The organism is Aeoliella straminimaris, assembly GCF_024054565.1.
Classification (GTDB): Bacteria; Planctomycetota; Planctomycetia; order Pirellulales; family Lacipirellulaceae; genus Aeoliella; species Aeoliella straminimaris.
In genome coordinates, this window is the sequence record NZ_JAMXLR010000062.1 from 1 (window position 1) to 115,343 (window position 115,343).

Consider the following 115,343-nt stretch of genomic DNA (forward strand, 5'->3'; position numbering starts at 1 on the left):
GGCTGGGAACTATTCCAGCAAATCGACGCCGATGTTCACTGCCACGCTCTGATCGATGTGGTGCTCAACACCTGCGAGGTCGATCACCCGACCGCCGTCGGCGTGTGCCTTGGCCACGATGCCGGCCACGCCCAGCGTGATGCCCGACTCGCTCAAGGTGCGCAAGATTTCGGGCGATTGGTCCAGCACTCGGATCACCCGAAATCTTTGCCCCTCGCTCAGTTCAACCAGCGGCACGGTGTCTGCCTGCGGAATGGCTCCGTCGGCCGTCGGAATGGGATCGCCATGCGGATCGACCTTGGGATGTCCCAGGTGCTGGTCGATGCGATCGACCAACCAGTCGCTCACGGCGTGTTCCATGTTCTCCGCTTCGTCGTGCACCTCGTCCCAGGACAGCTTCAGCGTGTCGACCAGAAACAGCTCGATCAGCCGGTGACGACGGATGACCCGCAGCGCGATGGCTCGGCCAGCAGGTGTCAATTCTACTCCCTCGTATGGCTTGTAGGTGGCCAAGCTGCCGTCGGCCAGGGTCTTCAGCATGCTGGTCACGGTGCCGGGCGAGACCCCCAGGGCGTCGGCAATCTGCCCCGTGCTGACGATGGTCCCCTGTTGGCCATCGGAAAGTTGAAAGATGGCTTTCAGATAGTTTTCGACGGTTAACGTCAAGCTCGACACTTTGCGACTCCCCCTTCCCCCTGCCGAGACTGGGCCGCCTTGTGATACGTGCCCCGGGAAAGGATAGTGTACCAAGACGGCTCAACGCCACACGAACTCCGAAAACATTGACGAATGCAGCCTAAACCGCAGCCCTGGCGTGAGCTTTACCCGTTCGACTCGCACTGGTTCAGCGTGCCGCTGGGCCGCGTTCACTATGTGGACGAAGGTCCCCACGAAGGCCGGCCGCTGCTGTTCGTGCACGGCAATCCAACCTGGTCGTTTCACTGGCGGGGTCTCATCGGCCCGTTACATCATCGGTACCGCACCGTGGCGATCGACCACCTGGGATGCGGACTTAGCGACAAACCGCAGCAACGTATCCGATTGGAGGACCACATCTCGCATCTAGTCGGCCTGGTCGAGCACCTCGACCTGCGGGATGTCACACTGGTGGCCCAGGACTGGGGCGGCGCAATTGGCTTGGGCGCCATGCTCCGCGTGCCCGAGCGATTGTCGCGAATCGTTCTGTTCAACACCGGCGCGTTCCCCCCCTGGTACATCCCGAAGCGAATCGCCGTGTGCCGGGCGCCCGTGTTTGGCCGTTTGGCCGTGCAAGGGCTCAACGCGTTTACACGGGCCGCCCTCAGCATGACCCTGGCGCGCCGGGCGGCGCTGGCTCCCGAAGTGGCCAACGGATATCTGGATACCACGCGCGGCTGGTCGAATCGCCGGCAGACCTACGAGTTCGTAGTCGATATCCCGATGAAGAAGAGCCATCCCACGTGGCAGACTTTGGACCGCATCGACCGCCGGCTCGCCAGCCTGGCCGATCGCCCGGCAATGCTGGTGTGGGGAATGAAGGATTGGTGCTTCCGTCCCGACTGCCTGAAGCGATTCAAAGAGGCCTGGCCCAACGCCGAGGTGCATCGCCTGGATGATGTTGGCCATTGGGTGGTGGAAGACGCGCCCGAAGAAGCACTGAAACTCGCAACAGAATTTCTCGCCCGCACCGATTCGGAGAATCCCAGGTGACTAGTTCAACCCTGCAACGCCCTACCTCGCTGGGTGGTTGTGCGACGCTTGCCTGCCTGTGGGAAGCCACGGCCGCCAAACCAGGCAACGTGCACCGTGGTGCCGACTTCGAAGACATGACGTTCGTCGACTTTCTCGCCAGTGCCGCGGTCATTGGCCCGGTGATGGACCGCTGCGAACAGCTTGGCTTGGGTGGCACGGTGCTTCAGGCTGTCGAAGCCACGCGACGCACCGTGGGCCGTAACACCAATCTCGGCACGCTGCTGTTGATCGCGCCGCTCGCCATGGCGAGGGGCGATGTCGAGAAGGCTTCGGCCATTGTTCGCGATGCCAGCCAGGAGGATGCGGGGCAGATCTATCAGGCCATTCGCACCGCGCAGCCGGGTGGCCTGGGCGAGGTCGAGCGGGGCGACGTGGCCGGCGAACCGGACCTCTCCCTGTTCGAGGCGATGCAACTGGCAGCTGATCGCGATCTTGTGGCGCGGCAGTATGCTGGGGGCTTCGCCGAAGTTGCCGATGCGGTAGAGCACCTCGATAACCACCTGGTATACAACGCCGCTCTGAACGATGCGATTGTGTTGACGCAACTGTTGCTTCTTTCAAGGCATGGCGATAGCCTCGTCGCCCGTAAGCTGGGGCCCGCCGCCTCACAGGACATCGCCAGCCGCGCGGCCAGTGTGCTGGCCGCTTACCAACAGAATCGAGATGAGTACTATCGCGCCGTGGCCGACTTCGACTTCTGGCTCCGCGCCGACGGGCATCGACGTAACCCAGGCACCACGGCCGACCTGTTGGCCGCCGTGCTGTTTGTGATGTTGGTGCAGGATCGTCTAAGTTGGCCAGTAACGTTTTACGGAAGTCCCCCAACATAATAGTAGCGCCCGATGAACAACCATTATCACGTTCGGCTGGATAAGAACGAATTCACGTTCTGCGCGGCGCATTTTATTACGTATGCCGGCAATATCTGCGAACCTTTGCATGGCCACAACTATCGAGTGAGCGCCGAGATCGCCGGGCCGCTGGATGAAAATCAGTACGTGGTCGACTTCATCGCGGCGCGCGACGCCCTACTGGCTATCACCCGCAAGCTCGATCACCGCGTGCTGCTGCCAACCAGCCATCCTACGATCCAGGTCACCCAGGTCGGCGACGAAGTGACCGCGCGGTTCGAAGAGAGGCGGTGGGTATTTCCAGCAAGCGACTGTGTGTTGCTGCCGGTCTCGAACACCACGGCCGAGCTACTGGCTCACCACATTGGCGAGCAACTGCTAGCGGCACTCGCCGAGCACGGGTTCACTCCCACGTCGCTGGAGATTGCCGTGGACGAATGCCAGGGTCAGCAGGGCGTCTGCCGATGGGGCAACTGACGGGCCCCGTTCGACCGGGCTGCCCCGGTCGGCAAGATTTACCTAACCGGCAAATCCTCTCAAGCGTTCCCCTGCTAACCGCCGATGTCCAAGATGTCGTGTGCCGATATGCGCGCGGTGTGCTAGCGTCTTCCCCCTTCGAGACCGCATGAATTCTGCGATGTCCGACATCCACAAAGCTGCCGTCGTGCTGATGAGCCTCCCCGAGGAGGACGCCGCCGTGATTCTCAGCAAGCTCAGCCCCAAAGAAGTGGAACAGGTTTCCATCGAAATCGCCCGCACCAAGCGGATACTCCCCACTGAGCAGGACGCGACGATCCGCGAGTTTGCAAATACGAGCCCGAGTTCCACCACCGAAGGGGGTAGTCTGGACCTGGCCAAGACGCTGGTAAAGAAAGCCCTGGGGTCGGAGGCAGGCCAAGCGCTCGACAACATCCGCCAGCACATCGAGGCTTTGCCGTTCGGATTCCTCCGCACGGTCGATAGCCAGAACGTGCTGACGTACGTCATCGACGAGCACCCGCAGACCATTGCCCTGATCGTCTCCTATTTGCCGGCGAGCTTTGGCGCCGAAATCCTGGCCGGTCTGCCGCCCGAGCGGCAGTTGCAGGTGGTTCGACGCATGGCCACGATGGGCCAGACCAGTCCCGACATCATTCGCGAGGTGGAAAAAGGGCTCGAGGGGCGGATGTCCAACGTCGTGAGCCAAAGTTTCCAGAACGCCGGCGGAGTGGAGTCGGTAGCCGAAATGCTGAACGTTTCCGAACGCTCGACAGAGCGTGCCATCCTGGAACAGATGGCCGAGGACGACCCCGATCTGGTCGAAGAAATTCGCCGCTTGATGTTCGTGTTCGAAGACATCGCCAAGTTTGCGAACAAAGACATCCAAACAATGCTCAAGCACATCGAAACCTCGCAGTGGGCGCTGGCCCTTAAGGGCGCGAGCGAAGAGCTCAAGGACAAGGTACTAAGCAACCTGTCTCAACGCGCCGGCGATATGCTCCGCGAAGAGATGGAATACCTGGGTGCCGTGAAGCTCTCGGCAGTCGAAGCCGAACAGCAGCGCATTGTCGACATCGTTCGCAGCCTGGAGGACGCGGGCGAAATCGAGATTGCCGCGGGCGACGAAGAAGAGCAACTGGTGCAGTAGGTAAGTGGTCAGCAGTTGCCGTTGGGGCGACCATCACTCCTCCGGCAACTCTTCCAGCAGCACCTCATCGTCCTTGGCACCCCACTGTTTTTTCAGTGCGGCCAACTTTTCCGTTTCGCCCAAATGCTCATAACAGGCAGCCAGCCCACGGGCGGAGGGTCGGTAGTTGGCACAGTCGGTCAGAGAGTACTGGAACATTCTGGCCGCGCCCTCCCAATCTTCGCGGTGCAGGAACGCCATGGCGATGTTGTACTTCACGCCGGCAGCCACGGGCTGCTTGTCCAGGATCTTGCGATAGTCGTCGATCGCCTGCTGAAACTTGCCATTGCGGGCTTTGATGTTCGCCGAATCGAGCCCTGGATACTTACCGCCCACGTCGGTACCGCCGTAGGCACGGAACAACTGCGCGATGGCCACCGGTACGCCAAGCACGAAGATTGCATTGCCCAACAGCATCTTCCAGGCCTCGCTTCGCATGCACCCGGGACAACGCCAAGTTTGGCGATGCGAGAAACCATAGACGACCAGCAAAAAGTAGAAGTAGAAGATCGTGAACCGCCGCGGCTTGCTGAACATGCCGCACTCGTCGCACAGACGATACTTCTTTTCGCCTTTGGCCGGGGCGTCGAACGACTCACTCTGGTCGTCCGATACGGTATGGCAGAACTCGCAACTCACCTGGGGCGTTTTAGCAAAGCCCGACAGATCGATCACGGCATGACAATGAGGACAAGTGACGTCGCGGTACTCACTCGAGCGCCCTTCGGAGGCCAATTCCTCCTTGTGCCGTCGGGCCCACGCGCGACTGCGAGCCCGGCCGAGCATCAGCTTCAAGCGGTCCGCGCTACCCGAGGTGACGTTGAACAACAGATGAACTGGCTCGCTGTTCTCGCCCACCACCGAGAGAATAACCGTTCGCTCTCGATAGTCGACATCCAGGATGGCCGCGCTAGGCAAGTCCACCGTATCCAGCACGAGCGTCTCGCCGTCGAAGTGCCCTTTCTTCGAGTAAAACCCCTGCGGCTGGCCTTGGTCATTGAGCCATTTGAATTTGAATTGGTAGTTTTCCATGGGAATTCTGCAGAGCGGGTCGTGAGCTAGCAGTGATCTGACGACTACCTGCGGAGTATAAACGCAGTGCGTGGAATTCGCCAAGCAACGATTTCCCAGCGGCGCGACCAACGGCAGCTACCCCGCTGGAACTTTTCGAGGCGCAACGGCGAGCGAGCAATCTGGCGTCGAATGTGAGTCTCTTCAGTCCTGCACTCTTGGCAACCCTTGCGCGCCGTCTTCCAGCGACTCGGGTTGGTCTACCATTTCGTGTCGCCGATCGCTGACAGAAAAGAGCCAGTTGGCAATCAGCATGATCACCAGAGGCAAAGCAAACGGCGTCATCGCTCCCACGAACATCAGCACTGCGTAAACGAACTGCCATCGCAATTGCCCACCCACGGCCGTCCAGAACGCCACGGTCGTGGTCAGGGCGACAAGACCGAGCATGGAGAAGCGTGGCCACCAGCGTGGAGTTGTTTTCTCGGCGGTTTGCTGTGCCGCTCCCCCAAGCAGCATGTAGACGAGTTTGTAGGTGGCCGACAGCACGACGCCGACAATCAGCACCAGCGACACCACGAAGGCGCAACCCAAGAGCAGCAACACCAATGTGTAGAAGCACCATCCCAACCAGTGAGCAGGTTCATTGAGTGCCATGGCTCTCGCCGGTTAACACGAGACGGGATCCGTTGAGCAAACCAGGTACCTGTCGCGGCGTCAAATCCGCCGCCACGCCACCGACCGGCCTGCCAACATCAGTCTACCGGATTGGCGAGCGTCTGGTCGACAATTTGTCTCACGCGTTGCTTCACATCGATAGGGGCGACCGTTTCCGGAATCCCCGCCTCTTCGGCCACCGCATCCATGGCGGCGAGCAAGTCGCGAAGCTCCTCGTCGGGGAACGTTTCGCGGAAGTGACGATTGCCCTCCCCATCCAACCTGGTGACTCGTCGGTCTATCTCCAGGGTTGTCTCTTCGTCCACCTTTTCCTCACAAACAGCCCTGGCGTAGCGACGAAGCACGTTTCCACCGGCTACCTTCTCCTCGTCCGAGATTGACGAGGTCGTGAAATAGCTCTGCGCTAGACCACGCGAAATCGCCACTTCCATCATGACGATCCGCACTTGGCGAATTGCCGCTTCGCACTGCTGGTAGTCGATCGACTTCTCCTGGGCCGCCGCAGCCAATCGACGCAAGTCAGCCTTCACGGCCACACTCTCGGCAGCATACAGGTGCCGAGAGTTGGCTTGATGGTCGGCCGCCTCGAACGCGTTGCGAAGGTTCCTTGGCAGCGTCGGCGGTACGAATTGCGATGTCGCCAGGGCCGCCAACACCAGCGTCACCAGCGGAATCACCGTTGCCCACACCCGGGGATGGCTGCGGAGCCACCAAACTAGGCCACGAGGTTGCTCGGACTGCATGCGCGGAACGTCCCACCTTTGTTCAAATCAAGCGATTCCAGTTGAGTCATGTCCACAAGGGTGAAAGAACGAATGAAGCAATGCCTGTCGACACTCGTCCTCTCACGTTCACACCAATCCGCTAAACGTCTCCAGCCCAATCGGTTCGCGGCAATGGAATGGTTCGCCATACTCGACTCCGATGGTCTTCCCCCAGTAGCTGGCTTCGTCGCGCAGTTTTTCCATGAACGAGCCATCGCGTCCGGTGATGAACTGGCTCTCGTAGGCGCGGATGCTGGCCAGCTTCGATTCCCACTGGTCCGAAATGTCGAGGATGAACGCCGGCTGTGCAGCGGCCTTTAGATGGACACAGTAGTAGTTGTAGATTCGCTGCGGATGGTGGGGCTCGCTAGGCAGATCGGACTTGGTGAGCTTGGCCCAGAACCGCGCGTCGTCCACCAGCTTGGTCGCGGCGGTGTGATCGGGGTGGGCGTCCACCCAGTACGGCGCGAACAGCCACCGGGGTCGTGTCTGGCGAATCACGCCCGCCAGTTTGGCGCGGTTCTCCAGCGTAGCCTCCAAGCTGCGATTCGGCAGTCCCAGGTTCTCCCGCCACTCGAGCCCCAGAATCTTGGTGGCCTCGGCAGTCTCGCGGGCGCGAATCTCGGGCGATCCGTGCGGTGTGGGTTCGCCGCTGGTCAGATCGAGTACTCCCACCCGCTTACCTGCGGCCAGCAACTTGAGAATGGCGCCGCCCATGCCTAGTTCGGCATCGTCGGGGTGAGGAGCAATTACGAGAATATCGAGCAGCATAGCGAGATCTGGCCAGTAACGGTGTGGCGAGTAACAAAGCACCAAGGCAAGCTAGCAGCCAAATTCAATGGCCACCGTTGACCTGCGCCGGTTGCATCTTCGCCCGCCAGGGGGGTAAAAGCAACTGCTCTGGACAGCTGCCGACAGTTCTGGCAAACTCCCGCACCGCACGAATTTTAGCCCCCCGACTGTCATGTTCCATCAACGTATAGTTCGACTGTCTCTTACCGTGTGCCTGCTGGCCGCTTGTGGCTGTTCGTCTTGGCGGACGCCGAACCTGAACGGCTTGCGCGATCCTCGCGCCGTCGACATCGACAGCCGGCTGGCTGGTCCCGCCAACGACAACCTGAAGGCCGAATAGCGAGCATCACGCCGCATCGGGTGCGAGTGGCCGTGTTGACCAACTGCGCCCTGCAGCATGGTGAGCAAACACAGCCTGGTGGGACCCGCGGCAATTCGCCGACATCTTCGGTATTCCCCATCATTTGCTCCGAGTCCATTCGTGCGGTTGCCCTTTAGGTGGCGGACCTGGAAGAACTCTGGGCATGCAGGGCAGCTTGCACTTGCTCCGCGAGCGACTTACAACCACCTTGTACGCGTCACGCCATGGGCGCGGCGTGTGGCTGCGCACTCCAGCACAGCATTCTTCCCAGGTTCTCCCACCACGGCCCTGACAGGCCTCGCTCGCACTATGGATTCCGCAGAAACCTATCAGCAACTTTGCAACTACGTCCGCGAGTCGGCCCTGCTGCATTCGGCGGCCTCGGTTCTGGAGTGGGAAGAACAGACCTACATGCCGCCGGCAGCGGGCGAGTACCGATCCGACCAACTATCGCTCTTGGCCACCATGAGCCACGAGCGGGCGACCGCGCCGCAGGTGGGCGAATGGCTTGATACCCTGGCCGACAGCGACCTGGCTACCGATCCCGCGAATCCCGCTTCGGCCGTTGTTCGTGAGTTGCGTCGCAGCTACGACCGCCAGACCAAGCTGCCACTAAAGCTGGTCGCGGCCCTGGCCCGGGCCACGAGCCGCGGTCAGCAGGTGTGGACCGAAGCCCGCAAAGAGAACGACTTCGCCAAGTTCGCTCCCTACCTGGCCGAGATCATCAAGCTCAAACGCGAAGAGGCCGATGCGGTAGGCTACACAGGCTGCCGGTACGACGCGTTGCTAGACGATTACGAGCCTCACGCCACAGCGGCGGAAGTGGGGCCGGTGCTCAAGTCGTTGGGCGAGTCGCTGGTACCCATCGTTGCGGCCATCAGCGAAAGTTCCCAAAAGCCGAACTCCGAGATATTCAATCGCGACTATCCGATCGACATGCAGACGTCGTTCGGCCAGGCGGTGGCAACCCAGATGGGGTTCGACTTCCGCTCCGGTCGCCTCGACGTCACGGCGCATCCGTTCTGCACGACACTCGGCCCGCACGATGTGCGACTAACCACGCGATTCGACACGACCGACCTCCGCCCCGGATTCTTCAGCATCCTGCACGAGGCTGGCCACGGACTGTACGAGCAAGGTTTGCCCTCCGAAGACTATGGCCTGCCCACGGGCGAGTCGGTATCGCTGGGCATCCACGAGTCGCAGTCGCGGATGTGGGAAATCCTGGTGGGGCTCAGCCGGCCATTCTGGAATCATTTCTATCCCAAGCTGCAGGATGCGTTCCCGCAATCGCTGGCGGATACGCCTTTGGAAGAGTTCTACTTCGCGATCAACGAATCGACGCCGTCGCTCATTCGCGTCGAAGCCGACGAAGCAACCTACAACTTGCACATCCTCATTCGCTTCGAGCTGGAGGTCGCCCTGCTCGAAGGCGACTTGGACGTCGACGCGCTGCCCGCGGCCTGGAACGAAAAGTATCGGAAGTACCTGGGCATCGATCCCCCTAACGACGCCATGGGGGTGATGCAGGACGTGCACTGGAGTGCGGGCATGTTGGGATATTTTCCCACGTATTCCCTCGGCAATCTTTACGCTGCTCAGTTCTTCGCCCAGGCTCACGAGGACCTGGGCGACCTGGACGGTCAAATTGCTCGCGGCGAGTTCGCACCACTGTTGGATTGGTTGCATACAAACATCCATCAGCACGGCCAGCGATACCCGGCCAGCGAGCTGGTCCAGCGGATTACCGGTCGGCCGCTATCATCGGAGGCCCTGCTGAAGCATCTGAAGGACAAGTTCGGTGAACTTTACCGATTATAACGGCATCGAATTTGCCGAACCGTCGTTTTGCCTAGCCGCACAGAATGGTACACTCCCATGATGGGAGTTTCCGAGCGCCATTGATTGCGCCTTTGTGATCGGAACCCATCAGTATGGAGATAGCCTCAGCCATGGCTCAGTTGGCTCGATGCCCCGCTTGCTATACCGAACTGGAACTGCCCGCCGAAGCGGCCGAAGGCGATCGCGCGAACACCTGGGTGAAGTGCCCGGCGTGCGAGGAATCGTTCGCCGTGGCAGATGCCAAGCCGCGCGTGGTGAAGCAAGCGCAAGTGTCGGTGGCACCCAGCCGGGCGGCAGACCAAGCGGTCGCGCCACCTTCAAGCGAATCCCAGCCGAGTGAATCCAAGTCGGTTGAACCTACTCCATCGGAATCGACCGCCAGCGGCCTGAGCGATTCGTTGCTTGACTCGTTTCTGAGCAACGATCCTCCTGCCATCCAAGACCCAGCCGCCGCGTCGACTCCCACCATCGAGCCTCGTGACGAAGTGGTGGAAGACGCCTCAACGGACGAAGTGTCCAGCAGCGATTCGAGCATGCCGAGTCTCGGCCAGTTGAAGAGCCTCGAAGACTTGTTCCGCGGCGGCAAAGAACCGGTCGAGGCGACTCCTCCGCCCAGCGAGGCGGATGACGCCAGCGACTTCGGCACCAAGGAAACGATCGACCTCGAGGAACCCGTGCCCGCTGCCGATCGACGTCGACCGACGTTAGGAGAGTTGTTCGCCGAGTCGAAGCCAGCAGACAGCCCCCAGGATTCCGGCAGCTACGACCCCGTCGAAGAAACGGCGGAGATCGACAAAGCTGATTCGGATGCACCGGAATCGGAAACTCTAGAAACAGAGACGTCGGACGAGGAGCTGAGCCACCGCGAAAACAAGCGGACCTCCAGCGAGTTCGACGAAATGACGCTGCACGACTTCGCAACTCCATCGTTCGACTCCGAATCGAACGAAGCGGACTCACCTGTGGCGGCCACGACCGAGGATGCTCCCTCGTTCGACCAATTGGTGAGCGACCAGGGCGATGGTCCGTCGGCCGACGAGTTAGACGACTCGAAGAGCTTGCGTGCCTCGATGGGGTTCCCTGCTACCGACGAGCCCCTGGAGGTTCAGGACGAAGAGCTCGAGCCGGTGGGTGTCACCATGGGTGAGGAGGACGACGAACTGAACTTCGCCAAGGTCGATGCACCACGTGGTGTAGTAGCGTCGCGGAAGCGGAAGTCGTCGTTTTCCGTCGTGCGTACAATGCTCGGCATCGTGCTGGGCGGCATGTTTGGACTGTATGCCGGTTACCTGGTGATTTTGTGGGTCAAAGTGGCCGATCCCCTCAACGCGGCCAACCTTTATCCCGACGCCATCAAGCCGCAGGCGATGCGATCCGAGCCTGCTGTCGGCCCTCAGTCGTCGCTGGCCCAGGCGCCAGAGTCGTCGGAGAGTGACACGGAAGCCACAGATGAACAGCCTGGCGGTGTCGACACGGCCTCGTTCACGACCGACGTAACGGACAACGAGCCGCCGGCCTGGGACTTCGATGCCGAGCCAGCCAACCCGGCGGCAACCGAACAGCCGAGCGTGGAGATCAACATTCTCGACGCGCCCCAGTACACGGCGGCCGAGTTGCAGCGACTCACGGCCGCATCCGAAGAAGCCGCTCCATATTTGGTAGCCCCAGGTAAGATCGGGCGCACCAAGGGCAGCAGCTACGCCACGATCGCTAAACTGGCCGACGCACTTACCTTCGGCGAAGGAGACGCGGATGCCAGTTGGAACAACGCCGCCCGCGAGGTGTTCCCGCCCTTGTTCGACACCGGTCAGGCCCGCGGACAGATTTCGCAGATCGCCGGCTTCTGGCTCACCTCGCCCAAACGCAAGCATGGTGGCATCTTCTTCTGTGGCGCACCGGACGCTGGTCGGCAGGCCGGCTCGGTAGCCGAGTACGAGTTCACCCTGCCCGGTGGGCAGGCGCTTACGGTGCTCACTCCGCAGGTACTGGCCGAGAACGTCACGAGTGCACCCACCGTGGTCGTGGTGGGAAGCGTCATCGACCAACCCGCCGACCACATCGAAGGCTACACAGGTGCTGCCGAGATGGCCATCTGGTCAGAGAATCTGCTGCCCGCTGGCAACTAAACGGGGTGCCGCGAAGCTAGCCCAATTGCTCCCACTGAGATAAGATTCGCCATTGGCAATCGGAATCAGTATCCCCACACAGGAGCAAGAGATGAGCATTCGACGACGCGGCGCGGCAGCATGGTCGGGCGGTTTGAAGGACGGGCGCGGCGAGCTATTCACCCAGAGCAAAGCTCTGGATGGCTACCCCTATGGCTTTGCCGCTCGCTTCGAAGGTCAGCGCGGCAGTAACCCCGAAGAGCTCCTCGGTGCGGCCCACGCGGGCTGCTTTACAATGGCGCTCTCGCTCATACTGGGCGAAGCCGGCCTGACGGCCGAGAAAATGGAAACTTCTGCCGAGGTCACGCTGGACGAAGTCAGCGATGGCTTCGCCATCACGGCCGTGCACCTGGAACTCAAAGCGAAAATCCCGGGCGCTGATCAAGCCAAGTTCGAAGAACTTGTGACGAAGGCCAAAGAAGGATGCCCCGTTTCCAAAGTGCTCAACGCCGATATCACGCTGGACGCGGAGTTGGTGGAATAAGTGAGGGCCGGCCGCTAATCACTCGGCCAACTCCGGTTTGGGCGGTGTCCAGTTGCCCTCGATGATTTCCCAACCAGGCAGGTAGCAGCGGACCACGTAGTTCCAGCCGTCGGTGATGGGCAGATAGTTGTCCGATTTCGGATCGCCGCCGAAGTGGATGGTCACGCTGCCATCGCCATTCGGCTTGGACGTGATGCTATTGAACGAATAGGCATCGAGGTCGTTGGGCGTGAAGAAGCCGTCCTTGTTGTACACGGTGACCGACCAGAACGCCTCGACCGGCACGCCCTTGGGCATGGTGAGCGTGTAGGCCGTTTTGCCGTCGTTCTTCTCCGGCACTACGGCGAAGTACATCGCACCACGGCTGGGATTGCCGCCCCAGCCAGCCGCGCAGCCCATCAGATGCTGGATCGGATCGACCTCGCCCCGCCGACCAAAGGCGTTGGAAAAGTCGCCCATCTTGAGGGCCAGCTGATTGAGTTGTTGCCGAGTCTCGACCAGCGACTTCTGATCCCACTCGGGTATTTCCAGTGTGCCCGCCGATGCCTGCTTCACTTCAATCGCATCCTGCGCGGCGTACGCCTTTTTCAAGTCCTCTGGGCTGTTCGGATCGGCAAACGTACGGACCAGCACCATTGCATAGCGAGTGCCAACCGAATCGACACTCAGGGTGACCTCGCCCGACCCATTTTTCAACACGGGATTGTACTCGTCCTCGTCAATAACGAGCAGCGACTGAAACCGCCCTTTGGTGTCGGGCATGACGATCGTCACGGGACTTACCAGGTCGTACACGCCAAACGAGTACAGCGTATCACGATTACCGCGAATCGTGGTCTGGTCCTTTACCGAATAAGGCTCGCGCTGGTGCGCCAGCTTGCCGAGTCCGCCAGCTTTCTCGGCGTAGTCCTTGAACTGGCGATCGGTCTCGGCCCGCATGTAGTTGAGAATGTTGACTGGTTCGGTCCCTCGCACTGCAGTCGACAGGAGGCAAAGGGCAACGATAGCGACAATTCGCGCACAGGTGTTCATCGAAAAGCTCCCAGATAAGAAGGCGGCCACTGCACGAAAGGAGTGTAGCATATTTCCCAGCGGGTACAGGGAATTAACCACTCCGAGGGGCAAGTTGCTTGACGATATTGAGAGTGGTTTTGGCGGCCTTTGCCGGCGCGAGCGCCGTGTCGGCGATTCCGGAGACCACTTTCGTGACATTATGATCGACCACGCCCGGTTGAGCCCACGTGCTGACGGTCGGCGCGGTAATGTACACCGAGAATGCGTGGTGCCCGGAACCGGGCCGCTCGCCAATAATGTGCAGAATGGCGCGGTGCGTATCCTCTTGCATCAGCTGTCCATACAGCAGCTCGCCAATCCGGTACCCCACCCGCACGCGACCTCCCCGCACTACCAGGGGCTCCGGCGCCACGCGATAGCCAGCCTCGGCTAGCGCGACGCGTACGCTCTGCAGATACGGATCGAGATGCCCATCGTCCAGCAGCGACAAGGCATTGAGCCCATCGGATATTACCAGCTGCACATCGTAGGTCGCGTCATGCGAGTCGCGCAGTTGCAGCACCTTGGCCACCGAGGCGTCGTCCAGCACCTCGCCGCTGGGAGGATGCAGGATGTAGTCGCGGCGATCTACGGTTTGGGAATCAATCGACACGGCCTGAGGAATACCGGCCGCAAAGCTCGCTGGCAGCTCCGCCCAGATGCACTCTTTGGAGTCCTCGTACAGATGGCGAACACGGCGATCCAGGCTCGGCTGCAGGTCCCACGGCTCGGCGCCGTAGCCTTCGGCGAGAAAGACCCCGCGGGCGCGGACCTCGTCCATCTGCTGCCGAGCTTCGGCCAGGATCGCGGCGTCCGAGCGCGTGTCGCCCTTCTTCCGCTGGTACTTCAGGTACACCCAAGCGGGCTGGCCGAAGTGCTCGGTTGGCTTTCCTTGCTGGTCAACAACGCCCAATTGCTGGAAGTACTGCCACATACGGTCGTTCACCTTGTAGCCAAACTTCTCGCGGACGCGGACGTGATCCTGGAACGCCGTGGTCAGGTAGCTGAGCATCGGGTCGTTCTTGGTGGGCAGCGCCATCAAATAGGCGGGGCAGGCCGGCATGATTTGTTCGATGCACCAATCCAGATCGTCCAGGTCGACCTCCATGTGTAGCGTCGAGCAGACGTCCAGCCCAATGGTCAGGCCATGCAGCTTGCCCATGACGATGTCTTCCAGGCAGCACCGCACCAGTTGGTCTCGCGTGCGGAAGATCTCCGGGCCAATGAATCCCGCCACGTCGTTCACATGCACCCAGGGAGCTGGTTCTCTGCCCGCGCTTTGCTGGGCTTGCGCCACTTCCTGCTGCAAAGCCCGGGCGAAACCGTATTTGCGGGATTCGTGCAGTAGCATGTCGAATCCCTTGCCGTGGCCATTCGTGGCGTCGGCCCCCTGGCCGGTCTCGAAGTACAGGCCGTACTTGCCCGTGCGAGACCGAGCATGCCGCACCATTTTGTCGACGCTGATATCGAACACCCGATTGGCATCCTCCACGCCGGCGAGGCTTTGGAACCACTCGCCCGTCGTGCCCGGGAACTGCTCTTCAGCCGCCGCTTGCACATCGACGTGGGCCAGCACGCAATGCGGCATCACCTCTTCGAGTTCGAACGTCTGCAAAATGTCGGCCAACGTTTGCTCTACCGCGGCCACCGATTCGACTTCGCTCGAGACGGGATTGGTGCCCAGCACCACGTCGCCCACCGCGTAAGAGAACGCGCTGAAGACCTGCCAGCGAATGTCGTCCACGTTGTCGGTGGGCGAATTGGGCTGAATCCGCGCGCCCATGTAGCCGCGAGCACCGATCTGCGATCCCGGCAGCGGGTTGAACACTTTCGCGCCCACCGCGATCAACTGCTCGTTGGTCATCAGTTTCACTACGCAGGCAATCGTGTCGCTCGACAAGCCGGGTGCAACTTGCTTGATTTGTTCTTCGGTGGAATTCAACAAGTAATCGCGCAGTTGCCCCAGTGTCCAACCGGCAACTTTCTGTGCCGCCTGCTGATCGACCGCGCTTTCGATGTACACCCACAATGGATCCCGATAGACCGGCTGCGCACTCAGATCCGCAATGCGCGTATTCGCCAACAGCGTACGGGCAGCAGTGCGGGAGGCCGGGTCCGCGGCCGAGATACCCTGCGACTCGTCGCCCTCCTTGAATTCGTTGCAGGCGCCAAGCAATTGCCGATACAGCGTGGGATCGAACGTTCCCTTGGTGCGTTGGATGTAACCGAACAGGTCTTCAGCGGCGGAGCTTGGTTCAACCGTGACACCGCTCTCGATGGTGGTCGCTAACACTGGCGTACCTCCTTTGCCAAACATGAGTGCCAAGGCCCCGCCCAGCGAACCGACAAGACAGCTGCGCCGCGAAATGGCGGAAGAAAACGAGCTGATTTCCTGCGAACGGCTCGGCTGCGAAAGCATGGAACAAGACCTCTGGAAGTTTGTAGGAGCGCCTGCCCAGATACCCCCAGATTGTACACCCGATGTCGGTCTCGTAACAACTATAACGGCGTGGGAGAAATCGGTTACCGACGGGTGATAGCAGAGCCACCGGATGCACCATGGCCAGAATCGCCCCCGCAAGGGTGTCGACGTCACACCGTGCGGGCGAGTAACGCGGACCCAACATTAGCCTGGGTTCACTGGCAGAGCTAATTCTTCCGGCGTCCTTCTATGTAGTTCGTACCGCAATCCATCTTGCTGCAACACTAGCTGCGTCTCACCCACTTCGAGGATCTGGTAATCCATGTAATCGAACAGACAATTCCAATAGTCCTTCTGGAGCACCAGGCGGAGTGTCGTGCCCCGGCGTTCCCAGGTTCCAGAAGTCTGATGCGTGGATCTGTTCGTCGAGTCTCCCACACGCACAATCTCAGTCAGCGCGAAGTTGCCGTTCGGTTTGAGCTCCAGCACGACGGTACCATCCCGGCGAACGTCTGCTGACGGGTGGTCCAGGGGGGCGTTCCAGGTTCCCACCAGTTCGTGATGGACCCTGTTCCGCCGCACCCACAAGTCGCCCAGCCACAACGTCGCCATGGCAACCAGCAAGAGGACCAGAGGTGCCGATCGAATGAATAGAATTCGCACCCGATTGATCCTTTACCTGCACGGTCATCCGTTGACAATCGTCTCGTCCGCCCGGTGGCCGCCGGTGGAACCGCCATCCCATCGGTGTGCCACTACCCCCGTTAATGTAAGCTAACAGAGATCGGTGTGCACGCCGCTTTGCAGTACGGGAGAATCCAGGTTGGCTACGCGATCTCTTACCGGCAAGAAGACCGCCTGGCTTCCGCCACAGTCCGAAAGGCTTGGGCTATCGCAAACGCAAGTTGCTGAAGCAGAGGCGGCTCGCTGCGATTGGGTAGGAACCGCGGATGAATCAAAGAGACCGAGCTCAACTCAATATGGTGATGTACGCCGACTACAGATACGGGGTCGCCTGAAGGTGCCTCAGTCGATGTGGCCGAGGCAGATTGAGCAGTCAGCGTTGGCTGCACAGGAGTTTCACGCAGACACGTCGTAGAAACCGGACGTATCTCGCTGACGTGATGTACACCGCGGGGAGTTGCGGAACGACCGGGTGGCCCCTTAGCTTGGACCGAAAGGAACCTAACTGCGGTCGGTGTCATTGCTGCGGGGACACCTCTGCAAGTGCGCGGAGTGCGCAACGTGCTGGTGGTAGACCATCTCCAGGCATTTGGATGGTCGCACAACTGAGGGCGGATGTGCACGCCTCGATCGGCTTGCCATATCGCTAGCCGAAGAACACACCCGTTCTCGCCATGCAGAAGCGGCTCGCCGCCGATAACAGGCGGAAGCCACCGCCGGCACCCAAGGCTAGACTCAGGGCACCGCCTAGGGCGGCACCTCCGGCTTGGGTTTCTCGAATAGTTCTTCGTCAACTCCCCCTAGCTTCCAGTTGGTAAGATAGACTTTTGAGCGTAATAGTTGAAATGGTGTAGGAGGTACTTGGATTGTTTTAGGCAGCTGCATACCTGCCACTACTACTTCTTCTTCGACGCGCATGACGAATGCATCAGGGGGCGGCCCGAACTCCATTAGCTTTTTTTGACCAGAGCCACCGCTCAAAAACGAGAGCCCAACTAGGCGACCACTTTGCCGATCAATGGCCATTGTGAGAGGTGTAAACCACGTGCTAACGAGACTATCCTCGCGAAGAGTTACTGGCTTTACCGTGAGATATGCAATTTCCTTCGCGTTGTCGTCAACGAGTCCATAAAAGCAAAGCCCCCACTCACCTACCGCGGGCTCTCCCACTTTGATAAGGCTCGGTTGAAATAGCACCGCTTCTAAACACTCAAGCAACTGCAAGATAGGCTCGGTTCCTACCCAGTTGTCATCGACCCTCAATTTGGCGTTTGCTTCCCTCTGAATCGAAAACCAGCCCTTGCCTTTCTGAAGAGCATATTCGAATTCGCCCCGCAACTTCCGTGTCCCTTTCATGTACAATCGGTCAGGCATTGCCCAAGCCATCTGGGCGTCGTACATGGTTCGCTCTTCAGCTGTTTCTTCTGGTGGATGCGACACTATATTCCTAATATGCAGTTGCCCCGCCCGCAGTTTGTGACGTTGTCCGTGAGGGTCATGATAAGCTCGAGCCTTCTCTAGCAGCGTGACTGCTTCGGTGTACTGTATGTCGTACTCTTTCACATAGCTGAATAGCTCTTGTGCTGAGATGTTGGGCTTCTTACCCCTCTTAGAATCCACTCCAAATGCCTCAATAAACGCCTCGGTCTTCCAAGGCGAAAGCGGCGGCTCTGGCTCACTCCAGAAGCCACGTTTGGCTTTCTGGGCCTCATCGAAGGCTGCCTGCAACTCAGGCGCGGCAAACTCCAGCGGTTGGTTCCAGGCGTGGCCCGAAGCGACTACCTCGCGATTTAACAAATCTTCCTCCAACCATGCCAGCACAACTCGGCGCTTGATGCCGCGCTCGACCACCACGCCTTGACGGATCGTCAGTTCTTTATTGGCAATCAGTTTCCCTAACGCCTTCTTCGACTCATCGAAGTGACGCTTGTCGAATTCCTTACGTGGCGCAACAACGCCCAGTAAGCGTACGGGAACACTACCGCTGTTGGTGCGAATATAGAATGAATCACCCGACATGACCCGCGCAACGGTTACCTGTTCCGGAGGCTTGAGATCGTCCTCCGTCAACGGTTTCGCGAGAGTTGCGTCCGCAAGCGTCAGCAGGATGAGTAACGTCCCCACCGTGCGATAGATGGTATCCATCGGTCGCCTCCCGTATTGGCCCACGATACTTGCTGCCTAGAACGCACCTTTTTTCGTTTTGTCGAGAAGTTGCTGGCCAACGCAGGCATTGCCCTGCACGATCTGCGACAGAATTTGCGTGCCGTCAGCCATGCAACCCAGTATAGCAGAAGGTCGATAAGGGGCTCCGAGCATCTGAAACCAGAGGTTTTTGCTGCTGAGGTCGCGCCACAAAAGGGCATTAGCAAAAGTCCGAAGTTGCTGAAGGTGCATCTTTCGCTCAGATCGAAAGTGAGATTCAGCGCGTCAGTTGTGGCGAACTCTGTGGTATTCCATCCCGCCCAACCCACCGATGTGGGGGCATAGCAAACCCCATTCGAGTCTCTGCCAACTCCCCTCGGTGCAGCTCACCTCACCAGAATCGAGGCGCCCGCAATCTGCGTCGGCCACATCGACTTTCGCACCAGACGCTCCCGACTCGAGTGGTCACTTTGCCGTAGCTGCAATCCGCTTATTACGGCCTGCGACTCATTCCCAGGGACTTGGCATCGGCCGCTCGCGATCGACCAGCTGTAAAAAATTCGCGGTTGAATGCGGGTGACGGTGTGCTCCAATAATGGTGCGACAGTCTCCGCCTGCTGTGGCTCTGGGGCCACCAAAAACTGGCGGTGAGCTCCAGACAGCAAGCGGCAGGCGTGCGCTACCGGTGCGCAGTCGATGGCCGCCGGTTCGGCGAGCGAGCTATTGGGAGCTACGCCGAATCGCGGTGCGAACGGCCACAATCATCGCAGCGGCGGCAAGAGTATTGGGACACGCCGTGACATGCGGAGAACAACGCAGCGAGTTTTGGGCCACCCCGGGAAGGATTTCACCGAAAAAAATAGCGGTTTCACCACTCGGGTGGGGACAAAACCCCGGGAGTTTTGGGCCCATGGATCGCTTGCCTTGGGATGGGGACAAAACTCGCAGAGACAAAACTCGGTAGCACCGCGAGCAGGCTCGCCGGTTACTTGGTGCCAGCCCACCGTCGACTTATTCGACGGTGACGCTCTTGGCCAGGTTGCGCGGTTTGTCGACGTCGCAGCCGCGGAGCACCGCGATGTGGTAGGCCAGCAGTTGCAGCGGCACCGCGGTGATGATGGGTTGGGCGAAATCGGCCACGGCGGGCACGTGGATCACGTCGTCGGCGATTTCAGCCGCCTCGTTATCGCCGGAGTTGACGATGGCGATCACCGGTCCGCCGCGGGCCTTGATCTCCTCCATGTTGGCGAGCACTTTTTCGTACACCCCGCCGCGCGGCACGATGAACACGCTCGGCGTGTTTTCGTCCACCAGCGCAATGGGACCGTGCTTCATCTCGGCCGCGGGATACCCTTCGGCGTGAATGTAACTGATCTCCTTCAGCTTCAGGGCACCTTCCAGGGCGGCCGGGAAGTTGTACTGGCGGCCGAGGTACAGGAAGTTGTCGCAGCCGGAATATTTGGCGGCGATCTTACGGACCTGGCCATTGGTAGTGAGGGCTTCCTCGACCAGTTCAGGCAGGGCCTGCAGTTCGTCGATCACTCGCAAACCGGCTTCGTAACTGAGATGACGCAAGCGACCGAAGTACAGCGCCAGCAGTGCGAACACCACACACTGCGAAGTGAACGCCTTGGTGCTGGCGACACCGATCTCGGGGCCGGCGTGCAAGTAAATGCCGCCGTCGGATTCGCGAGCGATGGTGCTGCCAACCACGTTGCAGATAGAGAGCACCGGGTGACCTTTGCGCTTCACCTCGCGCATAGCAGCCAGCGTGTCGATGGTCTCGCCGCTTTGGGTGATGGCAAACAGCAGCGTGTTGCTGGAGAGCGGTGGATTACGGTAGCGAAGCTCGCTGGCGTACTCCACTTCGACCGGTACCCGGGCAAACGCTTCGAGCATGTACTCGCCAACCAGTCCGGCGTGCCAACTGGTACCGCAGGCGGTGAGCACCATGCGGTCGACGGCACGAAGCTGCTGCGCGTTGAGGTTCAAACCGCCGAACACCGCCGTGGCCTGGTCGTGATCCAGGCGACCACGCATGGCATTGCGGACGGTCTCGGGTTGCTCAAAGATCTCCTTGAGCATGAAGTGAGGATAGCCATCGAGCTCGACCTGCGCTTCGTCCACCTCCAGCAGCTTGACATCGTGCGGCACGTCACCTGCATCGCGGTTCACGACGCGGATCGATTCGGCCGTGACCACCGCAAGTTCGTGATCGGCCAGGAAGACGATCTTGTCGGCGCGGCCCACCAAGGGCGACTGGTCGCTGGCGATGAAGTGCTCGCCGTCGCCGATGCCGATGACCAGCGGACTGCCAAGTCGGGCCGCCAAGATCACGTTGGGCCAGTCGCGGAACACCACGGCCAATCCATAGGTGCCACGCAACTGACTGAGCGTGGCCTGCATGGCTTGCACCAGCACGTGATAGGGGTCGGTGACGCGAAGTTCGTCGTCTTCGACTTCCTGGCAGCGATGGAGTTCGTAGTCCAGCAGTTGGGCAATCACTTCGGTATCGGTCGAGGTACCGAAGGTGTACCCCTTCTCGGTGAGCTTCTGCTTGAGGACGCGAAAGTTCTCGATGACGCCGTTGTGCACCAGCGCCAGCACCCGCTGACCGCCAATGTGGGGATGGGCGTTTTCGTCGTTCGCCGGACCGTGCGTCGCCCAGCGAGTGTGCCCCAGGCCGATGTGGCCGGGAGCGGGGTGCTGCTTGAGCGCACTAGCCAGTTGGTCGATGCGGCCAGCGGTTTTGGTCACGGCCAGGTCGCCGTTGTGCAGGGTTGCCACGCCGGAGCTGTCGTAACCGCGATACTCGAGTCGGCGAAGGCCTTCGAGCAAGAAGTCAGTCGCCTCATCGGGACCTACATAGCCAACAATTCCACACATCGGACGACGTCTCCGGGACACAGATTACAGAGGAGCTAGCACTACGAGAATCGAGTTGGGTCGGCTTCACGAGCTACCGATATTCTACGGCCCCGCTCCAAATGCTCCAACGTTAGTTACCACCTCGAATTGAGCTATCCCAAGTTTGGGAAACTGAGTAAATACCGTGTCATGAATACATCATCCTCCAGCTCGCTCCGCAGTTACGTCGTCATCCCCGCCCGGCTGGGCTCCACTCGGCTGGGCCGGAAGATGCTGCTAGCCGAGACCGGCCGCACGCTGATTGAGCACACCCACGCCGCGGCCCGCCAGGCCCGCAAACCCCGGGGCGTGATCGTGGCGACCGACAGTACGGACATCGCCGAGATCATCCAGGACGCGGGCGGCAATGCCATGCTGACCAGCCCTGATTGCGCGAGCGGAACCGACCGCGTAGCAGAGGTGGCGGCCTCGCTGCCCGAGGCGGACATTTTGGTAAACCTGCAGGGCGACGAGCCGGAAATGGCAGCCTCGGCCGTGGACCAGGTGATCGAGCTGTTGGAGCAGAACCCACAGATGCCGATGGCCACCTTGGCCACGCCGCTCCGCAGCGCCGAACAACTCGCCAACCCCGCCTGTGTGAAGGTAGTGTTCGACGAAGCGGGCCGGGCCCTGTACTTCAGCCGGAGCCAGATTCCGTTCGTCCGTGAAGCGGAAGACATGGACCTGGCCGCCGACCCGCCACTGTTTTACCAGCACCTCGGAATCTACGCGTACCGCCGCGACTTCCTGCTGGAACTGGCCAGCTGGGCCCCGTCGCGGATGGAACTGGCCGAACGGCTCGAACAACTTCGGGTCCTGGAACGCGGACACTCGATTGCCGTGGGGGTCACCGCACACAACAGCAGCGGTATCGATACCCCAGAGGACTACGCCCAGTTCGTGAATCGCTGGCGTCAGGCGGCGTAGCACCGGCGGGGTGACCCCGACGAAAACCACGGTCGATTCGGTTAGAATCTAGCGAGTCCGTTCTAACCACCGCCCGTCGCCTGCTATGTTCTCGCTTCCACCCAATCGATTGCCCCTGCTGGTCACCGGTGTGGCGGGGGTGACCGGGTATAACGCGCTGGATCACTTCCACCGCCGCTACCCTGGACAAGTGATTGGTATCCGACAACAGGACAACTGGCGTCTGGCGGGGCCGCACATCGTGGCTTGCGACGCCGAGGACCACGTCGAGCTGGGGCGGCTGTTCGACAAGTACCAGTTTCGCTCGGTGCTGAACTGCGCCGGCAACTGCGCGCTAAAAGCCTGTGAACTCGACTCCCGACTCGCCTGGCGGACCAACGTGGAAGGACTGGTGAACCTGCTGTCGCACGTAGTGGAGCGGGACGCGCGGCTGGTGCATACGTCGATCGACCTGGTCTTCTCCGGCGACGATGCAGAACGCAACGGACACCTCGAAACCGACCGACCCGATCCTGTAACGGTCTACGGCAAGACCATGGTCAGCGGTGAGCAGCTGATTGCCGACTGGTATCCAGAGGCCTGCGTGCCAAGGATCTCGCTGCCGATGGGCATCAGCTTCAACGGACACGCCGGCGCGATCGATTGGATTCAATCGCGGTTCGCCAAGAACCGCCCTGCAACGCTGTATTTTGACGAGATTCGCACACCGACCTACACCGATTGTTTAAACCTGCTGTTTGAGGAGTTGCTGGGCAGCAACGCGACCGGGTTGTATCACTCCGGCGGGCCCCGGCGTTTGAGCCTGTACGAGATCGCCCAGGTGGTAAACCGGGTGGGGGGTTACGATCCCGATCTCCTGCAGGGCTGTCCGCGACTTGAGGCCGGCCCGATTCCTCCCAGGGCGGGCAACGTCGCGATGCGATCGGGAAAGCTTGCCGAGCACCTGGGACGCGAGCCGTTCGATCCCTGGCCACTGCAGGAGCAGTGGGTACCCACTAACCGGCAATGGCATTACAACCGGAACGGAGAGCCAGGGTCGCCCGAATTGCTCTCAGAGGTGCTTTACCGCAATCCGCGGCGGAGGTGAATTTGACAGCGGCCCATCCAGCGAACTTAATGGAAAAGGAACCACTTCGAATTTCGCCTTCTGGTCGCTTGTCGCTATGCCCATCAAGTTTCACTGCTCCCACTGCCAGGCGCCGATCAAGGCACCCGATACCCACGCCGGACAAACGCTCCCCTGCCCCAAGTGCGGCCAGCCGGTATTGGTAGCTCCAGAAGCTCCCGCACCGTCTGCGCCACCTCCCCCAACGCTGTCGGCTCCGCCAGCTCCGCCAGAGCCACCACTGCCCAGTCAGGCGGAAGCAATCGAGGAGGAAGTTCCGGAGATTGTCATTCACGACAAGCGGTCTGCGGGTTCCGCCCCGCCAATCTCGACGCCCCCTCCGGCGATGGCCCTTGAGCCTCCCGAAGCTCCTGCGCCCGCAACGGCCCGCGACACGAACCTGGCCAACGTACGGGTCGTGGACCTGAAGCTACCTTTTAGCAGCGTGTTGAAATTCGCCCTGCAGTTCTTTCTTTGCAACTTGTTGTTTGTCTTTGTGTTGTGGATTGTGCTGATGCTGGTGGTCGCCTTACTGGCCGGGCTTGGCCTGAGTCTATGGATGCCTGGTTAACCCCGTTCACCGGCTGCGAATTTGCAGCACGCCAGTTGCCAGAAGCATCGTCGCTGGATTACGATACACAAGATGCGGGAGTAACTCAGTGGTAGAGTGCTAGCTTCCCAAGCTGGACGTCGCGGGTTCGAATCCCGTCTCCCGCTCTTCGCGAACCCCGGGAAACCGTTGGTTTTTCCGGGGTGTTTTTTGCGCTGAGGGCATCGCCACGATTCGGCGGATTGTCAGCAGTTGCCTCGAATATGCTCTGCTGGCCAGTTTTTGGTGCAACCATTGGTGCAACCGTTCGCTGGGCGTTGTGCTGGCGACCATCCGTTCCAGTAGCCGCGGCACGTTCCCGCTCCGTGGGGTCGTGGTCGAGCGGTAGAGCAGGTAGTGCATCGAGCGCACCAGCAACATCGAGCACCCGTGGGTCAGTGTAAACAGACATCGTCAAGTCGATTGAACTGTGTCGCATCGCCGCTTGCGCCGTCCGTGGTGCTACACCACCTGCCGACAATAGCGATCCATAGGTGTGACGTAATGCATGTACGTCAACGCTGCAGCCGCGATCGTCCACTTTGGGAATATCGGCAGCCTTGAGATCGCGGTCGAGAACACCCACAAGTTGCTTCGGCACATCAAACAGCGGAATTGGTTTAGAGGATTGCCCCGGGCCGTCAAACTGCAAGATGTCGTTCGTTCCGCCAGCAGAGTTCCGCCTGCGGTCGGACACCCAGTCCTTCAAATCCGAAGCCAAGTCGGGTCGCAATGGGATTTCGCTACGTTGTCGGTTCTTGGCATCTTTTGCTTCCAGGATTAAGTGGGGGACTTTGGTATCCAGAACAACGGAACTTTGGCAAAGCGATGCCAACTCGCCGCGACGAAGCCCCGTCAACACCATCGTCTTGTAGATCAGAGCCCTCTGACGCCCCCGCGCTTCCAGCTCTGCGACAAACGCTGGGTTGTCCGATAACCGTTGTCTGGCTCGTTCCACGGCAGCCGGCAAATCGTCAAATGACAGTGCTGCCAACTTCCAGGTATCTCGTTTCCCCCTAACATCGTCTCGATCTTTGGCTTCGCTTTGTCGCCCGTAGTCTGCCAGCGGGCGCCAGCGGGCGGTATACAACAGCCGCTCAAGCTCAGCCACCGTCAGCGAGCGACGCTTTCGACGACGATCCGAAGCCTCGTCCATCTTTGAGATTCGCTCAAATGGGTTAGACGCTAAACGCCCCTCGTTGACGCACCACTTGGCAAACTGCCTGACGGCCTGCAGATATTGATTGCGAGTACGGGCACCCATTCCTTCTGCAGTGCACTTAGTCAGCCAAGCCACCAAGGGTTTAGCCGACAAGTCCCGCAGTGTTCGCCAGCGGTTTTCCTCAAAAACACGGGTGGCCAAATACCGCATATTGGCAATGTAATCAGCGGAGGACTTCTGCGCTTCAAGTGACAAGATATACTCATCAAATGAATTGGCAATTGCCGCGGACTGCCAGTCGCGGACCGCGTAGTCGGAAGCGGACACAATCCCAGATCGCACCCGCTCGGCACGCTCGACCAACTCGTTCAGGACCGCTTTCGCCGCATCTTTCGAGCGGCAACCAGTAGCGACTTCGCGTACAACGCCGTCGCCATCACGGTATTTGGCCGTATAAGTGCCCGCCTCGGTCGAGATGCGTGGTGCACCATCGCGCCCAGTCGTGACAGGTGCGGTGCGATTCTTGCCCTTGCTATCTCTCCACCGGGCGAGTTGCTGTCCTTTTCGGACAAACAACTCAGCGTTGACAGGAAGCTTGCGTGTAACGGTCTTGCGATAGACGGTAGCCATCAGTCATTTTCCTTCAATCTGGTTAGCTCCAACCCAGAGCAATTAGCCAGCTCGACTGCCGAGCGAGGCTTGCCCCGCTTCGGAGTCCAACGGGCGAACTCCTGCCCCTTGCGGGTGAACAGCTCGGCGCCGTTAGGGAGCGGCTTGGTGTAGGTTTGCTTGTAGATTCTGGCAATTTCAAAACTCCGTAATTTGCGGCCGCAGTATTTCAATAGATATGCATGAGTCGGTCCATGATCACTTCAACATCGGTCCCCAGTGTTCCCAGGGTGTTCCAGGCAGATTTTGGGTACAAGTCTCTCGCTGCAAACATGCAAAGAGTCGTGTTCTCAGTATCCGCGTAGTCGGTGGAGCTCAAGAGTTCATACACTTTGTTAATGAAATGTCGGACAGCGTCGCGATTTTCAGGCGGAGGCGGAAGTTGTAAGGAGGTGTGCAATTGCAGTTCTTTTTGCAATTCCAAGAAAAGAGAGGCCCATACGCCAGAGAATGCAGCATTTTGTTGCTCATAAGCGACTCGATGGCTCTCATCTAGTTTCCACAGCATCAAGGCTCCGCAGGTAGCCAACTCTGCTTGTACGTGTTCAGCTAAATCGATGGGCTCGGAAACGCTAGATCGACCGAACTTAACACTATCAAGTAGCATCGCCTCCATCATCAAGCGAAAATGTGTGCGAATCTGCAATACTGCTGGGTGCCACTTCCATTGATCGTCTGGGGCACGTTGACAAAAGGCGAAATAGTCCCGCAGTTTGCTCGGTTGGTCCACTGCCATCTCAGCGGTCCTTTCGTGGACAGAACTCCAACCCAAAATACACCGCCAGCTTGTCCGCCGAGTCCAGCCGCATCCCCGCTTCGCCGCGGGCGAACTTCATCAGTACCTGGCGGAGTACGCCGGTTTCGCGCTCCAGGGCGGCAAACGACAGCGGCGAACTGTTTATTGCGTCTCGCAGCGCGTCGGTGATCGGTGTCGGCGGTTCCTGTTTTCTTGGCATGTAATCTACGTTACATGTTGCGGGGAGTGAATGCAAGCTTGTAGATAGGGAGTCCATCAAATTCGTTGTTCCCATTGGTAAGGATCGCTCATTGTCAAAGTAGTACCTGGTGTCGTCGTTTTGATGGCTTCGGTGGTGCCGTGTACCCGTGAAACCGCCCGCAACGCTTACAGGTCACTCGATGCACACCTGGGCGGCGGTAGCGGTCCGGCCCATACTCCCAATGCTCGGGCTGGCGGTGATCGAGGGGGCATTGCAGCTTGGGAGGCAATGTCGGCAGTCGATCGGTCGACGGTGGCGACGACGTAGTTGGCGGCGTCGGCGCGACGACGGGCGTCGCTTCCCACAACGCGGCGAGTTCGGCGGTGATGTTCACGGGTGGCCCCTTCTGCTCTTCGTGAATCCACGGGCGCAGCCCGTAAGTGGATTCACTCTTATGGAATCCTTATGGGATGGACGAACCGTGCTTCGTAGGCTGGCGACGCCTTTTTTCGTAAGCACTTACGAACCCTCCTTCGTCAGTGGCCCTGGGGTTTCGTCGCTGCGGGATGGCAGCACTCGATAGCGACTGGGGCCGATGTTCAGGCCGCCACGGTGCACGCACTTCAGCAGGCCGCGCGTCACCAGCTTGGCGATGGCCGTCTGCACCGAACGGATCGACACGCCCGACCGCCGAGCGATGTCGCTCTGGGCGGTGCGAGCGGCGCCGCTACGGGTGTCGCGATACAACACCAGCCAGACCAGCAGTTCCGACTTGGTAAGCCCTGCCAGGCTGCAATCGACGAACTCGTTCAGCACGGCGAAGCGGCCCGCTGTGGTGCGGCGATCGGTCGGCTTGCGATTCTCGCCTCTTTGGCCCGACTTCGGCTTGGGCGAATGCATCGGCGGTGGCAGCGGGGCGAGTCGTCCCGGTTCACTCTGCGGCATCGTCGCCTCCCTGCCACAAGTGCGACACGTCGAAGTCCTCAGGCCTCCAGATGTTGGCGCTCTCGAACCGCTGTAGCGAACCATCGAACCTCAACGACACGTCGGCCGGCTCGCCGTGGCGGTTCTTCAGGCATGCCAGCGTGCGGCCGCCGTCCTTATCGGGCGCCAGCATGTAGGCCGAGTCGCAGCCGAACTCCAATTCGCTCGATTCGCGGAAACTGGCCAGGTTCAGGCCGGCCGGATCGTAGCTGCTTTGGCCCTGGCGGTTCTTTGTGCGACCTACCGCGGCCAATACCAGCATGCCGCAGCCCGCGTCGGCGAACTTGCGCAGGTAATCCATCAGGCGGTTCACTTCGTGCCGTTTGTTGTCGCTATCGGCTGCGAAACGCTGCGCGTAGTCGAGCAGGATCAGCTTCGAGTCGGTGGCATCCGCCGCGGCTGCTACGTTCTCCAGATTGAACGGCGCTTCGAGGAACGCTAGTCGATCTGAAACCGTGTCGAGGATGTCGAACGCGACGGCGAGTCGATCACCGTGTTGTTCGTCCAGCCGACGGTCGCGGATGTCAGCTAAGGGAATCCCACTGAGCCGCGCCAGTTGCCGGTCGAGCAACACCCGCGGCGAGCTTTCTACGTTGGCTACCAGCGCCCGCAGTTCGAGATCGATCCGCAAAGCATCGAGCGTCCATTGCATGGCGAGCGCCGTTTTGCCGGCACCGGGAGCACCGCCCAACAGCAGCACCAGTCCGGGGCCGAGTTCCACGTCGTCGAACCCGTCGCCCAGCGGCCAGCGTGGCGGTTTGGTGCCGGTCAGTACATCTTCGCGCCAGCTGGCTATCGCGTCGCTGGCGGTGGAGTATTTTGCACTCATACGGCACCCCCTGCGGCATCCAAGCCGCATTCGATCTGTCGCCGCACATCCGACGGAGTTAAGCCGCTGTCGAGCGCCGATTCGGTCAGCAGTGCAAGAGCCAGCGGCGCCGGGCAGCCAAACTCTGCCAGGTTGGCAGCGGCCGAAAACAGCAGTCGATGCCGATCCCCATGCGTGGCACCTGCGCGGATGAACTCCAACGTCACCCGATTCAGCGTGGCGTCTGCCCCGCCTGATGCTCGCAACGCCGCCCGACGCTCGGCCAAGGCGGCCGCTTCATATTCCACCGCTTCGGCGGCAGTTTGCCAGTCGGCTACCAGTCGGTCGTTTGCCGGCGGATTGTCCGGCAGATCGAACGGCTCGGGCGCCTTGGCCAATCGCAACACCGCGTCGAGCTTCATCCCCAACAACTCGTCGAGCGTCAGGTGTCGCTTGTGTAGGCCAGTTCTCGGGTGCCGACTGTTGGGCGCCCGGAACGCTCGCACTCGGTCGTACACGCCAACGTCGATCGCCACGTTCATCGACTCGGCCAAATGGATGGCCAGGTACTTGGCGACTTGGTGAAACGCCGTCGATGCTGAAGGCGTACTACAGAGCGACAGCGGCAATCCAACGTGGTAGCCCTTCGCGCCACTGAAGAACACCAGCAGTGTATCGCCATCGATGTCGTAGCGTTCGACCAGGCCCGCGCACAAGCGCCGTGCGTGGCTTGTGGCGCGCTCCAAGTCGCAGTCGGCGTCGATGTCCCACCACAGCCAGTCGCCGCCACACGGGCCGCTGTAGCCCTTGGTGGTGCGATGGGTGGTCAGATAGTCGCGGAACTCAATGGGGTAGGTGAACGCGCTCAGGTAGCCTTCGCGGTCCACTTCCGCACGCTCGTCGCACTCGGCGTAGCCGGCCAGGGCGGCTGGCCAATCGACCAACCGCCGCTCGCCCGCGCAACTGCCGAGAATGCGAAACCCATAGCTCGCATGCTCAGCCATCATGGTGCCCCTCCTCCTGCGGCCACGCCGAGTAGTCGCCGTTGGAGATCGCCGCCGCGTCCGTCGGTGCGAACGCGTCCGGCTCGGGATTGTCGATACCGACCACCTCGAACCGCACCACACGGTTCCGTTCGGTGCCGTCGTCGTCGCGACGTAATGCCACACGCACCCGGCAGCGAATGCCAAGCGGCAACGGTTGTTCCATCTTGGCCGGTTCGTCGATACCCAGTTTCAGCAGGTCGCGCTTCGCCATCGGCAGCGCGGCCGGCGTCAGGTACAGATCGTGCCACACCATGCGGCCGGTATGCGATTCATCGCCGGCCGGGCCGACGAGCACCGTGAACGCCAGCTTGTAGCGTGGCGTGCCGCGGCTGCTCGTATCCAACTCGCCGCTGGTGGCGTGGCAGAAGTACTCGCCGGGAGGCAGCGGATCAAACTCCCCTGCCGCTTCGGTACGCTTCCACGTAGAATCAAAATCGTCGCCACCGAACCCACCGGCGGCTAGAATATCCGTAAGCTTACCCATCACTCGATTCCTTCCATAAATCCGGGGAGAGTCGATTGAACAGAAACCGCATCGATTGCCGTCGGTGCGGTTTCACTTTTGCAGCCGGTAGTTCGGAGGTCGGCGTCGTGGCGCTTAGCGCCGCCACGATCCGCGCCATGCCGGCCGACTTGGTGGCCGTGCCCCTTTCACGCAGTTTGTCGCGGTTCATCGCTTGCCCCCTTTCACCTGGCGGATGGGAGGACAGCCGGCCGCTTCCCACTCTTCGAGCTCAGGAACGAACCACCGAACAAGCCGGCCGAACCGCGTCGGCTGTGGCGCTTTGCCTGCATCGACGAGCCGCCGCCAATGCTCAGTCGAGAAGTCGTAACGAGTCGAGCAGCCATCGGCATCCAGGTACCGCCGCTGCTGGCCAAGGGAGTCAGCCAGCTTGGCCGACAAATCAGAAACACGCATCGCAATAACTCCTAGGGTTGCTTGTGCAACACACAGGCGACAACCGTTGCCGCTTGCATATAGGAGTTATTGCGTGTGGAGAGTGTCGAAGCGAGTTGCAACTGGGGTGCAACTGGGGTGCAACTGGCTTGAGTTGCACCCTCGCTACGCCCCCGGCGAATTGGTGGGGAACCGACGGACTGGCAACTGGTGAAAAGTGGCGTAACGGTCAGCTGCTTTCTTAATGCCGGGACGCGATGTAATAATGACGAAGCGCTCTCGTTTGGCAACTTGTTTTAACTTGAGTTGCAGGTCCGTGAACGAGCAACTCTCGATATTCTCGTACAACCACTTGTCACGGGCGTAGGTTGGCGGGTTTGGATACTCGGGTTTGGGCTTCGTGCCAGTTGCTTCGGCGGCCGCACCAGTGCGCGCCGCTGGTGTCGTCCCAATGGCTTCACCGGTCTGGACCGTTGTTTCGTGTGCAGATTCAATCGATCGAAGTTCATCGCGGGTCGAATGCCCCAGCCAGCGGATGTAAGTTGTTGCTTTCGCCAACTTTAGATTCAAGCTGCGATACGCGGCTAAGAAATCCGCAGATGGGTCAACAGCTGCCTCCAAACCACCTGCGATCAAGCAGGCGGTATCAAGTTGCAGTTCGGCGATCAATTGGCTCAGTTTTTGGGCTTCTACGATGTTTAGGCAGCCAAGGTGCTCGGAACCATGAGCAAGTACCGCATTCAGCTTCCTATAGTCGACATCGAACTCGGAATCTGGGTCATACCCGTCGACACGACAGACGGACGCCCGCTCAAAATCGTGGATCCAGTCCGAGAGACTATGAAGTTGGTGTAGGTCGCCTGTAAAGATGGGAGCCTCGCTCTTGGGCGGAGGATCGGGTATGCCACCTGCAGCGGCCGGGGTGCGTTCAGATTCTTGATTCACTCCACCGGGCGATTCTTCCGAAGATGCCCTGGGGCCGTCCCGCCACATTGCTTCAATGGCCTGTTCGACCGCTAGGTAGCCGTCTTGGGCGATCTGAATCAGTTTGTCCCATTGCTCCGCAACGCTCGATTCGCCCAACTGCTGGAAGTCGCGGGCGTGTTGTGCTGCTTTGCGAAGTTGCTCGGCTATGGCCTCAAACACGTCGGGTGGGTTTTCAATCAAGTCGCGCGCGTTCAATGTCGCTGTGATGAACTCGTTGATCTTCTCTAGATTCTGATCGCGCAGTGACTTGCCCTCAACTATGATCCCCAGACGTCGCAAGTGATGCTCTTGCTGAAACTGTCGGCCTAACGAGTAAGCCAAGTCAAACACTTCGGCAGCCTGGTCCAACGCCTTGGACAGCGGCGATTTGTCCGCCATGAATTTGCCTTTCAAGTGTCCGGGTCGGCCGGAGCCTGCAGGGGTGAAAGGCAAAAACTCCCCGTGCTGGCCCTAGCCGCTTGCCGCAGCTAGGTGGCCACCCAGCCGCAACCTCCCGAACTGTCCGTGTGCTGTTCGATGCAACACCCCCAAAGCAGAAAGCCGCTTGCAGACGCCACCAGGCTACTGCAGGACTCTACTGACAATAGTTGCGGCTGCCGGCCTGCCCTCGGTTGTTGCATTATGTTGCGTCAATTCAATCCCGTAAGGCTACCAGGCTTGCTACCCAGACGCACCTTCCCACTGCCAACATGTTACCCTAGTGCTTCGCAGAGGCTACCCATTCAATCGCCGACCCAACCATGAATCGCCGCCAGCCGCAAGCGCTGCCAAGAGCTTAGTACACAGTATGTATAGGCTGATTTAGCTGGACTCCAAGCCAGCCAGTCCCTCCATGATCGACACAACTTGATCTAGCTCATCGACCAGCGGCCCATGCTGATCGCGTACAGGAAACGCTATGACCAACTCGCGATAGTACCACAGTGAACCCTCCTTACCGCCGTTGAATCGCTCCCACAGCTCGCCACCGAGTTGGTGCAGGTCTGCGACGGTCGACCTTGCGTTGTGCAGCTTGTCACTGCAGGACACCAGCAGCTCAGACGGATAGTAGAGTAAGTGATGTCAGTCGCTGAAGCTCCTGACCAACCGTATTGGTCCAGTTTACGAACTCCCGCAACTGTACATCGGAGCCCGGAAACAGATTATCCAGGTCTGCCGGATTCGGCATAGATCCTGACATTAGAAATCCCTCCGTTGATCGGGCCAGGCTGACGGAGGGGGACGCGACGGCTCAGACTGCTCGGCAGGCCGGTTTGCAACCCGAGTCTGCCTACCCGAAAGTTAGCTATTCAGTATTCCCGTTGTTTACCTGTTGATTTTCAGCGATGTTGACCTGCAGTGTAGGGAGCGCCATCTTGCGGACCTGGGCTAGTGTTTTGACGGCCGCCAAGAAGCGACGATGCGCCCGATCCTGCCGCTTTTGGAAGAAACTCGCCTGGGCTGCCGAACAGTCCTTCAGTTGGGCCATGCGGAAATCGGCCTCCTGCACCTGCAACCAGCAGGCCACGATGCGGTCCACAAGCAAACGTTCCAGGGGGCTGGGGTTAGGGCCTCCAAGTTCATCGCGAAGAGCTTGTAGTTTTCGCTGAATGGCTTCGTGAAACGCAAAGTCCTCGCCGCCGCCGAGTGAGCGGCTGACAACTGTGTCGACAATCTCTTGCAGTTCGCCGCCCATCATTCGGCGTATCTCGGGGACCCGATCCAGCATATCCCGAACCGCAGGGACGGCCGTTGAATCGCCCTGTTGAGCTCGCTTGATGATAGCCATCAACTTGTCGTTGGACTCGTAATACTCAGGAAGGACATTTTTGGTCACGACGTCGTCTCCATTCGCCACGATGGAAGTGAAACCCTGCAGCGGTCATCGCCGCGGCAGCGATCACCTCACCGTACTCACAGCATTTTGCCACTTGCTCATCGAACATGGCAAGCTCTTCTTGCTCGGCTTTCCAGAGCATTCGCTCCTGCTCACGTTGTTCTCGCCGCAGAGCATCCAACTCGGCAGCCATCGCGCCCATTTCACCTCCACCGACATACTCGCGCATCACGCGACCATTCACCTTGCGGCTGCGAGTGTAGTAGCGTCCACCGTGGTCCCAGGCCATTGTGTTACCTTTATCCAATTTCCCCGCCTTGTTCCCAATTCTACCGTGACAACCGGCAACTGTCTTGCCAATGTCTGCCGCTCAGGCTCTCTGTTCGCGAATCTTGCCCCACCAGCCGGTCACGGTTGTTGCACGGCACCGCAGGTACATCCTTTTGGGGAATCATCAATATGTCTGACGCAGCCGGTATCCACGAGCAATAGCGTCTTCCGTCGCTTGCGCCGTACTACGACTTCAATAGTGAGTGCCTGGTGCAGAACTCCCGCCGGCTCACCGCGTATGAAGACGAAGGGCAAGCTGCAGCGCTTTGCGTGGTTCGTGAGACGGTAGCCGCCCAGGCGGACGCACCCGTCGACGATCTTATCCCACTGATCGCCGTTTCACTTGCAGTCGACCTGGTCAGAAGCGGTTGTGCCCTCTTGGAGTTGGTCGTCCTGCCGATGAGTTCATCTGCAGGCAGTCGTTCCCACTGGCGCACCTATTGGCATCGCCCTGAGCGCTCTGCTGGGCATCGCGGCGAATCAAACCGAAGCCACGCCACGCTGGTAGGAATCGGCAATGCCGGCGCCCGGACCGCCAGATACTAGCAAAGTCCTGCGGACAGCCGCTGGCGAGTGTGTTAAACTTGGTGCCTCGGCATGAAACGCCGGAACTCGTCGAATCGAATGGAGACAAACTGTGGCGCAACTGGAACACATTGAAGCGATCGAGAAGCGGCTCTGGCGGGCGGCCGATACTTTGCGGTCGAACTCGAATTTTGCCAGCAACGAGTACTTTCTGCCGGTGATGGGGCTGATCTTCCTCCGGCATGCCTACAGCCGGTTCCTCCGCGTGAAGGATGAGGTCGAGGCCAACCTGCCCAGCCGGGGTGGCAAGCGTCGGGCGATGACCAAGGAGGACTTCTCCGAGAAGGGGGCGATCTTCCTGCAGGAGAAGGCCCAGTTCGACCACCTGGTGGCGCTGCCGGACAGTGTCGATCGCGCCAAGGCGATTAGCGAGGCGATGGACTCGATCGAGGAAGACTACGAGAGCCTCCGCGGTGTGTTGCCCAAGGGCGACTACAACGACCTCGACAACGAAGTGCTTGGCCAACTGCTGCGGATCCTCAATCCCGAAGAGCTGAAGCGGGTCTCCGGCGACGTGTTCGGCCGCATCTACGAATACTTCCTCACCCGGTTTGCCGACCTCAAAGCGCACGACGATGGCGAGTTCTTCACGCCCGTGTCCATCGTGTCGCTGCTGGCCCATGTGCTAGCCCCCACGTCGGGCACGGTACTCGACCCGGCGTGTGGCTCGGGTGGCATGTTCGTGCAGAGTGCCCGGTTCGTCGAGGAGCAGGGCAAGAACCCGACCAATCGGCTCACGTTTCGCGGCCTGGAGAAGAACGCCACCACGATTCGCCTGGCCAAGATGAACCTCGCCGTGCACGGGCTGGAGGGCGACATTCAGAAGGCGATCACCTACTACGAAGACCCGCACGAGCTGTTGGGCAAGGCCGACTACGTGATGGCCAATCCGCCGTTCAACGTCGACGAGATCGACGCTGCCAAGGTCAAAAGCGACCCGCGGCTGCCCTTCGGCCTGCCGAGCGAGAACAACCGCGGCAAAGTCACCAACGGCAACTACGTCTGGATCAGCTACTTCTACAGCTACCTGAGCGATGCAGGACGGGCGGGCTTTGTGATGTCGTCGCAGGCATCGAGCGCCGGTGGCGGTGAGAAAACCGTGCGGCAGAAGCTCATCGAGACCGGAGCGGTCGATCTGATGATTGCCATCCGCTCCAACTTCTTTTACACCCGCAGTGTGCCGTGCGAGCTGTGGTTCTTGAACCGCAACAAGCCGGCCGAGCACCAGGACAAGGTGCTGATGCTCGACGCTCGAAACATCTACCGCAAGGTCACCCGCAAGATCTTTGACTTTAGCCCCGAGCAGGAACGGAACCTGCTGGCGATCGTCGGCCTGTATCGCGGCGATAGCGACGGCTTCCTGACGCTGGTGTCCGACTACCTGGGCCGCGCGGTCGACGAAGGGCAGGCATGCTTCGAGGCCGAGACCGACACCGGCGAAACGGCCACGCTGCTGCCGGACTATGTCGCGTCGCTTGCGGCACTGCGAGAGCAACTGGAGCCATTCATCGACACATTGGCCGACGATGCCTCGCATGCCGAATCGTGGAACGAGTTCACCAAGGAACAGAAGCTGTTCGCCAGCGATGTGGCAGAATTTCAGAAGGCGCTCGCGGCGGCGGCTACCAAGTGGGAGAAAACACCCGACACGGCCAAGTCGCTGGTGGGTCTCACCGAGCACTTGGAGTCGCTGGCCAACTCGAGCCGCGACCTGGTGAAGCAGGCCGACCTGGTCTACAAGCTGGCCACCCGGTCGATCGACGCCTGTGAGAATGACTGCAACGCTAAGGATAGCGACTTGTGGGTGACTCGCGACATCATTCGTGGCCGCAAGGCGGCCGACGAAGCCCGCCTGGCGGCTGTCAGTCAGCTCAAGCAGGTCCGCTACTTTTGGCGGCAAGCGCACTGGCTCACGGCACGCTTCCCCGAAGCCAAGCTCCGCGATGTCGAGGGACTGGTGAAGCTGGTCGATCGCGCGACGCTGGAGGCCAACGACTGGTCGCTCACCCCCGGCCGATACGTGGGTGTAGCCCCCGAAGAGGTCGACGAGGATTTTGACTTTGAGGAGGCCCTGCGCGACATCCACGTCGAGCTCGAGGACCTGAACGCCGAGTCGATCACCCTCGCCAAGAAGATCAAGAAGAACTTTGAGGAGTTGGGGGTATGAGCCACACTGCAGTAGCTATATCCCGACTCGGTGCGATTGTGACGGGCAAGACGCCGAGCACCAACAACGCAGCTTTCTTCGACGGACAGTACTCCTTTGTGACGCCGTCAGATCTAGACTGGCGAACGTACTACTGTCGGTCCACAGAGCGAACAGTAACTGACAGTGCAAGACAATCGTATGGCAGTAAATTCGTTCCGGCGAAATCAGTCATGGTAACCTGCATCGGAAACACGATCGGCAAGTGTGCCATTTCAGCGAATGACTGCCTAACCAATCAGCAAATCAACACCATCGTCCCAGGGGATGGCATTGATCCACTGTTCGTCTATTACTTGCTCGTTCACAATACACCCTTGATACGTGGGGTCGGATTGGGTGGTGGTGCTGCAACGCCGAGCTTGAAGACGACTTTGGGAGAGAAGTGGTTCACCTGAGTCTCATGCCTCCAGCAGACTTCATTTTCTCGAAATAGCCGACAATGTCAGCGAGGTCAGACCCGGCGGTACTAGTAGGACCGCCTTGCCTCCAAGGTGGTAGCCGGCAGCGTACGGGCTCTGGTGATGTCGAGTTGTTGAGTCTCGAATTCAGACATTGTTTATGATTCTCAACGGAGTCGGCGGGGTATGATTCGATCTTTAGGCTGCCGACGTAGGCGAATAGTACGGCGACGGCAGATACGGGTACGACCGATAAACATGGCGATACACCTCTTCCGTGATCGTTTCAATCTCTTCCGGCTCGTAACTTTCTGGTAGCCCAGTCGAGTCGCTGTAGAGAAAGTCGTAGATCTCTTTATGCACCCCGTCGCGGGTGCTTTCTTTGTCCCGCCACTGGTCGACCTTTAGCTTCTCATCCTTCAGTGTAGCGAGCAGATTGATCGCTACCTCCTTGATCCGCTTGATGTCGCGTGGCGTCAGGCTGTCTTTTTTGAGCAGGTCGAACATGGCGAGCGACTCTTCGTCGAGCCCCTCACGCATCGCGCGGTGCTCCTCCTCGCTCAATTCTTGCGTCAACCTCAACAGCGCCTCGAACGTCCGCTCGATGGTCAGGCGATCCTTCTCGCGGTTGTACTCCGAAACGATCTGTTCGTAGTGCTGCTGGAAGTCCGTGCGAAGGGGATTGGCCGCCAATAGTTTCTGCAGTCGATTCTCCACCGCCTGCCGCAGGTCCTGCACCGTGCTGTTCTGCCGGTTGCTGCGCTGGAACTCCTGCCGAAGTCGATCAAAGTCGATTCGGCTGATGTCATAAGGCTCCGATTCGACACTCGCCTCGGGGCGGGTGCCAATTGCCTCGTCTACTTCTTCGTGCAGGCGCTGGATGATACTCGAGATGTCCGCCTGCTCGCGATCGGACTCGAGCGATTTGTAAACGATGTTGATCGCATCACGGTCTGGCCGGTAGGCTTTCACTCCATCGACGGTCAGGCACGCCTTAAATTTCTGAAACGCTTGGCGACACAGCACCTCGAATCGCTTGCGGCTTTCGTCGTTCTCGTTCGCAGCCTCCTTGCACTTGCGGATCGCTGCGTTGCGAGCGAAGCCGGTGGCGTTCTTCACTTCGTCCAGCGATGCCGAACGCTCGTCGAGGAACTGCCGTACTAGCGCGATTGCCTCCGCCAACTCAGCCAGCAAGTCCTCCTCGGGCTTGGCGGGATCGATCTCTTCGGGCGGTTCGCCTTCGTGATGTCCGGCAAAGGTGGCGAGCGCTTTCCGTAAGTGCCTCAGGATACCGCAGTAGTCGACGATCAAGCCGTTGTTCTTGCCCTCATACACACGGTTGGCCCTGGCAATCGCCTGCATCAGCGTGTGAGCTTTGAGCGGCTTGTCCAGGTACAGCGTCGATAGGCACGGAACGTCAAAGCCCGTCAGCCACATTGCGCAGACGATGGCAATTCGGAACGGATGGTCAGGATGCTTGAAGGCGTCTTCCAAGTCCATCCGTTGCAGGTTACGGAACTCGGGCTTGTTGCGCATGGCCTCGGGTAGCTCGATCCCTTCCTTGACCAGTCGGCGGTGCGGGGTGATGTCGATGTCCCACTGGCGGAACTTGGCTACCTCGCCTTGTTCCTCACTGACCACCACGGCAGCTCGGGTCTCCCGCATCCAGTTGATCTGTCGCTGAAGGTAAAGTGCTTCTTGCTCGTCGGTCGCTGCCCTCTCTTCTTGTTCGAGTTCGACGATCCGCTCGTCCCAGTACTTAGTGATCAACTCGTGCATCCGCACACAGGTAACCTTATCGATGCACACCAGCATCGCCTTGCCGGTCTCCCAAGAGGTCGAGTAGTGCTGCACCAAATCCCTGGCTACCTGCTCCAGCCGCCTGCTGGCCGTGATCACGTGGTAGTCTCGCTTTAGTTCTCGCTCCAGCTTCTGCTGCACCTCCAGTTCGTCTGCAAGCTCATCCTGAAGGTTGTCGATCACATTGGCGACCCGATCGTTGAGATCGCCAACGTCGATCCCCAACTTCTCCCCACGGGCGTCGTAGAACAGCGGCATAGTCGCCCCGTCGTCCACCGCCTGTTGAAAGTCGTAGGTGGAAACATAGTCGCCGAACACCCGCTTGGTAATCTCGTCGCTGGCGAACAGCGGCGTGCCGGTGAACCCTATGTAACTGGCGTTGGGCAGCGCATCGCGCATGTTCAGTGCGAGCGTGCCGTACTGGGTGCGGTGCGCCTCGTCGGTGATCACGATAAGATCGTCCCGCTCGGTGTAGGCGTCGCCATCGGCAATCTCCTGGTTGAACTTCTGAATCAGTGAGAACACGTACTTCTTGTGCTGGGCAAGCAACTGTGTCAGGTTCGGGCCACTTCCCGATCGGCAGGGGTCCTTGTCGTTGTCCACGACGCCACAGCCGGCGAACGTCTGGTAGATCTGGGAGTCGAGGTCCACTCGGTCGGTCAGGATGACGAACGTAAAGTTGCCGCCAAGCTTCCGGTGGACCTTGCGAGTGAAGAACACCATCGAGTAGCTCTTGCCCGACCCCTGGGTGTGCCAGAAGACGCCCAACTTGCCATCCAGCGCTTTGCGGTCGCGGACCGATTGCACCGCACGATTCACTCCCAGGAACTGATGGTTGCGGGCGATGATCTTGATCGTCCTGCCCGCCGACGTATCGAACATGATGAAGTTCTCGACATAGTCGATCAGGTTCTGTTTGGTGCATATGCCTTTGAGCAATGTCTCCATATCGACAACGCCGGGCTCTCCCTCCGCCAGCCGTTTCCATTCGAGGAAGTGCTCCCAGCGGCTGGTGAGCGAGCCGATTTTTCCCTGGTCGCCATTACCGAACATCACAATGGCGTTGTGATGGAACAAATGCGGAATCGTATCGAGGTAATCCGAAAAGTTCTGCTCGAAAGCGGTCTTTAGGTTCTTGTGAATGTTCTTACATTCGATGAACAACAATGGCAGGCCATTCACGAAGCCCACGATGTCGGCCCGCCGGCGGTAGAGATCGCCGCGGATCCAGAGCTCACGAACGCAGAGAAAATCGTTCTTCAGTGGATCGTCGTAATTGATCACGCGGAGCCGTTCGCGGACTCGCTCCCCCTCCTCGTTTCGGTAAGAGACTTCCACGCGATTGCGGATCAGAGCGTATTTTTCCTCGTTGGTCGCCACCAGCGACTGCGACGCCACCACGGCCGTGAGCTGCCGCACCGCGTCGTCGTACACCGTATCGGGGAGGCCCGGGTTAAACTCGACCAGCTTCTCCCGCAGCGTCCGCTTGAGCACCACTTCGCGGTCGCTATCGCGGCCCAACAGGCTGTTGGGGCCGAAGTCCTCGTTGTTGTAGGCGTAGACCGATTTCCAGCCGAGGTCCGACTCCAGGTACTCGGCGGTGGTTCGTTGGACGAGAGAGTCTTCGTTGTACGGTTCCGCTGCCATGGCGGCTTACCGATCGGCTAGGGGTTGAAACGTATCAACAGCTTATTGACATTTGGTGGCAAAGTGTCGAAATCGCAAGTCCTTGTCACGCATGGACTTATGTGAGTTTTTGGTGTATCGGTATCGACAAACCCGCGGCTATTCACCCCCAAAATCGTCGATACTACTGTTCGCCTGGCCAGTACCTCCTGCCTCGCTTCTCGCCCTCTTTGCGAGTCTGCCCACCCTCGCAGAGCCGATCAAGAGCCGACTTCACTTTGCGGCGGTCGACTTCGGGGCCAATCCGTTCATGAATCTCGCCAATCGACGATCCAGGATACCGCCTGACATCCTCCTGCACCAACGCATCAAGTCGGTGAGGCTCAATCCGCGCCAAGCTCGTCTGAGCCGGGAACTCCAGATCCCGGAGGATCTTGGGCGTCACGAAGTACCTTGTACCCTTAGTCTTTCCAGTCTGTCGCACAATGTCGAGTTTAAGCAGCCGACCAAGCCAAGGCGAAAGTTCGCTGACATCAGAAAGCTCCAATGCAGTGCACAGTTCGCGTGCGGACATCGCATCACGCTGCGCCAACAGCCCCAGGGTGATCTTCTCCCGCTGGCGTAGCTGATACACCTTATCGGCTTTCGCCAAGAAGTCGATGACCTCTGCTTTTACGATCTGTTTCTCGACAGTCACCTCTACTCGATCGGTCCCCTCCCGAATCTGGGGCACCGGCCGCCCTTGCGAGAGCAGTACTTCGTACAGCAGATCAAAGCCGCTGCCCTCGCGTTCCATGAGCTTCAGGTCGTGAAATACTCGAGCCAGTTCTGGATTTCGCCGAACCGATTGATGCAGAATATTTTGTGGCGTGACTCCAAGTGGCAACAACCCAGGATTCACGATCTCCAGGCGATCAGGATATAGATTGAGGTAAATGTCTCCGCGTTGAGTGTATGGACGATGGGCGATCGCGTTGACCAGCAACTCTCTCACAACCCGCTCGTCGAAAGCGGGTACCTGCTGCCGGAAGAGTCCGTCGGGGATCTCATACGTCTCTTGAAAAGCGCCCTCATTTCGCCACACCGAATCCACCAGTTGCATGGGCGAGCGAGTATGATCATCCCATGGTGTCTTGTTGATCTTTCGCCCCTCGGCGTCATACCGAATGCACTGAATCGCCGGTGCTGATCCTAGACGCGCTCGATCTTCACGGCGGCCAACGCAGAGGATGCCCAAGTTGGTCAACTCGCTATCGATAGCGAGTAAATAATGGTCCAGTAGTTCGTCTTCGGTCTTTTCTTTGACCGACTCCTTTACGCGATCCGAGCCGCGAATAGCTACAATGAATGCGGCCAGCAAATCAGGATCCACCCGGTTGCGCGGCACACCTAATGAAGTTAGCGTCTCCCAGGGTTGGGCGTTGCGTTCGTTGAGCAACCGCTGAATATCTTCACCGATTAGAGGCTTGCAGGCATCGCCGACGCGGTGGTAGAAGCGGCCATCCGTGGTCGATGCGGGCGACGCGGACCGAGCGATGGTCACCTCCAGATACTCGCCGCCTGTGATAGAAGATACATTTATTTCGACGGCAATCGTTACATTCACCGTCAACTCGCCAACACGTCGATGGATGGCCGTCAGTAGTTCCGGGTCGACCTTCTGACCAGCCGGCGGATCTTGCTGCCCATCTTCGATACCGATCAGAACCTGCCCGCCTTGTGCATTGGCGAAGCATACGCACGTTTTCGCCAGTTCAAGCCAGTCGGGGTTCTTCTTGGTCAGCATACCAAGTGAATTGAAGTCCCGATTCTGGCCCTCGCCGCTCATACCGCAATCTCCCCATTCATTAGCCTTGGAAGAAGTATGTCTCGGGCAGCCGAAAGCTTGCGATTAGAATCGAGAAGGTCCTTTATCTGCTCATAAATTGGCTCCGCGTGGTCCTCAAACATTTCGACCAATGAAGACGTCGGCGTGAGTACCGTCATCATCTTTAAATGAGACGGTCCATAGTTCAGTTGGGCCGCACCTGTAGCCATAGATCGTGCCTGGTCGATGAAGTCGCCGTGTTTCAGATACGCCTTCAAGAACCACTTCTTCATATTGGACTTCGGGCGCATGCGGATAAGACTTGTATTCAGCATTACTGGCAAATGACAAGCCCTGATTGTTACCAAACGTCCCAGCGTTCCGGAACTTGATACCACGTGATCGTCCGCCTCGAGCAAGAAGTGCTGGTAGCGCGCCTCGACTTCTGATTCATCAATGCACTTTGCCTTTGACAGGTCGATTTCGTCATCTGCAAATGTCCTTATATTCAGAAAAGGGATGCCAGCATCTCTGTACTGATGGTTTCTCAGCCCAGGTCCCTCTTTGAAGTCTACGAGCTCTGGAAAAGGCTTCCGCTCCCACCCCTCCGGCACGCCGTCCACGATCTTGACGTGCTCATGCCCGGGGAAGCGGAGGTGGACGAACCATTCCTTGTACAACAGCCGCGCCGACTGCTCCAAAAGCTCAATCCGCCGCCGGTTGTTTTCGATCAGATCGTCGTAGGCAGAGAGGACTCTCCCGATCTCCGGCCAACTCGCTTTCGGGGGAACCGAAAGTGTGATATTGGAAAAGGAACTTTTGTTAAGGATCAAGTACTATGTGTACCTATACATCGACCCCCGCAACGAGCAGGTGTTTTACATCGGTAAGGGCAAGGGGAACAGGGCTTTCGTGCACCTGAAGGGAACGCGCGACAACGATAAGGTGCGACGGATTACCGAGTTGCGCAAGCTCAATTTGGAACCGCGGATCGAGATACTCAAGTACGGTCTTACCGAAAAGGAAGCGCTGCTGGTTGAGGCCACGGCCATCGATCTGTTGGACATCTCCAACCTCACCAATGCAGCCCGTGGGCATGGATCGCGGTACGGCGCACGAGCCAGTGTGCAGGAGATTGCCGATCGGCTGGATGCCCGCCCCATCAAAATTACCGAGCCGGTACTGCTGGTGAACATCAGCAGGGCGTTTCACTACGGTATGTCGGCCGTGGAGCTATATGACGCAACGAGAAGTGCCTGGCGGCTAGGCAACAAGCGTGTGGAAGTGGAATATGCACTGCCGGTGTATCAGGGCAACGTGCGTGAAGTGTATCAGGTGACCAGTTGGCTGCCCGGTGGATCGTCCCTGCGAAACGACGACTACCACGGCAAACGCGGCAGTGGTCCCAGCCGCTGGGAATTCGTCGGCATCCTGGCACCCGAAGAGATTCGACGGAAGTACCTGAATCGCTCGGTGGAGAAGTACTTTAAGCAGGGCAGTCAGAATCCGGTGAAGTACGTGAATTGCTGACCCGTAGCGCAAGTTTCCATAAGTTTGACGTTAGTCCTCTCGGGGTGTTATGTTCCGGTCTGGCAAACAGATCTCTTCTCGGGACATCGATCGCGGGGGTAAGCATGGCTGGGCGGGATCGGATGTGGCAGCAGGGCGCGAAGCCGGGACGTCGTCGTGGCGAGCAGGCAACGCTATCACCATCTCGACGAATGAACTTCGAGGTGCTCGAAGATCGTCGCCTCCTGGCGGTCGATTTTGGAGATGCCCCAGACCAGGGCGTGGGCACGGGGCCGCTCGACTACCAGACCTTAGCGATTGACGGTGGTCCCCAGCATGCCATAATCGCGGGGCTTCATATCGGAGCCACCGTCGACGCCGAAGACGGTCTGCTGCAGGGGCTCTTGGCCGACGCGGATGACATCGATTCAGCGCTGCCGGACGACGAAGACGGCGTCGCCCGGCCGCTCAGAAGCCTGGTCCTGACGACGGGCACCGTACCCCGCGTTGGGCTTTGGGTTACCAACACAACCGGCGTTGCCGCCACGCTGTACGGGTGGATCGACTACAACGGCGACGGACTGTTTGACAGTGCCGCAGAACGGGCGTTCATCGTGATTCCTGACGGGACGGTGGCCCAGATGGCGACACTGGAGTTCCCTGCGGTTCCCCTCGATGCCGTCCAATCGACCTACGCTCGGTTTCGACTGAGTACCGACGCTGCGGCATCAGCTCCAACGGGCGCGGCCAGCGATGGGGAGGTCGAAGACTATCGAGTAAGCATCTTGCGTCCGACCGATGGCTCCGTTGATCCGAGTGCTACGATCGAAATCGGCGGTGGTAGCCAAGGGCTCTTGCTCGAAGAGGCCGATTACTTCGGAGGCTCGACGGCGAATATTGGTGATCTCGACGGCGATGGAGTGGTGGACGTAGCGGTTGGTGCTACGGGCGACGACACGGGAGGACAGCGAAGTGGAGCAGTGTACGTCTTGTTCATGAACCCTGACGGGACCGTCAAGAGCCATAGCAAGATCGCCCATAACACAGGGGGTGGCCCCTCTTTGTCAAGCTATGATCAATTTGGCCGCTCGATTGCCGCAGTGGGTGACTTAAATGGGGATGGGATTGTCGACCTGGCTATTGGCGCAAACAACGATCGCACGGGCGGAGCAAGTCGCGGCGCCGTCTACATTCTTCTTATGAACTCGGACGGCACCGTCGGTTCCACCACCAAAATAGCTAGTGGACTGAATGGTGCCCCTCCGCTGGCCAATAACGACAGGTTCGGGTGGGCGGTAACTCCCTTAGGAGATTTTGACGGCGATGGAATTGATGATCTTGCGGTAGGTTCACTTACCGACAGCACGGGTGGCAGCGATCGCGGCGCTGTCCACCTTCTGATGCTCAATAGCGATGGATCCGTGAAGAACTTCCAAAAGATTGCCAGCAACGTCGGAGGTGGTCCGGCGCTCGCAAACGGCGACTACTTTGGGCGCTCAATGGTGGCGGTGGGAGACCTCAACGGTGACCAGACGACGGAACTGGTAGTTGGCGCGGTGCTGGACGACACGGGGGGAACGAATCGAGGTGCCCTGTACGTGCTCTATCTCGAACAAGATGGCACCGTCGCTACCTACACGAAGATCGCCAGCAATCTGAACGGCGGTCCTGCGCTAAATGACGGCGATTCCTTTGGTTTCGCGGTAGATGCCATAGGCGACGCAGACGGTGATGGGATTGTAGACCTGGCCGTCGGGGCGGCCTATGACGATACGGCGGGAATCGATCGCGGTGCCGTCTACCTGCTTTCCCTCCATGAAGATGGCTCCGTCGGAGTCATCAACAAGGTGGCTAGTGGCATCTCTGGCGGCCCCGTGTTGCCGGATGGTCACAACTTTGGATCAGGGGTCTCATCGCTGGGGGATTTAAACGGCGATGGGGTGATGGATCTCATTGTCAGTGGAGAGTTGAGCGATTTGGGCGGCACGAATAGTGGAGCAGCGCATGTTCTCTTCTTGAATGATGCCAATGCACCTCCCGTCTTTAGCTCTGTGAACTCGGTCAGCGTCCCGGAAAACTCGACAGCAGTCCTCAGTGTAACTGCTACAGACAAAGACCTGCCCCAGCAGGTGGTGAGTTTCTCGCTTGCAGGCGGCGCGGATGCAGGCATGTTCGAGATCTCCCGCGGTGGCGATTTGGTCTTCCTGACGGCCCCCGATTTTGATGTACCAGCCGATGTCAACGGCAACAATGTCTACGAAGTGACAGTGGAAGCCAGCGATGGTGCTGGGGGAGTCGCCCAGCAGGCGATTGAGGTGACCGTCACGTCGACGATTGCTATTGATACGCTGGTAGATGAAGCTGACGGTAGTATCGTGGATGGCGATATTTCGCTCCGCGACGCGATTGCTCTGGCCCCCGCAGATACAACGATCAGCTTTGCTGTGAACGGAGTGATCGAGCTCAATTCTGTCCTCGGCGAGTTAGTGATTGACTCCGATCGCAATATTGTTGGTCCCGGTAGTGGTCTGCTGACCATCGATGCGGGTAACGGCCTGGACGGAGTGTCATCAACTGCGGACGGGTTTCGCGTTCTACGTATTGACGATGGCGATGCCGGCAACATGAGCCAGGTGCGGCTTGAAGGTTTAACGCTAACCGGTGGCGACTTGCCCGTTGCCCAGAATGGAGGCGGCCTGCTGTCGAGAGAGTCGCTTACGCTTGCAGATGTCGTCTTGTCGGACAACTATGCCAGCAACGATGGTGGGGCTATCTACAGCTCCGGCGGCAGCCTTCTGCTCCAGCGCAGCCGCATAACAGGCAATATCGCGAACCAGTCAGGAGGGGGATTGGCGATCGTGGCTGGCGATGCCGACCTGCAAACGACAACGATCGACGCAAATACGGCACACGGCAATGGCGGCGGAATCTATGCTCGATCGGTCAATACTGCTATCGAGGCCACTACGATCAGCGGAAACACCGCTGATAACAGCGGGGGCGGAGTATTCTTCTTTGACGATACCTTCTCGATGGTCTACCAGTTGCATGTGGATCAATCGACCGTTTCGGGAAACGTGGCGGGGGCAGGTGGTACCAACTATGCTGCCGGAGGGGTCCACGTCCTGTCAGGTCGGGGACACATTGAACACAGTACCATTACCGCCAATTCGTCTCCGGGCGGTATTGGGATCGTTGGAGGAGTGGCGAGCGGACTGGTTCAGGCCCGCACCGAAGTGTACTCGACGATTATCGCGGGCAATATCAACGGCGATGTTGGCAGCGCGACTGTCAACACGATTCAGTCTTTAGGCTACAACCTCATTGGAATTGGCAACGGTGTCGGACGGTTCAACCAGCCAGGCGATCAGACAGGGGTAATGGATCCAGTCTTAGCGCCCCTGGCGGATAACGGCGGGCCAACGCTGACACATCGCCTGGGCATCAACAGCCCGGCGATCGATGCTGGTGAATCGGACGTGTTACCGGGTTCGGACGGGCTTGCGTGGCATGATCAACGCGGCGCCGGTTTCCCTCGGCTGCGTGGAGCGTCGATCGACATTGGTGCGTATGAGCTAAGCATCGAGCCGCCGTCCTCGCTGGTGGTGAGCACGATTGATGACGAGTTCGACGCGGTCTACGATCCTGGAGATTTGTCACTCCGAGAAGCAGTTGGCTGGGCAAATCTCCTCCCTGGAACACAAACGATCAATTTCGATCCGGTGGTGTTTGCAGATCCTCGAACAATCGATCTGGATTTGGGGGAACTGCAAATCACCGACTCCGTGTCGATCGTCGGCCCCGGTCGAGATCGATTGGTAATCGATGCCCACGAAGCTTCTCGCATCTTCCGAATAGCCGATGGTGATGAGCAGCTAGTTCAAAGAGTTACCCTTTCGGATCTGTCGATAACTGGCGGCGCGGTAGTGGGTAGTGGCGGCGGATTGCTTACAACCGAAACCCTGTTACTCAACAATATCGCAATCACCGACAGTATGGCCAGCGATCAGGGGGGAGGGCTGTTCATCGACTTAGATGGCGGCGCAACTTTCTCACTAACCACTGGGCGAATATCGGGAAACGAAGCTGCCCAAGGCGGTGGGGTTTACATTGCGTCGATGGAGACGAGCGATGCCGCCACCAGTCGGGTGAAGATCGACAGCTCTACGATCGATCAAAATTCCGCGATGCAGGGCGGTGGCCTGGCGAATCGCGGTCGTCTCGTCTTCGAGAACAGCACCGTTTCCGGCAACAGCGCAACCAGTGGCAGTGGCATATTCAATGATGATGGGGACCTGACAGTACGTTACGCGACAATTGTCGACGCTCTCTCGAATTCCACCGGAACGGTCAGCATTGAAAATACGATCGTTACCGATGCAGTTGGTGCATTACAATCGAAGTACAGCCTCATTCAAGTGTTCGACGATGCCGTGCTAGTGGATGGTGGCGGCAATATCCTCGGAGTGGACCCCAATCTTGATCCATTGGCCGACAACGGCGGCGCAAATCCTACGCACGCATTGCGGTTTGGCAGTCCCGCGGTCGATGCAGGGAACCCGGATCCCACAAATCCTCCACAATTTGACCAGCGTGGGATCGGATACCAACGCCAATTCGACGAACTAACAGAGGTGGCACGGCCGAGTTAAGCCCGCTGCGAGATGTGTGGCCAAGCTCGACATCGAGCGGATAGTTCCTCCGATCGCGATCGCCAGCGCACCAACTCGCCGGCGGTTTCTTCACCCAAGTGCGGACTCAACGAGTTTGCCGCCTCTCCTCTTGGCACCACTCTGCATCGCGTCCCCCAAGCCACAAGTGCTTGTGCGGTAAGACATTACTACGAGTTCCTCCTCTTCCCACGGGAAATAACTGCTGTATTTCCCAACTTTCTGTGTTACCCTTCACGGGCGTTTAGGCAGACCAGTAGTAGAGGACATCAACTCCCCACGGCTGCTAATGACCGACACTCATCCCGATACGGACCAGCTCCTCCGCCGCGTCGCCGAAGGCGACCAAAACGCGGCTCAGGATTTACTGGCCCGGCACCGCCCACGCCTCCGGCGGATGGTAACGGTGCACCTTGATACCCGAATCTCGGCGCGGGTCGACCCCTCGGACGTCGTCCAAGAGGCCCTCGCCGAGGCGTTCCAGCGGCTCCCCAGCTACGCGAGCGAACCTGCTGTGTCGTTCTACCCCTGGCTGCGGCAAATCGCTTGGCAACGGTTAGTGAAGCTTCACCGTCACCACCTAAAAGCGGCGCGGCGATCGGTTCATCGTGAGCAGGACCGCGACTGGTCGCTGTCGGACGAATCGATCGGTCAACTTGCCGAACGGTTCGTGTCGGAGCGGACCGATCCGGGGCGCAAGGCGATCCGCCAAGAGATGCGGCAACGAGTGCGGACGGCCTTGGACCAACTGCTGCCGGCCGACCGGGAGTTGCTGGTGATGCGTTACCTCGAACACCTGACAATCCGCGAGATCGCCGAAACACTCGACCTGACCCAAGCCTCCATAAAGATGCGGCAAGCCCGCGCACTGGAACGACTTCAAAAGGCACTCGCCTCCGACCCGTAACAAATCATCCCATGGCCGTCCGACCACCATCACCGACGATCGCCGCTGAGAACGATGTCGGCTTCGCCGAGTTGGTCGAGCAGATCACCTCGCTGGTCGAGCACGGGCAACACGAAGCGGCGGACCGGGTCATCGAACAGGCTCCTGAACACGGCGAGCGACTCCGCCAGTTGCTGCCCGCGATTGAAGCGCTTGCGTCTCTGGAAGACCAACCCGATGCCGCGCCGCTGGGCAAAGACCTTGGCGATTTCCGCCTTCTTCGCGAGATTGGCCGCGGGGGCATGGGCGTCGTGTACGAGGCCGAGCAGCTTTCCCTCGACCGCCGCGTGGCGCTCAAGGTTCTACCACTTGCCGCGACACTTAGCTCTACGCAACTCGAACGCTTCAAGAACGAGGCCCGGGCGGCCGCCACGCTCCAGCACCCGAACTTAGTCGGCGTGTACGCCGTGGGAGTTGAGCGTGGCGTGCACTACTATGCGATGGAACTCGTCGACGGCGTTAGCCTGGCCGAGGCGATCCACCACCTCAAGGATACGCCGAGTGAGACCGACCACGAACCGCAGGCGGCAGCGGAAACCGTGGCGATCGCCAATCTATCGACGGCGCGTACCAAGAACCCACTTCAGTACTTTCGCGATGCGGCGTTGCTTATCGCCGATGCGGCCGAGGCCCTCCAGTACGCTCACGAGCGCGGCATCGTACACCGCGACATTAAACCGGGCAACCTGCTGCTCGATGCCGACGCGCGCGTGCACGTAACAGACTTTGGTCTTGCGCGGCTGGAGGCCGATGCTGGAGCAACGCTCACCGGCGACGTGCTCGGCACGCTCCGCTACATGAGCCCCGAACAGGCCGCCGGTCGTCCTGGGCTGGTCGACGCACGGACCGACATCTACGCCCTGGGGGCAACGCTGTTCGAGTTGCTCACGCTGCGGCCGGTGTTCGCCGAAAAAGACCGAGCGAAGCTGCTGGTGCAACTCACCGAACGCCAGCCACCGAGGCTCCGCCAAATCGACTCGCGAATCCCGGTCGATCTGGAGACGATCGTATCCAAAACGCTTGAGAAAGAACCCGCCGATCGCTACGCATCGGCTTTAGAGCTGGCCAACGACCTGCGAGCCTTTGCGAGCGATCGACCGATCGCTGCCTCTCCTCCATCGCTCGCGGCAAGAGCGAAGCGGTGGGCGGTGCAACACTCTACAGCGGTGGCCGTCGCTTTTGGCGCACTTTTGTTGGCCAGCATTGGCCTGGCCGTGGCTACAACCATGATCGGCCGCGAACGAGCCCTGGCGGTGGCGAATGCCGACAAGGCGGAGGGCAATCTCGACCTGGCACTAGCGGCCTTGGATGAGACCTTAGCCGAGTCGGTCGTTGGCGATCTGATCGTCGAGCCGATTGGCGATAAGCGGCGGGAGCTGCAACGCCGGGGGATCGAGTTCTACGAACAGTTTGCCTCGCAAAATGGTGTGGAGCCCACCAGTTGGCCCGCCTATCGCCTGCTGGTGTTCAACGAGCGGCTTGGCGACGCCCTCGATGCTACTGGCAATGATCCGCAGCAGGCAGACAAGGCGTATCAACAGGCAATTCAATTGGCAACCGAGTTGGACGACAGTCCTCAGAATCGTGCTCGGCTGATTCACTGTGTGGACGATTACGCTATCTTCCTCAAAGATCAGGGACGACTGCAGGACGCGATGAGAGAGTCGCGGCGCGCGGGACACTTCGTCGACGCGCTGCGAAAGGATCACCCTGAGTTCGCTCTGAACGACTACCTCGAGGGCAAGAACCTCTACAACCGCAGTGTGACTCAGGCAGCGGCGGACCAGATGCCGGAGGCGGAAGAGACTTGCCGCCAGGCGCTGCCGCTATTGGAGCAGGCCTGGGAGCAAGGACTAGAGGATGCCCCGCAGCGGACTATCGAAACCAAAACGCTGGCGATGTGCCGGTATAACCTCGGTCTCTACGCGGCCCAGGGGGGGCGGCCGCAGGAGGCCGAGGAATTATGGATAAAATCGCTAGGGGACTGGCGGGCGCTAACGCTCCTGGAGCCATTGGAGTCGGAGTATCACAGTCGCGCGGGTGCTACGGTCAGCAATCTTGCTGCACTCGCTAATCGTCGAGGCGACTTCATCGAAGGCCGCCGACTAGCGGAAGAGGCGCTGGAACACCCGCGGCGGGCACTGCGTTGTAAGCCAGTCTACGAGCACGCCGAGGACTTCTTGCGGGCCCACCACAAACACCTTGCCACGGCGCTCACCGAACTTGGCGATTACGAAGCGCTCGCTGCGGCCGCCGAACAGCGAGCCAGTGAACTACCCGATGTTCCCTTCGAAGTCACCCAGGCGGCGATCTCGCTGGCCAAGGGCGCGGAACTCGCACACAACGACCAGGACCTTTCCGCTACAGCTCAACGCGAAACCGCCCAGCAATTCGCGTCGCGGGCGTTCAGCCTGCTCGAAGAGGCTCGCAGCCGCTACGACGACGACTTGGCCATCTGGACGGTCGGCGAGGCACATCAGGAGGTCGGCGACAACCTGGCACAAGCGGGCTGCGAGCAAGAGGCCCGCCGGTCTTTTGAAAGTGCACTGGATATTCTCTTGATGCTGCAGGCCAAGCAGCCACCAGAAAACCGTCCTCAGTTCGATGAGGCGATCGAATCGATACAGAATCGTCTCAGCGACCCCTATTTATCCGACAGGGTGAGTGCTCCTTATGAGTTGGGCGATGATGTTGCTGCACAGGAAGGCGGCTAGTGTTGTGACATCGAATTAGCTTGGCCATGACGGCACAGTGTCGTGCGTATCCTTTGCATCCTGCACCCGTTGAAGGAGATACTATGCGATCACAGATTCCATGCCTTGTAGCATTTCTTTGCTTAACCCTTGTTGAGCCCATTCCAGCAGTTCAAATTGAGTTTCTTTTCGCCTTCGGAAGTGAAGGGGAAGGTGCCGGTCAATTTAAACGCCCAGTAGACCTTGCAATCGATCCAGCCGGCCGTATTTTCGTATCCGACCAAAGGGGAGACCGTGTTCAGATGTTTGACCTTGAGGGGAATTATTTGCACCAGATCGGTACCCCGGGAACTGGCAACGCTCAGTTTGATCGCCCTCAGGGACTCGCTGTAGGACCTGACGGCAATTTGTACGTAGTAGACACTTCAAATGGGCGAGTACAAATCCTTAGCCAAAGTGGTGCATTCCTTGGCCAGATTGGAAGCAGAGGGATCGGAGATGGAATGTTTGAGAATCCTGCAGGGATTGCAATTTCGAAGTCCGGACTCGTCTACGTGTCAGACCTTGATACTCGTATTAGCCCTGTGCAGGTTTTCGATGCGACTGGCGATTATCTTTTCAAGTTTGGAGGGCACGGTGCAAACGAAGGGCACTTCGAGGGTCCGGGCCTGTTAGCATTGGACGACGCCGGCAAAGTCTACGTGCCCGATTGGGGTTATAACCGTGTGCAAGTGTTCGACGGAAACGGAAATTTCCTCTATCAGTTTGGCGAGGCTGGTACAGGCGAAGGCCAGTTTTCAGGCCCCGAGGCAGTAGCCCTAGGTCCGTCCGGCAACCTGTGGGTGGCAGATAGTCAGAACGACCGAGTTCAGGTATTTGACCCAACCGGGACTTTCCAGTTCAGTTTCGGCTCTTCTGGCGTTAACCAAGCCGAGTTCCACGGCCCAGTAGGCATGGCATTCGACGCCAATAGCCGATTGTTCGTGGCCGACTACCACAACAACCGTGTGCAAGTATTTCAAATAGTTTCCAAATCTCGTCCCGGCGACTACAACGACGATGGTATTGTCAACATCGCCGACTACACGGTGTGGAGGAACAACCTGGGCGCTGCGTCCGGCACCCTACCGAATGACACCGATGGAGGTGTGATCGGGATGGACCAGTACACAACGTGGAAAGACAACTTCGGGGCTGCGTCGCCATCGCCTGTTACAAGCACCGCGGTGCCCGAGCCGAGTTCGCTAGTGCTAGTGGCCTTTGCACTGACAGGTGCGGCGCTGGTGCGCAGGCGAGCGTTACGGTGAGGACGGCTTGCTTAGTTCAAGTCGATCACTTCGCCACCGGCGCGAGTCGCCAGCGCGTCGAGCAGTTCTTGGTCGATGTCGTACGCCAGCAGATGAACGCTGCCGTCGGCGTACACAAAGTTGCCGCCAGCCGGGTGATGGCTCCAAAAGTGCAGCGCGCTGTCTTCGCCGTCGCGGGGTGGATGCAGCCCACGGGCGGTGCTCAGCAAATTGTCGCCCTCGCCGCTATTGAACACCGCCACCGTGCCGAACGAGCAACACCAACGTCCCAGCCACGGCCGGTCACTATCGTCGACGACTCCCCGTTCGCCTACCAGCAGCGTGTGAGAGGCTCCATCGGTGCACTCCGCCAGCCGCACTTTGCTCTCCACGTACAACATCCCATCGTAAGACAACATCGGCCTGCTACCCGTCACGCCCATGTAGCTGCCCTTAGCGTAGAATCCCCACTCCCCGTCGTCGTACAGCGAGCCGGCCAAGCCGTCGCTGGGGCAGTTCATGAATGCGAGCGGCTGCGAGGGCACACCATGTCCGCCCGCATCGACATTGGCCTGCCAGCAATCGAGCGCCTCCCAGTCGATCTGGTCGTAGCGAGCGTTCTGTTCCAGATACGGCAGCGTCCGGGCCTGAAACGTCCAGCCACGGAGAAGTTCAACACCCTTGGGAAACTTGTTGTAGATGCCGTGGTACTGATGGAGTGCCAGCCCGAGCTGACGCAAATTGTTGCTACACTGCGACCGCCGAGCCGACTCCCGCGCCGCCTGCACGGCCGGCAACAGCAACGCCACCAGCGCGCCAATAATGGCGATCACGACCAGGATCTCAACGAGCGTAAACGCCTGTCGAGCACGTGAGCACGCGTTGTTTCCAAGTTGAAACATGCGGATCAGTATACAAACCGAAAAGGTCGTTCACTAACCAATTCTTGACGCATTCATGCTTCTCTAAAGGAATAGCGGTGTGCTATGGCCTAGTGGTGCAGGTGCGCGCAGCATGAGTCTTATCGGCCGCCCGAGGAGAGCGGGGACTGGTTAGACATCCCGCGCCAAACCTGGCCAGATGGCGAGCCGATCAGTACTGGGCACTTTCGTGCACACACTATGTTTCTGATCCAGCATCGTCAGGAAGGTCTCTTGGAGGCGCCTCCAGTAGTACCTGCTGAAGATGCAGCTCGGCCGAGCCACGGAGGGTCCCGTGAGTGGAGACACAACTGCCGCAGGTCGGCGACCCAGCGGGCGGGAGTAGGACGACTCCGGAGCGGCCCTTCACGTTCTACGCCGCTTGCTGGGATTATGGCGACCAATTTTCGCCCGGTGACTAAAGGCCACGAGCGCCGCGATGCCAAGTACGGTCATAAGGTACGACGCGGGTTCTGGAACCCGTCCCAGACCGGCGCGATGGCGAAGAGTAAACGCCTTCGCTCCCTCCGGTAGATTGGCGAGTTGCTCGTCGGTGTAGTACTGCAGTACCGACTCTGGCAAATCTGGCACGTCGAATGATACGCGCATGGCAGAGAAAACAAAGCCAGGCAGTTCGCCGTCACTGAAGTTGATCAGATGGGGAAAGACATCGATCTGATTGTAAACCGAGGAGGTAACTGCGGGCGTCGATGGCAAGGGGGCGTCGAAGTCCAGCGCTGGAACTACACTTGTTGCGCGGATAAAACGGTCGCCGGTGCCAAAGCCGAGCTCAAAGTGGTAAGCGGCTTGCCCTCCGCCGCTACCCAAAAATGCGAGATCGTATTGATATTCGGTCACCCCGCCGGAGTCCAAAACAGGAAATATGGAGTCCACTTCGAGTGCCAGCAGGCCCCGCCCAAACTCATTTGGCGAGTCACTGTAGGTGCCAGCGTAATCATCGTTGTTTGGCGCACTTGTGCTCATGCCATCAATGGTACCTGCAGGGCACGGCGGTGTCATATTGAGTATCATCGCGACCCCGAGAAGTGTTGCTAGCAGTCCACGCATCGTCCAGCTCCTGTTACTTATGAAGATAGCGAAATGGTTGTCGATAGAAGCAACTTCGCGCTAAGAACTGCGCTCCCACCTCGGTGTCACCGGTAGCTCATCGGAGCCACGGAGGGTCCCGTAAGTGGAGACGCAATTCCCCCCAGCTGTCGCTACTCGGAAACCCAGCGGATCGGGTATCCAATGGCGTCGCTCAAGTGGACGTGATCGGTTCCGTCGGACCTCATCAATTGACGCTGGCTCGGGTAGGAGTTTCCTTTTGCCTTGACTTGAGCTGAAAAGACGATGTACTCCCCACCGGGGCTGTACTCTGGAGCGTACAGATTGATCAATTCTCGATCGATCCGCTCCTTCAGTATGGCAGTAGCACCACTAGCGACATCGAAGGTGGAGATCGTATCCCTGTCAGAGTAGACGATCTTGCTGCCGTCGGGACTCCAACATGGATCGCGGCCATTTGGAATAAAGGCGATGACGCCACCAGTCGCCACATCAAAGACCACCAAATCGTAGTAGATGAATTGATAGGCAGTGTAGACTCCCGTCACGCCATCGGGCGATAACTGGAACTCTTTCGCCACGCCTTGGTAGCTGGAGTCCTGCGGAGGCAACACCTGGTGATTCAACTCCAACACATCCAGACGCGTTACCGTTGGAATTTGCATACCGATGTCGTAAGCTTGATCGACCTCCATTGAGGAGATCGGTACAAGCGTCAAAGTGGACGGTGGGTCCACGAGATTGGTGACGTCGACACTCAGAATCCCGTCTTGTACGAACATGTACTGCGAGTAGTCGTTCACCGAGCAGCAGATGTAGCTATCCTGACCGTCGCGAGCCCACTTTGCTGAATCATTCAGCCAAAGTCCATCGCCAGCGAAGTCGGTGAGTTGAATTCTATCGCCAGTCAGCGAGTTTACCGCGAACAGCTCCGTCCATCCGATGAAGCTGTCGAACTCACCGTTCTCGTAAACGGCGACCGTACCGACCTCTTCCACACTGAGATACCACCGCTCACCTCCTGCAAACGAAAGATTCGACGGGTCAGTGGCAGGCGCCAAAGTGGGGTGCACGGCCGATGCGTCCACCTTGCCCTCGTAGGTAACTCCATCGACGGAGAAAACCACCTCGCCTGAAATGTCCGGTATGGTGGTGCCACCGTCGTCCCCGCCTCCGTTTCCATTGCCACCCTTCTTGGCTTGAACTGGTGGAGTGATGAGTGCGAGCAACAGAATAACAACCAATCCCAAGCGACTTCGGCTTGCCATTTTGGTCCCCCTTCAAAGGCGTGTAGATGCGTGTTTTTAGACCGCAACACGCGGGCTTAAGGGTCTATTCGCCGTGGGGATTGAAAAGCGACGCGCGAAATTCGAAAGTTGCTCAAAAGTAGCGATTAATCGCGGCGTGGCTGGTACCACTTTAGGGAACGGCTCATCGGTGCGTAGCTCCCCGATCGAACTTACATCGCAAGGCCACTAGCCCCGAAACACAGATCAAGCATACGAAGATCGACGATGGCTCTGGAACCTGGCGAAAGACATAGGCCTGCCCGACGTTTGGTCCCAAGGTTGCGTCTGAACGCGCACCGACGACAATCGTGCCCTGTTGTATTGCCACCGCGCTCCCAAATCGACGGCCATCGCCCGTGGGGTCATCAAGTGTTTGTAGCAACATTCCAGACTGCGCGTCGAATAGATGAACCTGACCAACTGGCAAATCTGCCTGGTAGTCGCCGGGTGCACCGATTAGCACGTTGTCTCCCAGCAGGTCCAAAGACTGGCCAAATCGATCGAATCCAAACCGTGGAGTCGGATCATCGAATGTGTGGAGTAGTTCACGAGTTCCTAAGTCGAATAGGTGTGCCTGCCCCTGTTCAACACCAGTAGAGTCATCGGCGGGGTCTCCTATTAGGGCCCGGCCGGAATCAACGCGAACAGAATATCCGAAACAGCATGACGAAGAAGTTGTTCTGGTGCTTTCCGTTGGGTCGTTGAAGGTCTGAAGCAGTTCACCCGTATTGGTATCAAAAAGATAAGCTTGCCCTTTCCCCAGGCCATTGCTTGAATCGCTCGAGGCGCCGACAAGCACATAGTCACCATCGATGTCAACGGAGTCTCCAAAACGATCACCCACCGTGGACCCAATCCACGGAGTGGGCGTTGGGTCATCGAATGTCCGAAGTAGCCCACCAGTCACGGCGTCAAACAGGTGGACTTGGCCCACATGGAACCCGTTTGTATCGTCCGAAGGCGAACCGATCAGGATATGATTGGCATCGATTGCGACTGAATGACCAAAGTAGTCCGATGGGGCAGGCGCATCCGCAGGAAGGGGCGAAGGATCTGCAAACGAATGGAGGAGTTTCCCAGTGGTTACATCGAATAGATAAGCATCCCCGTAGCGGTTGCCCGGAAATCCGAAGCTTGGGGCGCCAATCAGTGCGTAGTTACTCTGGAGGTCCACTGAGTAGCCAAAGCTATCGTCGACCGTAGGTGTTGGATCGTCGAACGTGTGTAGGAGAGCGCCGGTAGCGCCGTCGAACAGGTACGCCTGTCCAACATCGGTCCCGGCGGAGTCATCATCTCGAGCACCAATCAGAATCATATCTCCGTCAGCAGCAACGGACACACCAAACTGATCACCAACTTCAGGTGTTGGATTGTTCAGCGTCGCAGCATAGGCAAATGGTCCTGCCAAACCCTCTTGGTGTTGAACGGCAATAAAGCAAAAGCTGATCAACAACACGCACGAGGGGGCCACAGATGTAGTAGTCATCGTAACATTCCATATCTCGGGGAAGCCAGCAACCACAGCTGAAGATCACTCCATATAGCGGCACGAGCCGACACCGAAGTCGAGTTTAGGAGGTTGAGTGGCAAAGGGATGACTGGATGCAGTAGATCAGCTTGTTTGGATAACCGTTGCATAGAAACAGTGTTACCTAGTCGCCGTAATGGCCCTGCGCTTACTTCTACCATTTGGTGGGCATCAAAGGACACGCCACACAGCCACTAAGCCGAGGGCAAGTACACCGATTAGCCAAAATGAAGCCGGTTCGGGTACAACGCGGAACACTTGAACACGCTCGTTGCCGCTATCGACCACCCAAATCCGACCGGTTGGGTCGATTGCTAGACCCAGGGGATCGTCAAATTGCCCTACCTCTGATCCCGATTCTCCGAAAGAGAATTGAAATGATCCGAACTGGTCAAAGACTTGCACTCGGTCATTCCGTGTATCCGTCACGAAGAGATGTTCGTTGGAGTCAATGGCGACGTCTGTCGGCTCATGGAACTGTCCATCCGAAGTTCCGAGCTTCCCAAACTCGAATTGGTATGCCCCTGCGTCATTGAACACTTGAACGCGATGATTCAATGTATCTGCGACATAGAGCGCATTGCTGTCATCGATGGTAATTAAACCAGGATTGCTGAATTGCCCCGCATTGTTTCCGGCGCTTCCAAATTGTGCAGTATAGTTGCCCGCCGCGTCGAACTTCTGCAGGCGATTCGACCATGCATCAACTACATAGACGTCGCCAGAACTATTCACCGCGACGCCGACGGGGACCCGGAATTGTCCGTTGCCGTCACCATGGCTTCCAAATTGACTTTTGTAGGACCCTGAATTATCAAACACCACCACCCTTCTGCTGTAGGATTCAGAATCTACTACGTAGATGGAGCCCGCATCGTCGATCGCAAGGCCAATCGGATGGGCAAGATTTCCTTCGTCGCTGCCCTCACCGCCGAACTGATATAGATAACTGCCCGCATTGTCGAACACTTGCACGCGGTCGTTGCCTCCACGATCCGTGACGTACGCCTTGCCAGCGGCATCGATCTCGATGTCGGTAGGCTTCTTGAATTGGCTGTTACCGGATCCCCAGGTACCAAAGGAGAAGAGAAACTCCACCTGGGCGGCCGAAGCAGGTGAGGACAGCAGGAGTAGAGCATAGACGATCGGGCTAAAAAGTTGCTTTCGCATCAATGGTGCCATGATTTTTGGGAGGCCGGTAAACATACTAGAGCGATGGAGAAACGTTCGTTTGAAGTTGTGGATAAGGGGAGTTCATGCCCAATGGAGAGTACTCCGAGGGGGCAAGCATCGTTGCGCCGCTAGCACCCTTGGTCGGCTCTGGACCGCAGCCGCAACAGTATGCCCTACACAGGCGGACACGCCACAAGAAGTGCTTCAGTAGACATCTTTCGCTTCGATCACTGGCGTTTAGATAGAGTGTGTCATCGCAGCCCAGGGCCCCCCTGCCTGACTTGAAGTAGTGCTAAGTTACCGCCCCCCCGGTGGTAAGTTGCAACTGCCGCCGAGTTGAGTGTTGCGCCTGCCTCTACCAGTGAATTCGCCTTCCTGGCGAGAATCCGACGCGCATCGGGCTCGAATTTTTGCTAAGCACCAAAGATTCGACCCCAGTCTGGTTAGTTTTTCCTCCAAATCATGCAATTGAGTTCGAAATGTAGGAGCGTTGCCCATCACTTAGAGAGGCGAATGGGAATATTGTTCTCGTCCGCCGACAAGCCGTTTTTTAGCAGCCTGCTCGGTGCCGCCTGTAGCGCTAACGAGCCACGGAGGGTCCCGTAAGTGGAGACGCAAGCCCCCCAGCTGTCGCTAATCTGAGACCCAGCGAGTAGCCTCCCGAAAACGGGTATCCACCTGCACGCGGTCTGAACCATCCGAGTTCATTACTTGTGCCTCGAAACTGATGTCCTTGCCTTGAGGATGTTGCGATGAGTACAGAATGTAGTTGCCGTCGGGACTGAACTCGGGATTCCAAAAGTTCGACTGCTCGCGTTTAATATCGGTTTGCAGCACGGTCGTCACTCCTGAAAGTGTGTCGAACACATTTACCGTATCGCGTGTTGCGAAGACGAGTTTAGAGCCATCGGGACTCCAGCTGGGATCACGGGCATCGGGAATCACCGCGAGGGTAGCTCCCGTGGGAACGTCGAAGATCACTGTTTCTCGATAGATAAAGTCCAGAGTCATGTAGGCTCCGGTTACTCCATCTGCCGAAACTGAGAACTCTCGAGCAAGATAACTACCCGAACCACCCGAGCCGACGGGAGCATGCGGCAGGATGGTAGCAGCTGTACTGGTGATCAAGGGCATCGGCAGGCCGGCGCGATACGCATTGTCTACGGCCGTTGACGAGTACGGAATGAGCACCAGTGGAGTTGGTGCATACTCGTAGTCGGTTACTTCAAACCCCAACTCCCCATCTACGACTACAAGGTACCTAGACTCATCAAACAGCGCGCAAGCAATGTAGCTATCCTGTCCATCTCGCGCCCATGTGAGCGACCGGTAGTCGACGTACCATCCGGCTGCTGCGAAATCAGTTAGCTGGATCTGTTGTCCAGTCAGAGAGTTGACGGCGAACACGTCGACCCATTCGACGACGTCCGTTTGAACGCCGTCCTCAAACATGGGCAGAGTCCTCGTGACCTTCGTCGTCAGGTACCATCGTTCGCCATTGGCAAAAGTCAGGTTAGACGGGTCGGCATCGGCGGGGGCTAGCGTGGGCTGGTAGGCGGTGCCGTCGAGCGACATTTCGCTGGTGAAGTCATTATCACTAACGGCTATCTCCCCCGGGGCATTCGGCACGGTGGTGCCACCGTCATCGCCGCCGCCGCCACCATTGCCATTGCCACCTTTCTTGGCCAGGACGGGTGTCGCGAAACCGATCCATGCTGCCAGGACGACGACAGCCGCAGTTTTGATGGTCCTCATTGCAGTCCCCTTTCTTATCTGAATAGTTGCTGACAGCCGTGTTCCGGTAGGAAGGACGGTCGCTTGAGGGGTAATTCGCATTGACGAGCGAAAAGCGACGCGCGAAAAAGTGAAAAAATTGGATTCTTGAATGAGGGGGGCGGAACGCAATCCCCTGGGCGGTGGCCAATCGTGCAATAGATACCTCCAGAACCGCTGCAGCGGTCTCGACGATCGAGACTACTACAGGCAACGAACATCAATCGAGCATGCGTCAATCAAGTGCTACGGATTCCTACTCGCGGTAACCTTAGCTGCGGCGACGATAGAGAACGGCACCTCCGATCACGATTCCCGCCATCAGTAGGGCTGCGGGCGGCTCTGGCACTGTTGCGGTGGAGTAGATGTAAGCACGCCCGGTTTTCAATCCATCGTCGTTGGAAATAAAGCGTCCACCGATCGCGATCGTGCCATTGTCCATGGCCACCGAACCGTACTGTGCTCCATTGGTCGGATCAGCTGGTGCGGGACCAGGGTAGGTCAACGTCTGCACCAACTCGCCCGTGCTGACTTCGAACAGATGAGCTTCACCGGTACGATGCTGCGATTCATGGTGGCCGGTCGCTCCGATGAGAGCGAGGCCTTCATCCAAGGCAACATGTATTCCGAACACATCTCCTACAGTGGGCGTCGGATCGTCGAACGTGCGCAGCAAGCTACCTGTGGTCGCATCGAACAAATGGGCTTGCCCCACATCTCGCCCATTTGTTTCGTCATAGTATGCACCAATCAACACGCTATCGGCATCCAAAGCAACAGAACAGCCGAAATGGTCATTGCTGGTGGGCGTAGGATCGTCGAAGGTGTGCAGCAAGTCGCCGCTGGTTGCATCGAAAAGGTACGCACGACCCACATTCATGCCGTTCGTGTCGTCGTTGATTGCACCTATCACGATGCGGTCACCTGCCAGTGCGATGCTCGCTCCAAACCCACTGTCTGCGTTCGACGGGTCAGAGAAGGTCTGCAGAACATCTCCGGTCGTCACGTCAAAAAGAACAGTAGTTTCGCCGCCACTTACTAGTGCTGAATTTCCCTCCAAATCCACCGCCACGCCAAACCACTTGTTGCTTGGTGTCGGGGCATCGAAGCTTCGGATGAGTTCACCGCTCGTTGTGTCAAACAGGTGAGCACGTCCGGCATTCTGGCCGTTCGTATCGTCGCCATATTCGCCGATCAGGGCACGACCGCCATCAATCGCTATCCCCAACCCGAAAGCATCTTTCTCCGTTGGATGTGGATCATTGAATGTGCGCAATAGCGCTCCGGTCGTCCCATTGAAGAGATGCGCCTGGCCGACATTGTCGCCGAAGGTTTCGTCCGCCCATGCTCCTATCAAGACGGTATTGCCGTCCACTGCCAAGGAAGCGCCAAACTCGTCACCCGGATGCGACGTTGGATCGTCGAGCGTGAACTGCAAATCGAATGGCTGGCCATTTGCGAGTTGACTGGTGAGGCAGCTCGCGATAGCAAACAGAAGGCACTTCAGCGAATAAAGCGTGGATTTCATGGCAGGGCATCTCCAAGGAAAGTCGATAGGGAACGGGCTGCCATCGAACAGCAGACCAGTGGAACGAAAAGCCGAAAGAAAGAATGCTCACCTCAGTGGGCGGGCTATTGGCGGCAGCTATTCGTTGGAGATCACTGGCGAATATAAACAAGGTGTCGTCGCGGCCCAGGAGGGACGAATGCCTGACTTGATGCAGTGCTACCTTACCGCCCCCCAGTGGTAAGGTGCAACTAGCGTGATCCTGTAAATCACGCCTGCCTCTACCTATGAATTCGCCATGCGGATGCGAAAGCGACGCGCCGAGCGCTCAATTTCTCCAAGAATCCAAGAATCTTTGCGCAGCTACGTGGTTTCCCGCCCAAAACTTGCAATTCGGCTCGATTCGTGGAAGATGGGCGTCGGATTTCTCGTGGCAAGGCGAATCTACTAGTAAGGGGCACCGTGAACCAGCTATCCACCGCCGATTCCTCCAGCAACGCGACGGACCCCTGGAGTGCCACGGTTGCCGCGGCCTGCGACGGCTCGCGTCAGGCCCAGAGCCGGTTGTTTGCCGATTTGCGGTCGTACCTCAGATCGCGAGCCGCGGCCGGTCTCGACCCACACCTCCAAGTGAAGGTGAGTCCCTCCGACCTGGTGCAAGAGACCTTGATGGAGGCGTATCAGTCATTCGAACGGTTCGAGGGCAAGACACGTGCTGAACTGCTGGTGTGGCTACAAGGCATTTTGAAACATCGATTGCTGACCGCCCAACGCAAGTTCCACAAAGCCGAGAAGAGAAGCCTGCGACGCGAAGTCCATATTGACCAGGCTCAGGCGTCGGGATCGCGGTGGGCAGTGACCGACAACGAGCGAACCTCGCCAAGTGGCCAGGTGATGGCGAACGAAGAGCGCGAGCGGCTGGAAACGGCCATGACTCGCCTGCCCGAACGACAGGAGCAGGCGGTGCGGCTGAGAAACGAGCTGCGGCTCTCCTTTGAGGAAGTGGGCAAGGTACTGGGTTGCTCGGCCGGTGCAGCGCAAAAACTATGGTCGCGAGCCATCGAGCGGCTTGCTGAGGAACTGACCGATGAAGAGTCGAGCCATTCATGACGATGTGAAGACTGCGGCCGATCCGCCTCACGAGCTCTGCGAGATGCTCGTAGCCTACGACGAGCACGGACCGCTGGACGCCTGGCAGGAATCGGAGCTGCCAGAGGAATTGCGACAGCGATTCGCCGTGGATCGTCACTGTCTCGATCTGTTGCACCGCGCTTGGCCAGCGGAGCCTCCCCCGGAGCCGGATCCGGCGTCGCCTCGCGAGTTGGGCGATTTCCGTATCGTCCGTGAAATTGGCAGGGGGGGTATGGGAATCGTGTACGAGGCCGAGCAGCTTTCGCTGGGCCGCCGCGTAGCGCTCAAGGTGCTTCCCTTTGCAGCGGTGCTCGATGCTAACCAGTTACTGCGGTTCAAGAACGAAGCCCAGGCTGCCGCATCGTTGCACCGCGAAGGTATCGTGCCGGTGTACGCGGTGGGGTGCGATCGCGGAGTGCACTATTACGCTATGCAGTTGATCGAGGGGCAAACGCTGGCCGAGTGGATCGCTGATCAAAGGCACGCGATCGGCTCCTCGCAAGGTGGTAAGCAAGTTTCTTTATCCGCCGACACCGCACCAGTGGCGGAGCTTGAAACGAAGAAGACACAGGCTAGTTCGAATAGCGTTAGACGGGCAGCCGAATTGGCAGCGGAGGCTGCCGAATCGCTTGAATATGCCCACGAGCAAGGCATTGTGCACCGCGACATCAAGCCATCCAACCTGTTGGTCGATAGCCGGGGACGGGCCTGGATCACCGACTTTGGGCTCGCCAGGGTGGAAGCCAATCCGGCCCTTACGGCTTCCGGAGACATGCTCGGTACGCTCCGCTATATGTCTCCCGAGCAAGCGACCGGCAAAGCAACCGACGTTAATCACCGTGCCGATGTGTACGGGCTTGGTGCTGCGCTCTACGAGATGCTCATACTCCGCCCGGTGCACGACGCCAAGGAGCGGGGACGATTGCTCAAGCAGATCGCCGACGACGAGCCGAGCGGGTTAAGGAGCCTGAATTTCCAGGTGCCGATCGACCTGGAAACGATCGTGCTGAAGTCGCTGGCCAAGGATCCCGTTGACCGCTACGACACAGCGGGCGCGATGGCGGCGGACCTGCGGCGCTTTTTGGCGGGCAATGAAATCTCGGCCCGCCGTCCTGGTCTTATCGAACGCGCGAAGCGGTGGTTGCGGCGCAGGCCACATGTGGCAATGTCGCTGGCCGCGATCATCGCCGTCTTGCTGATCGCATCGACTGTTGCTACGGCCATAAGTCGCCAATCGCAGCGCGACACAGCTGCGGCGCTCACGTCCGCCGACGCGAATTTCGACCTAGCCATGAAGGCCATCGACCGAGCGGTGAAAACGGGCGAAGACGACGGCATCAACCGGCAGGAAGAAATGCTGCAGGACGCGGCCAAGCTATACCGACAGTTGGTTCCGCCCGTGTCTACCACCCCGCGAGAGTTGACGAACAAAGAGAGGACGTTTCACCAGCGGCGGAGCGAGGTTCTCTATCGCCTCGCCGCGCTGCAGCGTCAACGAGGAGACTACAAAGTAGCCGAACAAACGGCACGCGAAGCGATCGAGGCAGGCCAAGGCTTAGTGAAGCGCGACCCGGGAGATCCCGCGGCGGCAAGGATACTGGCGGTCGGCTATAACTCTCTCGGCGACGTGTACTACAAATCAATGCACTACGTCGAGGCCGAACACGTCTACTCCGCCGGGTTGCCCGTGGTTTACGCCGCTCGCGAAATGCCAGACGCGCTAGTGGAGACCGAAGCCTGGCTGCTTGGCGGCCTGGCCCGTGTGCACTGGGTATTCAATCGTCATGAACAGGCGGAAGACGCTTTCAGTGTTGCACTGAAAGCGGAGGAGCGATTGCTATCGGGTGCCGATCGCGATTCAACGGCACTCAGCAACCATGCCGGTACGTTGAACGACTACGCAATGCTGTTGCATAACCAAGGAAAACGACATGAGGCGATAATTCACCTAAAGCAGGCCGTTGCTTTGGAGCTTGAAGCCCGGGAAGTGGCCCCGGAGAATACCTCCATACCGCTGTTTCTCCACCATCACCTGTGCCTGTTGGCGAGAGAATATAACAGTGCGGGCGACGACCAGGCATGCTTGGATACCTGTCAGCTGATAGCGACTAACTTGCCGAGGAAACTAAGAAGCTATTCGTCGGCCGCCGAATTCGGTTCGTACACGCTGGAACATCTGAAGCAGGCAAAATCGCTCCCCGCAGGCAAGCTTGCGGAGCACCAGGCACAGGTTCGCATATGGCTCGCCGAGGCGGTTGTCGCTCCCGAGTTCGAGCCAGAATTCCTCCACAGGCACGTAGGTTTACTGACGCAGTCGCCGGACTCCATCACGTACGATCCGCAGACCGCCGTGACACTTGGCAAGCGACTGGTACGCACAAGGCCGGAGGTTGCCCGGTTCTGGACGATGCTGGCCTTGGCCCATACTCGCAGCGGAGACCCTGCGGCGGCTACAGAAGCGATTGCCCGGGCCGAAGGGGCGACGCAGGACGCGGATTCGGATACGGACTTGCTCATCGTCAGGACGTTGATCTGCCAAGCCAGTGGGGATGTCGAACAGGCGAAGGCCTGCTACCAGGAACTCGCCGCGTGGCGCAGCGAGCATGAGCACCAGATGGAGGACAGCGAGTGGCACCTGCGGCTTGTAGCCGAGCTGGATGGCATTTTTGCAGACCTGGAGACGTCTTCAGCGACGGCCGGCACTATCAAACAACACCACCACGAGGTCGCACCGTGACGGATAGAACCAAGACACGGGCCGCGGGCTTTACGCTCGTTGAACTCCTCGTCGTGATCGCAATCATCGGCGTACTGGTCGCCTTGTTGCTTCCAGCGGTGCAGTCGGCCCGTGAGTCTGCTCGTCGTACAACATGTTTGAATAACCTCAAGCAACAAATCCTGACGGTGCACGCCTATCACGACACACACGGCATCATACCGCCGGTGTACAACGGCTCGCAGGATCCATTTGCTGGCTTTCTGCTGGGTATCACCAGTCATTCCTGGCGATCTGCGGTGCTGCCGTACATGGAGCAGCAAGCTTTGTTCGACAGGATCGACTTCGACGCCTACGCAACGGACGTGGTGAATCAGCCCGCTGCCACGACACCGCTCGAAGTCTTCCACTGCCCGAGCACTCCCCGGAACAACGCACTGGCTCGGGGATTATGGGTCGGCCGGGGCCGACTGGACGAGACGCTCTCTGCGGCAGTAACCGACTACAATGCTTCGGAAGGGATTATGGACGGCAAGCTTTGCATCCCCGGCGGCTGGGGCGAAGTGATCGACAACCGACAGCGCAAAGTACGCTTTGCCAACGTCACCGACGGCTTAAGCCAAACCTTGTTACTACTCGAGCGAGGTGGGCTGCCCGATCTCTATCAGGAAGACCAGCACACACCGCATGACCCGCCAAGGTTCCGCACATGGGGCAATGTTGGCTTATGGGCCATCAGCGCCGAGACGATGATGAATCATCTCAGCAACGAACATGGCACACCGATGGTTAACTACGACAACGCGAAGGGCATTTACTCGTTTCACCCCGGAGGCGCCCAGACCGCGTTTGGCGATGGCGCCGTGCATTGGCTGACTGAAGACGTAGATAACGACATCTTGGCGGCTCTCATCACCCGGGATGGCGGTGAGTGGGTCGATCTCGATTCGATCCGATAAGTTCCTTGTCGACGGATGCGACGGCAGCTCACGCAACTAGATTACGGCCTTGATTCACCCAGCTATGCCTACCCCGACAGCCTATCGCATATGCCTCTTGCTCCTGTGGTTGTTCACAGCCGGGTCTCATCGATCCGCCGCCGAGGTTCGCATTTGGTCATTCGAGGCCACGGTGACCGAAATCGACGACGAAGACCAGTTGCTGGGAGATGTTCGCTTGGGTGACACAGTGAAGGGGTCATTTGCCTACGACCTCGACAACCCAGGTTATCTCGACGGTCCGGAAAGTGCTTGGTATGACCACCCCACACAGTTTGCCGGGGTCGAAGTGGAGCTAATCAATCCTCGGACTGAGATGACACAAGTGTGGTTGCCTCAACCCACTTTTGAAGTCTCGGTGACCGAGTGCCTCATCTTCACCGATTGCCATGACGCGGTGATCATGTATCAGAGCGTCCTTCCCCCGCGACCAGCGCTCAACGACTGGCTGTTCGTCCAATTCTCTGGACCAGAGGTAATCGATGACCTTAATCTACCAACGGAATGGATCCTGGATGACTGGCCATTCGGTATTGTCGCCATCGGTGCTGCCGGTATCCTCGACGGCATCACAGCACAAATCTACGAGATCACCCCGATCCTAGCTGGCGATTTCAATCGCGACGACAAAGTCGACGCCCAAGACTACGAGAAGTGGAAATCAGAGTTCGGAGCGGACGCCACGAGCTGGGCCGACGGAAACCGGGACGGAGTGGTGAATCTCGCTGACTACACCTCTTGGCGCAATAACCTGGGCTCCGTCGCGGCGGCCATGGACCCTGGCAGCCAGAAGATCCCGGAGCCAATGGGAGGCGCTTTGCTCGGAGTATGCCTATTGGCTTGGCACGTGGGTCGTAACAGAGGGTGCACAGTTTAACGCAATTTCGCTAGAGGCCGAACTCACATCGGTGATTTCAACCTCAGCAGGAAGCAAGGGGCTGCTTAAGTGCCTCAAGCAGCATACTCGACCCAGTAGACGCCACGGTCATCATGATGCAGCCGGGCGGATAAGCGCTACATCTGCGAGGCTGCCTGGAGAGGAGTGTGAGTTGCCGAGATAGAGCGATTGGCACCCGCGAGACCACTACGCGAAGCTTCTGGGGTATCGACGACCCGTGGTACTGGCGGAACTCGGAGCGCTGATGCATAGATCAGACCGCTGTGCTCCAAAATCTTTGTAGCGCTATCGCGACCTGCATGAATGATGTGATCAAGGCAATCTCATTCATCGTCGAATGACTGGTAAGACGGCACGCGTCAATAACGGAATACGTTGTTGGTGCGCGACAGCAGATCCCGCAACAGTTCCGATCGAACACAACCGCAAACTTCCTATGTTACCGACGCCAAATTCCATCAAAAACTCCAGCGAGCGAATGTACTAAGGGTGCGGTGAAAGAAGGGGGGGTGGGCCCCCTCACCGAGCTAGCCGTTTCTTATGAGCAGCCACTTGTGCGGTCCGCATCCACTTTGCACTGAGCCGCGCGTCGGCCGCTCTCAATGCTTCAAGCAGTTCCCAAACGATCGCTAAAGAACCATCACACAGCGCGCATCGTGCGTTCATGGTCACTAGTGTTTGTACATGGCCAATCGGAATTGATCACAACGAGACGCGACGCCGGCGCACCATTTTGAGAAACTGCGCGCTAACTGATTGACAAGCAGCGATCGACAGAGTTATACGTGACGTCGATCGCTGCGCGCCGCGCGGCGCAAGAAGCGGCCCGGTCAAGTGCGTCAACACTCGACCGGGCCTAGGACACAACCTACATGGGAGGTTGCAGCCATGTCTCGTAATGTAAGCCGCTGCGCTGCGCGCAGCAAGTCGCGCCGCTCGGTCTACCAACTGGTAACCGAGCAGATCATTGAAGCTTTAGAACGTGGTGTCGTTCCCTGGCGGCGGCCCTGGCGGGGGGAACAAGCAGCGCCTCGCAGCGCTACCAGCGACAAGCCCTACCGCGGCGTCAACGCGTTCCTGCTCGCCATGCAGGCCGATGCCCTGGGGCTCGAGAGCCCCTACTGGCTGACCTACAAGCAGGCTCAAGCATTGGGCGGCCAGGTCCGTCGGGGAGAACGGTCGACGTTGATCACGTTCTGGACTGAGTGGACTCCCAAAGAGCCCCGCGGCGAGAACGAAGCGCCGGGCAAGATCCCGGTGCTTCGCTACTACCAGGTGTTTCACGCCAGCCAGTGCGACGGACTCGGCGCCCGTTACACGGCCGCACCGGACACACCGGCCAACCCGTTCGAGCCGATCGAGCGGTGCGAAGAGGTCGTCCGCAAGATCGTGAGTGGTCCGCGGATCGAGTCCGCTGGCTTCTCGGCCTGCTACCGGCCGTTGTCCGATACGGTCCGCATGCCTGCCCCTGAGCGATTCGATACGCCGCAGGCCTATTACGCCACGCTGTTTCACGAGCTGATCCACTCCACCGGTCATCGCGACCGCCTGGCCCGCGCGGCGATCGTCGAGCCACAGCAGTTTGGCTCGGATCCCTACGGCCGCGAGGAACTGGTCGCCGAGATGGGCGCCGCGTTCCTGATGGGCCATTGCGGCATCGAGGCCACCACGATCGACAATACGGCCAGCTACATCGACGGCTGGCTGCGGGTGATCCGCGAGGATGCGCGGTTGGTGATCCAGAGCGCGGCCGCAGCCCAAAAGGCGGCGGACTGGGTGCTGGGCCGGAAAGGGGGTGAGGCATGAACGCCGTTTGCCCATTGTTTGAACGGTATCGGCCCACCCGTTGGGAAGATCTGGTCGGTCAGGCGAAGATCGTCCGGCGGATTGGCCGGCTCCAGGAGCGCGGAGGACTGGCGGGCCGCGCCTACTGGATCAGCGGTCAGTCGGGTACCGGTAAGACAACCGTCGCCCGGTTGATCGCCCAGGAGGTCGCCGATCCCTTGAACGTGGAGGAGGTCGACGCCACCGGACTGTCGGCGGCCGCCATCCGCAGTCTGGAGCAAGAGTCGCAGCTCTACGGGATGGGCCCGCTATCAGGGCGGTGTTACCTGGTGAACGAAGCGCACGGACTGAACCGGGCAGCGGTGCGGCAGCTGCTGACCACGCTGGAGCGGATCCCCGGGCACGTGGTGTGGGCGTTCACGACGACCAACGACGGCCAGGAGGGGCTGTTTGAGGAACTCGACGACGCCCACCCGCTGCTCTCGCGGTGCATCGAGCTGCCGCTGGCCCGGCGGGGTTTGGCGGAGGCGTTTGCCGAACGGGCCCGCGAGATCGCCATCCGCGAGGATCTCGACGGCCGGCCGCCCGCGGCCTATCTCGAGCTGGTCCGCCAGAAGCGGAACAACCTGCGGGCAGTGCTTCAGGAAATCGAAGCGGGCGCGATGCTGGTCGAGTGACGACGGCGCGGCGGCTGGGAACATTCTCAGCCGCCCCGCAGTGTAGCGCGGAGCAACTACTCGCCTAGCCTCAGTACGTTGCGCTAGCTGGTCCAACTAGCCGCCCGCGATGGAGCGCGGGCAATCTCACTCGCGCGATTCCGGCACTCCGCACAACCGGACCATCGCCAGGATGCCCGCTTGCACTGCGTCGGGCAGGCCGCTCCAGGCGTCGATCACGGCCTGCAGATCGCTATCCGCGGCCGATAGCTCAAGCCGCTCGTCCTCCAGCGGACCGCCCACGGATTCGGCCGCTTCGTGGGCGTTTTCTGCTGGATTGGTGCAACCAGCGGTGCAACGCGGGTCGTTGGCTGGTTCTAAGTTGTTTTGGGAAAGCCGTTTAGAACTCGAAGCAGCTAGCTTCCCAAGCTGGACGTCGCGGGTTCGAATCCCGTCTCCCGCTCTAGACATAAACTTAGGCCGAATCAAGGCTTCTGATACCTGCCGGCGGTGGGCAGTGCGTTGTTTTCCCAAAGCGCAAAACGGTACATGCCGTTTTGGCAAACCCGGGAGGTTGCGCATTTGCCACGGTTCGCCAATTCCGTCCCCAAGTACCGCAAGCACAAGGCGTCCGGCGAAGCCGTGACCAAGCTAGGCGGTAAAGACTTCTATCCTGGTCTTCACGAGACAGTTGCCTGCAAACGGGACTGCGACCGGAAAATTGCCGAGACTTGGGCTTCGAGTCGCCTCTCCCTGTATTTGGCGAGCCGGCTGAGGCTCTCACGGTCACTCGAATCGCTGTGGCCTGCTGGAGTACTGCTCAGGGCTACTACGTCACTTTTTCGACCAGTGAAATCCACCGCCTCGGCCCCCTGCTGAAGGCGGTTCGCAAGCCTTACGGCAAGGCATTTCCCGAACGATTCGGTCCAACAACATTCAACATCGTCCGACAGCATTTCATCGACGCGGGTACCTCCAGTGCCTATATCAATGCCAACGGCGCATCGCCCGACTTCAGTCCACCAGGAAAGCCTACGGGTATCGCCTTGATTGAATCCTTCAATGGTGGGCAACGCGCTGAGTGCTTGAACAAGAACCGGTTCTTGTCCTTGGAGGATGCGCAGGAGTGCAGATTCGAATCCAGCAGGGCGTGCTCAGACCGGGGCTGCTTGCATTCTTTGGCGGTACCAAGTGTCAGTTGGCACGACGGTCCCCAAGGTCTCGATGGACTCGCCAATCGATGTCGTAGGTCATGTCTCGGACGCTGCCGTCGCAGAAGGCGACATTCCAGATGCCGGCATGTGCTGAGCCAAACCGTCCCCAGGAGTCGGCGACGTCATTCGACGAATCGGGTATTGGCGTGCACTCTACGATTTTACCGCCGGAAACTCTTCCCGTCTTGCGATAGTTGTCGTTATTGAAACCGGTGCACCAGGTCTCGTTGTCGCCTTCGTCGAGGCCCGTTTCATAGTCCTCGTCAGAGATGTACTTTTCGCCTACTAAATAGGTGTTCGACAGGCCGGCGGTCACTTGGCGAATCGAGACGTCGCTGCGTTCGTACGATATGCCATTCATCACTTGCCGATCTCTGATCTTATGATCAAAGGGTGCCTGGTCGATTCCCCAGTAAGAATTCGCCGTCCACACTCGAGCGTGCTCGTAACTTCTTGGTCCTCGCCCCAGCGCCGAAATTGGCCACTCGCAGTAGGCGTGTCCGGAGTTGACAGCGTAGTCGCTCCTGCCAGCGTAACGCGGGGTGACCGAATTGAAGAACCCATTGCCGCGCCCCGCGTTCGCGGTCATCGGGTAGAGGGCGTTTGCCCGCCGCGAGGGACAATTGATGATCGAAAGGGGGGTCTGAATGATCTGAGACGCTGCGATTCGCTGATTGCGAGTTAGCTTTTCTGGATCGCCGTCCGTAGTGGTGTCGTACAGCGTGTACTGCTCGAAGTAGGGCAGCGTATTGTAGATCCAGCCTCCTGGTTGATCCTTGCCAAAACCGCGATCGGCGTCCCCGGTCCAATACCATCCCCATCCACCGGTGGGAAAAGTGTTGTGCACATCGTGGTGACCGTGGCAGGCGATCGCGAGTTGTTTGAGGTTGTTCTTACACTGCAACAACCGGGCGGCTTCGCGTGCACTTTGGACCGCTGGCGCAAGCAACGACACCAAAACGGCCACGATGCTGATGCTGACCAACAATTCGACAAGCGTAAAGCCTGCGAAGCTTTGGAAGCAGCCACTGCGCGCGCGATCGCCGAAAATCATCGCCCGGGCCCTCAGAGGGGTGTCGTGCTTAGAGGAGAATAACTGATACTAACCAGAATCTGTGGAAAAGGGTAGTAATGAGAAAAGTTACACGCGAGAAACGCGGCTTGCCGCAACACAAAAGTGATAGCAACTATTAGGAGTTACTCCAGACCATACCGATCGGAGAAGTATTGCCAAAAGCTGCCCAACTGTTCGTCGTCGAATGTATCCGCAAACATCGCCACCTCGTACAGGTTACCGAATAGCTTGGCTTTCAGGTCGACGTTGAAGTGACTTCCAAGAAACGTCTGCCCTGACTGCACTACCGGCACGGGGGCGTCCGCTGAGCCCTGGAGTACACCATTGACCCACATCTTGGAGACATTGTCGATCGAGTCGTAGCAGTAGGTGACCAGGGCGATCCGCTCGCTGTCCATCGGTTTGCTAAGAACTTGCCCGACTTCAGAATGGTCTGCTCCCGGCCATACCCAACCACGTGCTTTGAAGTTGTTCAGCACGGACAATTCCAGCGATGGCGCGTCGCCATACTTCAGCAGCATTTGACCATGGTGCTCATTGGCGTAGCTGATGGGTGCCAAGGCGCAGACAATAAACATGGTCTGTCGTTCAACGGTATCCATCGGACTGGTGGCCATGCAGGATGACCAACCGTCGAAACGCAGCGCTGGACGGTCGGCGGCATCGCGAATGAGCAGTGGCCGCCTTACCTCATCGAACTGCCAGGCATTGTTGGCAAAGTCGTTGTCGCCAATCAGCAAGTCGTGCCATACACCGACCGACTCTCCCTCGGCAACTCCCTCACAGCGATCGGCTGCATACCACACCTGCAGGTTTTTGGTCATAGGGATGGCAGGCAGATCGGCGGCGGCGTATTGAACACCGGCGTGACGTACGAAGTCTCGCACCCGGGCGGATAGTCTGCGTGGACTGGGACTTGCCGAATCGAAACGTAGAGCCTGATCTTGCTTGGCATGCAACAGGTCAGATCCAGGCGGGGCCAGTCTCGAACGAGCAACCACATCGCCATCGAACACATGCAACTCCGAATCGCCAGACTCCTCCACAATGACACCAAATTGCGTGCCGATGTCGACCAACTCGGCGGTGGGCGTGAACACTGTGTATCCACGTGCCACACGTGGAGCGGCCGCGGCCATCTTGCCTTGGGTAAGAGTGGACTGAAGTGCCGAAGTGGCTTCGAACTCAGCTGGGCCCTCAATAGTGACCATGGCTCCGGTAGAAAGTAGAAGCTCAACCACCCCGCTATCTAGCCGCAGCAGATCGCCACGTCGGACTTTGGCGCCAAAAGCCAGGGGAGCGCTGCCCGAGGTCCATACCGGGTCATCAAGTCCTGACACGCGACCAATGACTTCTCTGCGGCTTTCTTCTTCCGCCAAGTCAAACTTGCCCGGTTTGCCCGCGGGGTGTGGGTCCCCTACTTCGACAACCGACAGCGAATAAAGACGCGCGAGCTTGGTCTGAAGGTTGTAGTTGTGCAGGAATAACCCAAGCAGTAGCACTGCCGCGACTGCCGCGATGGCAGCTCCATGTCGATTGGCCGTGTCGTACACGCGTCGCGCAATTCCGGAATGCTGAGCTATCCCCGGAGCCCCGCTATTCTGATTGCCAACCAGGTGTGTGGCGGGCACCTCAACTGCTTTTTGGGAAACATGCAGTTCGGAAATCAGCGAATCATCGCAGAGGAAACGACAGGCAACCGAACGCAACTCTGCAGAGTCCTTCAGTGCTGCATTCAGTGACGTGATTTCTGTTTGTGACGCGTCGCCTTCGAGAACTCGCAGAAGGAGTTCCTCAAGAGCGAACGGTTTGTCCTTTAATTCTTCCATTCGATCACAACCTTGCTCCACAATAGACGACGAAGGTCGGTGTCTATTGAGCATTGGATTGCAGGCGCCTGCTTATACAATTCCCGAGGGACTGACGAATTCGAACCAACGCGGATTTAATAGAATTTTCCGTACGTGCGAGTTGTTTGGCGATGCGCGCTATGGGAGCTTTATCCTCGTATCGCAGCCGAACCATCTCGCGGTGGTCTTCGGAGAGTTTTCCGATGCACTCTCGCAATGCAGTAAAACGCTCGCTCAGGTCCGGCAACTCTTCAGAGGCGGTTCGCAGCATCAGTGTGGCGACCTCTTCGGTGAAAACATGGCGGTCCCGACGGCGATCGCGGTAAAACGACATGATCTCGTACTTCGCCAGCGTTAAAGCCCATGGCATGAAGTCGGCCCCCGGACGAAAACTCTGGGCGTTTCGCCACAACACCAGATTGGTCTGCTGCAATACCTCCGACGCGTCCTCGTAGTTTCCGAGTGAGGCGACCAAGTAGGCCCTGAGGTTGCTCTGCGAGTTAGTCAGCTGTTGGACGAATCGGTCGAGATTGGCTTCCTCTTGTTGAGAAGGTGCTTCGCTGTTTCCCTTATCCGACTCGTCCATGGAACTCCCGCCTGGTATTCGATAGAGCTAACTTGTTCTTCATGCTACCGATTCCAGTTTCCGGCTGAAATCCTCGCCAAGCTACAATCCTCCCACCTAGGGTATGTCCACTTAAGCGGCAAATGGGTCGAACAATTCTGCGCAAATTGCAGAGACCAGGCAGCTTTTCTGTCACGCGTCCGCGGCAGCGGGGGGGTAGCAAGTTATTTCGTCGAGTTTTCTTCAATTTAGGCGACACTTCTGTCAGCTACGTGGCCATTTATTACAGCGTGCAACCAAAATCGTTGTGCGGCTTACTCGTCTTTTAGCAACCGTGTCGTTTGGATTTGCGGGAACATGCCGTTCTTAGATCAGTCCCTGCTGTGGCTGGTCGTTCAAGCCTAACTCGTTGCTGTCCGTTGAGTTACGGAAGAAACAAGGGAATGCTCATGTGTGGATGTGACGTCCAACGCTTCTGTTCAGCATCGAAAAGCCTTACTAGGCGTCGTGTGCGATCCGCCTTCACGCTGGTAGAATTGCTGGTGGTTATTGCCATTATTGGCATCTTGGTAGCCTTGCTGTTGCCCGCCATTCAGGCTGCTCGCGAAGCGGCTCGGCGCACCCAGTGTAAGAGTCAGCTCAAGCAGATGGCCTTGGGGTGTGTGAATCACCACGACACCCATAAGTATTTCCCCACCGGCGGATGGGGTTGGGCGTACGTGGGCGACCCTGACCGGGGCTTTGGGAAGAACCAGCCAGGCGGCTGGATTTTCAATGTGCTTCCATTTATCGAGGAGCAGGCCCTTCACGATCTGAGTGGTAACGGGGATGGCAGCACAGCTGACCGGACCCAGCGGGCGGGAGCGATGGAGGTTGCTCAAGCGACCGTGAAGATTGCCAACTGTCCGACTCGACGTGCGCCGCTGTTGTACCCCCGCGCTGGAGGTACGCTGATTAACGCCCTAACGCCCACAGAAACCATTAAAATGGACTACGCGGCAAACGCCGGGCATTGCGTATCTGAGTGGCCAGATTCAGGCATCTATGCGGGCCCGAGTAGCTACGATGCAACTGAGGTATCCAATTGGATGAAGCAGGTGAAAACGCAGTTGCGAAGGAAGGCCAACGACGGAACGCCATTCTATTCGGGTGTTACCTTCGGTACGAGCGAAGTCTCAATGCGGCAGATTTCGGATGGTACTTCGAATACGTACATGATCGGCGAAAAAATGGTGCCAGCTGACCTGTATGAAACCGGCAGTCATGCGGGCGATAACGAAACTTGGTGCACCGGCTTCAATAATGACAATTTCCGATCTACCGCCCGGAACAGTGGCACTGAAGCGCTTTTGCCGGCTCCTGATACCGATGTGGCCATTGCCAATTCTCCGGACCGGTTTGGTTCCGCTCACTCTTCGATCTGGCTGGTTGCATTTTGCGATGGCAGCGTGCATTCGATGTCTTACGATATCGACTGGCAAACCCATCGCGACTTGGGCAACCGCGCCGACGGAAATCCGCTCGACACCAACGAATTGTAACCACCCCTTTTCCATCTTATAATACCAGGCGACTTATCCACTTCACGCAACTAGCCAGCTGGGCCTGCGGTGCCAGCTGTTGTTTGCGTCGCCCCGATTGACTCCTGCCGTGCTGGCGTCGGGGCCCCTATGGCTTACCTCAGTGACATATCAATACTCTAGCGGAGCTTTCTAATGCTGATCTTTAATAGGCTGTGGCGCACCTCTTCGCTGTTGATCGCAACTGCCTTGTTGGTTGCTCCTGCCAACACCTTGCTGGCCTTCGACGTTTTCTGGACGAATCCCGGGACGGGAACCTGGACCAATGCCAACAACTGGGACATCGCTCCTGATACGCCTGATGCTTTTTTTGAAGACGTGCCTATCATCAACAACGGCGGAACCGCCACGGTCAGTTCGGCTGTCACGGATGTTGCCGGCGTGGCGCTAGGCTATGCGGAGAATTCGTCCGGTACGATTTTGATTCAGAACGGCGGCTCGCTCACGCTTGTCGAAACAGCTGGCGCGGCCACGAATGTTGCACCGAATGGGGCGGCGAACATCGGTTTCGAAGGAGGCACGGGTAACGAGGGCGACTCCGGTCTGCTGGAAGTGCAGGGCGGCGGAACGTTGGCCGCGGTCTATTTCGATATCAACCAGAATGGCAAAATGCTGATCGGAACCGGAACGGGGGTCGCGAATGCCAGCACCACTTCGGGCAGCTTATTCAGCAATGGCACCCTCGAAGTCATTGGTCCGGGACATAACATCTCCCTGGCTGGCAACTTAGTGCTGGAGGAAAAAGCCGAGGGCAGCAGCCGATTTATTCCTCACATCACGGGGGCCAATCATACCGTGATCAACGTGACCGGCGACGCCCAACTCGGCGGCTCACTGGTGCCGAAGTTCGACGGTGTCACCCCACAGCTCGGCGATAGCTGGGACCTGGTCAATGCCGCTTCGGTGGATGGCGACCTCGATATCGACAATTCCCAGGCTCCTGCCCTGTCGCCTGGGCTGGCCTACTCTACCCGAGTTGTCAGCGGCGGGAATGGTGAAATCCTGCAAATGGGGGTAGCAGCCTTTGCGAAACTGAAGGTGAACACCACGACCGGCGCCGTTTCGATGGTGAGCGAAAGTGGTGCCCCGATCAACATGGTCGGATATACAATTGGTTCGGCCAGTGGGCGAATCAACCAGGCAAGCTGGAACAGTCTGGCCGACCAGGGAGAAACTGGCTGGGAGGAGGCGGGCGGCTCGCCCACTGCTGTAAGCGAGCTGAATGCTGAGAACAGCCTCTCCATGAGCACTACGGCCATCAATCTGGGTAACTCCCTCTATGCACCACCGACCGAGTTTGGCGATGCGCCCGACATCACTTTCCAGTATGGCGTCGAAGGTGAGACAACGCCCACGAATGGAATCATCGAATACTCGGGCAATGCGGCGATCAACAATCTCCTGCTGACTGTCGATCCGGAGACTGGCGAGGGCCAACTGAAGAACAGCTCGCCATTCACCATCGACATTCTTGGCTACACGATTCAGTCTGCCGGCGGTTCGCTGGACGCAAGCGGCTGGACCAGTCTGGAATCGCAATCCGTGACTGGTTGGGATGACACCGCAGCGGCGGCGGACGAATTCGGGCTCAGCGAATTGGTTCCGCTCGACCCCGCCTCGACACTGTCTCCAGGGACGGCCTACTCGCTCGGCGAAATGTTCCAAGTTGGCGGCGCTGAGGATCTTACTCTCGAGTTCGCCTTGGTCGTGGATGGAGAGCCTGAGATTCGCCAAGGTGTGGTGTTGTACGCCGCCGCCATTGCTGGTGACTACAACAACGATGGCGTTGTGAACATTGCCGACTACGTCGTCTGGCGCAACAACTTGGGGGCGCCTGAGGGCACGTTGCCCAACGATGCGGACGGAGGAGTCATCGGTACCGCCCAGTACCAGACATGGAAAACAAATTTCGGATCTTCGGCGGGAGCGGGGGCAGGTGCCTGGGCAGCAGCATCTGCCTCCGTTCCAGAGCCATCGACGCTGGTCATCGTACTGGCGGGGCTTTGCGCTTGGTCCGGTGTCCGTGCGCGACGACGGTCGATTGACAGTTAGAGCATTGTGATGGCTACAGAGGATTGGCGAATTCGGAAATGTTTGCACGTTTTGGTTTTGGCATGTGATTCGTTGTCTTTCACCCATGGTGAAGAAAGATCCAAGACTGCCTCAGTTGCTTAGCACCTTTTCTTTGGAGGAAGTTCTCATGAGTGTTGTAAATTGGTCCCTAGGCGTTATTGTTGCGATGTCCTTCGTTGGCGCGGCGTCCGCCCAAACGACACTAATAGACCCCGACACCAATAACGGCAGTTTTGAATACGCTGGCGGCGCGTTGAATACGAACAAAGTCCAGGTTTGGGACGGTGATCCAGATGTCGACAACTGGACTGAATGGGCTGGTATCTCGACAGCGGGCAACGATAGCGGCGTGGAAAACACCGGTAACGCAAGTGATGGAACGATGATTGCCTTCATGCAAGGAGGTAACGCGATGTACAACATGACCGACTATGTCATTCAAGCGGGCGACATGTTTGAGTTCAGTTGGGACCACGTCCTTCGCGAAGATCGTGAACACACGGTTGGTTTGGTGTGGGACGACGGCGGCACCATCACTTCGATTGTCGATTCGGAACAGGCCTACACCGGCGTGATCGAGACGATTAGCAGCTCGTACACGATTCCAGCTGGTCATCCCTCGATTGGAAGCGCCGTAGGACTGGGTGTCGTCTCGCCAGGTTCCTATCCAGAAATAGACAATTTCGTCCTAACTGTTACTGAAGTCCCAGAGCCGAGTACGGTCATGCTGGCCGCCCTGGCGTTGGGGCTCGTAGCTCTCTACCGACGGTAAAGTAGCAACCTATAAATGGCTCAGTAGCTCAGCATCTTTTTTTCGAGGAGGTTTTGATGAGTATTGCAAAGTGGTCACTTGGCGTGATTGCTGCTATGTCCATGGTTGGCGTAGCAACCGCCCAAGTAACGCTAATCGATCCCGATACCAACAACGGCAGTTTTGAATACGCTGGCGGCGTATTGAATACTGCGAAAGTGCAAGTTTGGGATGGCACTCCAGACGTCGACAACTGGACAGTCTGGGCGGGCGTCTCGACTGCGGAAGACGATAGTGGAGTGGAGAACACCGGTAACGCAAGTGATGGAACGATGATTGCCTTCATGCAAGGAGGTAACGCGATGTACAACATGACCGACCATGTCATTCAAGCAGGTGATTCGTTCGTGTTCAGTTGGGACCACGTCCTCCGTGCAGACCGCGAACATACGGTGGGACTGGTTTGGAACGATGGCGGAACCATCACCTCGATAGCCGAATCGGAAGAGCCCTACAGCGGTGTAATCGAGACCATCACCGGCTCGTATGTCATTCCAGGGGGGCACCCCTCGATTGGAAGCACTGTCGGCTTGGGTGTCGTTTCGCCCGGTGCCTATCCAGAAATCGACAACTTCATCCTCACGGTGGGTGGTGTGCCGCCAGTGGATGGCGACGTGGATGGAAACGGGATTGTAGACCTGAATGACTACAACACCATTCGCGACAACTTCCTGTTAAGCCCGGCTACCAAGCAGCAAGGTGACCTGGTTGGTCCTGGTGACATCGTCGACCTGAACGACTTCCTGTTCTGGCGAGCAAATTACTCGCCGCCCGGTGCTTTAGAGTCGAGTGGTCCCCAATCCGTTCCGGAGCCAGCCAGCTGGCTGATTGCCGGACTGGGGCTGGCAGCGATTGGCTGCCGAAAAGCTCGACGCTAGCCACAACGACTTTGAATATGTACGCGAGCACTGCTTGATGTGAGTGCATGCGTAGCAAATCCTCCTGCTGAAGCTATTGAGCCGCGCCACGGTCGTCTCTGACGACCGTGGCGTTTGTCACAAGGTAAATAGCAAACCATTGCTACACAGACTTCGTTTCTCATCTGATGGCGGTAACAAGATGGCCAAGCTCTCCAAGTCCGGTTATTCGCGACGTCGTTGCCGCTTTGAAGCTCTGGAAGATCGCAACCTGTTGGCCAATGTGCCGGCCGGCTTCACCGAGTCGATCGTCGCCTCCAACCTCACCAGTCCCATCACATTCGACATTGAAGACAGCGGACGTATCTGGTTGGCGTTTCAAGATGGCCGCATTCAAGTCATCGAAAACGATCAAATGGCGCCCGGCATTGCCATTCAACTCGACGCGGATGGCTCCGGCGAACGTGGTTTGCAAGGCTTAGAGCTCGACCCCGACTTCGAAAACAACGGCTACATCTACGTCTACTATACGGCTGCCTCGCCCGAGAGCCACAATCGTGTAAGCCGTTTGACGGTCGATCCGTTGACCGAAAACACCATCGTCCCTGGCAGCGAATTGGTTTTGCTCGATCTGCCCGGTTTTTCGACGCTGCCTCAGAACCAGGATCCCATCTGGCACATGGGCGGCGCGGTGCATTTTCTGCCCGATGGAACTCTCGTCGTGCAGATAGGCGACCATCTCAACAACACCCTGGTGCAAGACAACAATGCGCCGATGGGGAAGATACTGCGGATGAACGTCGACGGTACGCCCGCCACGGATAATCCATATTACGACCCCGCCGACAACAATCCCCCCGGCGGCAATGACTGGAATGGCAACGCCCCAGGCGATGTGGATTGGATCGACTACGTCTGGTCGTCTGGATTGCGGAATCCTTACAGCGGCGACGTCGACCCCGCGACGTCCCGCTACTTCATCAATGATGTTGGCCAGGGTTCATGGGAGGAGATCAACGAGGCCACCACGGCGGGTCTAAATTTTGGTTGGCCCACGACCGAGGGGTACTTTGATACCGGAACCTATCCCAACCTGACCAATCCCTTCTATGCCTACAGCCACAGCGAAGGTTGTGCGATCACCGGTGGAGCCTTCAATAGTGCCGCCGTATCGCAGTTTCCCAGCGAGTACCAAGGGCAGTACTTCTTTTCCGAGTTTTGCGGCGGCACCATTCAGGTGGTCGATCCGGACAACTCAAATGACGTGAGCGACTTCATCACCGCTGCCGCTTACCCGATGAATATCGAGTTCGCGGCGGATGGATCGATGTACTATATCGCCCGAGGTGCCGGTGCTGGCGGTGCTCCCGGCATTGGTACGGGGCAGGTGCTCAAAGTGGAATACGCAGCCGCCATTCCACCACAGATTATTCAGCAGCCGGGCGACGTGCTGGCGTCTGTTGGCTACGACGTAACTTTCAACGTTAGTGCCGCAGGCAGTTCTCCCCTTGAATACCAGTGGCAGCGTGACAACGGCGGCGGATTTATGGACATTCCCGATGCCACCTCATCGGAGCTTGTGGTACCCAACGTCTCGTTGAGCGACGACGACGCGCAATTCCGCGTGGTGGTATCGAATGGTTATGGCATGGAAACAAGCGCCGCAGCCGCGCTCGATGTGACGGCGGACACGCCGCCCTTGGCTGAGATTGCCTTGCCTCTGGAAGGTACCACCTATCGCGCCGGCGACATCATCGACTTCTCCGGCATGGCCACCGACGCCGAAGATGGCGAGCTGGATGCAGCGTCGCTTACGTGGCAGATCGACTTCCATCACGACACCCACCTGCATCCCTTCTTGCCACCTACGTCCGGCATTTCAGGTGGCCAGTTCGAAGTGCCTGTTAACAGCGAGACCGCTTCAAATGTGTGGTTCCGCATCCACCTGATTGCGAAGGACTCGGCCGGTCTCGAGACCGAAGTCATTCGCGACATCTATCCGGAAACCAGCGTGTTCACTCCTGTGTCGAATGTCGAAGGATCATCGATAGCCGTCGACGGGCAGCCGAAGGAGACACCAATCAACATCACCGGTGTGATCAACGTCAACCGGTCCCTGGAGGCTCCTGCCCAAGTACCATATGGGGAGGGAACGGCCTTGTTCTCGCAGTGGTTGGACGGCGAAACGGATCAGTTGAGGACAATACCGACCCCCGAACTCAACACGGCGTATGTGGCGCTCTATCGCGACTTCTCGGATGTCGGCGTTTACCTCAGCGATCTCACGCCATCGAACAACGATGCCACTCCCAACGGTCCACCCAACGGCTGGGGCCCCATCGAATACGACACCAGCAATGGCGAAGACGTCGGCGGTGACGGAAATACGATTACTCTCAACGGGGTGGAATATGAAAAGGGCCTTGGCGTCCACGCATACTCCGAGGTGGCCTATGACCTCAGCGGGCAGTACACACGCTTCATTTCCGATATCGGAGTGGACGACGAAACGGGCAACGGTGGCTCCGTCGTATTTCGCGTATTCGCCGATGGCAACGAAATTTACACTAGCGGAGTGCTGACGGGTGCTTCGGACACCGAAACGGTGAATGTCGACATCACAGGCGTCGAAAACCTGTTGCTAGTAGTCGACAACGCTGGCAACGGCAACGGTTTGGACCACGCGGACTGGGCCGATGCGCGTGTCGTCAGTGGCTCGGTCGAGGAAGCCGGGTTGCTCCCCTTCTACGCGGCGGATGTCAACCTCGATGGCTTCTTGGATCTTAATGATGCTTTAGCGTTTGCCGCCGGCTGGGGCACCGATGGTTCATCGCTCCCGCTTCAAGAGCGGGTAGAACTTGGCGATTTGGACTTCGATGGCGACACCGACATCGACGACTGGTCAGTACTCAACGCGCGTTGGCTCAAGCAGAACAACGCACCAATTTCACTCGACGCCTTATTGAACCCGCTTGCCGGTGACTACAATTGCAATGGAATCGTCACTCAGGCAGACTATCAACTTTGGAAAAGCAGCTTCGGATCGTCGTCGAGTTTAGCCGCTGATGGTAATGGTGATGGGCAAGTTGGACTCGCGGACTACACAACATGGCGGAACAACCTCGGTGCTGGATCGAGCGACTCGGTGTTCCTGGACAACCTGGTTCTGTTCGTCGATCCCACAACGGGAGAAGGCTGGTTGAAGAACGACACCGACTCGCAGCTTGATCTGGTAGGCTATACGATCGCCTCACATGGCGCCTCGTTGCTGCCGGAGGACGGAGATTGGAACAGCTTCGAAGACCAGGGTCTGACAGGCTGGGAGGAGGCTGGAGTTAGCCCAACGGCGCTCAACGAACTGAACGCGCTGGATTCACTGACGATGGCGCCGGGACAAATATTCTCTTTGGGGATGCTGTTCGACACAAATGATCCCCTGGAAGGACTGTCGCTCTCATTTGGCGAGAGTTCGTCGTTCGAACAAACGCCCGGAGTGGCCGTGTTCTCCGAGCTCCTGGGTGAGTTGAATCCGGCACCAGTGAGTGCACTTGTCGTGGCCAGCGAGCAGAGCACCGGCGACGCGGGAATGCTTAGCAACGTCGCGGCGGACAGCGATGCTGGCACCACCTCGCCCGAGATGCTAGCTGGAGAGGCGGAAGTAAGTCTCAGTGGGATGAATGGGGCAGGTGTCTTGGCTCCGATATTAGGTGGTGAGCGAACGGGTGGCTATCAAAATGGCGAACGCCATCAAGCGGGCATTGAGAGCGAGGGGTTAGCCAGCAGCGATCGACATTGGTTCCAGTCACTTCAGCTACTGCTGAACTCTCCACAGGTCGACAGTCACTTTCAGGCAGCTGCCATGTCCAGCCTGCAGTTGGATGCGGTGGACCAAGCATTCGAGCAACTGGACAACTTCGGATCTGCTGAATTGGCGGATGGCTTTTTCGACCGGTTAACGTTGCAGATTCTGTAGCTGGCGAATCGCAAGAGTGCTTAGGAACTCAAAGATTCCCTGGCGGACTCTTTCCCCGACTATCCAAAGGACGACAATTGCGTGCCCACCCTTAGGCAGTGTTTTACTCACACCAGTGGCCTGACTGGCCATAGCGACTTCGGTGGCATGCGAAATTCTCATTTCGAGAGCGTGATTCTCAACGCCATTGACGTCAACCGGCCAAACCAAAAACACGCATATAGCGGCCAAGGATACGAGCTTGTTGCCAAGGCGATGGAGATCGTCAGTGGCAAGTGCGCTGTTCGGCTGTACGACGAACATCTTTTCCGCCCTCTTGGATTTGGCGACGTCCCCATGGGTAACGCTAGTTCGGACGGCCATTGCACGGCGATGGAACTGGCGATCCTTGCCCAATGGATCGCCAACGATGGCAGCTACGGCCGTCTGCAATTCATCCGACCCGAGACGTTCAACCAACTCCTGCCAGAACCGCTGCAGGTCGCCGAGCAGGGAAACGTCGTTGAGGAAGGAATCGGTTTGCCCTGAAGAAATCATGTGAGGGAAGGTGCCCCAGGCAACTCGGATGCACCGGAAGACCTGCTGTTCAGTCCTCGCATCATAGGACATGGCTCACTCTCAGGGTGCATTCTGATCGTCGGCCCCGAGCAGCAACTCATCATCACTCAAGTGCGCAAGAACAGCGGCCCGCGAAGTGCGGAGTGGTTATCTAGCTTCTTTCAGACCGTGACGGCGGCGGTAGCAGAGGAGTAGCTGCCGGCTGAATTGGGCCGGTGGAGGTTGGCGCCACATTTACATCAAAGCCCGTACGTCGTGACACCATTCGCCTTACCCAAGCAACCAATAGCACAACACAGAAACGACGGCCGCACCCAGCAGGTTCAGTAAGAGTCCTTCCCGCACCATCGTTTGGATCGTCAACCGGTTGGAGCCAAAGACGATCGCATTTGGAGGTGTCGCCACCGGCAACATGAAGGCAAAACTTGCGCTGATTGTGGCAGGAACCATCAGCAACCTTGGATCCACTTGGTTGGAAGTCGCCACCGCTGCCAGAATGGGCATTAGCAACGTCGCCGTCGCGGTGTTGCTGGTGATCTCGGTGAGAAACGTGACCGCCAGGCAGATAACGACAATCAGTAGCAGCGTGGGAAGATCCATCAGCGAGGATAGCGACTGGCCGATAAACTCACTCAGTCCAGATAGCGTGAACGCCTTGGCAATGGCGATGCCACTGCCAAACAGGATCAAGACTCCCCAGGGGATTTTTACTGCCGTCTCCCAGTCAAGCAGCTTTTCTCCCTTGCCGTTGGGAATAAGGCACATCACCCAGACGGCCAGCAGCGCCACGCTAGCTTCATTGGCGCCGGGCAAATTCACCCATTCGCTCCAACCTCCCCAAGGACCTGTCCGGGTGGTCCAGAGCAGGGCGGTCACGGCGAACACTGCCAACGTGCGGACCTCCTCCGGTCGCCTCTCGCCCACATCGGGTAGGGTGATGTTCGCCTGCTTGCCGAGCGACCGCGTTAACCAGATCGCTGCTAATGGTACCATCACCGCCACGATGGGCAGCGACCAACTCATCCAGCCGACAAATGTCGGCTCGGTACCCGTAGTCAACGCGTAGACTTCCATGAAGACCAGATTGGGTGGAGTGCCAATTGGCGTGCCAATACCACCGATACTGGCTCCATAGGCAATGCCAAGCAAAAGTGCATTCGCCAAACGCTTCTCGTCCGTCTGTTCGGCGACGGCCAGCGCGATGGGCAGCAGCATGATCGCCGTCGCCGTGTTGGAAATCCACATGCTCAGCAGAGCAGAGGCAGCCATGAATCCAAACACCAGCCTGCGTCCGCTGCTATGCCCGCACAGCCTCACCATCTGCAACGATATTCGTCGGTGTGCGCCGCTGCGGGTCATCGCAGTGGAAAGCATGAATCCGCCCATCATTAACAGCACCAGAGGACTGCCAAAGGATTCACCGACCTGAGTAGGGCTTAGAACACCTACCAGCGGAAAGGCGGCCAAGGGGAGCAGCGAAGTCGCGGGGATCGGAATCGGTTCAGTCACCCACCACAATGCACACAGAGCTGCCACGCCGGCAGTCCATCCCGCTTCACTGGAGGCGAGAGCACTGCACACCCATACCCCCACTGCTGCGGCGATCAATGGCCCTGCAAATAACATCCAACGTTTCAGCCGCGTTGGGATGCTCTCGTCTGATTCTCCTTTGGCAGCAGTCACACTCGCAACCTCATGGTTTCGCAAAACGGGAGGGGCTCGCAGTCGATGGCAAATTCGCAGGATCCGCCAACTACGAGCACCGCCGGCAGGTGTCGTGCAGCAACGGCAACACGATACCAGCCCCCTTATTCTCTCCGTTGGGGCCGGAGATGCCCAGAGCATCAATCAGTCTTGGTAAATGCCGCCTGAGCGAGCCCGCTCAAAACAGAAAGCAGCTATCACCAACCTTGGCTTCCAGTTTGACAGTCTAGTGGTTCGAACGACTCCGTCCAAACGGCGGCGGGAGCATAGGTTTCCGCAGGGAAGGCAACAGACGCATTGCAGTAGGTTTTCTTGCCTAAGCGGTATCTGCGAAAATTCGCGCAGATACCGCATTTCAGAGAAATCCACCCGCAAGCAGTTTGAGTGGCGCGCTGAGAAGGCGGTCGTACGACAGTTACGATGGCTGTCCTTCACGCCGAACGACGTGCGAACATATCCTCGCTCAGATCGCTCAGGTTTTGTGTGCCTCCTCCAACGAACTGCGTTGCTCGACACCCTCAAGCATGCGGCCTGACCCGCCGTCCCAGGTGTTGCCGAAGGTGATCGGGAGAGTAGGCGGACTTGAGCCACTTCTCTTCACGGAGAATAGCATCCAGTTCGGTCTCATCCATCCATAGGCCCAGGCAATTCTCACATCGGTAGATGCGAATGGAGTTAGCCAGGGTGTAGGTGATTCCTTGTAGCCGGCCGTCGATGCATCTCGGGCACCGCATGTAGCCTGTCATGTGCGGTGGAGCCCCATCCTCCGTTCCTGGCAAGACTTGGACACAGGACTCGACTTTCGCGCCGGGAAGCTTGAAAAGGTCCTCCATCACCCCCGAATCGAGCCAAAGACCATGGCATGCCGGGCACTTCCCCAACCTGCACTCATTAATTTTTGCGTCGGCTAGCGCCGCGCCATCCCGTGGGCAGTTCATCTCCCTCCTCCTTTCTGCGACTCCTCGTCGCCCAGCCAGACACCTTGCATCATTCAGCGAGAGCGGCATCACAGGTTGTCGCGATGCCGATCGCAAATTCCAACTCGCAGGGCGTCTCATTGAATTATATCTGTGCGAGTCCCGTTCATCGGAAGGGGACTGCCAGACTCATCCGCCCGGCGGCAGCTTTGCATTCAATTGGCTTTCATGGCATTGATAGGAGAAAGTCTTAGTCTCGGTTCTTGCTGGGCACACCACCGAGCGCAGCAGGCCAACGGAGGTGGAAACAAGCATCTGTGTGGGTTCGCAGTCAAAGCCGGCATCACCAGGCCGATCACACCCGCCGGTAGCAACTCGCAAGGGCAATCTTCCTCTACCACCGATTGAGTCTGCGCAAAGCGCAGTACACGCCAGGACACTTTGCAGCGAGCGAAGCCTGGCTTTGACGACCACTTGAGATACTCAGCACACGCTGCTTCGAAGCTTCGGCTGGCTACTTCTACAAAACGACTCCGCACTAGCCCTCCGGGCGCTCTAGAGTTCTGTGGATACCTCCCGGCGCGGGCTGCCGAAGCGCATTTGTCCTTCAATCGATGTCATCGATAACATGGGAACAACCGAACCCACTCGACTGCCTCAGCGGATTGGACTGTTGTCGGTTACGCGAAGGCTCATCAAAAGCCCAGGCCTGCTGTTGCTGTCGATGCTGCTTGCCGGGGCGATCTTCCGGCCGTACGCGGGCATCGTGCACGATGCCCGTCTGTATGCCGTTCAAGTGCTGGACCACCTGCATCCCGAGGTCTACTCCAACGATCTGTTTCTCAAGTACGGCTCGCAGGACAAGTACTCACTGTTTTCCCAGATCAGCGGCCCCATGGCAGCGTGGATTGGTGTGCCAACCGCTTTTTTTCTGCTCTATTTAGGCGGCAACGCTCTCTGGTTGCTGGCCCTCACCAAGTTCAACCCAGCGCTCTTGCGACAACGTCTCGCTGCGGTGGCTGCCCTGATCTATATGGCGGTGAATCCCTTGGCGTTCGGCGGCTGGAAAACCTTCCACGTCAACGAAAACTTTCTTACGCCGCGCATCTGGGCGGTAGCGCTGGTTGTGCTCGCGCTGGAGCGTCTGCTGGCGGAGCGTCACCTCGCGTCACTGCTCTGCGTCGTACTGTCGATGCTACTGCATCCCATCATGGGATTCAGCGGACTCTGTATTTGGGTAGCTTACGAACTGATGTCACGGATGAAGCCGGTACACTTCGCTGGGGGAGTACTCGCAGTGCTCGTCGTCACGACCAGCGTGCTGTTCATCGAGCCCCTTGGCACCGCGGTGTTAGGTCACATGGATGCCCAATGGCGACACCACGCCACGGATACCAATCCCTACGGAGTACCGACAAGTTGGCAGTTGGCCGATTGGGCAGCGGTGGCTATGGCTTTTGCCATCGTCACCGCCGGACGCATGTGGGCACGCCTGCCGGCCAACTCGCGGCGATTACTCGATTGCATCATGCTTCTAGCGGCGATCGGCCTGGCGGTAGGACTCGTAGCGCCATTCCTGCCCTATCGATTATTGCTGCAGGGACAGGCATATCGCGCTCTGTGGCCTCTGCAGATGGTACAGATTCCCGTGCTGTTTGCGTTGCTCGAACTCCTGCTCCGCAGGCAAATGTCAAAGGTTGGGGTCCGAGTCACCGTGGCGGTGCTGGTGGGCTTCGCCGTCCAGTCGTTGAACCCTGTCCAACTGGTGACGATCTTCCTGCTGGTTGTAGCGGCGTACTGCCGCCAACTCTCGGCCAGCTCCAGCAACGAAGCACAAGCAGTTGCGTTTCACCGCTACGCGATGCTAGCACTGTGCCTGGCAATCGCCCTGGGCGTTTTGGTCGTCGGCACTGCGTACGTTGACCTGATGGCCAGCTTCCCACCTCTGGAGCGACTAGCCGCCCTGCCGGCAAGCCTGGGGCCAATCCTCATCTGGGCGATGGCCGCTTCGCTGTTGTTCGCCCTTGGCGTCATACTGCGGAATCGCAGCCTGTATGGCGGAGTCGCTGTCTGCGGCTGGTTAGGGCTCAACGCGGCGTTCTTTCTGATCCCGAATAGTTCGCTCTACGCGTCGATCGGGGGCGAAGAGATGAAGGACATTTCCTTTGTGGAAGGTTACCTGAACACAAAGTACGCGCGCACGTCCGAAACTCCGGTCCTGTATTGGGCGCTGGCGCCCATTGAGCAAATCTGGATAGATCTACAGTGCAGCAGTTTCTACTCCATCCCACAAACGGCTGGCAACATGTTCAATCGGGGCACGGCCATCGAGGGAGATCGCCGGGCGAAGTTGACTCGAAAATTCGAACTCGACATTCGCCGCCCCTGGCTAGCGAAATGCCAACCGCATCACAAGCAGGGTATCAAAAGAATCTTTGGCGCGGTGCAGGAGCCTCCGCCAACGGTAGAAGACCTGATCGCGATCTGCCAGGACGAGAACATCGATCTGGTAATTGTGCCCAACGAATTCGATGGCTGGTATGCAGCGACCAACGGACATCTATTCATCTATGATGCTCAACGAATCCGCAATGCGCTGGACTCCAATCGGGCGCTTTCTTACGAACCCTAATCACCAAGCAGACTCATATATTTCCGACACTGACGATTGTGCCGGTTGTATTTCGGGCTATTAGATTCCACGCACCCGGCTAACACGAACGGAGGGGGTAGAGTACCTATGTGACCACGTGGGCATTTGAAGAGAGATCGGAGTTCCACCAATGAAGGTATGTGTTATTGGGGCAGGTCCTGCGGGGCTGACCGCCGCTTACGAACTTGCCAAGCAAGGCGTAGAGGTTGAGGTCTACGAAGCCAGCGGCGAGGTTGGTGGAATGTCGCGGTCGTTCCAGCTCTGGGACCAGACCGTCGACCTTGGTCCTCACCGGTTCTTCAGCAGTGACGCGCGGGTCAACCGACTCTGGCTGGAAGTCGTCGGCGACGACTACGCCATGGTCGATCGACTGACTCGCATTTACTACAAGCAGCGATTCTTCCACTATCCTTTGCAGCCGGTCGACGCCCTCCGCAACCTGTACCTGGGCGAAGCCGCCGCTTGCATCACGAGCTACATGCGGGAGCGCATATCGCCAACCCTGGAAGACGATCACTCCTTCGAATCGTGGGTCGTAAGGCGATTTGGCCGCCGGCTGTACGAGACATTCTTCAAATCGTATAGCGAGAAACTTTGGGGAATCTCCTGCCAGGACTTGGATGCCGACTTCGCCGCCCAACGGATCAAAAAGCTGTCGATGGCGGCCGTAATTAAAGATGCCCTGGGATGGGGACGCGGTGGACACCGCACCTTGGTCGATCAATTCGCCTATCCGCTGGGAGGAACCGGGTTGGTGTACGACCGCATGGCGGAATATGTCTCCGCACTGGGCCGCGTGCGGCTGAACTGCCCGGTACGACGGGTCGTCAATCGGGGACAACGCGTGATCGGCTTGGAACTGGCCGACGGCACCTACACGAAGTGCGACCACGTCGTGTCGACCATGCCGCTCACCCTGCTGATGAAAGGCCTAGAGCACGTCCCCACAGCCGTGGAGCACGCAGCCAGTTCGCTCAGCTTCCGCAATACCTTGCTCGTGTACCTGAACATCGCCAATCGCGATCTGTTCCCAGACCAGTGGCTGTATGTCCACGACCCGGACCTGCTGGTGGGACGGATTACCAACTTCCGCAACTGGGTGCCCCAAATCTGCGGTTCCTCAGAAAACTCGATCGTCTCACTCGAGTACTGGGCCAATGACGGCGACGCAATGTGGAACGAAACCGACGATCAATTGATTGAGCGGGCCAAGCAGGAATTCCGGGCCACCGGTCTGCTGGGAGACGCCAAGATCCTGGAAGGTGCCGTTGTACGGGTTCCAAAGTCGTATCCGGTGTACGCCCGAGGATACCAGAGCCACCTTCAGGTGCTGGTAGACCACCTCCGCGAGATGAAGGGACTGACTCCCATCGGCCGCTATGGCGCCTTCAAGTACAACAACCAGGATCACAGCATCCTCATGGGACTGCTGGCGGCCGAGCAGATCCTGAACGAAGGGCAGCAGGACCTTTGGTCAGTCAACACCGACTATGAGTCGTACCAGGAGGAAGCCACGATTACGTCATCCGGTCTAGTCATGGCAGAGGCTGCATCCTGATGCGACTGCAGTCGAGTGCGAAGCGACTTCTGCAACAGCCCTCCGACAGCGTGGCCGTGCAGGCATTTCGATTCACGTTGGTCGGACTGGTTGCGTTTGCTATCGACTATTCACTGCTCATGGTGGCTGTGCTGAGTTGGCAGTGGAACTACCTGGCGTCGGCCGCCATAGCTTACACGACTGGTTTAACGGTCAACTACTTGCTGTGCGTGCGGTGGGTTTTCGCCCAGCGGCGTTTCCAGAACGCCCAACGTGAGTTTGCGCTGTTTTTTGTGATTGGCATCGCAGGTCTAGCACTGACCGAACTGATCCTATGGGTTGGCAAAGAGTTGCTTGGCCAAGACATTGCATTGGCAAAATTGGCAGCCCTGGTGGCGGTCGCCATCTGGAACTTCTCGCTCAGAAAGATCGTGCTCTTTTCCAAGGGCTCGCCATTCGCGGCGACACAGTCCGACTTGGCCACAAGTCCGTCATAAAGCAGCGACCCGTTCGTTGATGGTCCCCTCCTCAGCCAACCGCACTTTTGGGGAAGTCAAGCAGATACCTGCCGTCAGGCCTGCAAATTTCTCCTCCCCGCGGCCAGCGACAGTAAAGGTGTGACCTATGCTTGATTGTCTTCCTACCCATCTGAGAACAGTGTTTAACTGCGTGATACCGCATGCCTGCGCCGACAGTGACTGCAACCGAAGCCGAACGGGAATCAACACCAAATACCCCGTCCCGACGTCCCGCCATGTTCGTGGTCGTCACGTGCATTGCGTTCATCTTTTTCCTGCTGGGTAGTACGGTAACCGAGTTCCGCTTTTTCCCCTATTCGGTTTGGCTGCAGCCCGCCTTCACGGCCGCACGGGCAGTGCATCGGCAGATCGCCACCTCGTCGTCCTTGCGAGAAACTGACCTCTGGCACGAGCCCCGTTTCGAGCGACGCGGCGTTACCCGCTACCAGCCAGACAAGTGCTTTAACGGGTGGACACTGTACACGTCGGGGCACGACTGCGCCGCCTTCCTGGTCGACATGGATGGTCAGGTACGCCACACCTGGCGACTGCCATTTCAGGATCTATGGAAACATCCACCACATGTCGATCGTCCTGTTCCCCCATCCTTCGTCCATTGGCGTCGTGCGCACCTGTTTCCCAACGGCGATTTGATCGCCATGTACGAAGCCGCGGGCGACACGCCATGGGGCTATGGGCTGGTGAAGGTCGATCGCGATTCGAACGTCATTTGGAGCGTGGCCGATCACATTCACCACGACCTACAGGTAGGCTCCGATGGCTCGGTTACTACGCTGGCCCACGAGTGGCGGGATGCGGACACCGCCCCGGTGCCCGGAGCGGAGCATCTCGGCAGGGTGCTTCTCGACGACTTCGTACTCCAAGTGTCTCCATACGGAGAGGTCACCAAACGAGTGTCGCTGCTGGATGCAATCTCTAAGTCCGACTACGTGGACCTGTTGACTACGGTGGACGGTGAAGAATGGGATCTGCTGCACACGAACACCGTGGAGTTGATTACACCTGAATTTGCCGACCACCACGATTTTGCCACCGCCGGCCAGGTCATGCTCTCGTTCCGCTCGCGGAATGCCTTGGCCATTCTCGATCTGGATAGTGAGCAGATTGTCTGGGCGAGTTGTGGTGCGTACCGAGCTCAACACGATCCAGACGTGCTGCCCAACGGCAATGTCATGTTGTTCGACAATCACGGACATGCGGGCCTGGGCGGACCCTCACGTATTTTGGAGATCGCCCCCGAAACGCAGGCCATTGTCTGGTCCTATGCCGGCACGCAGAGCGAACCGCTGTATAGCCTGGTGCGGTCGACGCAGCAGTTGCTACCCAACGACAACATACTGATCACCGAGTCCGATGCGGGGCGGATCCTGGAAATTACCCGCGATGGCGACATCTGCTGGGAGTACCGCAATCCAGCGACCCTTCCGGATGGTCAGGCCAGTATAGCGATCGTCTGCGGAGCAGTTCGCCTACCGGCAGACTACATTCAATTCCCATTGAACAACGCGACCAGTTCGGCACTTGCCAGTAAGGGACCCTAATTATGATTCCTGCCATCGCTTTGATGCTCCCGATCCTCGGGTACGTCGGACCTGGCCCCGGCCTGACCATGCTGACCGCCTTGTTCGGGCTGCTAGCTACGCTGGCCATTGCGCTGGGAGCCATTGCCATTTGGCCCATCCGGATGATGTTGCGAAAGCTCCGCAATGGACGGAATCAACCTGGTACCGCCGATTCCGCCAGCAACTAATCGCGTACCGTCCACAATCCTCCCCATTGGAAGAGACGAAAGTGGAATCCATCGTCCTGCTTGTTATTGCCGGTTGCGTAACAGGCTTGTGCGCCATGTTGCTCTACGGCAAGCTGTCTCCGCAGGCACGCGTCGCTGCGCTGAGCACGGAGATCAAGGCCACTCAGTCCGCACTCATTCAGCTGGATGATAGTGACCTCGGTGCGGTCTGGAAACTTGCTAGGCACGCGATGGGGCTGTCGCTGCAACAAATCAGGCTGATCCTGATCCCTACACTCTGCGCGGGACTGGCCGTGCTGGGCGTTGCGTGGTTGGTGGATACGACACTCACCGCTTCGCAAAACTTCGCGTCAGACTGGATTCCTGCTTGGCTGACTGCAGGCCAGGTTGCCTTCTGGATACCTCTAACGTTGTCGGCGGTGATTGCCAAGTGGCGGTTTAAGATCAAATGACCTCGAACATCGCACGAGACGACTTTCAGGCGTTCGACATCCCGTTGCACGAGCATCTGCTGTCCAGCGCGCTCCACGCTACCCGTCACCTGTGGCGAAGGCTCGGCCAGATCGAATCGAGCGTGCTTAGAGATCGCCTGGATGCGGTGGAGATCGATCGCCCCATCTACATCGCCGGGCTCGCGCGCTCCGGCTCTACCATTCTGCTCGAGGCCATTGCCGATCACCCCAAGGTGGCCACGCATACCTATCGCGACTTCTGGTCGATCTTCACGCCGGTGTGGGCAGATCAGGCCACGAGGGGCTTGCGGCACGATGGCGCCCCACCTATGGAGCGAGCTCACGGCGATGGAATCATGATCACGCCTGATAGCCCGGAAGCCATCGAAGAGATGCTGTGGATGGAGTTTTTCGACGACTTGCACGATCCGCTTCACAGTAACGTCCTGGATGAAGATTGCAAAAATCGGGATTTCGAGTGTTTTTATCGCGACCATATCCAAAAGCTGCTGCTGGTTCGCGGGGCGACGCGCTACGCCTCGAAAGGCAACTACAACCTCACTCGGCTGGGTTACCTCCTCCACGTCTTTCCGGATGCACGCTTCGTGCTACCTATCCGCAAGCCGCTGACTCAGATCGCTTCGCTTCAGAAGCAGCATAAACTACTCCGCTCGGCAGCCGAGAAGCACCCACGATCGGTGGACTACCTCGATCGCGTCGGGCATTTCGAATTCGGTGCCCATCGCACTCCCATCAATGCGGGCAATACCGCCGAAATTGAGGACATTATCGCTCTCTGGGAAGACGGCGAGGAGGTCCGCGGATGGGCGCGGTACTGGTCGCACCTGTACGGGGCGCTAGCCGACCAGATCGAAGCGGATGACCAACTCCGCGAGCACGTCCTCATCATTCAGTACGAGGAATTGTGTGACCACTCGCATGAAGCTCTTACGCGACTCTTCGAGCATTGCGAACTGGATGACAGTGAAGATCTGGTGGATCGCTACGCCTCGAAACTGCACCGCCCTCAGTACTATCGACCGCAGTTTGACTCCACCGAGCAACAGATCATCGAGGACGAGACTCGTGCCGTTGCGGATCGGTTCCAATCACTGGCCAACGTAGCGACATCTTTAGCGGGCGCGTGAGCGAGAATGCTTGCTGCGATCGTACTGGGCGGCATCGAATCAACCTGCTTGACAGTCAAACCCACTGCAAACGACAATCTCCCGTGAAGCATGCCACATTGCGACGCGAGGTTGTCCGCGATACGGTCAACCGTGCAGTGGGACTGGTCTCCGTGGGGTGCCGTTTCTGTCATCAGGCATTCGAGCATTCCATAATCGGTCCGGTATGTAATGGATGGTGATTCGGACAAACTAGGAACCCTCTCAACGCTCTCGATCGGCATTGGCGGAATGGTTGGTGGCGGCATCTTCGCCACAACCGGGCTTGCCGTTCAGTTGACCAAGGGGGCCGTCCCCATAGCCTTTATCGTCGCCGGTGTTGTTGCCTTGCTGACGAGTTACTCGTACCTGAAGCTGACAATTGCCTATCCTGGCGAAGGTGGCACGGTTGAGTTCCTCAATCGCGGATTTGGTACGGGTATCCTGACGGGCGCCTCGAATATACTGCTCTGCTTCAGTTACATGGTGCTAGTGGCGATCTACGCTTACGCCTTGGGAAGCTACGGCGCGAGCTTTTTCGCTCCGGAGCAGGCACAGTTTTGGCAACACTTGTTCTTGAGCAGTGCCATTGTCTTGCTCACCATTTTGAACGTAGCGGGGGGTAGCTACGTCATTCGTTCGGAGAACATATTGAATCTGACCAAGATGATTATCCTGGCCATGTTCGTGATCGTTGGGTTCTGCACTCCCATGGTGTGGGAACGACTGGGTCCGGATCACTTCGTGCGTCCTATTGCCATGGTATCCGGGGCGATGGTCGTTTTCTTTAACTACGAAGGATTCGAGCTGATCGCCAATGCGTCGGGCCGCATCAAGGACCGTCGCCGTGCGCTGCCCGTAGCCTACGTTGGTGGTGTATTGCTAGTGATCGTGTTCTATGTATTGATCACCATGGTGACGCTGGGGCACCTTTCCTTTGACAGCACAGTGTCCGCGGGCGATCACGCCTTGGCCGTGGTGGCCAATCGTTTGATGGGATTGCCCGGTCAAACAATGATCGCCGTAGCGGCGGTGTTGGCATGCGGTTCGGCGATCAACGCCACGTTGTACAGTGCGGGCCCGCTTACTTATACAGTGGCTCGCTCGGGAGAACTGCCCCGGGAACTCGAGCGAAAGATTCGTGGCCTGCCGCTGGAAGGGATGTTCGCCTTTGCCATCGTGGCGTTGTTCTTGGCAAACTTCGTCCCGCTGAACGCGATCTCTACCATGGCCAGCGCCGGCTTCCTGTTCATCTTTATGGCCGTCAACGTAGCCAACATTCGATTGGCTCGAGAAACTCAGTCGCGGCGATGGGTTTCCGCCCTTGGCGCACTGGCGTGTGGGGCCGCGCTGATCATCATGTGCCTGCAAATCGATGAAAACCCACATAGTCGCCGGCAGTTGTGGATCCTGGTCGGCATGGTCGCTGTTTCCCTGCTCATTGAGGTGACCTACCGCGCCTATAGTGGGCGTTCCATTCACTTGGTCCGGCGGCATCACAAGAAGAACAGGATGTCATCGCACGACAACGCATAGCTTCAACAAACTTCTCACTCCGCACCCACGGCGAACTCGCGCGGTACGTTCTAGTGATGGAAACCGGTGGCCTCTGCTGCCACCATGGGCGTTTGGATGGGGTGCTTCTGGAAATACTCCATCGAGTGTTTAATGTCCTGCAGTAGCAGTGACCCAAGATCTCGGCTCACTCCATGACGCACGAGGATTCGCTGAATGGCGACATCTTCACAGTCCGCCGGCAGAGCGTACGCCGGAACTTGCCAGCCGCGCGATCGCAGGCGATCGGCCAGATCGAAGAGGCTGAACCCAGGATTAGCTCCCTCCTTTATCTTCCAGCACAAGGCCGGAATGCCTTCCTTCATGTCCCCACCGTACAGGATCTCGAACGGCCCCAGCTTTTCGATCTCTGCGGCCAGGTACTGGGCCGTTTCGTAACAGGCCGTGTGGATCTTTCGGTACCCTTCCCTACCAAGTCGTAGAAAGTTGTAGTACTGACATACAATTTGCCCGCCCGGCCTTGAGAAGTTGAGCGCAATGTCTCGCATGTTCCCACCCAGGTAGTTGACCCAAAAGACCAAGTCGTCCGGCAGATCGCTATCGTCCCGCCAAAGGACCCATCCTACCCCCAGCGGCGAGAGACCAAACTTGTGCCCCGAACTATTGATCGACTTCACCCGCGGCAGGCGGAAATCCCATTCCAATTCAGGTGCGCAAAAAGGCGCTAGAAACCCGCCACTTGCTGCGTCGACGTGAATGGGAATGTCCCAGCCCTTCTCTTTCTCCAATCTGTCCAACGCCGCAGCCACCTGCTCGACCGGCTCGAATTGACAGGTAAACGTCACTCCGAGGGTGGGAACGACGCCAATGGTGTTTTCATCGCAGCGTTTCAGGACCTCCTCGGGCGTCATGATCAGCCGCCCTTTCTCCATCGGAATCTCCCGATGCTCGATGTCCCAATACCGGGTGAACTTGTGCCAACAAACCTGCACCGGTCCGGTAACCAAGTTGGGTTTATCGATGGCCTTACCGGCTGCTTTGCGTTGAGCTTCCCAGCGCCGTTTCATCGCCATGCCACCCAGCATCGCTGCTTCGCTGGAGCCGGTGGTTGAGCAGCCAACGTGATTGGTCCCCGCGGGAGCGTTCCACAGATCCCCCAGCATATTCACACAGCGCGACTCGATCTCGGCCGTTTGCGGATACTCATCCTTGTCGACCATGTTCTTGTTCACGCACTCTGCCATCAACTGGTGCACTTCGGGCTCGAGCCACGTTTGGCAGAACGTGGCCAGATTCTGACGAGAATTGCCGTCCAGCATCAATTCGTCATGCACAATGGAATAGACATGCCGTGGTTCATGCTCCAGCTTCGGAAAGTGGTGCTTCGGCATTTTCACCGACAAATCGGCCGATGCGTACACATCGTCTTCGAGTTCTTCCCGGACCGAATTCTTATCGTGCAACGCCATCGCTTGTCGTCCTCCTGTGCTTCATTCGCGTGCTCGGTCAGTGTCCCCTGAAATAAGGAGACTACAGACAAGTGGAGTATCGAGTAATATTGTGCGCCGGCTTGATGGCAATCTCAAGATGACAGTTGCAACGCCAAGAGAGCCATTGCACGAGCGACAAGCAGGTCTACAACATACGATGGCCGCACGAAGCGAACGCTTAGGTGAACCCACCAGTCATACCACAAAGAAGACGTCAGACCCCGCGATAGCGAATCCGCCACCGTTTTGTATCAAACACCCGTGTCGCGAGGGACATAAGCAAGATAAGGACTATGGCGCCCGGCTCTGGGACTGCGAAGTACGTTGCCGTTCCGCGTGACGCCCTCGAATTGCCGAAGCTGTCCTTCCAGGTGTCGTACTGAGCGGCGCCGATCACACCGCCGACCGGGTCGTTGGGCAGCGTATCCGCTGGTGCACCTAAATGGTTCCGCCACACGGTATAGTCCGCCATGTCAACCACACCATCGTCATTGTAGTCGCCCGCGGGCAATCCAGGGGTGGGGGTGATAGAAAACTCAAACGAGAATTGTTCGTCCATCCTCTCGACGTCGTAGTGTGGCGAGTAGGTTCTAACTCTCACCGTCGAACCATCATCCAGGAACTCGACCACTCTCAAGAAACCGGCGCCACCGTTGGTGAGGAACTGGGCGTTGAAAAACATCTGGTGCACATGATTCCCGCCGGTTCCCACGCTGTCGATGTAGCCTGCCCCATCGCCACCGAAGTGACCATTGAAGACCATTTCAAAGTTCTCGTTCGCCTTGACCAACTCCTGCCAAAGGTCTTCACCTGAGGCATCTTCATCGACACGGCTGTTAATGTAGCGAGCCTCCTGCCCCTGCACGTACGCGTGAGTCAGCAGAATAGCAGTATGATCTTCGAATTCGGGTTGTGACACGACGCGGTTCGCCCACGCCACCGTTGCAGGGCGGGGCTCCCATTCCAAAGCGATCACCAGCATGTCCCGGCCATCGGGGGCGGTGAACTCGTAGTACGCATTTTCAATCCTACCCGGATCTTTGATTCCTCGAAGTATGCCACCTAGTGCTGGATCCACCAACGAGTTGTCGGAATACGAAAAGTACTCATTGACGAACGTCTGTCGGTTCTGGGCGTTCGTGGTGCCGAAATCGTGATTGCCCGCGGCAAGTATGTAGGGCACCTCCCCATCTAGTACGCTCATGGCCTCCTTGGCGTTAGACCATTGCTGGCTACTGGTCTGATTGCCGCTGGTCGGGTTGTCGGTGTTGTTATTGTTGACGATGTCGCCTTCATGCATCACCAACTGAATGTTGTACTCCTGCCGTTGGTCACGGATCCACTCGGTCATCTCCGTGAAGATCGCCCGATTCGCAGTATCCTTCGCATAGTTCTGTGTATCGGGCAGGATCACCATCGACCACGCGGCATCGGGCGAAGGGGCAAACGGTTCCTGCGTGACACTGCTCACGCTACCAGGCGAGGCGTGTGTGTTTCCAAACGAACTCTCCACGAACTTCGCTCCGTACGTGCCGCCGAAGGAGGGAATCCAATTCGCCCCACTTCCATTGGCGAAGGACGACAGTCCCTGGGGCAATAGCATCAGACTATGACCGTTCGAGCCGTTCAGGAGTGGCCACGCGCCCGAATTCTGATAGTTGACCATGTTTTGCATCACGCCCGATGCGTCGCGAATCGCAACGGTTTCGTTTGTCGCTGAAGGACTGTTCGCCAGAGTAGGAAAGTTGTCGACTTGCACGCGCGGGATTCCGGCTCCCCATTCGCTATCAAAGGTACTCGCGTCGCCCGTCACCACCAGGGCCGCCCCCGGCTGAAGGAACGTGCCGGCCGGGAACGGGCTGGTGAAATCGCCATCTTGCGAGTCGCCCACCGACCAGCCGCTCAGGTCCACGCCACTTTGGCCGGTATTGAATAGCTCCACCCACTCTCTGTTGTACCCGTCGGTTCCGTCGTCGCGATCGGAACCACCGGGGTTATACATGATCTCGCTGACAACAACCTCACCGGGCACCCGGTGCGGTAAGGCGACAAACAAAAGCGCGGCCAAAGCCAAGAGACAAGACAATCTAGAGATACGCACTATGCAATCCAGTGGGAGCAATGATAGGGGGAATCGCAAAGCGTGGATCGACCCGGGCAAGCTACCAGGACCGCTAATGGGAGTGGCGGCGAATCCTCCGAGTTCCCTCAAAGTAACGATGGCTGCTTGCTTGGCGCCACCACTAGTGATGATGATGATGATGATCGTGCCCATGAGTCGGCACGTGATCTGACTTCACTGGCAGCGGCAAACCGAGATCGTCCCCATTGGCCTGGAATCCATTACCATCGGTGTCGATGAACACCGGGTTCGCCACGGCGATTGGCATCTGCTTCCCCTGCTGTTCCCCATAGACTCGCCCTAGCTGGCGACCTTCGGCAGCAGCGACCACGACCACGTGTGTATCGACACTCACAGGCAACTCAATGTTCTGGTCGAACTTCACGACGCCGTCGCCAAAACGCGCGGGGTCATCCGTGCGAGTGAAGTTGTACTTGAGATCGGGCCGGCCATTGAGAAACAACTGCACGCGATTTACGTCCAGCCAGTTCGGGCATTGCACACGAACGTGCACGTTCACCTGCTGGTCGGTGGCCTGCAAATCATCACCAGGACCAACCGTCTTGTCACCACTAGAGACTTCCACTTCCATGAAGGGGCCGTTGGTCATCACGATCTGCCCATCCTCCAGGGCATGACAAACGTCCATGAGTTCCAACTCCGAAGGCACATCCGTCTTCGCACGAACGTAATTGCGAAGCCAGCCACTGCCATAGTAGTTCCAGTGGGCATCCGTGTTGACCACACCGGGCAGCCGGTACCCCAGGTTCAACATTTGAATCCAGTTCATCACGGCATTTCCACGATCTTTTCGAGCTTCACCACCAAGTTCCAATTCCTGGAACACCTTGGACAGAGGATGAACCTCCATGATGTCCGCGAAGTGGAACATTCGGCGGAACCCCTGATCGGGCGTGCCGTCCAGGTCTCGATCACCAATCATTTGGGCGATATTGGGGTGATTGATCTGCACCACCTTGTCACTACGATCGTCCCACAGTGCAATCCGCTCGATCTGGACTTCGGGATCGACATCGATCTCGGGCCCCCCTCCATCCTGGGTATGATCGTGCATCTTCAAAGGGAATACGTTCTGATGATTGAGAGGCAGGGGCTGCCCGGTTAGTTCCATTCCGCTACACGTTAACACGCGATTCACTGCATCGAATTCAACCAAGTGCTCTTGGTAGCTGCTGATGCGTTGATGCTCGGTGCAGGGAATGAATTCAAGCTGTTCCACGAGCAGATTAAGTACGCGACCCTTCTGGCTGGAAGTATTGTCACCCGATGGAGAAGAGTGACTGTGCAATTCGGCGCTGATCCATCCACTGGTATCCACGGAATGCTTAAGTTGCCCGGCAATAGTTGCCTGCTGTCCCGCGACAACTTCGACCGTCTCCACCAAGGCGTCATACTCAGGGCCATAGCTGATCACCAGTTCGTAGATACCCGGCAGCAGGTCGACCTGGAACGCCCCATTGGGGGTATGCCATAGATTGCGGACACCGTGTACGGCACTATCGGGTCCAAAGTTGGGATTGGCAACGCCTTGGCCAAAAAACCCGATGCGGCAGGGAATCGGCGTACCGCTGTCGTCCGTGATTTGCCCTACTACGGTCCCGAGTTGTGGCAACACGACGTCCAATACGGCCGTTTGCCCGGCCTCGGTTTGGCCGGCCTTGGAACGATGCTCTCGACCATTCGCCTCAACTACCCACAGGTAATTGCCTGTCGGCAAACTGGTTCGCAGGTGCCCGGACTTATCGGTCCGCCCACTGCCAATCACTTTCTCGTTACGAATCGCTTTCACGTTGGCATCCGCCAATGGACCGGTCGCATCGGACACTCGGATGTCGAATGCGTCCGTCTCGACACGGTCGTCCAACGCCACCTGCTTCAACAGCGACAGCGTATCAGAAGCAACGTACAGTCGGCGCTCAAGCAGCAGGGATTCTTGCGGAGCAATGGTCACCGAGTCGGTTTCGCTTTTCGAATAGCAAACCTGTCGCAACTTGCGTTTCTTGCCTTTCGGTTCCTGCACCTGCCACTGGGCTGCGGGCGAGGTTACGCCGTAGGCCTGCTGCCAATGGCTGTCCTGACACCACCATAAACCAAGTGCCTTGTTCTTGCCAAAAGTAAACTCTCCATCTGCGCGGACGCCATCGCACAACTGTAGGGTCTGATGGGTGTCCGTGAGATTGGTGACAAGTGACCTGATCGTCAGATACTCTTGCCCATCCGTCAGTTCGTAGCCAACCTGGATGCTGTAAGGCGGAGCCGCATCGGAGGCTGCGTCAGAAGCTACCGCTGCGAAAGCCAACCTTGCCGATTCCTGCTCCACCGGCATCCCGGACGGCCAGTCGACGGGTCCTTGCAGCTTATAGGTGCCTTTGTGTGGATAGAAGCAACTGAGCTGGTCGTTCTGCTGATCTCGGTGCGTCAAGTCGATCACACAGCCGCTGACTTCTTTGACGGTCAGGTTGGCATTACGTCGATCACTTGGATGCGCCACTACTGCTACCAGACGATCACTCACCAGCACGTGGTCGCCGTAGATGCAGTCGGCCTCCTTACCCGCCGGAGCAAACTGACTCCAGTTGTCTTCATTCAGCACGATGTGTTCTGCAGCGGGCACTTCAGAAGTGGCAACCAACACACCGACCAGAGCGATCCATTTACATCCGGCTTTCATCGATCCAAGTATCCTTATCGACTGCATTAAAAGGACCGTGGCCGGCAACGAAGGCCGACCACGGTTAGCAGCTACTAGTTTTGATATAGCATCAGCGACTGTTGGCTCAACAGGCGTTAGGCCGTCGGCGATACACCGCCAAGGCTAACAAGCCAAACGCGCCCAACATCACCGATGCCGGTTCGGGAACCGTATAGATGCGAAGCATGGGGGCCAGGTCGGAATCAATCGCACCGGAGGTGAAGATCTGCCATCCATTGGATGTACCATTGGCTCCAATGTAGAAACCATAGTTCGGATCGCCAGAGAACCAATTGTCTACCACGCTGGTGACGTCGACGGCCACGTACTCGCCTTCGTCAATCGACTCAAAGCGGGCGGCTTCGGGGGCAATTTCATTGGCCGCCAGCATATCGTTGACGTCGCCGGAATAGTCGCCGTAGACACTGGTGGTATCAAAGGGAGTCAGCAGTTGATGCACCGTGAACGGCCCCCCCGAATCGGAAACGCCGCTGGAAAACCCGGTGGTTACGAGCAGTTCGGCCTTGTAGACACGACGACCGTTATCGCCCAGCGACTCAACGTCGTCGAACTTGATCAAGTACGGGGTGTCGTACGAATTACCAACGTTGGGCTCTTCGGGCGTGGCGTTGCTACCATCGAGGAATACCTCACTCTCGGTAGATGCATCCAGGCCACCGACCACCGTGTCGTCGTCCCGCTCATCGGTACTAGCCGTGTCCGTCACCAAGTTCAGCAGTACGTCGGTGGTGCCAGTGTAGCCATTGAGGCCCTGCTGGAACTCATTCACACGCATGAGCGGACTGATGGTGTACGTTACGCTTAGCTCAGGACGAGACGAAACAGTGGACGATCCCGTGGAATGCACACTCCACCCGTCGTCGTTGTCCCTGTGGTCGCTCATAACGGCGAGACCGTAATTCGTGGCCCCGTCTACCCAGCTTTGGACCGCCCGGGTAACCGAGGCACCATAGGTCATGTCGGGTTCCAGGCCACCTTCGTCGACGGGGTGATCGAACGTGCTGAGAATCCAATCGGCTTCGCCTTGCTCGGGCTCAACGCCGTCGACATTGTCGGTGAACATATCATTGCCATCGCCAAAAGTGCCGTCCATGGTCGACGTGCTGTCAAATGGAACGGCCAAACGGTACACGTTGTAGCTCTCGCCGGTTCGAGAATTGGCGTTTACCGATTCCGAGGTGGTTCGGAGGTTTAGCGTAGCGTCGAGAATAATCGCCCCGCTGGGAATGCCCATGTCTCCCAGTATGTCGTCAAATCGAATCAGGTAATCCGAGCGACTCGAATCCACAGGATCGCCGTCGATGAAGAATGGGTCAACGTCGGTGTCGACGCTCGCCCCATCTTCGCTGGCGTCGGCAAAAGTGCCCTCATTTTCGTCGATCAGCCGCATATCAATGCGGCGGTCGAAGGCACCGTCGTAGCCGTTGGCTCCGTTCTGAAAGGTAAGGGTTTCGAGGGTGATCTGTGCGTCGGCATTTTCCGCCACGCTAGTTGCCAAAACTGCCAAGACGGATAACGTCAACCATCCGCTGTTTCTGGTCATTGGTGCTACTCCTGAAGCCAAGTGTGATTTGCTTGCCAAGGTTGCCTATTCTCTGCCGAAGCGAGGGCAAGTTTAGCATCCCAAAAAGGGGCTCAGGTTAGCGCCACGTGAAGATCGTGTTAAACGAACCGAGCCTTGACAATTTGAAATGCCAACGCACAAAAACGACGAAGCTGCTGATAGAATAGAAAAAGAAAAGAGAGTAATCGAATGCGAACACACCACCTGTGGCACAACGACATCACTCCGATAGTGGCAGTTGCGGCCGTGCTTACCTGCCTCATTTTTTTCGCACAAGAGGCAGAAGCCTTCGTTCCTGCCAACCGATGGTACCGGACTGCGTCCGAGATTACAAGCTTTCGAGGTGAACCAGCCACGTTGACGTGGAGTCTCGTGCCGGACGGAACCCCGATTCGGGGCGGGGGATCAAGCGGGTTGATCAACATGCTCGACCAGCACTTTGCCGTAGCCGACCGGTCGGCACCCCTGTCCTCTCGACCCTGGATGTCGCTGTTCGATGCCGCGTTTGGGCGCTGGAGCGAAGTTGGTGGGCTGAGCTTCGAGTATGAGTCCTTGGACGATGGCGCGATTCACAGGCAATCGCCCGGAAAACTGCTTATTCGCGGTGATATTCGACTAGCTGCGAAATCGGTTGATGGCTCGCGGGGAGTACTCGCCAGCAGCCAGTTTCCCGATGGGGGAGACATCACCATCGACAGCGACGGGCCGGGTTACCTGCTGGATCCCGCAGGTAACTACTTGCGGTTCCGCAATGTCTTGATGCACGAAATAGGGCACACCCTGGGACTGGAGCATGTGACATCAAGCGATGCACAACTGCTGATGGAACCCGAGCTTTCTCTCGATTTCGACGGGCCTCAACTCGACGATGTCCGTGGCCTGCACTACCTGTACGGTGACCGCTTCGAAAGGATTGGAAATAACACTTTGGAGGAAGCGACTTCGCTGGGAAAGTTGTCGTCAGAAGCCGAGTTAATGGTGGGAAGCGATGCAGGGATGCACCAAGCCCTGACTCCGGAAACCACCGATTTTGTTAGCATTTCCGGGCAGTGGGACCAGGACTACTACCACTTCACGATCGACCAGACTGGTCTACTGGATGTTGCGCTTGCTCCTAAAGGTGGCCGATTTCGACAAGCAGCAGCAGGCGATGTCGAACTACTCACCGACGTCACAGCAAGCAGCAACCTCAGCCTCGCACTTTTCGATTCCAGCGGCACAGCGATTGCTTATGTTGACAATTCATTGCACGGCGAGATTGAATATCTAAGTCAATTTCAGCTGACATCTACTGGAGACTACTACCTTCGTGTTCGAGGCACGCGCGATACTGTGCAGTTTTACAGCTTGAACATCGCCTATCAGCGCGTTAGGTTTGTTCCTGAGCCAGAAGCAGCAAAGTTGTTCATGGCAAGCCTCTTCTGCACATGCCTCCTTCAGATTCACTTCTCTTCCAAACAGCAGAGTCGAGCCAATTCGTCTTAGTTCGCTGCGTTAATGCGAACTGCGACCACCTACGGCAAACCCCTTCTATCACTCTTGCTTCGAAATCCATAGCTTCAAACTCGTACCACTGCGGTTGAGCTACAAGTCTTAACACTTCCCACCCCTTCCCTTCACACGGTCTTAACCCTGGTGGGGGACATTTCTGCCACTGAGTTGGGGGAGCAACGCAACTAAACCACCACGGAGAACTTCAGAGATGAGACTGCGCATCGCTCAAATGTCCCGTATTGCTTGTGCAACGCTGCTAGCTGGCGGTGCACTTAGCTCGACTGGTCTTGCCCAGGTTTCCACGGCCAATTTTCAGAATGGGCTTAACGGATACAACGGCAACTTTGTACGCCGAATCAGCAGCCAATCCGACCAAGACATCAATGGCATCGACTACACCTACTTCTACGTCGATGGTTACAATGCCGCCGGGTCCGACGACCAGCAGGCTCTTCTTCGTTTTGACAACATCATCGGTAACGGTGCCGGACAAATTCCCGCGGGCGCTACGATTCTGGATGCCAGACTTCGCCTCGTGACCAGCCTGACAGGCAACGCCGACAGCCCCGGCCCCTTTGGTGTATCCGGCTTGCTACAACCATTTGACGAAAACACCACTTATTTCGGTAGTTTTAGCAGCACGACTGACTACACCAGCCGCGGTGCCTGGTGGCAGGATGGCTCGGCCACTCGCCCTGTCGGCGGCTATGGCGCCCTGCTTGAAGGTAATGTAGGTCGAGCAGACATCACGTCGGTGGTCCAGGGCTGGTCCGATGGCAGCCTGAACAACAACGGCCTGGTGGTGCAAGCCGGCATGAATGACGCTCTGGTAGAAGATGGTGCGGGACACACCACCAATGGCTGGGCTTTTCGATCGACCGGCTTTCCATTTAGCGACTCGCGACCCAAGCTGGAAATCAGCTACACCACCGAAAGCGTCGAGGTCAACACGTTCCAGCGCGGTTTGAATGGCTACAGCAGCGATACGATGGCTTTGGTCCACAGCGGAGACAATGCTCTTATTGCTGACACGGATAACGTCGAAGAGCCTGAGATGACCACCGATGGGTCGCTGCTCGATCAGACATTTCTGGACGGCGTGTTCTTTGGCGAAACCGGGGTCGACGGCACCACCAGCTCACCCGATCTGTTCTCACTGATAAAGTTCGACGATGTTTTTGGCACCAATACCGGCCAAGCCCCTAGTGACGTGCCGATTGCCAAGGCCTGGGTCGTGCTTACCACGGGCGACACCAGTGGTGCCGCGCAATCCCAAGGTCCCTGGTCGGCCTACACGATGCTGCGTGATTGGGACACCACGACTCTGCATTCCGAACTTGGCAGCGTGAACGGCCTGCAAGAAGGCGATGGCGACATCAGCGCGGCCCTATCGTCCGTTGAAGGCTTGATTCGCGGCTCCGAAGCTTGGTTCGATGTAACCGACTACCTTGAAGGCGTTCGCAACGGTGCCGACGACTATGGCATCGCGATTACCGCCGATGGTACAGCCGATGGCTGGCAGATCCACGCTAATGGTTCCACCACGGCAGAGGCCCGCCCACGGTTGGTAGTCTACTCGGGCGATGTCAACGTAGTGGTCCCCGGCCTGTCCGGCGACTTTAACGACGATGGCACCGTTGATCTGGCTGACTACACCGTTTGGCGAAACAACCTGGGCTCCGACTTCGCTTTGAACGGCAACGGCGACGAAACTGGCGGAAGCGCCAACGTGGTCGATGCAGCTGACTACGCCCTGTGGAAAGCAAACTTTGGCCAATCGAGCGGCGGACCCGCCTTTGTGCAATCCGCAGTACCCGAGCCGTCCAGCATCCTGCTGGGTCTGCTTTCCGTACTCGGTCTGACGCAAGTCCGTCGTCGCGTGCGGAAGTAACGTAAGCGACACACAACGCTTGCAAGCATGTGGCCGGGGTGCAGTGGCAGCGGCGCCCCGGTCGCATGCGTTTGTTCGACAGACAACCTGGCAACAAAAACAACAAACCTGGAGAGAGAAGTAAAAGGATGACCACCGCGAATCACGCTCGCCATCAGCGAGCCTTCACGCTAGTGGAACTGCTAGTTGTTATTGCAATCATCGGCATCTTGGTGGCACTGCTACTTCCTGCTGTGCAATCTGCGCGCAGTGCTGCGCGTCGAGTCTCGTGCCAGAACAACATGAAGCAACTCGGTCTGGCCACGCTCAACTACGAGAACACCACCGGCGAATTGCCGCCGGGGCACTGGCAAGAGACCATCACCTCGCAGCCCTCCGGTGGTGGTTTCCCCACCGTCACCAAGGTGGAGCATAGTACGATATCGTACATCCTGGACCAGATGGAGCAGACCGCAATTGCCGACCAGTGGGATTTCGAACAAACCTGGGACAAGAGCATCCCCAGCCAGTCGATCGACAACAAACGTTTGAGCGAAACAAGAATCGAGGCGGTCCGGTGCCCCGAGGTTTCGGAGCCCCGTACTAAATGGCCGGGTGCAACCGACTACACCATTTGCGAGGGACTGTCGATGGGGAGCGGAAATGCGGTTCCCGAACTCATCAACCAAGGCCTGGTCCAGCCCCGCGCCAATGCTCGCGGTCGGTACGTTAGCATGCTGGCACCCCGGGTAAAAGGCAGCGTGTTCTCTGCCCCCAAGTTGCGCCATTGCACCGACGGTACATCGCAAACCTTCATGTGGTTTGAGACTGGGGGACGACCGGTTCGATACAAAGATGGCGAACCTCTCGTAAGCAGTGGCTTCGGAGGAGCTCAGGTACAGGAGACTCAAGGCGGTCATAGCTGGGCTCAGTACGAAAACTGGCATGCTGTCCACAATCGATGCGGTACGAGCATGATGAACTGCAACAATCACGAAGAAATCTATAGTTTCCACGTCGGCGGCTGCTACTACACATTTGGCGATGGTTCGGTGCGATTCATTCGCGAAACCGTCGATCCCGATGTGTTTGTCTCCCTGTTTACTCGCGATGCCCAGGACATTATCGACGAATCCGAGCTCTAGCGGATTGTTCCATGCGGACTACACCACTGTGCCGGGAACTCGTGCTGGGGCCGGCCTGGCGGATGTGATTTACTGCAGTCCAAGCTCCTCGTTCAACAACACACGATCAACGATTCATGAGACTTACATTCAAGACTTTGCTAACTTGCCTTGTGGTTGCATTCATCGCCGGATGCGAAAGCAAACCCGAAGGCCGCATGACGGTGTATCCCACCACCGGAAGCGTTACCGTGGATGGCAGTTCTGCCGAGGGAGTCAAAATTGTTCTCTATGGGGCAACACCCGACCTTCAGGGGCCGGGAACAGTGGCTCCCTATGCGATAACCGACGCGGAGGGCAAGTTCAGTCTCACTTCCTACGAATCTAACGACGGCGCGCCGGCTGGGAGTTTCAAAGTGTGTGCCATTTGGCCCGAACCTACACCGCCCGATGCCGATGAGGAGTTTTTTGAGCCTGAGGATCGGCTGAAAGGAAAGTACGAGACGCCCGACTCAACTCCTTTGCAAACGACTGTGGAGGAGGGGGGGTCTGAACTCCCACCATTCGAACTCAGTACGAAGTAAGTAAGTCCGGCCATACTATCTGTTTTGGCTTCGATAGCTTCTTAAACATCCGTCAGGTTGCTCCCCCATCGAGCCGATGGGACAGCGGAGGCACGTGACCTCGGAGGATCGCGGTGACGTCGACCGTCAACGTTCGACGACTCCATTTGGCGCACCTTGAAAACCGAATGCAGGTCGTAGCCAACACTTCAATCCGCATTCAAGGAGTCGGCTGCCTCCGGACCAGCAGCGTTTTCGCGGCTACGTAGAAATTTCGAGAGTCGTTCGAGGTCGTCGGTGTTGATCAGGTCGACTCCGTTGTCCAGCAGGGTGCCCCACAGATGCTCGGAGTCTCGCGTCGCCCAAAAGCGAATAATCCGCCCCGAATCGTGGGCTTTTTTCACTGCCTCGCGGAGGCGTTCGTGCTGATCGGCAGGCAACTTGTTGAAACCTAGCCAACTGAAGTGCAGCCCCCAGTGATCGCTGATCACTGGCATGGCGTCCGCCGAGGCTGTTGAGTCGAGATCGGCCAGTCGTCCATCGGCGCCCGCCAGACGGACGCCGTCGATCACAATACCCCGGCGCGGCGCAGCCCCGGAGATGACCACCGTCACGGCAGGTCGGGCCTCGTCTTTTCCGGATCCTTTCCCAACCATCGACTTATACTCGAAAAGCAATTGGCCCAGCACCTTGCGCGTGGCGTCCGCGTTGTTTTTGATGTCGATGAACAAATAGAATGGCGTTTTGGCTTGCTGCACATAGCCGCCATTCGCTTTCACTCGTTCCGCGAGCGGCTCGAGATACAGCTTCCTGAGGGAACGCTCGGACCGTAGTTCGTGTTTCTCGTGTCCAACCAGCAACTCGCCATCTACCAGGTAGATGTCCGCCTCTACGCTATTGACGCCATGGTCCAATGCGTCGAGCAGCGGCCGTTTGTGGTAGTAGTCGTTGTGGGCATGGGCGTGGCGGAATGGCCCGGATGCAACGGGTTCTTCGGCATGAACCACCGTACCGGCGAGCACGCCCTGCAACACGAGCACCATCCAAACTGCGTTCTTACTCATCGTCACTTTGGTACTTCCTCTGCTATCACGTGTTGCTACCCAACGCCGTGCCGATTGTACCACGCCCCTCAGCCGGCCACGTCAAAAGGTTCTCGTCCCGCTTTGCGTCGCAGCCAGTTGAGCCCGCGCAGCGTGGGCCCCTTGCGGACAAGCCACTTCTCAAGCCGATACTTGCCGGGAAAATCCATCAACATCAGCCCAATGAGCATGGTCAGGATGCCCTGCCCTGGCAGCACCAATAGCGCCACGCCCACCAGCAGCAACACCGCGCCGAGCGAGTTTTTTACGAAGATGACGAACAGGCGAAGGACCGGATGGTTAGGCATCCAGGTCTGCTGGGGACGATGCTCGTGGGCAAAGTAGTCCTGTGGGATGCGAACTACGATCACCGGCACCAGAAGTAACGTACCAAAGAACATTACGACCGACCCGGCGACTAGCCACCCAATGAGGTCTGCGTGGTTTTCGATCCAGGGGAGCCAGTGGTGCATAGGAATGCTGCGAAACGAAGTGTAGAGCGGCGGCAGATAGGTAGAGTAACTATTCCCGGTATTGCAGCGAAACTGCCCCCCAAGGACATTGAATGGGGACATCGACCAGGAACGGGGACGGCACGGCACGCTCCAAAGCGAGTTGTTCCCCCGGTGAGTTCTTCCGCAACCTTCGATCCATTGGCCCAAAACTCCGGCCATATTGATCCCCCCCCGATTGGTGGGACCCCTTGTTTTTTCGACACTTTTTTACCTCCTCCGAGCCAGAGTCCCCGCGTTGTTCCCCGCACGTATTTTGGGCCTGGCCCAAAACCCTCCAAGCTCCCAGGCGAGCCGGAAGCCTCAGCGACCGGAGCAGGTCAGCCACAATTGGCAGCTTGCATTCACGCCCACCTGCGTCGTTGCGGCTTTGGGGGAAAGAACCGACCAAAACCTAAAAGTGGCGGTTTGCTTCGCACACGGGCGCGCACTTGGGCGGCCGTGATGCCTCGCACTCCGTATTCTCCCGCGCGGAGTGTAAAATTCCTACAACGGCATGCTGAGAATCCGTGAACTCTCTGTAGAACGCAGTTCCCCGCGCTCAAGCAAACCTCCTCCGAAGCAGGACTCGCAAGAGTTCAGACTGCTTTTGCGACCCACAGGCCCCAGGGGACAGCCATATACATCCCCGCACCGACTGCAAGCGGAAGCACCAATGACCGCCTGAGATCCGCTTAGGGATGCCCGGTCGAATCCGCCACGGCAGGGACGAAACTCAGCGGCCGAATTGTCGCCATGCCATCTTCGTACCAGCCAACGACCAGGGCTTCGCCTTCGGGCAGGACGTCTTGGTGCGCCAAGAAGAGCTTGCTATCGCCTTGCTTCCAAACCGCCACCTGCTGAGCGGCGATCCACGTGGGGAACTCCTTGGTGTCGAGGGTGTAGGCTGCTTGAGGCTTGCCGAGTCGCTTGGTCAGCAATGCGAGGCCAGATTGGTAGTGGCCGCTTACGAGCTGGTGCACACTGGAATTGGAAGCGTTGTAGAGCTTCACGGCATGTGGGGTAGCCAACTTGCGGGCGGAGATCTCGCGAACGACCGCCATCAGTTGTTGCGGGTCCAACTCATAGGCGCCACGACGAAGTTGGCTGAGCAGGTCGGACAAGTCGTCGTGCACCGCTCCGGATGCCGATACAACTAGCGATTTGTTCTTCGGAAATGGACGAATTTCGCCCGCTGGTCCGCCATTTTCTACCCAGGAGTCGCTGGCAACCGTGGAGACAATCAGGTCAACCAAGCTATCGAAATCGGCAAGACTGACCTGAGCATCCGGGTCCAAGGAAACCAAATCACCAACGTCGTAAATTCGCGTGGAGACCGTCTGCTGGCGCACCTGCTCCTGCTTCTCTTCCACGCCGAAGCGAAAACCGGTGAGATAGCCTGCCGTGCAAGCCATGAGGAACAACAACGTACCGATGCCGAACCGCAGCCATGACCGCTTGTTTCTCATCGCGTCCCTCCGTGGGTTTGGGTGAAGCGGGCTAAATTATACCCCGCGACTCCAGCAACTCCACTACCTTCGCCGCACATTCGTCGAAAGTCAGTTCGTGGGTTTTGAGCACCAAGTCGGGTTTGATGGGCGATTCGTATTCGGCCGAGACGCCGGGGAAGTCGGCGAGCTCGCCACTGTCGGCCTTGGCGTAGACGCCCTGGTCGTCGTGCTCACGGCACCATTCGACGGGCGCTGCTACGTGGGCGACAATAAATCGCTCGCGGCCCACCACTTCGGCCGCCTTCTGGCGAACCGCTTCGTGCGGTGCAACGAACGCGGCCACGGTGATCAGGCCGGCGTTATTGAGTGTCTTGGCCACTTCGGCCGCCCGGCGGACGTTCTCGCTACGATCATCGACCGAGAAACCCAAGTCGCGCGATAGGCCGCGGCGCATGTTCTGTCCATCGATCACCGTCACCGCGCGACCACGGTCGAAAAGCATTCTCTCGATGGCGTTGGCGATGGGCGTCTTGCCTGCCGCTGGCAGACCCGTCAGCAGCACGGTGACCGGCTTCTGACCGTAGCGGGCCGAACGCTCTTCGGGCGTGACCGGACTGGTGCGTGCCTCGAGGCCTTCGCGAGCTTCGTCGTCCCAATGGTCCGACTCGTCGGCCGCCTTGCGATCGAGGATCATCCCCGCACCGACGGTGACGTTAGAAACCCTATCGATCACGATGAACGCACCGGTCCCTTTGTTCTGGCGGTAACCATCCAAGGCAACTGGCTGGTTGAGCTGTACCTGGCAGCGGCCGATCTCGTTTAGCCCAAGCGTGGGGGCAGCGTCGCGGTGCAGCGTGTTCACGTCGATGCGATACCGCAGTGTGCCCACGCGGCCAGCGGCCAGCTTGCTGGAGTGCTTAATCCAGTACTCCTTGCCGGGCAGCATCGGTTCGTCGGCCATCCAGACGATGTTGGCTTCGAACTTGTCGGTGACGGTTGGCAAGTTATCGGGCCGGACGATCATGTCGCCTCGGCTGATGTCGATCTCGTCTTCGGTGGTCAGTGTGACCGACAACGGTGCGAATGCTTCCTCGAGCTCGCCATCGTAAGTGACGATGCTCTTGATGCGGCTGGTCTTCTTCGACGGCAACGTCATGATCTCGTCGCCCTTCTTGACGACACCGCTGGCGATGGTGCCGCAGAAGCCGCGGAAGTTCAGGTTCGGGCGATTGACGTACTGCACCGGCATGCGGAAGTCGATCAAATTCCGGTCGCTGGCGATGTGCACGTTTTCCAGGTGGTGCATCAGCGTCGAACCTTCGTACCACGGCATGTTTTCGCTGTGCTTCAGCAGGTTATCGCCCTTCAGCGCGCTGATCGGCACGAAGTGCTGATCCGGCATATCGAGCCGGGTGGCGAAGTCCTTGTAGTCGGCCACGATCTCGTTGAAGCGGTCTTCGCTGTAGTCCACCAGATCCATCTTGTTCACGGCGATCAAGACGTGTTTGATGCCCAGCAGCGAGACGATGAACGAGTGCCGCTTGGTCTGCGTCATCACGCCGTGATCAGGTCGGGCGTCGATCAGGATGATCGCCAAATCGCAGGTCGAGGCGCCAGTCGCCATGTTGCGCGTGTACTGCTCGTGGCCCGGGCAGTCGGCAATAATGAACTTCCGCTTGGCGGTCGAGAAGTATCGATACGCCACGTCGATGGTGATGCCCTGCTCCCGCTCGGCCTTGAGGCCGTCGGTCAGCAGCGCGGGGTCGAACCCGCCACCGGTCGT

The 115,343-nt window shown here is 58.3% G+C and carries 91 protein-coding genes, 1 tRNA gene and 2 pseudogenes (1 of these 94 running past the window's edge); 45 read left to right on the forward strand and 49 right to left on the reverse strand.

Features of this window, described 5'->3' with window-relative positions; genetic code table 11:
* Nucleotides 1–9 precede the first annotated feature (9 nt).
* Nucleotides 10–675 carry a metal-dependent transcriptional regulator gene (locus tag NG895_RS18445; protein WP_252853999.1) on the reverse strand — a complete coding sequence of 222 codons (666 nt, stop codon included), beginning with the start codon at nucleotides 673–675 and terminating at the stop codon, nucleotides 10–12.
* Nucleotides 676–789: 114 nt separating this feature from the next.
* Between NG895_RS18445 and NG895_RS18450 the strand changes: the two genes are divergently transcribed.
* From NG895_RS18450 to fliG, 4 genes are all read left to right on the forward strand, one after another.
* Nucleotides 790–1,689, forward strand: coding sequence for an alpha/beta fold hydrolase (locus NG895_RS18450; RefSeq protein WP_252854000.1), 900 nt, complete (start codon nucleotides 790–792; stop codon nucleotides 1,687–1,689).
* Nucleotides 1,686–2,561, forward strand: coding sequence for a triphosphoribosyl-dephospho-CoA synthase (locus NG895_RS18455; protein ID WP_252854001.1), 876 nt, complete (start codon nucleotides 1,686–1,688; stop codon nucleotides 2,559–2,561). Before NG895_RS18450 ends, NG895_RS18455 begins: the two co-directional genes overlap by 4 nt.
* Before the next feature lie 12 nt (nucleotides 2,562–2,573).
* A complete protein-coding gene (locus NG895_RS18460) occupies nucleotides 2,574–3,059 on the forward strand; it encodes a 6-pyruvoyl trahydropterin synthase family protein (RefSeq protein WP_252854002.1) in 486 nt (161 codons plus the stop codon).
* Between the two features lie 160 nt (nucleotides 3,060–3,219).
* The gene (gene fliG, locus NG895_RS18465; protein ID WP_252854003.1) at nucleotides 3,220–4,209 is read left to right on the forward strand and encodes a flagellar motor switch protein FliG; all 990 of its coding nucleotides are present in this window, start codon (nucleotides 3,220–3,222) and stop codon (nucleotides 4,207–4,209) included.
* Between the two features lie 33 nt (nucleotides 4,210–4,242).
* On the opposite strand, the gene NG895_RS18470 is transcribed toward fliG, so the two are convergent.
* The 4 genes from NG895_RS18470 to bshB1 all read right to left on the reverse strand — a co-directional run bounded on the left by NG895_RS18470 (nucleotide 4,243) and on the right by bshB1 (nucleotide 7,472).
* Nucleotides 4,243–5,280, reverse strand: a complete 1,038-nt coding sequence (locus NG895_RS18470; protein WP_252854004.1) for a tetratricopeptide repeat protein — start codon at nucleotides 5,278–5,280, stop codon at nucleotides 4,243–4,245.
* 183 nt (nucleotides 5,281–5,463) lie between these two features.
* A complete protein-coding gene (locus NG895_RS18475) occupies nucleotides 5,464–5,916 on the reverse strand; it encodes a hypothetical protein (RefSeq protein WP_252854005.1) in 453 nt (150 codons plus the stop codon).
* Nucleotides 5,917–6,014: 98 nt separating this feature from the next.
* A complete protein-coding gene (locus tag NG895_RS18480; RefSeq protein WP_252854006.1) occupies nucleotides 6,015–6,680 on the reverse strand; it encodes a hypothetical protein in 666 nt (221 codons plus the stop codon).
* Nucleotides 6,681–6,788: 108 nt separating this feature from the next.
* On the reverse strand, nucleotides 6,789–7,472 hold the full coding sequence (gene bshB1 / locus NG895_RS18485; protein WP_252854007.1) for a bacillithiol biosynthesis deacetylase BshB1: 684 nt from the start codon (nucleotides 7,470–7,472) through the stop codon (nucleotides 6,789–6,791).
* A gap of 193 nt (nucleotides 7,473–7,665) precedes the next feature.
* On the opposite strand from bshB1, the gene NG895_RS18490 reads away from it, so the two are divergent.
* The 4 genes from NG895_RS18490 to NG895_RS18505 all read left to right on the forward strand — a co-directional run bounded on the left by NG895_RS18490 (nucleotide 7,666) and on the right by NG895_RS18505 (nucleotide 12,345).
* Complete coding sequence (locus NG895_RS18490; RefSeq protein WP_252854008.1) at nucleotides 7,666–7,833, forward strand: hypothetical protein; 168 nt, start codon at nucleotides 7,666–7,668, stop codon at nucleotides 7,831–7,833.
* Nucleotides 7,834–8,163: 330 nt separating this feature from the next.
* Nucleotides 8,164–9,675: a carboxypeptidase M32 gene (locus NG895_RS18495; protein ID WP_252854009.1), complete on the forward strand. Its 1,512-nt coding sequence runs from the start codon at nucleotides 8,164–8,166 to the stop codon at nucleotides 9,673–9,675.
* A 131-nt stretch (nucleotides 9,676–9,806) separates the two neighbouring features.
* Complete coding sequence (locus NG895_RS18500) at nucleotides 9,807–11,822, forward strand: hypothetical protein (RefSeq protein WP_252854010.1); 2,016 nt, start codon at nucleotides 9,807–9,809, stop codon at nucleotides 11,820–11,822.
* Nucleotides 11,823–11,913: 91 nt separating this feature from the next.
* On the forward strand, nucleotides 11,914–12,345 hold the full coding sequence (locus NG895_RS18505) for an OsmC family protein (protein WP_252854011.1): 432 nt from the start codon (nucleotides 11,914–11,916) through the stop codon (nucleotides 12,343–12,345).
* Nucleotides 12,346–12,363: 18 nt separating this feature from the next.
* Here NG895_RS18505 and NG895_RS18510 read toward each other — a convergent pair whose 3' ends face one another.
* The 5 genes from NG895_RS18510 to glmS form a co-directional block, all read right to left on the reverse strand.
* On the reverse strand, nucleotides 12,364–13,377 hold the full coding sequence (locus tag NG895_RS18510) for a DUF1214 domain-containing protein (RefSeq protein WP_252854012.1): 1,014 nt from the start codon (nucleotides 13,375–13,377) through the stop codon (nucleotides 12,364–12,366).
* A 73-nt stretch (nucleotides 13,378–13,450) separates the two neighbouring features.
* Entirely contained in the window at nucleotides 13,451–15,817 is a 2,367-nt protein-coding gene (eutB, locus tag NG895_RS18515; protein ID WP_252854013.1) for an ethanolamine ammonia-lyase subunit EutB, read from the reverse strand.
* Between the two features lie 207 nt (nucleotides 15,818–16,024).
* Nucleotides 16,025–16,483, reverse strand: a complete 459-nt coding sequence (locus NG895_RS18520; protein WP_252854014.1) for a hypothetical protein — start codon at nucleotides 16,481–16,483, stop codon at nucleotides 16,025–16,027.
* A gap of 768 nt (nucleotides 16,484–17,251) precedes the next feature.
* Nucleotides 17,252–18,649 (reverse strand): thermonuclease family protein, encoded by a 1,398-nt coding sequence (locus NG895_RS18525; RefSeq protein ID WP_252854015.1) that lies wholly within the window; start codon nucleotides 18,647–18,649, stop codon nucleotides 17,252–17,254.
* A gap of 1,011 nt (nucleotides 18,650–19,660) precedes the next feature.
* On the reverse strand, nucleotides 19,661–21,535 hold the full coding sequence (gene glmS / locus NG895_RS18530; RefSeq protein WP_252854016.1) for a glutamine--fructose-6-phosphate transaminase (isomerizing): 1,875 nt from the start codon (nucleotides 21,533–21,535) through the stop codon (nucleotides 19,661–19,663).
* 171 nt (nucleotides 21,536–21,706) lie between these two features.
* Between glmS and kdsB the strand changes: the two genes are divergently transcribed.
* The 4 genes from kdsB to NG895_RS18550 all read left to right on the forward strand — a co-directional run bounded on the left by kdsB (nucleotide 21,707) and on the right by NG895_RS18550 (nucleotide 24,305).
* Nucleotides 21,707–22,483, forward strand: coding sequence for a 3-deoxy-manno-octulosonate cytidylyltransferase (gene kdsB, locus NG895_RS18535; RefSeq protein WP_252854017.1), 777 nt, complete (start codon nucleotides 21,707–21,709; stop codon nucleotides 22,481–22,483).
* 85 nt (nucleotides 22,484–22,568) lie between these two features.
* Nucleotides 22,569–23,570 (forward strand): SDR family oxidoreductase, encoded by a 1,002-nt coding sequence (locus NG895_RS18540; RefSeq protein ID WP_252854018.1) that lies wholly within the window; start codon nucleotides 22,569–22,571, stop codon nucleotides 23,568–23,570.
* Between the two features lie 76 nt (nucleotides 23,571–23,646).
* Nucleotides 23,647–24,159 carry a hypothetical protein gene (locus NG895_RS18545; RefSeq protein WP_252854019.1) on the forward strand — a complete coding sequence of 171 codons (513 nt, stop codon included), beginning with the start codon at nucleotides 23,647–23,649 and terminating at the stop codon, nucleotides 24,157–24,159.
* 74 nt (nucleotides 24,160–24,233) lie between these two features.
* Nucleotides 24,234–24,305 (forward strand) — tRNA-Gly (locus NG895_RS18550).
* A 275-nt stretch (nucleotides 24,306–24,580) separates the two neighbouring features.
* Here NG895_RS18550 and NG895_RS30930 read toward each other — a convergent pair.
* The 15 genes and pseudogenes from NG895_RS30930 to NG895_RS18620 form a co-directional block, all read right to left on the reverse strand.
* Nucleotides 24,581–25,969 (reverse strand): annotated as a pseudogene (locus tag NG895_RS30930) (tyrosine-type recombinase/integrase); the annotation flags it as partial.
* Nucleotides 25,970–26,177: 208 nt separating this feature from the next.
* The gene (locus tag NG895_RS18555; protein WP_252854020.1) at nucleotides 26,178–26,744 is read right to left on the reverse strand and encodes a hypothetical protein; all 567 of its coding nucleotides are present in this window, start codon (nucleotides 26,742–26,744) and stop codon (nucleotides 26,178–26,180) included.
* A gap of 1 nt (nucleotide 26,745) precedes the next feature.
* Nucleotides 26,746–26,964, reverse strand: a complete 219-nt coding sequence (locus NG895_RS18560; RefSeq protein WP_252854021.1) for a hypothetical protein — start codon at nucleotides 26,962–26,964, stop codon at nucleotides 26,746–26,748.
* Between the two features lie 94 nt (nucleotides 26,965–27,058).
* On the reverse strand, nucleotides 27,059–27,340 hold the full coding sequence (locus NG895_RS18565) for a hypothetical protein (RefSeq protein ID WP_252854022.1): 282 nt from the start codon (nucleotides 27,338–27,340) through the stop codon (nucleotides 27,059–27,061).
* Nucleotides 27,341–27,465: 125 nt separating this feature from the next.
* Nucleotides 27,466–27,891, reverse strand: a complete 426-nt coding sequence (locus tag NG895_RS18570; RefSeq protein ID WP_252854023.1) for a helix-turn-helix domain-containing protein — start codon at nucleotides 27,889–27,891, stop codon at nucleotides 27,466–27,468.
* Entirely contained in the window at nucleotides 27,878–28,759 is an 882-nt protein-coding gene (locus NG895_RS18575) for a DnaB-like helicase C-terminal domain-containing protein (protein WP_252854024.1), read from the reverse strand. The genes NG895_RS18570 and NG895_RS18575 overlap by 14 nt, the downstream gene beginning before the upstream one ends.
* The gene (locus NG895_RS18580) at nucleotides 28,756–29,745 is read right to left on the reverse strand and encodes a DNA primase (protein ID WP_252854025.1); all 990 of its coding nucleotides are present in this window, start codon (nucleotides 29,743–29,745) and stop codon (nucleotides 28,756–28,758) included. The genes NG895_RS18575 and NG895_RS18580 overlap by 4 nt, the downstream gene beginning before the upstream one ends.
* Nucleotides 29,735–30,268, reverse strand: coding sequence for a hypothetical protein (locus NG895_RS18585; RefSeq protein ID WP_252854026.1), 534 nt, complete (start codon nucleotides 30,266–30,268; stop codon nucleotides 29,735–29,737). The genes NG895_RS18580 and NG895_RS18585 overlap by 11 nt, the downstream gene beginning before the upstream one ends.
* The gene (locus tag NG895_RS18590; RefSeq protein WP_252854027.1) at nucleotides 30,261–30,458 is read right to left on the reverse strand and encodes a hypothetical protein; all 198 of its coding nucleotides are present in this window, start codon (nucleotides 30,456–30,458) and stop codon (nucleotides 30,261–30,263) included. Before NG895_RS18590 ends, NG895_RS18585 begins: the two co-directional genes overlap by 8 nt.
* Nucleotides 30,455–30,703, reverse strand: a complete 249-nt coding sequence (locus NG895_RS18595; RefSeq protein WP_252854028.1) for a helix-turn-helix transcriptional regulator — start codon at nucleotides 30,701–30,703, stop codon at nucleotides 30,455–30,457. Before NG895_RS18595 ends, NG895_RS18590 begins: the two co-directional genes overlap by 4 nt.
* 144 nt (nucleotides 30,704–30,847) lie before the next feature.
* Nucleotides 30,848–32,047, reverse strand: a complete 1,200-nt coding sequence (locus NG895_RS18600) for a hypothetical protein (protein WP_252854029.1) — start codon at nucleotides 32,045–32,047, stop codon at nucleotides 30,848–30,850.
* Nucleotides 32,048–32,470: 423 nt separating this feature from the next.
* On the reverse strand, nucleotides 32,471–32,698 hold the full coding sequence (locus tag NG895_RS18605; protein ID WP_252854030.1) for a hypothetical protein: 228 nt from the start codon (nucleotides 32,696–32,698) through the stop codon (nucleotides 32,471–32,473).
* Nucleotides 32,699–32,705: 7 nt separating this feature from the next.
* Entirely contained in the window at nucleotides 32,706–32,849 is a 144-nt protein-coding gene (locus NG895_RS18610; protein WP_252854031.1) for a hypothetical protein, read from the reverse strand.
* Between the two features lie 105 nt (nucleotides 32,850–32,954).
* Entirely contained in the window at nucleotides 32,955–33,485 is a 531-nt protein-coding gene (locus NG895_RS18615; RefSeq protein WP_252854032.1) for a hypothetical protein, read from the reverse strand.
* Nucleotides 33,463–33,774, reverse strand: a complete 312-nt coding sequence (locus NG895_RS18620; protein WP_252854033.1) for a hypothetical protein — start codon at nucleotides 33,772–33,774, stop codon at nucleotides 33,463–33,465. The genes NG895_RS18615 and NG895_RS18620 overlap by 23 nt, the downstream gene beginning before the upstream one ends.
* Nucleotides 33,775–34,452: 678 nt before the next feature.
* On the opposite strand from NG895_RS18620, the gene NG895_RS18625 reads away from it, so the two are divergent.
* Both NG895_RS18625 and NG895_RS18630 read left to right on the forward strand, forming a co-directional pair.
* The gene (locus NG895_RS18625; protein ID WP_252854034.1) at nucleotides 34,453–36,567 is read left to right on the forward strand and encodes a type I restriction-modification system subunit M; all 2,115 of its coding nucleotides are present in this window, start codon (nucleotides 34,453–34,455) and stop codon (nucleotides 36,565–36,567) included.
* Entirely contained in the window at nucleotides 36,564–37,004 is a 441-nt protein-coding gene (locus tag NG895_RS18630; RefSeq protein WP_252854035.1) for a restriction endonuclease subunit S, read from the forward strand. The genes NG895_RS18625 and NG895_RS18630 overlap by 4 nt, the downstream gene beginning before the upstream one ends.
* Before the next feature lie 201 nt (nucleotides 37,005–37,205).
* On the opposite strand, the gene NG895_RS18635 is transcribed toward NG895_RS18630, so the two are convergent.
* The 3 genes from NG895_RS18635 to NG895_RS18645 all read right to left on the reverse strand — a co-directional run bounded on the left by NG895_RS18635 (nucleotide 37,206) and on the right by NG895_RS18645 (nucleotide 43,073).
* Nucleotides 37,206–40,454, reverse strand: coding sequence for a type I restriction endonuclease subunit R (locus NG895_RS18635; RefSeq protein ID WP_252854036.1), 3,249 nt, complete (start codon nucleotides 40,452–40,454; stop codon nucleotides 37,206–37,208).
* 163 nt (nucleotides 40,455–40,617) lie between these two features.
* Nucleotides 40,618–42,261, reverse strand: coding sequence for an ATP-binding protein (locus tag NG895_RS18640; RefSeq protein WP_252854037.1), 1,644 nt, complete (start codon nucleotides 42,259–42,261; stop codon nucleotides 40,618–40,620).
* Nucleotides 42,258–43,073 (reverse strand): restriction endonuclease subunit S, encoded by an 816-nt coding sequence (locus tag NG895_RS18645; RefSeq protein WP_252854038.1) that lies wholly within the window; start codon nucleotides 43,071–43,073, stop codon nucleotides 42,258–42,260. Before NG895_RS18645 ends, NG895_RS18640 begins: the two co-directional genes overlap by 4 nt.
* On the opposite strand from NG895_RS18645, the gene NG895_RS18650 reads away from it, so the two are divergent.
* The 5 genes from NG895_RS18650 to NG895_RS18670 all read left to right on the forward strand — a co-directional run bounded on the left by NG895_RS18650 (nucleotide 43,060) and on the right by NG895_RS18670 (nucleotide 53,365).
* Entirely contained in the window at nucleotides 43,060–43,770 is a 711-nt protein-coding gene (locus tag NG895_RS18650) for an LEM-3-like GIY-YIG domain-containing protein (protein WP_252854039.1), read from the forward strand. The genes NG895_RS18645 and NG895_RS18650 overlap by 14 nt on opposite strands.
* Before the next feature lie 104 nt (nucleotides 43,771–43,874).
* A complete protein-coding gene (locus NG895_RS18655) occupies nucleotides 43,875–48,401 on the forward strand; it encodes a choice-of-anchor Q domain-containing protein (protein ID WP_252854040.1) in 4,527 nt (1,508 codons plus the stop codon).
* Nucleotides 48,402–48,708: 307 nt separating this feature from the next.
* Nucleotides 48,709–49,326 carry a sigma-70 family RNA polymerase sigma factor gene (locus NG895_RS18660; protein WP_252854041.1) on the forward strand — a complete coding sequence of 206 codons (618 nt, stop codon included), beginning with the start codon at nucleotides 48,709–48,711 and terminating at the stop codon, nucleotides 49,324–49,326.
* An 11-nt stretch (nucleotides 49,327–49,337) separates the two neighbouring features.
* Complete coding sequence (locus NG895_RS18665; protein ID WP_252854042.1) at nucleotides 49,338–52,079, forward strand: serine/threonine-protein kinase; 2,742 nt, start codon at nucleotides 49,338–49,340, stop codon at nucleotides 52,077–52,079.
* Nucleotides 52,080–52,162: 83 nt separating this feature from the next.
* The gene (locus tag NG895_RS18670; protein WP_252854043.1) at nucleotides 52,163–53,365 is read left to right on the forward strand and encodes a PEP-CTERM sorting domain-containing protein; all 1,203 of its coding nucleotides are present in this window, start codon (nucleotides 52,163–52,165) and stop codon (nucleotides 53,363–53,365) included.
* 11 nt (nucleotides 53,366–53,376) lie between these two features.
* Here NG895_RS18670 and NG895_RS18675 read toward each other — a convergent pair whose 3' ends face one another.
* From NG895_RS18675 to NG895_RS18705, 7 genes are all read right to left on the reverse strand, one after another.
* Nucleotides 53,377–54,246, reverse strand: coding sequence for a DUF1559 domain-containing protein (locus tag NG895_RS18675; RefSeq protein WP_252854044.1), 870 nt, complete (start codon nucleotides 54,244–54,246; stop codon nucleotides 53,377–53,379).
* 384 nt (nucleotides 54,247–54,630) lie between these two features.
* On the reverse strand, nucleotides 54,631–55,332 hold the full coding sequence (locus NG895_RS18680) for a hypothetical protein (protein ID WP_252854045.1): 702 nt from the start codon (nucleotides 55,330–55,332) through the stop codon (nucleotides 54,631–54,633).
* A 152-nt stretch (nucleotides 55,333–55,484) separates the two neighbouring features.
* Nucleotides 55,485–56,600 (reverse strand): TolB family protein, encoded by a 1,116-nt coding sequence (locus NG895_RS18685; protein WP_252854046.1) that lies wholly within the window; start codon nucleotides 56,598–56,600, stop codon nucleotides 55,485–55,487.
* Between the two features lie 163 nt (nucleotides 56,601–56,763).
* Nucleotides 56,764–58,077, reverse strand: coding sequence for a hypothetical protein (locus NG895_RS18690; protein WP_252854047.1), 1,314 nt, complete (start codon nucleotides 58,075–58,077; stop codon nucleotides 56,764–56,766).
* 243 nt (nucleotides 58,078–58,320) lie between these two features.
* A complete protein-coding gene (locus NG895_RS18695) occupies nucleotides 58,321–59,355 on the reverse strand; it encodes a 6-bladed beta-propeller (protein WP_252854048.1) in 1,035 nt (344 codons plus the stop codon).
* A gap of 600 nt (nucleotides 59,356–59,955) precedes the next feature.
* Nucleotides 59,956–61,077 (reverse strand): WD40 repeat domain-containing protein, encoded by a 1,122-nt coding sequence (locus NG895_RS18700; protein WP_252854049.1) that lies wholly within the window; start codon nucleotides 61,075–61,077, stop codon nucleotides 59,956–59,958.
* Nucleotides 61,078–61,366: 289 nt separating this feature from the next.
* Entirely contained in the window at nucleotides 61,367–62,623 is a 1,257-nt protein-coding gene (locus NG895_RS18705) for a WD40 repeat domain-containing protein (RefSeq protein WP_252854050.1), read from the reverse strand.
* Nucleotides 62,624–63,064: 441 nt separating this feature from the next.
* Between NG895_RS18705 and NG895_RS18710 the strand changes: the two genes are divergently transcribed.
* From NG895_RS18710 to NG895_RS18735, 6 genes are all read left to right on the forward strand, one after another.
* Nucleotides 63,065–63,712, forward strand: coding sequence for a sigma-70 family RNA polymerase sigma factor (locus tag NG895_RS18710; RefSeq protein ID WP_252854051.1), 648 nt, complete (start codon nucleotides 63,065–63,067; stop codon nucleotides 63,710–63,712).
* Nucleotides 63,690–66,470 carry a protein kinase domain-containing protein gene (locus NG895_RS18715; protein WP_252854052.1) on the forward strand — a complete coding sequence of 927 codons (2,781 nt, stop codon included), beginning with the start codon at nucleotides 63,690–63,692 and terminating at the stop codon, nucleotides 66,468–66,470. The genes NG895_RS18710 and NG895_RS18715 overlap by 23 nt, the downstream gene beginning before the upstream one ends.
* The gene (locus tag NG895_RS18720) at nucleotides 66,467–67,408 is read left to right on the forward strand and encodes a DUF1559 family PulG-like putative transporter (protein WP_252854053.1); all 942 of its coding nucleotides are present in this window, start codon (nucleotides 66,467–66,469) and stop codon (nucleotides 67,406–67,408) included. The genes NG895_RS18715 and NG895_RS18720 overlap by 4 nt, the downstream gene beginning before the upstream one ends.
* 64 nt (nucleotides 67,409–67,472) lie before the next feature.
* On the forward strand, nucleotides 67,473–68,324 hold the full coding sequence (locus tag NG895_RS18725; RefSeq protein WP_252854054.1) for a hypothetical protein: 852 nt from the start codon (nucleotides 67,473–67,475) through the stop codon (nucleotides 68,322–68,324).
* A 909-nt stretch (nucleotides 68,325–69,233) separates the two neighbouring features.
* Nucleotides 69,234–70,151, forward strand: coding sequence for an ArdC family protein (locus NG895_RS18730; protein ID WP_252854055.1), 918 nt, complete (start codon nucleotides 69,234–69,236; stop codon nucleotides 70,149–70,151).
* A complete protein-coding gene (locus NG895_RS18735; protein WP_252854056.1) occupies nucleotides 70,148–70,807 on the forward strand; it encodes an AAA family ATPase in 660 nt (219 codons plus the stop codon). The genes NG895_RS18730 and NG895_RS18735 overlap by 4 nt, the downstream gene beginning before the upstream one ends.
* Nucleotides 70,808–70,933: 126 nt before the next feature.
* On the opposite strand, the gene NG895_RS18740 is transcribed toward NG895_RS18735, so the two are convergent.
* Nucleotides 70,934–71,257: a hypothetical protein gene (locus NG895_RS18740; RefSeq protein ID WP_252854057.1), complete on the reverse strand. Its 324-nt coding sequence runs from the start codon at nucleotides 71,255–71,257 to the stop codon at nucleotides 70,934–70,936.
* Between the two features lie 524 nt (nucleotides 71,258–71,781).
* Between NG895_RS18740 and NG895_RS18745 the strand changes: the two are divergent.
* Nucleotides 71,782–71,913, forward strand: a pseudogene (locus NG895_RS18745) (integrase core domain-containing protein); the annotation flags it as partial.
* Between the two features lie 67 nt (nucleotides 71,914–71,980).
* Here NG895_RS18745 and NG895_RS18750 read toward each other — a convergent pair.
* From NG895_RS18750 to NG895_RS18760, 3 genes are all read right to left on the reverse strand, one after another.
* Nucleotides 71,981–73,054, reverse strand: a complete 1,074-nt coding sequence (locus NG895_RS18750) for a DUF1559 domain-containing protein (RefSeq protein WP_252854058.1) — start codon at nucleotides 73,052–73,054, stop codon at nucleotides 71,981–71,983.
* A 143-nt stretch (nucleotides 73,055–73,197) separates the two neighbouring features.
* The gene (locus NG895_RS18755; RefSeq protein WP_252854059.1) at nucleotides 73,198–74,904 is read right to left on the reverse strand and encodes a FecR family protein; all 1,707 of its coding nucleotides are present in this window, start codon (nucleotides 74,902–74,904) and stop codon (nucleotides 73,198–73,200) included.
* A gap of 43 nt (nucleotides 74,905–74,947) precedes the next feature.
* Nucleotides 74,948–75,511, reverse strand: coding sequence for a sigma-70 family RNA polymerase sigma factor (locus tag NG895_RS18760; protein ID WP_252854060.1), 564 nt, complete (start codon nucleotides 75,509–75,511; stop codon nucleotides 74,948–74,950).
* Between the two features lie 488 nt (nucleotides 75,512–75,999).
* Here NG895_RS18760 and NG895_RS18765 point away from each other — a divergent pair, with 488 nt between their 5' ends.
* The 7 genes from NG895_RS18765 to NG895_RS18795 all read left to right on the forward strand — a co-directional run bounded on the left by NG895_RS18765 (nucleotide 76,000) and on the right by NG895_RS18795 (nucleotide 85,537).
* Complete coding sequence (locus tag NG895_RS18765) at nucleotides 76,000–77,031, forward strand: DUF1559 family PulG-like putative transporter (protein ID WP_252854061.1); 1,032 nt, start codon at nucleotides 76,000–76,002, stop codon at nucleotides 77,029–77,031.
* 174 nt (nucleotides 77,032–77,205) lie between these two features.
* A complete protein-coding gene (locus NG895_RS18770) occupies nucleotides 77,206–79,122 on the forward strand; it encodes a PEP-CTERM sorting domain-containing protein (RefSeq protein ID WP_252854062.1) in 1,917 nt (638 codons plus the stop codon).
* 148 nt (nucleotides 79,123–79,270) lie between these two features.
* Nucleotides 79,271–79,915 (forward strand): PEP-CTERM sorting domain-containing protein, encoded by a 645-nt coding sequence (locus NG895_RS18775; protein WP_252854063.1) that lies wholly within the window; start codon nucleotides 79,271–79,273, stop codon nucleotides 79,913–79,915.
* A gap of 56 nt (nucleotides 79,916–79,971) precedes the next feature.
* A complete protein-coding gene (locus NG895_RS18780; protein WP_252854064.1) occupies nucleotides 79,972–80,832 on the forward strand; it encodes a PEP-CTERM sorting domain-containing protein in 861 nt (286 codons plus the stop codon).
* Nucleotides 80,833–81,013: 181 nt separating this feature from the next.
* Nucleotides 81,014–84,784 carry an NPCBM/NEW2 domain-containing protein gene (locus NG895_RS18785; RefSeq protein ID WP_252854065.1) on the forward strand — a complete coding sequence of 1,257 codons (3,771 nt, stop codon included), beginning with the start codon at nucleotides 81,014–81,016 and terminating at the stop codon, nucleotides 84,782–84,784.
* Nucleotides 84,785–84,823: 39 nt separating this feature from the next.
* Complete coding sequence (locus tag NG895_RS18790) at nucleotides 84,824–85,312, forward strand: serine hydrolase (protein WP_261361500.1); 489 nt, start codon at nucleotides 84,824–84,826, stop codon at nucleotides 85,310–85,312.
* Between the two features lie 9 nt (nucleotides 85,313–85,321).
* Nucleotides 85,322–85,537: a hypothetical protein gene (locus tag NG895_RS18795; protein ID WP_252854067.1), complete on the forward strand. Its 216-nt coding sequence runs from the start codon at nucleotides 85,322–85,324 to the stop codon at nucleotides 85,535–85,537.
* A gap of 75 nt (nucleotides 85,538–85,612) precedes the next feature.
* Here the strand turns inward: NG895_RS18795 and NG895_RS18800 are convergent, their stop codons facing one another.
* Nucleotides 85,613–87,187 (reverse strand): SLC13 family permease, encoded by a 1,575-nt coding sequence (locus NG895_RS18800; RefSeq protein ID WP_341871469.1) that lies wholly within the window; start codon nucleotides 87,185–87,187, stop codon nucleotides 85,613–85,615.
* Nucleotides 87,188–87,564: 377 nt separating this feature from the next.
* Nucleotides 87,565–88,104 carry a zf-TFIIB domain-containing protein gene (locus NG895_RS30935; protein ID WP_425267240.1) on the reverse strand — a complete coding sequence of 180 codons (540 nt, stop codon included), beginning with the start codon at nucleotides 88,102–88,104 and terminating at the stop codon, nucleotides 87,565–87,567.
* Between the two features lie 487 nt (nucleotides 88,105–88,591).
* On the opposite strand from NG895_RS30935, the gene NG895_RS18805 reads away from it, so the two are divergent.
* The 8 genes from NG895_RS18805 (at nucleotide 88,592) to NG895_RS18840 (ending at nucleotide 97,596) form a co-directional block, all read left to right on the forward strand.
* Nucleotides 88,592–90,595 carry a hypothetical protein gene (locus tag NG895_RS18805; protein WP_252854068.1) on the forward strand — a complete coding sequence of 668 codons (2,004 nt, stop codon included), beginning with the start codon at nucleotides 88,592–88,594 and terminating at the stop codon, nucleotides 90,593–90,595.
* 151 nt (nucleotides 90,596–90,746) lie between these two features.
* The gene (locus NG895_RS18810; protein WP_252854069.1) at nucleotides 90,747–92,174 is read left to right on the forward strand and encodes an FAD-dependent oxidoreductase; all 1,428 of its coding nucleotides are present in this window, start codon (nucleotides 90,747–90,749) and stop codon (nucleotides 92,172–92,174) included.
* The gene (locus NG895_RS18815) at nucleotides 92,174–92,650 is read left to right on the forward strand and encodes a GtrA family protein (protein WP_252854070.1); all 477 of its coding nucleotides are present in this window, start codon (nucleotides 92,174–92,176) and stop codon (nucleotides 92,648–92,650) included. The genes NG895_RS18810 and NG895_RS18815 overlap by 1 nt, the downstream gene beginning before the upstream one ends.
* Before the next feature lie 257 nt (nucleotides 92,651–92,907).
* Nucleotides 92,908–94,233, forward strand: a complete 1,326-nt coding sequence (locus NG895_RS18820) for an arylsulfotransferase family protein (RefSeq protein ID WP_252854071.1) — start codon at nucleotides 92,908–92,910, stop codon at nucleotides 94,231–94,233.
* A 2-nt stretch (nucleotides 94,234–94,235) separates the two neighbouring features.
* Nucleotides 94,236–94,442 carry a hypothetical protein gene (locus NG895_RS18825; RefSeq protein WP_252854072.1) on the forward strand — a complete coding sequence of 69 codons (207 nt, stop codon included), beginning with the start codon at nucleotides 94,236–94,238 and terminating at the stop codon, nucleotides 94,440–94,442.
* Between the two features lie 41 nt (nucleotides 94,443–94,483).
* The gene (locus NG895_RS18830) at nucleotides 94,484–94,894 is read left to right on the forward strand and encodes a hypothetical protein (RefSeq protein WP_252854073.1); all 411 of its coding nucleotides are present in this window, start codon (nucleotides 94,484–94,486) and stop codon (nucleotides 94,892–94,894) included.
* The gene (locus tag NG895_RS18835; RefSeq protein ID WP_252854074.1) at nucleotides 94,891–96,042 is read left to right on the forward strand and encodes a sulfotransferase; all 1,152 of its coding nucleotides are present in this window, start codon (nucleotides 94,891–94,893) and stop codon (nucleotides 96,040–96,042) included. Before NG895_RS18830 ends, NG895_RS18835 begins: the two co-directional genes overlap by 4 nt.
* Before the next feature lie 210 nt (nucleotides 96,043–96,252).
* On the forward strand, nucleotides 96,253–97,596 hold the full coding sequence (locus tag NG895_RS18840) for an APC family permease (protein ID WP_252854075.1): 1,344 nt from the start codon (nucleotides 96,253–96,255) through the stop codon (nucleotides 97,594–97,596).
* A gap of 50 nt (nucleotides 97,597–97,646) precedes the next feature.
* Here the strand turns inward: NG895_RS18840 and gad are convergent, their stop codons facing one another.
* The 4 genes from gad to NG895_RS18860 all read right to left on the reverse strand — a co-directional run bounded on the left by gad (nucleotide 97,647) and on the right by NG895_RS18860 (nucleotide 105,464).
* Nucleotides 97,647–99,044: a glutamate decarboxylase gene (gad, locus tag NG895_RS18845; protein WP_252854076.1), complete on the reverse strand. Its 1,398-nt coding sequence runs from the start codon at nucleotides 99,042–99,044 to the stop codon at nucleotides 97,647–97,649.
* Between the two features lie 235 nt (nucleotides 99,045–99,279).
* Complete coding sequence (locus NG895_RS18850) at nucleotides 99,280–101,151, reverse strand: lamin tail domain-containing metallophosphoesterase family protein (RefSeq protein ID WP_252854077.1); 1,872 nt, start codon at nucleotides 101,149–101,151, stop codon at nucleotides 99,280–99,282.
* Between the two features lie 157 nt (nucleotides 101,152–101,308).
* The gene (locus NG895_RS18855; protein WP_252854078.1) at nucleotides 101,309–103,879 is read right to left on the reverse strand and encodes a CehA/McbA family metallohydrolase; all 2,571 of its coding nucleotides are present in this window, start codon (nucleotides 103,877–103,879) and stop codon (nucleotides 101,309–101,311) included.
* A 106-nt stretch (nucleotides 103,880–103,985) separates the two neighbouring features.
* On the reverse strand, nucleotides 103,986–105,464 hold the full coding sequence (locus NG895_RS18860) for a PEP-CTERM sorting domain-containing protein (RefSeq protein WP_252854079.1): 1,479 nt from the start codon (nucleotides 105,462–105,464) through the stop codon (nucleotides 103,986–103,988).
* Nucleotides 105,465–105,908: 444 nt separating this feature from the next.
* Here NG895_RS18860 and NG895_RS18865 point away from each other — a divergent pair, with 444 nt between their 5' ends.
* From NG895_RS18865 to NG895_RS18880, 4 genes are all read left to right on the forward strand, one after another.
* A complete protein-coding gene (locus tag NG895_RS18865) occupies nucleotides 105,909–106,970 on the forward strand; it encodes a matrixin family metalloprotease (protein ID WP_252854080.1) in 1,062 nt (353 codons plus the stop codon).
* A gap of 217 nt (nucleotides 106,971–107,187) precedes the next feature.
* Nucleotides 107,188–108,870, forward strand: coding sequence for a DNRLRE domain-containing protein (locus NG895_RS18870; protein WP_252854081.1), 1,683 nt, complete (start codon nucleotides 107,188–107,190; stop codon nucleotides 108,868–108,870).
* 128 nt (nucleotides 108,871–108,998) lie between these two features.
* A complete protein-coding gene (locus tag NG895_RS18875) occupies nucleotides 108,999–109,994 on the forward strand; it encodes a DUF1559 family PulG-like putative transporter (protein ID WP_252854082.1) in 996 nt (331 codons plus the stop codon).
* Nucleotides 109,995–110,110: 116 nt separating this feature from the next.
* Nucleotides 110,111–110,557 (forward strand): hypothetical protein, encoded by a 447-nt coding sequence (locus tag NG895_RS18880; RefSeq protein WP_252854083.1) that lies wholly within the window; start codon nucleotides 110,111–110,113, stop codon nucleotides 110,555–110,557.
* Nucleotides 110,558–110,745: 188 nt separating this feature from the next.
* Here NG895_RS18880 and NG895_RS18885 read toward each other — a convergent pair whose 3' ends face one another.
* The 4 genes from NG895_RS18885 to cysN all read right to left on the reverse strand — a co-directional run.
* A complete protein-coding gene (locus NG895_RS18885; RefSeq protein ID WP_252854084.1) occupies nucleotides 110,746–111,600 on the reverse strand; it encodes a phosphatidylinositol-specific phospholipase C/glycerophosphodiester phosphodiesterase family protein in 855 nt (284 codons plus the stop codon).
* Between the two features lie 68 nt (nucleotides 111,601–111,668).
* Nucleotides 111,669–112,091: a PGPGW domain-containing protein gene (locus tag NG895_RS18890; protein WP_252854085.1), complete on the reverse strand. Its 423-nt coding sequence runs from the start codon at nucleotides 112,089–112,091 to the stop codon at nucleotides 111,669–111,671.
* Nucleotides 112,092–112,804: 713 nt separating this feature from the next.
* On the reverse strand, nucleotides 112,805–113,578 hold the full coding sequence (locus tag NG895_RS18895) for a hypothetical protein (RefSeq protein WP_252854086.1): 774 nt from the start codon (nucleotides 113,576–113,578) through the stop codon (nucleotides 112,805–112,807).
* A 31-nt stretch (nucleotides 113,579–113,609) separates the two neighbouring features.
* Nucleotides 113,610–115,343, reverse strand: the 3' portion of a protein-coding gene (gene cysN, locus NG895_RS18900) for a sulfate adenylyltransferase subunit CysN (protein ID WP_252854087.1). It continues 201 nt past the right edge of the window; the window shows 1,734 of its 1,935 coding nt (coding positions 202–1,935); the start codon falls outside the window, past its right edge; the stop codon is at nucleotides 113,610–113,612.

Bases quoted from the DNA above. Each gene is read 5' to 3' on its own strand.
- NG895_RS18450 (WP_252854000.1), top strand. From the start codon at position 790: ATGCAGCCTAAACCGCAGCCCTGGCGTGAGCTTTACCCGTTCGACTCG.
- NG895_RS18460 (WP_252854002.1), top strand. From the start codon at position 2,574: ATGAACAACCATTATCACGTTCGGCTGGATAAGAACGAATTCACGTTC.
- fliG (WP_252854003.1), top strand. From the start codon at position 3,220: ATGTCCGACATCCACAAAGCTGCCGTCGTGCTGATGAGCCTCCCCGAG.
- NG895_RS18470 (WP_252854004.1), bottom strand. From the start codon at position 5,280: ATGGAAAACTACCAATTCAAATTCAAATGGCTCAATGACCAAGGCCAG.
- NG895_RS18475 (WP_252854005.1), bottom strand. From the start codon at position 5,916: ATGGCACTCAATGAACCTGCTCACTGGTTGGGATGGTGCTTCTACACA.
- NG895_RS18480 (WP_252854006.1), bottom strand. From the start codon at position 6,680: ATGCAGTCCGAGCAACCTCGTGGCCTAGTTTGGTGGCTCCGCAGCCAT.
- bshB1 (WP_252854007.1), bottom strand. From the start codon at position 7,472: ATGCTGCTCGATATTCTCGTAATTGCTCCTCACCCCGACGATGCCGAA.
- NG895_RS18490 (WP_252854008.1), top strand. From the start codon at position 7,666: ATGTTCCATCAACGTATAGTTCGACTGTCTCTTACCGTGTGCCTGCTG.
- NG895_RS18495 (WP_252854009.1), top strand. From the start codon at position 8,164: ATGGATTCCGCAGAAACCTATCAGCAACTTTGCAACTACGTCCGCGAG.
- NG895_RS18500 (WP_252854010.1), top strand. From the start codon at position 9,807: ATGGCTCAGTTGGCTCGATGCCCCGCTTGCTATACCGAACTGGAACTG.
- NG895_RS18505 (WP_252854011.1), top strand. From the start codon at position 11,914: ATGAGCATTCGACGACGCGGCGCGGCAGCATGGTCGGGCGGTTTGAAG.
- NG895_RS18510 (WP_252854012.1), bottom strand. From the start codon at position 13,377: ATGAACACCTGTGCGCGAATTGTCGCTATCGTTGCCCTTTGCCTCCTG.
- eutB (WP_252854013.1), bottom strand. From the start codon at position 15,817: ATGCTTTCGCAGCCGAGCCGTTCGCAGGAAATCAGCTCGTTTTCTTCC.
- NG895_RS18525 (WP_252854015.1), bottom strand. From the start codon at position 18,649: ATGGATACCATCTATCGCACGGTGGGGACGTTACTCATCCTGCTGACG.
- glmS (WP_252854016.1), bottom strand. From the start codon at position 21,535: ATGTGTGGAATTGTTGGCTATGTAGGTCCCGATGAGGCGACTGACTTC.
- kdsB (WP_252854017.1), top strand. From the start codon at position 21,707: ATGAATACATCATCCTCCAGCTCGCTCCGCAGTTACGTCGTCATCCCC.
- NG895_RS18540 (WP_252854018.1), top strand. From the start codon at position 22,569: ATGTTCTCGCTTCCACCCAATCGATTGCCCCTGCTGGTCACCGGTGTG.
- NG895_RS18545 (WP_252854019.1), top strand. From the start codon at position 23,647: ATGCCCATCAAGTTTCACTGCTCCCACTGCCAGGCGCCGATCAAGGCA.
- NG895_RS18555 (WP_252854020.1), bottom strand. From the start codon at position 26,744: ATGGCAGTGGACCAACCGAGCAAACTGCGGGACTATTTCGCCTTTTGT.
- NG895_RS18560 (WP_252854021.1), bottom strand. From the start codon at position 26,964: ATGCCAAGAAAACAGGAACCGCCGACACCGATCACCGACGCGCTGCGA.
- NG895_RS18570 (WP_252854023.1), bottom strand. From the start codon at position 27,891: ATGCCGCAGAGTGAACCGGGACGACTCGCCCCGCTGCCACCGCCGATG.
- NG895_RS18575 (WP_252854024.1), bottom strand. From the start codon at position 28,759: ATGAGTGCAAAATACTCCACCGCCAGCGACGCGATAGCCAGCTGGCGC.
- NG895_RS18580 (WP_252854025.1), bottom strand. From the start codon at position 29,745: ATGATGGCTGAGCATGCGAGCTATGGGTTTCGCATTCTCGGCAGTTGC.
- NG895_RS18585 (WP_252854026.1), bottom strand. From the start codon at position 30,268: ATGGGTAAGCTTACGGATATTCTAGCCGCCGGTGGGTTCGGTGGCGAC.
- NG895_RS18590 (WP_252854027.1), bottom strand. From the start codon at position 30,458: ATGAACCGCGACAAACTGCGTGAAAGGGGCACGGCCACCAAGTCGGCC.
- NG895_RS18595 (WP_252854028.1), bottom strand. From the start codon at position 30,703: ATGCGTGTTTCTGATTTGTCGGCCAAGCTGGCTGACTCCCTTGGCCAG.
- NG895_RS18600 (WP_252854029.1), bottom strand. From the start codon at position 32,047: ATGGCGGACAAATCGCCGCTGTCCAAGGCGTTGGACCAGGCTGCCGAA.
- NG895_RS18610 (WP_252854031.1), bottom strand. From the start codon at position 32,849: ATGTCAGGATCTATGCCGAATCCGGCAGACCTGGATAATCTGTTTCCG.
- NG895_RS18620 (WP_252854033.1), bottom strand. From the start codon at position 33,774: ATGGCCTGGGACCACGGTGGACGCTACTACACTCGCAGCCGCAAGGTG.
- NG895_RS18630 (WP_252854035.1), top strand. From the start codon at position 36,564: ATGAGCCACACTGCAGTAGCTATATCCCGACTCGGTGCGATTGTGACG.
- NG895_RS18635 (WP_252854036.1), bottom strand. From the start codon at position 40,454: ATGGCAGCGGAACCGTACAACGAAGACTCTCTCGTCCAACGAACCACC.
- NG895_RS18640 (WP_252854037.1), bottom strand. From the start codon at position 42,261: ATGAGCGGCGAGGGCCAGAATCGGGACTTCAATTCACTTGGTATGCTG.
- NG895_RS18655 (WP_252854040.1), top strand. From the start codon at position 43,875: ATGGCTGGGCGGGATCGGATGTGGCAGCAGGGCGCGAAGCCGGGACGT.
- NG895_RS18660 (WP_252854041.1), top strand. From the start codon at position 48,709: ATGACCGACACTCATCCCGATACGGACCAGCTCCTCCGCCGCGTCGCC.
- NG895_RS18665 (WP_252854042.1), top strand. From the start codon at position 49,338: ATGGCCGTCCGACCACCATCACCGACGATCGCCGCTGAGAACGATGTC.
- NG895_RS18670 (WP_252854043.1), top strand. From the start codon at position 52,163: ATGCGATCACAGATTCCATGCCTTGTAGCATTTCTTTGCTTAACCCTT.
- NG895_RS18675 (WP_252854044.1), bottom strand. From the start codon at position 54,246: ATGTTTCAACTTGGAAACAACGCGTGCTCACGTGCTCGACAGGCGTTT.
- NG895_RS18680 (WP_252854045.1), bottom strand. From the start codon at position 55,332: ATGCGTGGACTGCTAGCAACACTTCTCGGGGTCGCGATGATACTCAAT.
- NG895_RS18685 (WP_252854046.1), bottom strand. From the start codon at position 56,600: ATGGCAAGCCGAAGTCGCTTGGGATTGGTTGTTATTCTGTTGCTCGCA.
- NG895_RS18695 (WP_252854048.1), bottom strand. From the start codon at position 59,355: ATGTTTACCGGCCTCCCAAAAATCATGGCACCATTGATGCGAAAGCAA.
- NG895_RS18700 (WP_252854049.1), bottom strand. From the start codon at position 61,077: ATGAGGACCATCAAAACTGCGGCTGTCGTCGTCCTGGCAGCATGGATC.
- NG895_RS18705 (WP_252854050.1), bottom strand. From the start codon at position 62,623: ATGAAATCCACGCTTTATTCGCTGAAGTGCCTTCTGTTTGCTATCGCG.
- NG895_RS18715 (WP_252854052.1), top strand. From the start codon at position 63,690: ATGAAGAGTCGAGCCATTCATGACGATGTGAAGACTGCGGCCGATCCG.
- NG895_RS18725 (WP_252854054.1), top strand. From the start codon at position 67,473: ATGCCTACCCCGACAGCCTATCGCATATGCCTCTTGCTCCTGTGGTTG.
- NG895_RS18730 (WP_252854055.1), top strand. From the start codon at position 69,234: ATGTCTCGTAATGTAAGCCGCTGCGCTGCGCGCAGCAAGTCGCGCCGC.
- NG895_RS18735 (WP_252854056.1), top strand. From the start codon at position 70,148: ATGAACGCCGTTTGCCCATTGTTTGAACGGTATCGGCCCACCCGTTGG.
- NG895_RS18740 (WP_252854057.1), bottom strand. From the start codon at position 71,257: ATGTCTAGAGCGGGAGACGGGATTCGAACCCGCGACGTCCAGCTTGGG.
- NG895_RS18750 (WP_252854058.1), bottom strand. From the start codon at position 73,054: ATGATTTTCGGCGATCGCGCGCGCAGTGGCTGCTTCCAAAGCTTCGCA.
- NG895_RS18755 (WP_252854059.1), bottom strand. From the start codon at position 74,904: ATGGAAGAATTAAAGGACAAACCGTTCGCTCTTGAGGAACTCCTTCTG.
- NG895_RS18760 (WP_252854060.1), bottom strand. From the start codon at position 75,511: ATGGACGAGTCGGATAAGGGAAACAGCGAAGCACCTTCTCAACAAGAG.
- NG895_RS18770 (WP_252854062.1), top strand. From the start codon at position 77,206: ATGCTGATCTTTAATAGGCTGTGGCGCACCTCTTCGCTGTTGATCGCA.
- NG895_RS18775 (WP_252854063.1), top strand. From the start codon at position 79,271: ATGAGTGTTGTAAATTGGTCCCTAGGCGTTATTGTTGCGATGTCCTTC.
- NG895_RS18780 (WP_252854064.1), top strand. From the start codon at position 79,972: ATGAGTATTGCAAAGTGGTCACTTGGCGTGATTGCTGCTATGTCCATG.
- NG895_RS18785 (WP_252854065.1), top strand. From the start codon at position 81,014: ATGGCCAAGCTCTCCAAGTCCGGTTATTCGCGACGTCGTTGCCGCTTT.
- NG895_RS18800 (WP_341871469.1), bottom strand. From the start codon at position 87,187: ATGCTCTGGGCATCTCCGGCCCCAACGGAGAGAATAAGGGGGCTGGTA.
- NG895_RS30935 (WP_425267240.1), bottom strand. From the start codon at position 88,104: ATGAGACGCCCTGCGAGTTGGAATTTGCGATCGGCATCGCGACAACCT.
- NG895_RS18805 (WP_252854068.1), top strand. From the start codon at position 88,592: ATGGGAACAACCGAACCCACTCGACTGCCTCAGCGGATTGGACTGTTG.
- NG895_RS18810 (WP_252854069.1), top strand. From the start codon at position 90,747: ATGAAGGTATGTGTTATTGGGGCAGGTCCTGCGGGGCTGACCGCCGCT.
- NG895_RS18815 (WP_252854070.1), top strand. From the start codon at position 92,174: ATGCGACTGCAGTCGAGTGCGAAGCGACTTCTGCAACAGCCCTCCGAC.
- NG895_RS18820 (WP_252854071.1), top strand. From the start codon at position 92,908: ATGTTCGTGGTCGTCACGTGCATTGCGTTCATCTTTTTCCTGCTGGGT.
- NG895_RS18825 (WP_252854072.1), top strand. From the start codon at position 94,236: ATGATTCCTGCCATCGCTTTGATGCTCCCGATCCTCGGGTACGTCGGA.
- NG895_RS18835 (WP_252854074.1), top strand. From the start codon at position 94,891: ATGACCTCGAACATCGCACGAGACGACTTTCAGGCGTTCGACATCCCG.
- NG895_RS18840 (WP_252854075.1), top strand. From the start codon at position 96,253: ATGGATGGTGATTCGGACAAACTAGGAACCCTCTCAACGCTCTCGATC.
- gad (WP_252854076.1), bottom strand. From the start codon at position 99,044: ATGGCGTTGCACGATAAGAATTCGGTCCGGGAAGAACTCGAAGACGAT.
- NG895_RS18855 (WP_252854078.1), bottom strand. From the start codon at position 103,879: ATGAAAGCCGGATGTAAATGGATCGCTCTGGTCGGTGTGTTGGTTGCC.
- NG895_RS18860 (WP_252854079.1), bottom strand. From the start codon at position 105,464: ATGACCAGAAACAGCGGATGGTTGACGTTATCCGTCTTGGCAGTTTTG.
- NG895_RS18865 (WP_252854080.1), top strand. From the start codon at position 105,909: ATGCTCGACCAGCACTTTGCCGTAGCCGACCGGTCGGCACCCCTGTCC.
- NG895_RS18870 (WP_252854081.1), top strand. From the start codon at position 107,188: ATGAGACTGCGCATCGCTCAAATGTCCCGTATTGCTTGTGCAACGCTG.
- NG895_RS18875 (WP_252854082.1), top strand. From the start codon at position 108,999: ATGACCACCGCGAATCACGCTCGCCATCAGCGAGCCTTCACGCTAGTG.
- NG895_RS18880 (WP_252854083.1), top strand. From the start codon at position 110,111: ATGAGACTTACATTCAAGACTTTGCTAACTTGCCTTGTGGTTGCATTC.
- NG895_RS18885 (WP_252854084.1), bottom strand. From the start codon at position 111,600: ATGAGTAAGAACGCAGTTTGGATGGTGCTCGTGTTGCAGGGCGTGCTC.
- NG895_RS18890 (WP_252854085.1), bottom strand. From the start codon at position 112,091: ATGCACCACTGGCTCCCCTGGATCGAAAACCACGCAGACCTCATTGGG.
- NG895_RS18895 (WP_252854086.1), bottom strand. From the start codon at position 113,578: ATGAGAAACAAGCGGTCATGGCTGCGGTTCGGCATCGGTACGTTGTTG.